Origin of the sequence: Saccharopolyspora shandongensis, from assembly GCF_900106995.1 — a bacterium.
GTDB lineage: Bacteria > Actinomycetota > Actinomycetes > Mycobacteriales > Pseudonocardiaceae > Saccharopolyspora > Saccharopolyspora shandongensis.
The window spans coordinates 55,855-168,560 of record NZ_FNOK01000015.1 but is presented as its reverse complement, the minus strand read 5'-3'; the positions used below and the strand labels follow the sequence as shown (position 1 = coordinate 168,560).

General features: G+C 70.8%; 105 protein-coding genes and 1 pseudogene (1 of these 106 running past the window's edge). 46 read left to right on the top strand and 60 right to left on the bottom strand.

Translation table 11 applies throughout. From position 1 onward, the window contains the following. From BLW84_RS18405 to BLW84_RS18390, 3 genes and pseudogenes are all read left to right on the top strand, one after another. Positions 1-262: pseudogene (locus BLW84_RS18405) on the top strand (IS481 family transposase); the annotation flags it as partial. Between the two features lie 155 nt (positions 263-417). Further along, positions 418-2,214 (top strand): serine/threonine-protein kinase, encoded by a 1,797-nt coding sequence (locus BLW84_RS18400; RefSeq protein ID WP_143060990.1) that lies wholly within the window; start codon positions 418-420, stop codon positions 2,212-2,214. Positions 2,215-2,267: 53 nt separating this feature from the next. Continuing rightward, positions 2,268-3,164 (top strand): GNAT family N-acetyltransferase, encoded by an 897-nt coding sequence (locus BLW84_RS18390; protein ID WP_342743158.1) that lies wholly within the window; start codon positions 2,268-2,270, stop codon positions 3,162-3,164. Here BLW84_RS18390 and BLW84_RS18385 read toward each other — a convergent pair. From BLW84_RS18385 to infC, 10 genes are all read right to left on the bottom strand, one after another. Continuing rightward, complete coding sequence (locus tag BLW84_RS18385; protein WP_093266852.1) at positions 3,151-4,926, bottom strand: hypothetical protein; 1,776 nt, start codon at positions 4,924-4,926, stop codon at positions 3,151-3,153. The two genes, BLW84_RS18390 and BLW84_RS18385, sit on opposite strands and share 14 nt — an antisense overlap. Positions 4,927-4,995: 69 nt before the next feature. After that, entirely contained in the window at positions 4,996-5,142 is a 147-nt protein-coding gene (locus tag BLW84_RS47525; RefSeq protein ID WP_177226536.1) for a hypothetical protein, read from the bottom strand. Next, entirely contained in the window at positions 5,139-6,392 is a 1,254-nt protein-coding gene (locus BLW84_RS18380) for an NAD(P)/FAD-dependent oxidoreductase (protein WP_093266851.1), read from the bottom strand. Before BLW84_RS18380 ends, BLW84_RS47525 begins: the two co-directional genes overlap by 4 nt. A 102-nt stretch (positions 6,393-6,494) precedes the next feature. Further along, entirely contained in the window at positions 6,495-8,012 is a 1,518-nt protein-coding gene (locus tag BLW84_RS18375) for a PucR family transcriptional regulator (protein WP_093266849.1), read from the bottom strand. Between the two features lie 52 nt (positions 8,013-8,064). Next, positions 8,065-10,557 carry a phenylalanine--tRNA ligase subunit beta gene (pheT, locus tag BLW84_RS18370; RefSeq protein ID WP_093266848.1) on the bottom strand — a complete coding sequence of 831 codons (2,493 nt, stop codon included), beginning with the start codon at positions 10,555-10,557 and terminating at the stop codon, positions 8,065-8,067. 45 nt (positions 10,558-10,602) lie between these two features. Continuing rightward, a complete protein-coding gene (gene pheS / locus BLW84_RS18365; protein WP_093266846.1) occupies positions 10,603-11,664 on the bottom strand; it encodes a phenylalanine--tRNA ligase subunit alpha in 1,062 nt (353 codons plus the stop codon). A 246-nt stretch (positions 11,665-11,910) separates the two neighbouring features. Further along, positions 11,911-12,759, bottom strand: a complete 849-nt coding sequence (locus tag BLW84_RS18360; RefSeq protein WP_177226539.1) for a TrmH family RNA methyltransferase — start codon at positions 12,757-12,759, stop codon at positions 11,911-11,913. After that, complete coding sequence (gene rplT, locus BLW84_RS18355; protein WP_093266845.1) at positions 12,759-13,127, bottom strand: 50S ribosomal protein L20; 369 nt, start codon at positions 13,125-13,127, stop codon at positions 12,759-12,761. Before rplT ends, BLW84_RS18360 begins: the two co-directional genes overlap by 1 nt. 101 nt (positions 13,128-13,228) lie before the next feature. After that, positions 13,229-13,423 carry a 50S ribosomal protein L35 gene (gene rpmI / locus BLW84_RS18350; protein WP_010313612.1) on the bottom strand — a complete coding sequence of 65 codons (195 nt, stop codon included), beginning with the start codon at positions 13,421-13,423 and terminating at the stop codon, positions 13,229-13,231. An 83-nt stretch (positions 13,424-13,506) separates the two neighbouring features. Then, positions 13,507-14,100 (bottom strand): translation initiation factor IF-3, encoded by a 594-nt coding sequence (infC, locus tag BLW84_RS18345; RefSeq protein ID WP_093266843.1) that lies wholly within the window; start codon positions 14,098-14,100, stop codon positions 13,507-13,509. Between the two features lie 295 nt (positions 14,101-14,395). Between infC and BLW84_RS18340 the strand changes: the two genes are divergently transcribed. Next, positions 14,396-14,725, top strand: a complete 330-nt coding sequence (locus BLW84_RS18340; protein ID WP_218157370.1) for a DUF1844 domain-containing protein — start codon at positions 14,396-14,398, stop codon at positions 14,723-14,725. A gap of 2 nt (positions 14,726-14,727) precedes the next feature. Here the strand turns inward: BLW84_RS18340 and BLW84_RS18335 are convergent, their stop codons facing one another. The 3 genes from BLW84_RS18335 to BLW84_RS18325 all read right to left on the bottom strand — a co-directional run bounded on the left by BLW84_RS18335 (position 14,728) and on the right by BLW84_RS18325 (position 17,583). Further along, entirely contained in the window at positions 14,728-15,492 is a 765-nt protein-coding gene (locus BLW84_RS18335) for a DUF2182 domain-containing protein (protein WP_093266840.1), read from the bottom strand. Further along, on the bottom strand, positions 15,489-16,148 hold the full coding sequence (locus BLW84_RS18330; RefSeq protein ID WP_093266839.1) for a DUF1326 domain-containing protein: 660 nt from the start codon (positions 16,146-16,148) through the stop codon (positions 15,489-15,491). Before BLW84_RS18330 ends, BLW84_RS18335 begins: the two co-directional genes overlap by 4 nt. A gap of 340 nt (positions 16,149-16,488) precedes the next feature. Continuing rightward, positions 16,489-17,583 (bottom strand): calcium:cation antiporter, encoded by a 1,095-nt coding sequence (locus BLW84_RS18325; RefSeq protein WP_093266837.1) that lies wholly within the window; start codon positions 17,581-17,583, stop codon positions 16,489-16,491. A gap of 92 nt (positions 17,584-17,675) precedes the next feature. On the opposite strand from BLW84_RS18325, the gene BLW84_RS18320 reads away from it, so the two are divergent. After that, positions 17,676-18,314, top strand: coding sequence for a LysE family translocator (locus BLW84_RS18320; protein ID WP_093266836.1), 639 nt, complete (start codon positions 17,676-17,678; stop codon positions 18,312-18,314). 45 nt (positions 18,315-18,359) lie between these two features. Here BLW84_RS18320 and BLW84_RS18315 read toward each other — a convergent pair whose 3' ends face one another. Continuing rightward, entirely contained in the window at positions 18,360-18,746 is a 387-nt protein-coding gene (locus BLW84_RS18315) for a RidA family protein (protein ID WP_093266834.1), read from the bottom strand. Then, positions 18,746-19,513: an IclR family transcriptional regulator gene (locus BLW84_RS18310; RefSeq protein WP_093266833.1), complete on the bottom strand. Its 768-nt coding sequence runs from the start codon at positions 19,511-19,513 to the stop codon at positions 18,746-18,748. Before BLW84_RS18310 ends, BLW84_RS18315 begins: the two co-directional genes overlap by 1 nt. 179 nt (positions 19,514-19,692) lie before the next feature. On the opposite strand from BLW84_RS18310, the gene BLW84_RS18305 reads away from it, so the two are divergent. From BLW84_RS18305 to BLW84_RS18280, 6 genes are all read left to right on the top strand, one after another. Next, on the top strand, positions 19,693-20,928 hold the full coding sequence (locus BLW84_RS18305) for an amino acid deaminase (RefSeq protein ID WP_093266943.1): 1,236 nt from the start codon (positions 19,693-19,695) through the stop codon (positions 20,926-20,928). 269 nt (positions 20,929-21,197) lie between these two features. Continuing rightward, on the top strand, positions 21,198-22,796 hold the full coding sequence (locus BLW84_RS18300) for an N-acyl-D-amino-acid deacylase family protein (RefSeq protein ID WP_093266831.1): 1,599 nt from the start codon (positions 21,198-21,200) through the stop codon (positions 22,794-22,796). Positions 22,797-22,837: 41 nt separating this feature from the next. Next, entirely contained in the window at positions 22,838-24,253 is a 1,416-nt protein-coding gene (locus BLW84_RS18295) for a GntP family permease (protein ID WP_093266830.1), read from the top strand. A 326-nt stretch (positions 24,254-24,579) separates the two neighbouring features. After that, positions 24,580-26,301: an amidohydrolase family protein gene (locus BLW84_RS18290; RefSeq protein ID WP_177226535.1), complete on the top strand. Its 1,722-nt coding sequence runs from the start codon at positions 24,580-24,582 to the stop codon at positions 26,299-26,301. Positions 26,302-26,392: 91 nt separating this feature from the next. Continuing rightward, entirely contained in the window at positions 26,393-26,692 is a 300-nt protein-coding gene (locus BLW84_RS18285) for a DUF6506 family protein (protein ID WP_093266828.1), read from the top strand. Positions 26,693-26,781: 89 nt separating this feature from the next. Further along, on the top strand, positions 26,782-27,942 hold the full coding sequence (locus tag BLW84_RS18280; protein WP_177226534.1) for a lactonase family protein: 1,161 nt from the start codon (positions 26,782-26,784) through the stop codon (positions 27,940-27,942). A gap of 31 nt (positions 27,943-27,973) precedes the next feature. Here BLW84_RS18280 and BLW84_RS18275 read toward each other — a convergent pair whose 3' ends face one another. Next, positions 27,974-28,570: a TetR/AcrR family transcriptional regulator gene (locus BLW84_RS18275; protein ID WP_218157368.1), complete on the bottom strand. Its 597-nt coding sequence runs from the start codon at positions 28,568-28,570 to the stop codon at positions 27,974-27,976. Positions 28,571-28,584: 14 nt separating this feature from the next. Between BLW84_RS18275 and BLW84_RS49910 the strand changes: the two genes are divergently transcribed. After that, positions 28,585-28,710, top strand: a complete 126-nt coding sequence (locus BLW84_RS49910) for a hypothetical protein (protein ID WP_281247417.1) — start codon at positions 28,585-28,587, stop codon at positions 28,708-28,710. Positions 28,711-28,717: 7 nt separating this feature from the next. On the opposite strand, the gene BLW84_RS18270 is transcribed toward BLW84_RS49910, so the two are convergent. Further along, a complete protein-coding gene (locus BLW84_RS18270) occupies positions 28,718-30,601 on the bottom strand; it encodes a glycoside hydrolase family 5 protein (protein ID WP_093266825.1) in 1,884 nt (627 codons plus the stop codon). Between the two features lie 285 nt (positions 30,602-30,886). Between BLW84_RS18270 and BLW84_RS18265 the strand changes: the two genes are divergently transcribed. The 5 genes from BLW84_RS18265 (at position 30,887) to BLW84_RS18245 (ending at position 37,978) form a co-directional block, all read left to right on the top strand. Beyond that, complete coding sequence (locus BLW84_RS18265) at positions 30,887-32,173, top strand: extracellular solute-binding protein (RefSeq protein WP_093266824.1); 1,287 nt, start codon at positions 30,887-30,889, stop codon at positions 32,171-32,173. Beyond that, entirely contained in the window at positions 32,173-33,054 is an 882-nt protein-coding gene (locus tag BLW84_RS18260; RefSeq protein ID WP_093266822.1) for a carbohydrate ABC transporter permease, read from the top strand. Before BLW84_RS18265 ends, BLW84_RS18260 begins: the two co-directional genes overlap by 1 nt. Next, positions 33,051-33,902, top strand: coding sequence for a carbohydrate ABC transporter permease (locus tag BLW84_RS18255; protein WP_093266821.1), 852 nt, complete (start codon positions 33,051-33,053; stop codon positions 33,900-33,902). The genes BLW84_RS18260 and BLW84_RS18255 overlap by 4 nt, the downstream gene beginning before the upstream one ends. Further along, positions 33,899-35,377 carry a beta-N-acetylhexosaminidase gene (locus tag BLW84_RS18250; protein ID WP_093266819.1) on the top strand — a complete coding sequence of 493 codons (1,479 nt, stop codon included), beginning with the start codon at positions 33,899-33,901 and terminating at the stop codon, positions 35,375-35,377. Before BLW84_RS18255 ends, BLW84_RS18250 begins: the two co-directional genes overlap by 4 nt. A 90-nt stretch (positions 35,378-35,467) precedes the next feature. Beyond that, a complete protein-coding gene (locus tag BLW84_RS18245; protein WP_093266940.1) occupies positions 35,468-37,978 on the top strand; it encodes an ABC transporter substrate-binding protein in 2,511 nt (836 codons plus the stop codon). 54 nt (positions 37,979-38,032) lie between these two features. Here the strand turns inward: BLW84_RS18245 and BLW84_RS47520 are convergent, their stop codons facing one another. After that, a complete protein-coding gene (locus BLW84_RS47520; protein ID WP_177226533.1) occupies positions 38,033-38,176 on the bottom strand; it encodes a hypothetical protein in 144 nt (47 codons plus the stop codon). A 290-nt stretch (positions 38,177-38,466) separates the two neighbouring features. Between BLW84_RS47520 and BLW84_RS18240 the strand changes: the two genes are divergently transcribed. Then, on the top strand, positions 38,467-38,841 hold the full coding sequence (locus BLW84_RS18240; RefSeq protein WP_177226532.1) for an SdrD B-like domain-containing protein: 375 nt from the start codon (positions 38,467-38,469) through the stop codon (positions 38,839-38,841). Between the two features lie 280 nt (positions 38,842-39,121). On the opposite strand, the gene BLW84_RS18235 is transcribed toward BLW84_RS18240, so the two are convergent. The 4 genes from BLW84_RS18235 to BLW84_RS18220 all read right to left on the bottom strand — a co-directional run bounded on the left by BLW84_RS18235 (position 39,122) and on the right by BLW84_RS18220 (position 41,202). Next, complete coding sequence (locus BLW84_RS18235; protein WP_093266816.1) at positions 39,122-39,868, bottom strand: YhfC family glutamic-type intramembrane protease; 747 nt, start codon at positions 39,866-39,868, stop codon at positions 39,122-39,124. A 1-nt stretch (position 39,869) separates the two neighbouring features. Continuing rightward, positions 39,870-40,202: a winged helix-turn-helix domain-containing protein gene (locus BLW84_RS18230; RefSeq protein WP_093266815.1), complete on the bottom strand. Its 333-nt coding sequence runs from the start codon at positions 40,200-40,202 to the stop codon at positions 39,870-39,872. Beyond that, complete coding sequence (locus BLW84_RS18225) at positions 40,199-40,624, bottom strand: hypothetical protein (protein ID WP_093266813.1); 426 nt, start codon at positions 40,622-40,624, stop codon at positions 40,199-40,201. The genes BLW84_RS18230 and BLW84_RS18225 overlap by 4 nt, the downstream gene beginning before the upstream one ends. 131 nt (positions 40,625-40,755) lie before the next feature. After that, positions 40,756-41,202 (bottom strand): SRPBCC family protein, encoded by a 447-nt coding sequence (locus tag BLW84_RS18220; RefSeq protein ID WP_093266812.1) that lies wholly within the window; start codon positions 41,200-41,202, stop codon positions 40,756-40,758. Positions 41,203-41,403: 201 nt separating this feature from the next. Here BLW84_RS18220 and BLW84_RS18215 point away from each other — a divergent pair, with 201 nt between their 5' ends. Beyond that, a complete protein-coding gene (locus BLW84_RS18215) occupies positions 41,404-41,994 on the top strand; it encodes a dihydrofolate reductase family protein (RefSeq protein WP_093266810.1) in 591 nt (196 codons plus the stop codon). Between the two features lie 125 nt (positions 41,995-42,119). On the opposite strand, the gene uvrA is transcribed toward BLW84_RS18215, so the two are convergent. After that, positions 42,120-44,981 carry an excinuclease ABC subunit UvrA gene (gene uvrA / locus BLW84_RS18210; RefSeq protein ID WP_093266809.1) on the bottom strand — a complete coding sequence of 954 codons (2,862 nt, stop codon included), beginning with the start codon at positions 44,979-44,981 and terminating at the stop codon, positions 42,120-42,122. 306 nt (positions 44,982-45,287) lie between these two features. Here uvrA and BLW84_RS18205 point away from each other — a divergent pair, with 306 nt between their 5' ends. The 6 genes from BLW84_RS18205 to BLW84_RS18180 all read left to right on the top strand — a co-directional run bounded on the left by BLW84_RS18205 (position 45,288) and on the right by BLW84_RS18180 (position 48,804). Further along, the gene (locus BLW84_RS18205) at positions 45,288-46,067 is read left to right on the top strand and encodes a maleylpyruvate isomerase N-terminal domain-containing protein (RefSeq protein WP_093266807.1); all 780 of its coding nucleotides are present in this window, start codon (positions 45,288-45,290) and stop codon (positions 46,065-46,067) included. 158 nt (positions 46,068-46,225) lie between these two features. Then, the gene (locus BLW84_RS47515; protein ID WP_177226531.1) at positions 46,226-46,387 is read left to right on the top strand and encodes a hypothetical protein; all 162 of its coding nucleotides are present in this window, start codon (positions 46,226-46,228) and stop codon (positions 46,385-46,387) included. Between the two features lie 84 nt (positions 46,388-46,471). Next, the gene (locus BLW84_RS18195; RefSeq protein WP_218157367.1) at positions 46,472-46,981 is read left to right on the top strand and encodes a DUF7144 family membrane protein; all 510 of its coding nucleotides are present in this window, start codon (positions 46,472-46,474) and stop codon (positions 46,979-46,981) included. 49 nt (positions 46,982-47,030) lie between these two features. Next, a complete protein-coding gene (locus BLW84_RS18190) occupies positions 47,031-47,708 on the top strand; it encodes an MBL fold metallo-hydrolase (protein WP_093266804.1) in 678 nt (225 codons plus the stop codon). Next, entirely contained in the window at positions 47,687-48,091 is a 405-nt protein-coding gene (locus tag BLW84_RS18185; protein ID WP_093266803.1) for a DUF4440 domain-containing protein, read from the top strand. Before BLW84_RS18190 ends, BLW84_RS18185 begins: the two co-directional genes overlap by 22 nt. A gap of 101 nt (positions 48,092-48,192) precedes the next feature. Then, positions 48,193-48,804, top strand: coding sequence for a LysE family translocator (locus tag BLW84_RS18180; RefSeq protein WP_093266801.1), 612 nt, complete (start codon positions 48,193-48,195; stop codon positions 48,802-48,804). A gap of 33 nt (positions 48,805-48,837) precedes the next feature. Here BLW84_RS18180 and BLW84_RS18175 read toward each other — a convergent pair whose 3' ends face one another. Then, on the bottom strand, positions 48,838-49,908 hold the full coding sequence (locus BLW84_RS18175) for an AI-2E family transporter (protein ID WP_093266800.1): 1,071 nt from the start codon (positions 49,906-49,908) through the stop codon (positions 48,838-48,840). Between the two features lie 236 nt (positions 49,909-50,144). Between BLW84_RS18175 and BLW84_RS18170 the strand changes: the two genes are divergently transcribed. Continuing rightward, positions 50,145-50,651, top strand: coding sequence for a DUF1269 domain-containing protein (locus BLW84_RS18170; RefSeq protein WP_093266798.1), 507 nt, complete (start codon positions 50,145-50,147; stop codon positions 50,649-50,651). A 12-nt stretch (positions 50,652-50,663) separates the two neighbouring features. Here the strand turns inward: BLW84_RS18170 and BLW84_RS18165 are convergent, their stop codons facing one another. Continuing rightward, positions 50,664-52,460 (bottom strand): alkyl/aryl-sulfatase, encoded by a 1,797-nt coding sequence (locus BLW84_RS18165; protein ID WP_093266797.1) that lies wholly within the window; start codon positions 52,458-52,460, stop codon positions 50,664-50,666. Between the two features lie 187 nt (positions 52,461-52,647). Continuing rightward, complete coding sequence (locus tag BLW84_RS18160) at positions 52,648-54,129, bottom strand: SDR family oxidoreductase (RefSeq protein WP_093266795.1); 1,482 nt, start codon at positions 54,127-54,129, stop codon at positions 52,648-52,650. A gap of 110 nt (positions 54,130-54,239) precedes the next feature. On the opposite strand from BLW84_RS18160, the gene BLW84_RS18155 reads away from it, so the two are divergent. Together BLW84_RS18155 and ligD are read left to right on the top strand one after the other, a co-directional pair. Further along, the gene (locus tag BLW84_RS18155) at positions 54,240-55,598 is read left to right on the top strand and encodes a cryptochrome/photolyase family protein (protein ID WP_093266794.1); all 1,359 of its coding nucleotides are present in this window, start codon (positions 54,240-54,242) and stop codon (positions 55,596-55,598) included. Between the two features lie 78 nt (positions 55,599-55,676). Beyond that, positions 55,677-56,675 carry a non-homologous end-joining DNA ligase gene (gene ligD / locus BLW84_RS18150; RefSeq protein ID WP_093266792.1) on the top strand — a complete coding sequence of 333 codons (999 nt, stop codon included), beginning with the start codon at positions 55,677-55,679 and terminating at the stop codon, positions 56,673-56,675. Between the two features lie 6 nt (positions 56,676-56,681). Here ligD and BLW84_RS18145 read toward each other — a convergent pair whose 3' ends face one another. The 3 genes from BLW84_RS18145 to BLW84_RS18135 all read right to left on the bottom strand — a co-directional run bounded on the left by BLW84_RS18145 (position 56,682) and on the right by BLW84_RS18135 (position 59,759). Next, on the bottom strand, positions 56,682-58,289 hold the full coding sequence (locus BLW84_RS18145; RefSeq protein WP_218157366.1) for an MFS transporter: 1,608 nt from the start codon (positions 58,287-58,289) through the stop codon (positions 56,682-56,684). Then, on the bottom strand, positions 58,286-58,723 hold the full coding sequence (locus tag BLW84_RS18140) for a DUF2871 domain-containing protein (protein ID WP_093266791.1): 438 nt from the start codon (positions 58,721-58,723) through the stop codon (positions 58,286-58,288). Before BLW84_RS18140 ends, BLW84_RS18145 begins: the two co-directional genes overlap by 4 nt. 118 nt (positions 58,724-58,841) lie before the next feature. After that, the gene (locus tag BLW84_RS18135; protein WP_093266790.1) at positions 58,842-59,759 is read right to left on the bottom strand and encodes an AraC family transcriptional regulator; all 918 of its coding nucleotides are present in this window, start codon (positions 59,757-59,759) and stop codon (positions 58,842-58,844) included. 149 nt (positions 59,760-59,908) lie between these two features. Here BLW84_RS18135 and BLW84_RS18130 point away from each other — a divergent pair, with 149 nt between their 5' ends. Continuing rightward, entirely contained in the window at positions 59,909-61,351 is a 1,443-nt protein-coding gene (locus tag BLW84_RS18130; RefSeq protein WP_218157365.1) for an MFS transporter, read from the top strand. Between the two features lie 54 nt (positions 61,352-61,405). On the opposite strand, the gene BLW84_RS18125 is transcribed toward BLW84_RS18130, so the two are convergent. Further along, complete coding sequence (locus BLW84_RS18125) at positions 61,406-62,674, bottom strand: DUF418 domain-containing protein (protein WP_093266789.1); 1,269 nt, start codon at positions 62,672-62,674, stop codon at positions 61,406-61,408. Positions 62,675-62,845: 171 nt separating this feature from the next. Between BLW84_RS18125 and BLW84_RS18120 the strand changes: the two genes are divergently transcribed. Continuing rightward, positions 62,846-64,057, top strand: a complete 1,212-nt coding sequence (locus BLW84_RS18120; RefSeq protein WP_093266787.1) for a sensor histidine kinase — start codon at positions 62,846-62,848, stop codon at positions 64,055-64,057. Between the two features lie 22 nt (positions 64,058-64,079). Here BLW84_RS18120 and bla read toward each other — a convergent pair whose 3' ends face one another. From bla to BLW84_RS18070, 9 genes are all read right to left on the bottom strand, one after another. Beyond that, a complete protein-coding gene (gene bla, locus BLW84_RS18115) occupies positions 64,080-64,997 on the bottom strand; it encodes a class A beta-lactamase (RefSeq protein WP_093266786.1) in 918 nt (305 codons plus the stop codon). A gap of 152 nt (positions 64,998-65,149) precedes the next feature. Next, entirely contained in the window at positions 65,150-66,046 is an 897-nt protein-coding gene (locus BLW84_RS18110; protein WP_093266784.1) for a serine hydrolase, read from the bottom strand. Next, a complete protein-coding gene (locus BLW84_RS18105; protein ID WP_093266783.1) occupies positions 66,043-66,927 on the bottom strand; it encodes a LysR family transcriptional regulator in 885 nt (294 codons plus the stop codon). Before BLW84_RS18105 ends, BLW84_RS18110 begins: the two co-directional genes overlap by 4 nt. A 122-nt stretch (positions 66,928-67,049) precedes the next feature. Then, positions 67,050-68,072, bottom strand: coding sequence for a YdcF family protein (locus tag BLW84_RS18100; RefSeq protein WP_245761221.1), 1,023 nt, complete (start codon positions 68,070-68,072; stop codon positions 67,050-67,052). A gap of 60 nt (positions 68,073-68,132) precedes the next feature. Further along, complete coding sequence (locus BLW84_RS18095) at positions 68,133-68,312, bottom strand: hypothetical protein (RefSeq protein WP_093266782.1); 180 nt, start codon at positions 68,310-68,312, stop codon at positions 68,133-68,135. Beyond that, positions 68,309-69,076 carry an IclR family transcriptional regulator gene (locus BLW84_RS18090; protein WP_093266780.1) on the bottom strand — a complete coding sequence of 256 codons (768 nt, stop codon included), beginning with the start codon at positions 69,074-69,076 and terminating at the stop codon, positions 68,309-68,311. The genes BLW84_RS18095 and BLW84_RS18090 overlap by 4 nt, the downstream gene beginning before the upstream one ends. Positions 69,077-69,161: 85 nt before the next feature. After that, complete coding sequence (dnaK, locus tag BLW84_RS18085; protein ID WP_093266779.1) at positions 69,162-70,994, bottom strand: molecular chaperone DnaK; 1,833 nt, start codon at positions 70,992-70,994, stop codon at positions 69,162-69,164. A 193-nt stretch (positions 70,995-71,187) separates the two neighbouring features. After that, positions 71,188-71,766: a DUF6578 domain-containing protein gene (locus BLW84_RS18075; protein WP_093266776.1), complete on the bottom strand. Its 579-nt coding sequence runs from the start codon at positions 71,764-71,766 to the stop codon at positions 71,188-71,190. Positions 71,767-71,788: 22 nt separating this feature from the next. Then, complete coding sequence (locus tag BLW84_RS18070; protein WP_093266775.1) at positions 71,789-72,724, bottom strand: CPBP family intramembrane glutamic endopeptidase; 936 nt, start codon at positions 72,722-72,724, stop codon at positions 71,789-71,791. A gap of 98 nt (positions 72,725-72,822) precedes the next feature. Here BLW84_RS18070 and BLW84_RS18065 point away from each other — a divergent pair, with 98 nt between their 5' ends. Beyond that, positions 72,823-73,713 (top strand): DUF2268 domain-containing putative Zn-dependent protease, encoded by an 891-nt coding sequence (locus BLW84_RS18065; protein ID WP_093266773.1) that lies wholly within the window; start codon positions 72,823-72,825, stop codon positions 73,711-73,713. A gap of 68 nt (positions 73,714-73,781) precedes the next feature. Here the strand turns inward: BLW84_RS18065 and BLW84_RS18060 are convergent, their stop codons facing one another. Further along, positions 73,782-74,885 (bottom strand): nucleotide disphospho-sugar-binding domain-containing protein, encoded by a 1,104-nt coding sequence (locus BLW84_RS18060; protein WP_093266772.1) that lies wholly within the window; start codon positions 74,883-74,885, stop codon positions 73,782-73,784. A gap of 168 nt (positions 74,886-75,053) precedes the next feature. Here BLW84_RS18060 and BLW84_RS18055 point away from each other — a divergent pair, with 168 nt between their 5' ends. Continuing rightward, a complete protein-coding gene (locus BLW84_RS18055; protein ID WP_245761220.1) occupies positions 75,054-76,022 on the top strand; it encodes a hypothetical protein in 969 nt (322 codons plus the stop codon). 45 nt (positions 76,023-76,067) lie between these two features. On the opposite strand, the gene BLW84_RS18050 is transcribed toward BLW84_RS18055, so the two are convergent. From BLW84_RS18050 to BLW84_RS18000, 11 genes are all read right to left on the bottom strand, one after another. Continuing rightward, positions 76,068-77,213, bottom strand: coding sequence for an MCE family protein (locus BLW84_RS18050; RefSeq protein WP_093266771.1), 1,146 nt, complete (start codon positions 77,211-77,213; stop codon positions 76,068-76,070). Continuing rightward, a complete protein-coding gene (locus BLW84_RS18045) occupies positions 77,213-78,361 on the bottom strand; it encodes an MCE family protein (protein ID WP_093266769.1) in 1,149 nt (382 codons plus the stop codon). Before BLW84_RS18045 ends, BLW84_RS18050 begins: the two co-directional genes overlap by 1 nt. Further along, positions 78,358-79,509 (bottom strand): MCE family protein, encoded by a 1,152-nt coding sequence (locus BLW84_RS18040; RefSeq protein WP_093266768.1) that lies wholly within the window; start codon positions 79,507-79,509, stop codon positions 78,358-78,360. Before BLW84_RS18040 ends, BLW84_RS18045 begins: the two co-directional genes overlap by 4 nt. Next, complete coding sequence (locus BLW84_RS18035) at positions 79,509-80,528, bottom strand: MCE family protein (RefSeq protein ID WP_093266766.1); 1,020 nt, start codon at positions 80,526-80,528, stop codon at positions 79,509-79,511. The genes BLW84_RS18040 and BLW84_RS18035 overlap by 1 nt, the downstream gene beginning before the upstream one ends. Further along, on the bottom strand, positions 80,525-81,562 hold the full coding sequence (locus BLW84_RS18030) for an MCE family protein (RefSeq protein ID WP_093266765.1): 1,038 nt from the start codon (positions 81,560-81,562) through the stop codon (positions 80,525-80,527). The genes BLW84_RS18035 and BLW84_RS18030 overlap by 4 nt, the downstream gene beginning before the upstream one ends. After that, positions 81,559-82,884, bottom strand: a complete 1,326-nt coding sequence (locus BLW84_RS18025) for an MCE family protein (RefSeq protein WP_093266763.1) — start codon at positions 82,882-82,884, stop codon at positions 81,559-81,561. The genes BLW84_RS18030 and BLW84_RS18025 overlap by 4 nt, the downstream gene beginning before the upstream one ends. Beyond that, positions 82,881-83,732: an MlaE family ABC transporter permease gene (locus tag BLW84_RS18020; protein ID WP_093266762.1), complete on the bottom strand. Its 852-nt coding sequence runs from the start codon at positions 83,730-83,732 to the stop codon at positions 82,881-82,883. Before BLW84_RS18020 ends, BLW84_RS18025 begins: the two co-directional genes overlap by 4 nt. Before the next feature lie 4 nt (positions 83,733-83,736). Then, positions 83,737-84,468: an MlaE family ABC transporter permease gene (locus tag BLW84_RS18015; RefSeq protein WP_093266930.1), complete on the bottom strand. Its 732-nt coding sequence runs from the start codon at positions 84,466-84,468 to the stop codon at positions 83,737-83,739. Positions 84,469-84,625: 157 nt separating this feature from the next. Next, positions 84,626-85,372 carry a glucose 1-dehydrogenase gene (locus BLW84_RS18010; protein WP_093266760.1) on the bottom strand — a complete coding sequence of 249 codons (747 nt, stop codon included), beginning with the start codon at positions 85,370-85,372 and terminating at the stop codon, positions 84,626-84,628. A gap of 1 nt (position 85,373) precedes the next feature. After that, entirely contained in the window at positions 85,374-86,882 is a 1,509-nt protein-coding gene (locus BLW84_RS18005) for an aldehyde dehydrogenase family protein (protein ID WP_093266759.1), read from the bottom strand. An 80-nt stretch (positions 86,883-86,962) separates the two neighbouring features. Next, the gene (locus BLW84_RS18000) at positions 86,963-87,844 is read right to left on the bottom strand and encodes a 3-oxoacyl-ACP reductase (RefSeq protein ID WP_093266757.1); all 882 of its coding nucleotides are present in this window, start codon (positions 87,842-87,844) and stop codon (positions 86,963-86,965) included. Positions 87,845-88,416: 572 nt separating this feature from the next. On the opposite strand from BLW84_RS18000, the gene BLW84_RS17995 reads away from it, so the two are divergent. From BLW84_RS17995 to BLW84_RS17985, 3 genes are all read left to right on the top strand, one after another. Beyond that, the gene (locus BLW84_RS17995) at positions 88,417-89,595 is read left to right on the top strand and encodes an acyl-CoA dehydrogenase family protein (RefSeq protein ID WP_093266756.1); all 1,179 of its coding nucleotides are present in this window, start codon (positions 88,417-88,419) and stop codon (positions 89,593-89,595) included. An 83-nt stretch (positions 89,596-89,678) separates the two neighbouring features. Beyond that, positions 89,679-90,776 carry an acyl-CoA dehydrogenase family protein gene (locus BLW84_RS17990; RefSeq protein ID WP_093266754.1) on the top strand — a complete coding sequence of 366 codons (1,098 nt, stop codon included), beginning with the start codon at positions 89,679-89,681 and terminating at the stop codon, positions 90,774-90,776. Between the two features lies 1 nt (position 90,777). Further along, positions 90,778-92,355 carry a long-chain-fatty-acid--CoA ligase gene (locus BLW84_RS17985; RefSeq protein ID WP_093266753.1) on the top strand — a complete coding sequence of 526 codons (1,578 nt, stop codon included), beginning with the start codon at positions 90,778-90,780 and terminating at the stop codon, positions 92,353-92,355. Here BLW84_RS17985 and BLW84_RS17980 read toward each other — a convergent pair. Together BLW84_RS17980 and BLW84_RS17975 are read right to left on the bottom strand one after the other, a co-directional pair. Next, positions 92,343-93,080: an SDR family NAD(P)-dependent oxidoreductase gene (locus BLW84_RS17980; protein ID WP_093266752.1), complete on the bottom strand. Its 738-nt coding sequence runs from the start codon at positions 93,078-93,080 to the stop codon at positions 92,343-92,345. The two genes, BLW84_RS17985 and BLW84_RS17980, sit on opposite strands and share 13 nt — an antisense overlap. Before the next feature lie 23 nt (positions 93,081-93,103). Further along, on the bottom strand, positions 93,104-94,261 hold the full coding sequence (locus tag BLW84_RS17975; RefSeq protein ID WP_245761219.1) for an MFS transporter: 1,158 nt from the start codon (positions 94,259-94,261) through the stop codon (positions 93,104-93,106). Positions 94,262-94,339: 78 nt separating this feature from the next. On the opposite strand from BLW84_RS17975, the gene BLW84_RS17970 reads away from it, so the two are divergent. The 4 genes from BLW84_RS17970 (at position 94,340) to BLW84_RS17955 (ending at position 97,207) form a co-directional block, all read left to right on the top strand. Continuing rightward, complete coding sequence (locus tag BLW84_RS17970; RefSeq protein WP_093266750.1) at positions 94,340-94,771, top strand: MarR family winged helix-turn-helix transcriptional regulator; 432 nt, start codon at positions 94,340-94,342, stop codon at positions 94,769-94,771. Positions 94,772-94,930: 159 nt separating this feature from the next. Continuing rightward, complete coding sequence (locus BLW84_RS17965; protein ID WP_093266749.1) at positions 94,931-95,437, top strand: SigE family RNA polymerase sigma factor; 507 nt, start codon at positions 94,931-94,933, stop codon at positions 95,435-95,437. Continuing rightward, positions 95,430-95,801: a hypothetical protein gene (locus BLW84_RS17960; RefSeq protein ID WP_093266747.1), complete on the top strand. Its 372-nt coding sequence runs from the start codon at positions 95,430-95,432 to the stop codon at positions 95,799-95,801. Before BLW84_RS17965 ends, BLW84_RS17960 begins: the two co-directional genes overlap by 8 nt. Then, the gene (locus BLW84_RS17955) at positions 95,798-97,207 is read left to right on the top strand and encodes a DUF2079 domain-containing protein (protein ID WP_093266746.1); all 1,410 of its coding nucleotides are present in this window, start codon (positions 95,798-95,800) and stop codon (positions 97,205-97,207) included. Before BLW84_RS17960 ends, BLW84_RS17955 begins: the two co-directional genes overlap by 4 nt. Before the next feature lie 219 nt (positions 97,208-97,426). Here the strand turns inward: BLW84_RS17955 and BLW84_RS17950 are convergent, their stop codons facing one another. Next, on the bottom strand, positions 97,427-98,530 hold the full coding sequence (locus BLW84_RS17950; RefSeq protein WP_093266744.1) for an NAD(P)H-dependent flavin oxidoreductase: 1,104 nt from the start codon (positions 98,528-98,530) through the stop codon (positions 97,427-97,429). 6 nt (positions 98,531-98,536) lie between these two features. Beyond that, positions 98,537-100,180: an acyl-CoA synthetase gene (locus tag BLW84_RS17945; RefSeq protein WP_093266743.1), complete on the bottom strand. Its 1,644-nt coding sequence runs from the start codon at positions 100,178-100,180 to the stop codon at positions 98,537-98,539. Positions 100,181-100,364: 184 nt separating this feature from the next. Between BLW84_RS17945 and BLW84_RS17940 the strand changes: the two genes are divergently transcribed. After that, on the top strand, positions 100,365-101,168 hold the full coding sequence (locus BLW84_RS17940; RefSeq protein ID WP_093266741.1) for a crotonase/enoyl-CoA hydratase family protein: 804 nt from the start codon (positions 100,365-100,367) through the stop codon (positions 101,166-101,168). 142 nt (positions 101,169-101,310) lie between these two features. Here the strand turns inward: BLW84_RS17940 and BLW84_RS17935 are convergent, their stop codons facing one another. Further along, positions 101,311-102,861 carry an acyl-CoA synthetase gene (locus BLW84_RS17935; RefSeq protein WP_093266740.1) on the bottom strand — a complete coding sequence of 517 codons (1,551 nt, stop codon included), beginning with the start codon at positions 102,859-102,861 and terminating at the stop codon, positions 101,311-101,313. 150 nt (positions 102,862-103,011) lie between these two features. Further along, positions 103,012-104,061, bottom strand: a complete 1,050-nt coding sequence (locus tag BLW84_RS17930) for an LLM class F420-dependent oxidoreductase (RefSeq protein ID WP_093266738.1) — start codon at positions 104,059-104,061, stop codon at positions 103,012-103,014. A gap of 97 nt (positions 104,062-104,158) precedes the next feature. Here BLW84_RS17930 and BLW84_RS17925 point away from each other — a divergent pair, with 97 nt between their 5' ends. The 5 genes from BLW84_RS17925 (at position 104,159) to BLW84_RS17905 (ending at position 108,775) form a co-directional block, all read left to right on the top strand. Further along, complete coding sequence (locus tag BLW84_RS17925; RefSeq protein WP_093266737.1) at positions 104,159-105,136, top strand: Zn-ribbon domain-containing OB-fold protein; 978 nt, start codon at positions 104,159-104,161, stop codon at positions 105,134-105,136. A gap of 18 nt (positions 105,137-105,154) precedes the next feature. After that, positions 105,155-106,210 carry a thiolase domain-containing protein gene (locus BLW84_RS17920; protein WP_093266735.1) on the top strand — a complete coding sequence of 352 codons (1,056 nt, stop codon included), beginning with the start codon at positions 105,155-105,157 and terminating at the stop codon, positions 106,208-106,210. Continuing rightward, positions 106,210-107,367 (top strand): thiolase domain-containing protein, encoded by a 1,158-nt coding sequence (locus tag BLW84_RS17915; protein WP_093266734.1) that lies wholly within the window; start codon positions 106,210-106,212, stop codon positions 107,365-107,367. The genes BLW84_RS17920 and BLW84_RS17915 overlap by 1 nt, the downstream gene beginning before the upstream one ends. Continuing rightward, positions 107,364-108,233: a TIGR03619 family F420-dependent LLM class oxidoreductase gene (locus tag BLW84_RS17910; RefSeq protein ID WP_093266732.1), complete on the top strand. Its 870-nt coding sequence runs from the start codon at positions 107,364-107,366 to the stop codon at positions 108,231-108,233. The genes BLW84_RS17915 and BLW84_RS17910 overlap by 4 nt, the downstream gene beginning before the upstream one ends. Before the next feature lie 89 nt (positions 108,234-108,322). Further along, positions 108,323-108,775 (top strand): nuclear transport factor 2 family protein, encoded by a 453-nt coding sequence (locus BLW84_RS17905; protein ID WP_093266927.1) that lies wholly within the window; start codon positions 108,323-108,325, stop codon positions 108,773-108,775. 342 nt (positions 108,776-109,117) lie between these two features. Here the strand turns inward: BLW84_RS17905 and BLW84_RS17900 are convergent, their stop codons facing one another. After that, positions 109,118-110,344, bottom strand: coding sequence for a cytochrome P450 (locus BLW84_RS17900; RefSeq protein WP_093266731.1), 1,227 nt, complete (start codon positions 110,342-110,344; stop codon positions 109,118-109,120). Between the two features lie 211 nt (positions 110,345-110,555). Here BLW84_RS17900 and BLW84_RS17895 point away from each other — a divergent pair, with 211 nt between their 5' ends. Next, complete coding sequence (locus BLW84_RS17895) at positions 110,556-111,692, top strand: steroid 3-ketoacyl-CoA thiolase (RefSeq protein WP_093266866.1); 1,137 nt, start codon at positions 110,556-110,558, stop codon at positions 111,690-111,692. 93 nt (positions 111,693-111,785) lie between these two features. Here BLW84_RS17895 and hsaB read toward each other — a convergent pair whose 3' ends face one another. Together hsaB and hsaC are read right to left on the bottom strand one after the other, a co-directional pair. After that, positions 111,786-112,340 carry a 3-hydroxy-9,10-secoandrosta-1,3,5(10)-triene-9,17-dione monooxygenase reductase subunit gene (gene hsaB, locus BLW84_RS17890; protein WP_093266729.1) on the bottom strand — a complete coding sequence of 185 codons (555 nt, stop codon included), beginning with the start codon at positions 112,338-112,340 and terminating at the stop codon, positions 111,786-111,788. After that, on the bottom strand, positions 112,337-112,706 hold the end of the coding sequence (gene hsaC, locus BLW84_RS17885; protein ID WP_093266728.1) for an iron-dependent extradiol dioxygenase HsaC. 533 nt of this gene lie beyond the right edge of the window; the window shows 370 of its 903 coding nt (coding positions 534-903); the start codon falls outside the window, past its right edge; its stop codon occupies positions 112,337-112,339. Before hsaC ends, hsaB begins: the two co-directional genes overlap by 4 nt.

The window sequence follows — 112,706 nt, the reverse complement described above, 5'->3', positions numbered from 1 at the left end:
CGCGGCCACCAAAGCGACACCATCCGGGCCCGTGCAGCAGCACGCCGGTGTCACCCAGCGGCCGGTCACCAGCACCGGCGTGGTCGCCTTCTCCGGCTGCTCGATCATCATCGGCCGCTGCTGGGCCGCACAGACCGCTACCGTCTACTGGCAAGGCGACCGCGTCAGCATCATGATCGGCGACACGGTCGTGCGGACGCTGACACTGGACCGCAGCGTCCGCTACCAACGACTCACACCAAAACTGTCCACGACGTCATGAGACAAAACTGTCCGTGAGGTCTTGAGACATGACAAGTCGCTACCGCAGCCCAAAACGCTCACGAGCCACGGGGAGCCCGCCGGCTCGGGCAAAGGCGGGACAAACTGATCATCTCGGCGCTAACGTTCCCTTCGGAGCGGGAGAAAGGGGCGCCGGTGAGCGAGGAACGCTTGTTGGCGGGGCGTTTCGCGCTTGAAACCGTGATCGGCCGGGGCGGAATGGGGACCGTTTGGCGGGCCTGGGACGCCCTGCTCGACCGGCCCGTCGCCGTCAAGGAGATCCACCTGCCTCCCGGGGCCGATCATCCGGAGCTGCGGGCGCGGGTGCTGCGGGAGGCCCGGCTCGCCGGGAAGCTCAACCATCCCGGCGCGGTCACCGTCTTCGACGCCATCGAGGCCGACGACCGGATATACATCGTCATGGAGCTGGTCGAGGCCGCCACCCTGCAGGACCTCGTCGAATCCGAAGGGCCGTTGCCGCCGGCCCGCACCGTCGAGATCGCCTCGCGCGTGCTGGACGTGCTCCAGGCCGCGCATCGGCTCGGCATCGTGCACCGCGATGTGAAGCCCAGCAACATCATGGTGGCCGCCGACGGTTCGGTGAAGCTGACCGACTTCGGCATCGCACGGCTCGACGACGGCTCCACCGCGACGGCGTCCAGCATCATGGTCGGCTCCCCCGCCTACATGGCCCCCGAACACGTCCGGGGCCGCGCCGTGGCCGCCTCCGATCTGTGGGCGCTGGGCGTCACCCTGTACTTCGCGGTCGAGGGCAAGTCGCCATACCTGCGAAGCACCGCCGGGGATTCGCTGGCCGCGGTGCTTTCCGAGGAGCCGCCCGCGCCGGTCCGCGCGGGCGAGGCGTTGGCACGACTGCTGGGCGGGCTGATGGCCAAGCCGGTCGACGACCGGCCGACGATCGAGCGCATCCGCGCCCAGCTGAACACCATCGGAGCGGAGAACGGCGACCAGCCGACCGTCGACCTCGGCCGCCCGCAACGCGATCCGTGGCTGGTCGTCGCCGGGGTGATCTGCCTGTCCAGCTGCGTCGGCTTCGCCCTGCTGCTCTTCGACGTTCAGCAGAAGCTCCTACCCGGCGTTTTCACCCTGAGCAACGTCATGGACGCGGCCGCCCTTCCGGCCCGGTTCCCGGATCTCGCGGCGCGGCAGGCCGACGCACCCGGCAGCAGGTTCGCCGGCGTGGTGTCCTGGGCGACCGACGTGCCCCGAGCCGGCTACGCCGGAACGCTCGCCGACGGCGGCCTCGGGCTCGCCGGGCTGATCGTGCTCGCCCTGCTCGGGGCGCTGGTCGTGACGCTGCCGGTCGCCGGACTGCTGCTGTTCGTCCGGCGCTACCAGGTTCCTGTCGCGGCCGTCCTCGCGGGCAGTTCGCCGTTCTGGTTGTGGAGCGCCGGCTACTTCTTCGTCGGGCTCACGCGCCCGATTGACGAGCGGCTCTACCTCGCCCACCTGCTGTTCTGGGGCCCGCCGGCGGTCGCATCGCTCCTCGCACTGATCCGCGCGCCGCGGGCGGCCGTGCGACTCGGCCCGCGGCAGCGAGGGCTCGCGATCACCGCCGGCATCGCCGGGATCGGGTGCCTGGCGCTCGGTGCTTTCACCCACGGCTGGCCGAACCTGGCAACGGCTGCGTTGTTCGTGCCCGGCTTCGCGATCTCGGTCTTCGCCATCGTCGCGACGCCGCGCGCCACCGGCATCCGCATCCTGGCCGCCTGGACGGCCGCGCTGGCGATCCGCGCGGCCGTCGATCTGGCGGTGCTGCTCGACTTCGCCGCCTACGGCTTCATCGACGAGCACGGGAATCCGGTCGTAGCGGTGCCTTCCGAGTTCAAAGCCTCGATCGCGCTCACGTGCTTCGCGGTGCTGATCGGTGCCGCGCTCACGGTCGGCCGGTCGATCCGCGAGCGCCCGCGATCCTGGACGACCCCGCACTGATCTAGCCGCCATCGCGTTCCAGGCCGCTCCGGAAGAGTTCGGCCGGAACTCGCCTGTCGGGCGACGAAAGTCCGGACCTGCGCCGCGACCGGTGTCCTGGCCCCGCGCCCGAGCCGGCGGCGCTCGGCGAACGGGAGCGGGAAGTGCTGGCGCTGGTCGCGGAGGGCTTGCCGAACGCGGACATCGCCGCCCGGCTCTACCTCAGCGAAGGCACGGTCAAGGGCCACGTCTCTCGGGTCATGGCGGTGCTCGGCCGCGAGAACCGGACTCAGCTCGCCCTGCGCACCGTGCGCGGCCAGCTACCGGGGGCACCCCGATTCGACTTCGGCGCGGCTCTCCGGGCATCATCGTTGCCGATGACGATGACCCCACCCCGCCCCGGCACGGGTGCCCGCCGTTCGATGTCGATCACGACGTCGGACCCGGTCGGGCAGCGGGTGCGGTTGCGGCGCGTCGAGCCGGCCGACCGGCGCGCGCTGATGCGGTTCGACCGGGAATCTTCCGACACCCACTACCCGAAGTTCGACGGCTACCGGCACTGGGGAGCGCACCGGGCGCACCACGCCGACTCCGGCGACGACGTCCAGCTGGCCATCGAAACGCTGCTGGACCGGACGCTGGTCGGTTCCTTGTCCGCCAGCCAGGCCGAGCCCGGTTCCGGCCGGTTCAGCTACGGCATCGGGATCGGCCCGCAGCACCGCCGCCGCGGCTACGCCGACGACGCGATCGCCGCCCTGCTCGCGTTCATGTTCGGGCGGCTGCGCTACCGCAAGTGCCAGGTCGGGATCTACGACGGCAACGCCGCTTCCCTCGCGCTGCACGGCAAACTCGGCTTCCGCGAGGAAGGCCGTCTGCGCGACCCGGAATTCCTGTGCGGCGGAGCGCAGTGCCTCGTGCTGATGGGCATCACCGCCACCGAGTTCGCCGCCCGCAACTTCACTCCCCGATGACCGGTGGCACCGACTCCGACAGGTCCGTGCCGAAATGGTCCTGCTTTCCCCGGTAGTTGGAGCCCCGGCCTTCCTGCTCGCCGAACGACCAGGCGCCACCACCCGAGGTGGCTGCCCCGGCATCGGTAGCAACCCAGGTTCGCGCCCTGGTACTCGCCGCCCGCCCGGTGCTGTCCTGTTCCAGCCTGCCGATGAGGTACTTCTGCAGGCCGTTGAGATCCAGTTCCCCGCTGGGGCGCACGAAGCGCTGCAGGTCGCGCACGAACGTGACGACTATCGACACCGCCGAATCCCGGGCGGCTTCGGCGAACATGTCGAACCAGGACTGCGCGGTCCCGGCGTCGACGCCGCACGCCGCCGCGCAGTGCTCCATGGCGTCTGGCAACCAGCGGTGCGCGGCCCAGCACAGCCGGTGGTAGAACTCTTCAACCAGCAGCGCCCGCCATTCCCAGTCGTACCAGGCTGATTCACCCGGCAACGCGAGTTCCTGACGACTCCGGTGGAAGTGCTCGGCCAGCGTTTGATGGCGTAGCCGGAAACGCCGCGGCGCGCGACCGCGTTCGTAGCGCACCATCGTCTCCCGAACCACCTGGTGGTACTGGAGACGGCCCTGGTTTTCGTGGACGAACGGGCGGTCGCGAAGCCAACGGAACAGATCGGCTGTGCCTTCCTCCGCTCCCAACGCGATCAGAATGTCCTCGTCGAGGCCCCGGGGCAGCGCGGCCAACACGGCATCCTCGCGGCGCTGCTGGTCGGGTACCCAGTTCAGGAACCGCGCGACCGCCATTGCCGTCGGGTCGTGCGCATCGTGCCCCGACTCGGCCAAGGTCGCGACCAGCAGCGGAAGCCCACCTGACAGTTCGAGCACGACGTCCACCAGGCCCGGATCGCGGACTCCCCTGCGGTTCAGCAGGGTTCGGGCTTCCTCTGACGTGAACGGATCGAGCCGCCAGGTCACCGTGATCGAGGAGTACTCGCCCCAGCTGTTGGGATCCAGCGGGTGCTGCCCGGCGATGCCAAGGATCAGGGCGACGGGAAGTTCGCCGTAGTGCCCCTGCAGCATGCGCAGCAGCCACTGCTCGATGACCTCGGAGGTGCGCTCGTAGTTGTCGAACAGCATCACCAGCTGGCGGTGCTGGGCGAGCTTCCGCAAGTCTTCGACCAGGAACGGGGTGAGTTCCTCGACTGGCGACAGCAGCAACCGGACATCGGCCTGGCTACCGAACTTCCGCGCGAAGTAGCCCCGGCACTGCTCCATCCACGCCTGGAGCCTCTCCGGCGGGACGGCGTCGGCGACCGGTCCGAGCCCCGGTGCGGCCATGCGCACCACACCGAGGCCGAACCGGATCGCCGTCGACATCACCAGTTCCCGGGCCTCCGACGGCGCCTGCGGATCGGACAGCACGTCGTCGTGCCTGCGTTCGTATTCGGCGAGGCGCTGGGCGAAGCCGCGGGTCTCGCCGCCCTGGCCGGCCAGCTGGCGGGCGATCGCGCCCATCGCCGCCACCAGGTTGGACTCGTTGTCGTCGGTGACCGCGACCAGCGCCTCGTGCTGCAGCGAGATCTCCCGGAGCTGGCGCAGCAGGAACGTCTTACCGATACCCGCCTGCCCGTGCAGGCCGAACACGAACTTGCGGTCCACCGGCGGCAATTGCAGATTCGTGCGGAAGACGCTGCACTGCAGGCTGCGGCCAACGAACTCGCTGCCCTGCCGTTGCCGCAGGATCTCCTGCAGGCTCCGCGCACCCCCTGCTCCGACCACCCGGACATACTGCCAGGAAGTCGATCTACCGAGTGCCGGTTCGGGGAAGATCCGCTCGTACCGCGCGCGTCAACTGGGTTCGGCTCGGATGCGCCGCTCCAGGGCGTATTCCGTGGCGATGCGCAGCAGCATCTCCTTCTCCACTCGCAGCAGTTGGTTCTCGCGGCGGAGCCGGTCGAGCTCCGCCCGTTCCGCCGTCGTCAGGTCCGTGCTCATCGCAACGGGTCGAACGGTTGCAGGAGCGCCGGGCGCTTTCCGGTGGTGATCTGCTCCGCCAGCAGGCGCCCGGTGAGCGGGCCCAGGGTCAGGCCCCACATGCCGTGGCCGCCCGCGACGTAGGCGCCGGGCATCTTCGTCGCGCCGATCAGCGGCAGGCCGTCGGGCGTCACCGGGCGGCCGCCGACCCACTCGTCGCGGCGCTCGTTCCAGCCGACGCCCTTCAGCAGCGGGCGCGCGGAGCGCACGATCGCTTCGATTCGGTTGCGGTCCAGCGGATCGTCCGGCGAGCGGAACTCCATCGTTCCCGCCACCCGGAGGCCGCCCTGGTAGGGCGTGCACGCCACGCGCGCCGCGGGCAGGTAGATCGGGCCCGGCACGGGCTGCTCGGTCGGCACCGTGAACGAGTAGCCGCGCCCGGCCCGCACCGCGGTGCGGACGCCCAGCGGCTTCGCCAGCCGGCTCAGCCACGCGCCGGTGGCCAGCACGACCACCTCGGCCGACACCCGCTCGTCCTGCTCCGACTTGACGACGACCTGGCCGGAACCGCGCAGCACCTCCCGCACGCGGAACCCGGTGCGCAGCTTGCCGCCGCGCTCCACCACCGACTTCGCCAGGCTGCGGGTGAACTCGCCGGGGTCCACGTAGCGCTGCCCCTCGACCCGCAGCACGGCCGCGATGCGCGACGACAGCTGCGGCACGTCGACGTCCGAAGTGGACAGTTCGCGGACCTCGACGTCCTGGCCGCAGCGGCGGATCTGCTCGAACTCGTGCCGCAGCTCGGCGACCTGCTCGGGCTTCTCGAACGCCGCCGTGATCGGCGCGGGCACCGTCGGCGCGGACACGCCGCCCGCGGTCAGCGAATCGAAGGCGTCCAGGCACTCGGCGTTCATCGGGACGAACGCGCGCATCGACCGCTGCCAGGCCCACGGCGTGCACCGCAGGGCGAAACCCGTGAGGAAGGACCACAATCCGGGATCCACCGAGGTCGGCACGTAGAGCGGCGCGTCCCGGTCGAACAACGACCGCAACCCGTAGCGCAGCACGCTCGGTTCCGGCAGCGGGATCGAGAACCCCGGCGAGAGGTAGCCGGCGTTGCCCCAGGACGCACCGGCCGCGACGTCGTCGCGGTCGAGCACCGTGACCTCGACGCCGTGTTCCTGCAAGAACCAAGCGGTCGACAAGCCGACCACACCCGCACCGATCACCACGGCCCGGCGCGGAACCCCGTCGATCCCGTCCTCGCGCATGCTTCCTCCTCGAAACGTCTTGAGGTGGAGCCTGCCCTGGCGGCGGCGCCGAGCCAGTGTCGGAATCGCACAAATCGCGGCGCCCCGATTGGCCGGAACCGACTACACGGCGAGCGCGATGATCATCGCCAGCCGGGCGTCCGGGTCGTCCAGGTCCAGCGGCGTCAGCTCGGCCATCTTCCGCATCCGGTACCGGACGGTGTTCGGGTGGACCTCCAGCCGCGCCGCCGCGGCACCCAGATCGCCCTGGCATTCCAGCCACGCCCGCAGCGTCTCGACGTAGCTCGTGCCGTGCTCCCGGTCGTGGCGGCGGAGCTCGACAACGGGGCCGCGATCCGGCGCCCGCCCGGTCGACGCGACATGCCGCAGCCGCCGCAACAGGATCTCGTGCCACGCCTCGTCGTAGACCACGGCCGCGAGCCGGTCCGCCCGCGTCGCGTGGATCGCCAGGCTCTCGTCCGCCTCCTGCCTGCTGTCCACCAGCTGCGCGGCCTCGGCCGGGCCGCCCACCCCGACGAGGACCGTCGCATCGCCGGCGAGTTCCCGGACCAGGGCCCGCGCCCACTCGCACGCCGGCTCGGCGTCCTCGTGCGGCAGGATCGTGTAGACGGTGTTCGCGAACAGCGCGCTTCGCCCGGGGCGCGACCAGCCGAAACCGGTCGTCGCCCGCTCGAAGGCGAGCAGCGGCGCGGCCTCCGGCGCGCCACCGGTGTGCATCTGCACCGCCACCACGCGGTACCTCGTGCTGCGGAGGCCGAGGCGGCTCAACGCCGCGGCGGGGTCCTCGTGCCCCTCCAGCAGCCCGATGACCAGATCGGATTCGACCTGCCGCTCCAGATCCGCGCTGGCCCGGGCGCGGAGCAGGTGCAGCGCCGCGGTGCGCGCCCCGTTGACCAGCGCGGCCTGGTGCGCGGCCGTGAGCGCGTGCTCCGTCACCACCCAGATCGAGCCCAGCAGCTCCTTGCCCGCGCGGACCGCCACAACGGCCCTGCCGTGCAGGGATTCCGGCCCCAGCGGAGCCACGAAGATCGGTTCGTCGGAGGTCTCCAGGTGCCGGAACACGCCGCGCTCCGTCAGCTCCCGCCGGATCTCCGCGGGCACCCGCCGCCCCAGGATCGTGGCCAGCCGGGCCCGGTCGGCGCTGTGCTGCCGGCTGGAGTACGCGAGCACACCAGAGCGGTGGTCCTCGATCGTCACCGGGCCGCCGACCGAGTCCGCGAGCGCGTCGGCCAGTGCGAACAGGTCCGTCGGGCCCCGGCCAGCCTCGGTTTCGCGGCCCTCCAGCACCAGCCCGTAGATCACGGCCGCCAGCTGGCCCCACGACACGGCCGGGTCGACGAGCACGACCGTCACATCCCGGTCGCGGGCCACCGCGAGCGCCCGCTCGCCGAGTTCGGTGCAGCGCAGCACGACCACTTCGGCGCGAGTGCCCGAGAGCAGATCCGCCGCGCCGTCGGCATCGACACCTACGGCGAGCAGGACGTCCTCACCGCCCGGGGCGGGATCGGCCGGGTCGTGCAGCGCCACCGACCGCAGCTCCGTCGACCTGGATCGCGGGGCGTTGCCCAGCCGGGCCCCGAGGCCGCCGAGGACGTTGATCAACCGATCCAGCTTGACCACGGCCGCTCCTCGAACCCGGGGCCCGGATCACCTGAATCCGGGCCCCGTCAAATCAGGCGCGGAGGCTGGCTCCGAGGCGCTCGGTGGCGGCTCGCACCGCCGCGTCGCGGGCCTCGGTGGCCTCCTCCTGCTTGAGCGTCCGGTCCGAGGCGCGGAAGCGCAGCGCCAGGGCCAGCGACTTCTTCCCTTCGTCCAGCTGCTCGCCGGCGTAGACGTCGAACAGCCGCACGTCCTCCAGCAGCTCGCCGCCGCCGGCGCGGACCGCGTCGATCACGTCGGCTCCGGCCACGCCGTCGTCCACCACGAGGGCGATGTCCATCAGCACCGGCGGGTACGCCGAGATCTGCGGCGCCGGGCGGTGGTCGGTCAGCGGCAGGGCGTCCAGGTCGAGCTCCATCGCGCAGGTCCGCTTCGGCAGGCCCAGCGCCTCCACGACCTTCGGGTGCAGCTCGCCCGCGTGGCCGACGACGACGTCACCGGCCTTCAGCTGCGCGCACCGGCCCGGGTGCCACGGCGCGAGCTCGCCCGCGCTCACGGTCAGCTCCACGCCGGCGGCCTCGGCGACGACGCGCGCGGCCTGCACCGCGTCCGCCCAGTTCGCCTCGCGACCCTTGCCCCACCAGCCGGCCTGCTCGCGGTTGCCACCCAGCATCACGGCGACGTGCGTCGGCTGCGCCGGCAGCGCTGCGTGCAGCGCGGCGATCTCCTCGTCGCTGGGCCGCGACGCCACGCCCACCGAAGGCACCGGGGGCTGGTTCTCCGCGGGCTGCACGACCTGTCCGATGTGGAACAGCGCGAGATCGCGCTGCCCGCGGGAAACGTTGCGCTGCAAGGTTTCCGCCAGCCCGGTCAGCAGCGTCGTGGTCAGCAGCGACCGGTCGCTCTCCAACGCGTTGAGCACCGTCATGGTGCGCCGCCGCGGGTCGTCCTCGGCGAGGCCGAAGTCGTCCAGCGTCGCCTTGCCGACGAACGGGAACGGCAGGACCTCGACGTAGCCCTCACTGGCCAGCGCCCGGGAGACCGCGCGCTGGCGGCGCTGCTCCGCGGTGAGCCCGCGCCCGGGCGGCGCGGCGGGCAGCACCGAGGGGATCGTGTGGTAGCCCTCCAGGCGCAGCACTTCCTCGACCAGGTCGTACGGCTGCTTCAGGTCCGGACGCCATGTCGGCGGGGTCGCGGTGACCAGGCCGACGCCCTCGTCGGAGGTGCTGACCTCGATGCGGCAACCGATCTGGCTCAGCCGCCGGGCGGTCACGCCGCGGTCGTAGTACACCCCGGCGATCTTGTCCGGCAGTGCCAGCGGCATGGTCACCGGCTCGGGCTGCTTCGGCGCGCCCACGTCGGTGCGGCCGGGCGCGATGGTGCCGTCGCCGTAGCGGACGAGCAGCTGCGCGGCCAGCTCGGTGGCCACCGCGGCGATCGCCGGGTCCACCGTCCGCTCGAAGCGCTTGCCCGCCTCGCTGGGCAGCTTGTGCCGGCGGATGGTACGGGCGATGCTGGCCGGATCCCAGTTCGCCGCCTCCAGCAGCACGTCGTGCGTGTTGTGGCCGATCTCGGTGGACTCGCCGCCCATCACGCCGGCCAGCGACACCGGGCCGCTGTCGTCGCAGATCACGATGTCGTCCGGGTCCAGCTCGCGGCTCAGCCCGTCCAGGGTGGTCAGCTTCTCGCCCTGCTCGGCGCGGCGCACCACCAGGGCACCGGCCACCTTCGTGGTGTCGAAGGCGTGCAGCGGCTGGCCGAGCTCCAGCATCACGTAGTTGGTGACGTCGACGGCCAGCGAGATGGACCGCATCCCGGCCAGCGCCAGGCGGCGGCGGAGCCACCACGGGCTCGGCGCGGTCGGGTCGACGCCGGTGACCCGGCGCAGCACGAACCGCGAGCAGGCGCTCGGGTCGCGCAGCTCCACCTCGCGCGAGGACCGGTCGTCGGCCGGGACCGGGCGGGTGCCCGGGTCGCCGAACGGCACGTCGAGCGCGTTGGACAGCTCGCGGGCCAGGCCGCGCACCGAGAAGCAGTAGCCGCGGTCCGGGGTGATGGCCAGCTCGATGATCGAGTCGTCCAGCCCCACCAGCTCGACCGCGTCGTCGCCGGGGTCGGCCGAACCGGGCGGCAGCACCAGGATGCCGTCGTGGTCCTCGCCGATGCCCAGCTCCTTGGCCGAGCAGATCATGCCCTCGCTGACCTTGCCGTAGGTCTTGCGGGAGGTGATCTCGAAGTCGCCGGGCAGCACCGCACCGGGCAGCGCGACCACGACCAGGTCGCCCTCCTGGAAGTTGCGGGCACCGCAGATGACGCCCTGCACCTGCTGCTCGCCGGAGTCGTCCGCGCCGACCTCGACCTGGCAGAACCGGATCGGCTTCTTGAACTCGGTGAGTTCCTCGATCGCGGCGACGCGACCGGCCACGAGCGGCCCGCGCACCTGGGTCAGGTGGACGACCTCCTCGACCTCCAACCCGATCCGGATGAACGCTTCGGCCAGCGTCTCCGCGGTCGTCTCCTCGGGCAGCTCAAGGTGCTCGGCCAGCCAGGAAACCGGAATCCGCACTTGGTCAGGCCTTTCTCTCGTTCAGGTGGGTGGTGTCGGTGGGCATCAGATGCCGAACGGCTGGGTGAACCGGACGTCGCCCTCGACGATGTCGCGCATGTCCGGGATGCCGTTGCGGAACTGCAGCGTGCGCTCCAGCCCCATGCCGAACGCGAAGCCGGTGTAGACGTCGGGGTCGACGCCGCAGGCGCGCAGCACGTTCGGGTTGACCATGCCGCAGCCGCCCCACTCGACCCAGCCGGCGCCGCCCTTCTTCTCCGGGAACCACACGTCCATCTCGGCCGACGGCTCGGTGAACGGGAAGAACGACGGCCGCAACCGGGTCTTGGAGTCCGGGCCGAACATCGCCCGGGCGAACGCGTCCAAGGTGCCCTTGAGGTGCGCCATCGTCAGGCCCTTGTCCACCGCCAGGCCCTCGACCTGCGAGAACACCGGGGTGTGGGTGGTGTCCAGCTCGTCGGTGCGGAAGGTGCGGCCGGGGCACACCACGTACACCGGCAGGTCCCGCTCCAGCAGCGAGCGGATCTGCGACGGCGAGGTGTGGGTGCGCAGCACCAGCCCGGAGTTCTCCGGCCCGACGTAGAAGGTGTCCTGCATGCTGCGGGCCGGGTGGTCCTTGCCGAAGTTCAACGCGTCGAAGTTGAACCACTCGGTCTCCAGCTCGGGACCCTCGGCGACCTCCCAGCCCATCGCCACGAAGGTGTCCTCGACCTGCTCGGCGAGCTGCGTGATCGGGTGCCGCGCGCCGGCCGGGACGCGGTCCCAGGGCAGCGTGACGTCGACCGTCTCCTCGCGCAGCACCCGCTCGTCGCGCTCGGCCTGCAGGGCGGCGCGGCGCTCGTCGAAGGCGCTCTGGATCCCCTCGCGGGCCTGGTTGACGCGCTTGCCGGCTTCCGATCGCGCCTTCGGCGGCAGCGCGCCGATCTCCCGGCGCGCGGTCAGCAGCGGCGAACGGTCCCCGAGGTGCGCGGGCTTGACCGCCGCCAGCGCTTCGAGGTCGGCGGCCGCGGCGAAGGCTTTGCTGGCCTCGACCACCGCGCGGTCCAGCGTCTCCGGCGACAGCGCGGCGACCTCTTTCGGGTCGTACGGGTCGTTGGCTCCAGACATCGTTAGTGCGTGACTCCCGTTGATCCGACAGGCATCAGTACCCGGTTCCCAGGCCGGTGACCCGGGGCGGCGAACCTGCTCGTTGGCATACGACTCAAGCCGCAAGCTGACCCCTGAATTCTATGCGACGGCCCCAACCGCTTTTCGCGGAGATCCGGTGCCGACACGCGGTCCCGGACCCGGCCGGTTCGCGAATTCACGCGAAATCGTCAACTTCCCCGAAGCTCGCGCGGAAAATCGCCGGGCTCAGCGACGCTGGGCGCGGGCAGAGGCGTAGAGGCAGACCGCCGCGGCGGTGGCCAGGTTCAGGCTTTCGGCGCGCCCGTACAGCGGCACCCGAAGCGTGGTGTCCAGCTCCGGCTTCACCTCGTCCGACAGGCCGTGGGCCTCGCTGCCGAACACCCACGCCGTGGGCTCGGCGAGCTCGCCGTCGCGGTCTGCCGTGTCGAGGTCGCCCGCGGCGTAGCCGTCGGCGCCGACCAGCCGGAGCCCGGCCGCGCGGCAGGCGGCGAGCACGGCGGAGACGTCGCGGTTCCGCGCGACCGGCAGGTGGAAGAGGCTGCCGGTGGACGCCCGCACCGCCTTGCCGTTGTAGGCGTCGACGGAGTCGCCGGCGAACAGCACGGCACCGGCACCGGCCGCGTCCGCGACCCGCACCACCGTGCCGGCGTTGCCCGGGTCGGCCACGCCGACCAGCACCGCGACCAGCTTCGGGCGGTCGGCGAGCGCGTCGGACAACGTGGTGTCCGGCAGGTCGCAGACCGCGATCAGGCCTTGCGGGGTCACGGTCTCCGACAGCGACGCCGCGGCCCGCTCGGTGACCAGGTGCACCGGCACCGACTCGGCGCGCGCCCGATCGAGGAACTCGGCGTGCCGGGGCTGCTCGGTGGCGAAGACGTCGCGCACCCGCGACACCCCGGCGGCGTGCGCGGTCAGCGCCTCGCCGACCGCCTGGGCGCCTTCTGCGAGGAACGCGCCGGCCTTCTCCCGGCCGGCGCGGCGGGTGAGCTTGCGAGCGACCGCGACCCGGGTCGAGCGCTCCGTCAGCGGAGTCGTCGTCCCGGGTCGCGGTGCAGCGGAGGGGCCTTCGGTGATCAGGCCGCACTCTCCGGCAGGTTCTTGCGCGCAACCTCGACCAGCGCGGCGAACGCCTGCGGGTCGTTGACCGCGAGCTCGGCCAGGATCTTCCGGTCGACCTCGACCTCGGCGGCCTTCAGGCCCTGCACGAACCGGTTGTAGCTCAGGCCGTGCTGCCGGGTCGCGGCGTTGATGCGGGTGATCCACAGCTTCCGGAAGTCACCCTTGCGGGCCCGCCGGTCGCGGTAGGCGTAGGTCATCGAGTGGAGCATCTGCTCCTTGGCCTTGCGGTACAGCCGCGAGCGCTGACCGCGGTAACCACGGGCCGACTCGAGAATGGTGCGGCGCTTCTTCTGGGCGTTGACTGCCCGCTTGACGCGTGCCACGGGGTCCGTCCTGTTATCTCATCGGGGGCGGCGGGGAACCGCCCGTGCGGGGTGCTGGAACTGCGTTGCTGACCTGCTGCCCGGGAGCAGCGGGTCGGGGTTCAGCGACCCAGCAGTCGGTTGATGCGCTTGACGTCGGCCTTGGCCACCGCTTCGGTGCCCTCGAGCCGGCGGGTGACACGGCTGGACTTCTTCTCCAGGATGTGCCGACGACCGGCCTGCTCGCGCCGCAGCTTGCCCGTGCCGGTCACCTTGAAGCGCTTCGAGGTGCCCTTGTGGGTCTTGTTCTTCGGCATCTTCTCGTCCTCGTTTCGTACTGATGCCGGGCGGGGGCGCGGACTGCGTCCCGGCCCGGCGTCACATCACGAGCCCTGCGGACTTAAGCGTTCGCCTTGGGCTTGGTCTTGTTCGTCTTGTGCGGCGCGAGAACCATGATCATGTTTCGGCCGTCCTGCTTCGGGTTGGCCTCGATGAATCCGAGTTCGGAAACGTCGTCGGCCAGTCGCTGCAGCAGGCGGAAGCCCAACTCGGGACGCGACTGCTCACGACCACGGAACATGATCGTCACCTTGACCTTGTGACCCTGGTTGAGGAAGCGGGTCACGTGGCCCTTCTTCGTCTCGTAGTCGTGCGGGTCGATCTTCGGCCGGAGCTTCTGCTCCTTGATGACGGTCTGCTGCTGGTTGCGACGCGATTCGCGAGCCTTCTGCGCGCTCTCGTACTTGAACTTGCCGTAGTCCATGAGCTTGCAGACCGGCGGGCGCGCCTGCGGGGCGACCTCGACAAGGTCCAGATCCGCTTCCTGGGCAAGCCGGAGCGCGTCCTCGATGCGGACGATCCCGACCTGTTCACCGTTGGGTCCGACCAAGCGGACCTCCGGAACCCGGATGCGGTCGTTGATGCGCGTCTCGGAGCTGATGGGCCCTCCTCGGTTCGATGGCTTAGTAACTGCACCGCGGCGCGTAGAGCTCACCCCGGAATGCAGAGGTCCCGCCGGCTGCCGCTTCCGCGGGCCGCGGGACCCTGACTCCAAACCGATCGAACCGGTACCGCAATACCGTTCGTGCCACCGATGGCTTGCACCATCGACAGGACCGGAACCCGGAAGCCTGTGGCGGCTACTCGGGTGGGAGCGGGACTCCACTTTGCCGCCCCCGCCGACGCGGGGGCTGGTCGTGCGTGTCAGGGTAGCAGGCGTGACCGAACCGCAGCCAACCCCATCCCCGAACGCGTCCGACCTGCTTGGTGAGCCGGTACCCGACGCGGACATGGAACTCAACGTCCGCGAGCTCGCCGATGTTCCCAGCGTCGAGGTGATCAGCCGGGCCGCGGTCATGCTGATGTCCGCGGCCGCGGAGAAGCTCGGGCTGGCCGCCGAGGACCCGGACACCGCCGCAGAGCGCGACCTGGACGAGGCGCGCCGGCTGATCACCGCGCTGGCCGGTCTGGTCACCGCTTCCGTCGAGTACCTGGGGCCGCACGCGGGCCCGGTCCGCGACGGGCTGCAGACGCTGCAGCGCGCGTTCCGCGAGGCATCCACCCACCCGGACGCCCCGGGCCAGGGCCCGGGCGAGAAGTACACCGGCCCGGTGTACTGAGCTCACCGGACGAGCAGGAAGACGCCGAGGCCGATCGCGGCCACGCCCAGCGCGAAGCCGATGGCCTCGCCGCGCGGGGCCGCCTTCTCCAACGCGATCGGCGCGGCCAGGACCGCCATCCACACGAGGTTCATCGCGCCCGCGGCGAGCAGCACGACGGTCAGCGCCCAGCAGCAGCCGAGGCAGTACCCGCCGTGGTGCATGCCCACTCGCAGCGCACCCGCACGGCTGCGCAGGGCGGTGTCGCCGTGGCGCACCAGCAGGGCCAGCGGCGAGCGGCAGCGGGCCAGGCACCAGCGCTTCAGCGGCGTGAACTGGTACGCGCCCGCGCAGATGAGCACGACCGCACCGACCCGCGCCGACACCGCCTCTCCCCGCATCGCGATCGCGTCGAACCCCCGCAGGACGGCGTAGGCGGGCACCCCGGTGGCGCTCCAGACGACCAGGTAGCCCGCCGTCAGGGCGGCGACGGTGCCACGGCGGGCGTGGCGTGCCGCGGCCAGCCGACGCACGCCGATGGTGAACGGCGTGCTGGCGGGCAGCATCATCGCCGCCATCATCACCGGCCAGATCAGCAGGAACAGCGGCATGGCGGACATCGCCGGCGCGCCGGTGAGGATTCCCACGCCCATGTCGGGCATCGCCGCGAGGCCGGTGATCAGCCAGGCCGCCCCGGCGAGCGCGAGCAGCGCGGCCGCCAGCGCGAGCTCCGCGCGCGACCAGGCGCGCGGGGCCGGAATGCCGCGCCGGGCGGCGGCGCGGGTCATGCCGCGTCCGGTCCCGTCCAGTCGAACGGGATGAGCTTGCTGGAGTTGCCCACGCGCTCCCAGCTGAAGCCGTACGCATCGGCCCGATCGGACGTCACTCTCCCCCAGGTCGCCGGCGGCTGACCGGGGCCGACCTCCGCGCCGGGCAGGTTGTGCACCTGGACGCGGGCGCCTTCGGCACTGGTGGGGCCGGTGAGCGCGGTGATGTCGGCCTCCGCGCAGCCGGGGATCCGCACCCGCCAGGCGGACAGGTCGTCGGCGATGGCGACCTCGATCGGGCTCGTCTCCGCGGCCACGATCTCCGGCCCGAACAGCTCGCCGAACTGCTGCGGCCAGCCGCCGGCCCGCCCGGTGAAGATCGCCCGGAGCGCGGCGCACTGCGCCTCGCCGGCGCGTTCGTCGAAGAACACCGCCGCGCGGGCGTCGTGGTGTTCCCGGGTCCAGATGTTGCCGGTGAAGGACGCGAGCATCGCGACGTTGAGGCCATCGAGTTCCAGGTCGCCGTAGTTGCCGGCGCGGATGTGCCACAGGAGGACGCCGTCGCAATCGCCGTAGGTGGGCGGTTGGGCGAACGAGCAGGGGCACGGGATGGCGCACTTGCAGGCGTCGAACCAGACGCCCGTCAGGTGCCATTGCGCAACTCCGGGCGCGTTCATGTCGATCCCCCGAGGCGCGTCGGTGGTAGTCCGCCGCCAGCATCCGTGATCCGCATCCCCTTCGGCACGGCCGAAAGGCCCGCGCGACAGCGCGTGTTGCACCGAGCGCAATGCACAGTGGACCACATTGCGCTCAGCTCAATGCACAGTGGACGGTAAATACCCGAAACCCTTGTCATGCCGCAAGATCTTGACCACTTGTCGAAGCTGACTTAGCGTTTGTTCGCTCCACACAACAAAAGACTCCAGGGGTGAAGGCGTGGGGCTGGGGCGGGGTGTTCGTGGTGGCGGGCGCGATCACCATCATCGGGCCGGTCCTCCTGCTGTTCGCCGGTCGTCGCTACGGGTTGACGGCCAGGAAGAGGAACGCCGCCAGCAGCGCCAGGTGGACGCAGCCCTGGAGTCGGGTGGCGCGGCCCGGGACGACCGTGAGGACGCTGACGATGACGGTCAGGGTGAACAGCACCAGCTGGGTTCCGCCCAGGCCGAGGTGCAGCGGGCCGCCCAGCCAGATCGTGGCGAGCGCGATCACCGGGATGGTCAGGCCGATGCTGGCGATCGCCGAGCCGTAACCGAGGTTGAGGCTGATCTGCATCCGCCGGCGGCGGGCGGCGCGCACCGCCGCGATCGTCTCCGGCAACAGCACCAGCATCGCGATCACCACGCCGACGAAGGACTGCGGGAAACCGATCGCGTCGACCGCGGCTTCGATCGCCGGGGATTCCAGCTTCGACAGCCCGACTACGGCGACCAGCGCGATCAGCAGCAGCACGATGCTCACCGCGGTCTGGCGGCCGGTCGGCGGCGGCGCGTGGTCGTCCTCCGCAGCGATGGTCCCCTCGTCGGTGACCGGCAGGAAGAAGTCGCGGTGCCGGACGGTCTGGGTGAACACGAAGGTGGCGTACAGCACGACCGACGCGACCGCGGCGAAGGCCAGCTGCGACGACGAGTACTCCGGCCCCGGAACCGTGGTGGTGAAGGTCGGGAACACCAGGCTCAGCGCGCCCAACGTCGCGACCGTCGCCAGCTCCGCGCCGGTGCCTTCGGCATTGAAGCTCGTCACGCCGTAGCGCAGGGCGCCCACCAGCAGGGAAAGCCCGACGATGCCGTTGGTGGTGATCATGATCGCGGCGAAGATCGTGTCCCGGGCCAGCGTCGCGGTCTCCGGCCCGCCGGAGACCATCAGCGTGACGATCAGGCCCACCTCGATGACCGTGACGGCGACCGCGAGGACCAGCGAGCCGAACGGTTCGCCCACCTTGTGCGCGATGACCTCGGCGTGGTGCACGGCGGTGAGCACGGCGCCCGCTAGCAGGAGCGCGAGGACGATCACCATGCCTATGCCGAGTCCCTTGCCGGGCCAGGCGATGGCCAGCGCGATGATCGCGAGCACCGGTACCAGCACGTTCCAGGACAACATCGAACGCAGCCACATGTGTCCACAGTAGATCCGGCTCCGCTCGGAACGGAGGAACTCGCTGGCGTCCGGCGCGGCGGCTTGCCAGGCTGTCCGAGGAGGTGTGTCGAATGGTTTCCGTCGATCGGTTGTTGGTGTTCGCGGCGATGTCCTTGGTGATCATCGCGGTACCGGGGCCGAGTGTTCTGTTCGTCGTCGGCCGCGCCCTCGCGCACGGCAAGCGCACCGCGCTTACCAGCGTCGTGGGCAACGCCATCGGGTGCTACCTGGTCGCCATCGCGGTCGCGCTCGGCGTCGGCGCGGTGGTGGCGCAGTCGATCGCGGTGTTCACCGCGATCAAGGTCGCGGGCGCGGTGTACCTGATCTACCTGGGGATCAAGGCGCTGCGCAGCAGTCGCCCACTGGCGGCGCAGCTGCCCGAGCAGACGCCCGCCTTCGGCGGCCTGCGAACGCTGCGGGAGGGCGTGGTGGTGGGGGTGGCGAACCCGAAGACGTTCATCTTCTTCACGGCGGTGGTTCCGCAGTTCGTAGATCCCGCGCTGGGCCACGTCCCGGTGCAGATGCTGCTGCTCGCCCTGATCCCGATCGCCATCGCGCTGATCTCGGACAGCGCGTGGGGCCTGTTCGCGGCCACGGCCCGCAACTGGCTCGCCAGCGCCCCGCGCCGCCTTGCGATGGTTCAGAAGGCGGGCGGCTTCGCCATGATCGGCCTCGGTCTCTCCGTCGCCGTCACCGGCCGCAAGGAATGAACGAAAGGCGCCTCCCGCTCGGAGGCGCCCTTCATCGCGAGGCGATCAGCCGAGGACGGCCAAGGCGTCGATCTCGACGAGGAGCCCGGCGGGAAGCCCTACGTAGACCGTGGTGCGGGCCGGGAACGGCTCGCCGACGACCCGGGCGTAGGTCTCGTTCATCTCCGCGAACTGCGAGACGTCCGTCAGGTACACCCGCAGCATCAGCACGTCCGCCAGGGAGCCGCCCTCGGCCTCCAGGATCGCGATGACGTTGCGCAGGCACTGCTCGGTCTGCTCGGGGACGCCGCCCTCGACCAGCTTGCCGGTCGCCGGGTTCACGGCGGTCTGACCGGAGACCTGCAGGATGTTGCCCTTGCGGACGCCCTGCGACAGCGGGATGTTCGCCGGCGGCTTGGGGGCTTTGTCGGTGCTGACCACGGTCCTGGCCATCAGACTTCCTTTCCTTTCGGGTTCTCGCGCTGCCACCCCAGCTCGGCGGAAACCTCGCCGGCGGCGCGCAGCACGTCGTCGACGAGACCGAGCAGTCCGTCGAAGTCCAGCAATACCTTGGGAACCGAGAGCGACACGGCGGCGACGGCCTCGCCGCGGTGGTTGCGGATCGGCGCCCCGACGCAGTGGATGAAGTCCTCGTGCTCGCTGCGGTCGACCGCGTAGCCCTGGGCTCGCACCCGGTCCAGCTCGGTCAGGAACCGGTCGGCCGAGTCGATCGTGTTGGCGGTCATCTTCGGGTACTTGAGCTGCTCGGCGAACCGGCGGCGCTGCTGCGTCGGCCAGTCGGCCAGCAGGGCCTTGCCCACGGCCGTGCAGTGCACCGGCGCGCGGCGGCCGATGCGGGAGTACATCCTGACCGGGTGCCGGCTGTCCACCTTGTCGATGTAGACGACCTGGTCGTCTTCGAGGGTCGCCAGGTGTACCGTGTGCCCGCTGATCTCGCCCAGCTCGACCAGGTGGCGGCGGGCGACGCCGCGCACGTCGAGGTCTTCCAGCGCTTGGTGGGCCAGGTCGAACAGGGCGCTGCCGAGGCGGTAGTGGTGCACGTCCTCGCGGCGCACGAAGCGGCCCGATTCGAGGGTGCGCAGCAGGCGCATGGCGGTGGATTTGTGCACGCCGAGGCGCTGCGCGAGCTGGTCGAGCGTTTGCGGGCCGGCGGCGAGTGCGGTCAGCACGGTCAGACCGCGTTCCAGGCTCTGGCTCACCGACCACTCCGTCCGTTGACGTGCTGCGCCGCTGATGGTACATACCTACCCGGCATTTTACGCAACCGGCGTTGCGATCTACGCAATAGCAATAGGAGGCCTTCGTGTCGACACGGGGGATCAACACCGCAGCGGTGCGCGCGCTGCACGACGAGCGCATCGACTGGCGCTTCAAGGGCATGCCGTCCGAAGCCTTCGGCAGCACCGTCGGCGAGTTCCTCGCGCAGCGCCCGAAGTTGCACGAGGCGGGCTTCGTCGGCCCGCTGCTGGTGCTCGATGATGCGGCCTTGCGGCACAACCTGCAGACCATGGCGGACTGGTGCGCCCAGCACGGCCTGCAGCTCGCGCCGCACGGCAAGACGACGATGGCCCCGCAGCTCTTCGAACTGCAGCTGGCGAACGGCTCGTGGGGCATCACCGCGGCGACCCTCAGCCAGCTGCGGGTCTACCGGGCGTTCGGCGTGGACCGGATCCTGCTCGCCAACCAGCTGCTGGATCCCAGCGGCCTGGCGTGGCTGGCCGACGAGCTGGACGCCCACCCCGAGTTCGAGTTCAGCTGCTTCGTGGACTCGGTGCGCGGCGTGCAGCTGATGAGCGAGGCGCTGGCCCGGCACGGCGCGTCGCGGCAGGTCGACGTGCTGGTCGAGCTGGGCAGCGACGGCGCCCGGACCGGCGCGCGCACGATCGCCGAGGCGCGCGAGATCGCCGACCGCGTGCTGGAGAACCCGATGCTGCGGCTGGTCGGCGTCGGCGGCTACGAAGGAGCGCTCGGCCACGACGTCAGCGAGGGGGCGCTATCCGTAGTAGACGGATACATGGGCCGGATGCGGGAGCTCGTCGCGGAACTGGCCGAGGCGGGCCACTTCTCGGGGCTGGACGAGGTGATCGTCACCTGCGGCGGCAGCGCCTACTTCGACCAGGTCGCCCAGGCGTTCACCGAGCCGTGGCCCGCCGGGCTGCCGGTGGTGCCGGTGCTGCGCAGCGGCGGATACCTGCTGCACGACGACGGTTTCTACCGAGTCCGCTCGCCGTTCAGCCGCGAGCACCGGCTGACCGGCGAGGAGCGGCCGTTCCACCCCGCGATGCGGGTGTGGGCGCAGGTCACCTCGCGGCCGGAGGAGGGCCTGGCGCTGCTGACCATGGGCCGCCGGGACGTGTCCTTCGACCAGGACCTGCCGGAACCGCAGGTGATCCGCGGCGCGGACGGCGAGATCCGGGAGCTGGCCGCCGGTTCGTGCGAGGTGACCTCGCTGGCCGACCAGCACGCGTTCCTGACCGTGCGCGGCGCCGATCTGCAGATCGGCGACTGGATGGGCTTCGGGTTGTCGCACCCGTGCACGGTGTTCGACAAGTGGGCGCTGATCCCGGTCGTCGACGGCGACACCGTGATCGACCTGGTGCGCACGTTCTTCTAGGACGACCGCGCGAACGCGCGCGCCTCCGGGTGCGACGAGGACCGAACCAGGACGTTTCTTTCAAGAAGCGGCGGCAGCCGCTTGCAGTGTGGGACTCAGCTTGCACCGCCGCGGGTTCTCAGAAGTCTTCTCGCGAGGACAGCCCCGGCGCCGCGTATTGGTCCATACATAAGCCGGGGATCCCGGAGTCGAGAAGGCTTCTGAGGTTCCGCAACCTGCACCGCTGCGCAAGCCGCTGGAAGGAATTCCTGATTCTGAAAGGTTCCACTATGGACATCGTGGTCCACGAGGCCCGGGTCGTCGACGGAGGCGGCGGCCCGGGCTACCTCGCCGACGTCGGGATCGAACGCGGGCGGATCACCGAGATCGCCGGGCCGGGACGGTTGAGCGGCAAGCGCTCGATCGACGCCGACGGCCTGGTGCTCGCGCCCGGCTTCATCGACATGCACGCGCACTCGGACCTGCAGATCCTGGCCGCGCCCGACCACACCGCGAAGGTGTCGCAGGGCGTGACCCTGGAGGTCATCGGGCAGGACGGGTTGTCCTACGCGCCCGTGGACGAGGCCACGCTGGCCACGGTGCGCGCCCAGATCGCGGGCTGGAACGACGACCCGCCGGGTTTCGACTGGAACTGGCGCAGCGTCGCCGAATACCTCGACCGGCTCGACACCGGCATCGCCGCCAACGCCGCGTACCTGGTGCCGCAGGGCACGCTGCGGCTGCTGTGCGTCGGCTACGACGACCGCGCGGCCACCGACGCCGAACTCGACCGGATGCGCGAGGTCCTGGCGCGATCGCTGGACGAGGGCGCCTTCGGCATGTCCTCGGGGCTGACCTACACGCCCGGGATGTACGCCGACACCGGCGAGCTCGCCGCGCTCTGCGAGGTGGTCGCGGCCCGCGGCGGGTTCTACAGCCCGCACCACCGCAGCTACGGCGCCGGCGCGCTGGCCGCATACGCCGAGATGATCGAGATCAGCAGGATCACCGGCTGCCCGCTGCACCTCGCGCACGCCACCATGAACTTCAGCGTCAACAAGGGCAGGGCCGCCGACCTGCTGTCCATGTTGGACGAAGCGCTCGCCGGGGGCTGCGACATCAGCCTCGACACCTACCCCTACCTGCCGGGCAGCACCTCGCTGCACGCGCTGCTGCCCAGCTGGGCGATGGAGGGCGGCGTGGCGGCGACCCTGGAGCGGCTGCGGGATCCGGCGCAGCGGGCCAGGATTCGCGTCGTCCTGGAAGAGGAGGGTTCCGACGGCTGCCACGGCGTGCCGGTCGAGTGGGACACCATCGAGATCAACGGCGTCCGGCGGGCCGACAACGCGCACCTGGTGGGGCGCACCGTCGCCGAAGCCGCCCGCGCGGCCGGGCAGCAGCCGACCGAGTTCTACTTCGACGTGCTGGTGTCGGAGGAACTCGGCAGTTCGTGCCTGATGCACGTCGGCCACGAGGAGAACGTGCAGGCCATCATGCGCCACCGGGTGCACACCGGCGGCAGCGACGGGCTGCTGGTCGGGGCCCGACCGCATCCGCGCGCGTGGGGCACCTTCCCCCGCTACCTGGGGCACTACGTGCGCGAGCTCGGGGTGCTGGGGCTGGAGGAATGCGTCCAGCACCTGACCGCCCGCGCGGCCGACCGGCTCGGCCTGACCGACCGGGGCCGGGTTCGCGAGGGATTCGCGGCGGACCTGGTGCTGTTCGACCCGGAAACCGTCTCCGACACGGCGACCTTCGACGAGCCCCGCCAGCAGGCGGTCGGCATCCCCTACGTCCTGGTCAACGGCGTGCCGGTGATCGACGAAGGCCACCGCACCGACGCCCTACCGGGCCGCGCCCTGCGCAAGCCCACCAGAACTCCGAGCTGACCCCCGAAGCTCGGCCCCTCCCCCTCCCTAGGAGCCCCGCAGTGGACACCTTCCTCCACTGGCTGCAGCACGAGACCTCCGGCCTGCTCACGTTGTGCGCGGTCGGCATCGCGGTGCTGCTGCTGATGATCATCAAGTTCCGCATCGAACCGTTCATCGCCCTGATCGTCTCCGGGCTGCTGATCGCGCTGGCCGCCGGCCTGTCGGTCCAGGAGATCGTCGGCACCGCGCAGAAGAGCAGCGAATCGCTGCTGGAAGGCGGTTTCGCCGGAATCCTCGGGCACATCACCGCGATCGTCGGCCTCGGCACGATCCTCGGCTCGATGCTGGAGGCCTCCGGCGGCGCGCAGCTGCTGACCCGCAAACTGCTCGCCGCCTTCGGCGAGCGCCGCGCGCCGCTGGCGATGGGCCTGTCCGGCCTGGTGTTCGGCATCCCGGTGTTCTTCGACATCGGCATCTTCGTGCTGGCGCCGCTGGTGTACGTGGTGGCCCGGCAGGGCAAGCGGTCCATCCTGCTGTACTGCCTGCCGCTGGTGGCCGGGCTGTCCATGACGCACGCGTTCCTGCCGCCGCACCCCGGCCCGGTGGTGGCCGCCGGGCTGCTCGGGGTGGACCTGGGCTGGGTGATCCTGATGGGCTTCGCCTGCGGCATCCCGGCCTTCATCGCCAGCGGTCTGCTCTACCCGGTCTGGATCGGCAACCGCATCTACCTGCCGGTGCCGGAGGACATGCTGGCCGCGGCCGACGCGGTCGCCGAGAAGAACGCCGCCGAGGGCCGCCGCGACCCGGGCCTGGGCACGGTCGCGTTCATCATCGGCCTGCCGATGGTGCTGATCCTCGGCGCCACCTTCGGCAGCATCACGCTGCCCAAGGGCAGCACCGCGCTGAACGTGCTGACCTTCTTCGGCAATCCCACGGTGGCGCTGACCATCGCGGTGCTGCTGTCGTTCTGGCTGCTGGGCACGCGGCGCGGGATGACCGGCAAGGAGATCTCCGAGCTGACCGGCTCCGCGCTGCGCCCGCTGGGGATGATCCTGCTGGTGATCGGCGCGGGCGGGTTCTTCGGCAAGGTGCTGGCCGAAACCGGCGTCGGCGAGGCGCTGGCCGGGTCGTTGCAGTCCACCGGGCTGCCGGTGCTGGTGTCGGCGTACGTGATCAGCAGCGGCCTGCGCATCGCGCAGGGCTCGGCGACGGTCGCGATCGTGACCACCGGCGGCATCATCGCCCCGCTGCTGCACGCCGGCGACTACTCGCAGGCGCAGCTGGCACTGATCGCGGTGGCCATCGCGGCCGGTTCGATCATCGCCTCGCACGTCAACGACGGCGGCTTCTGGATCATCAGCCGCTACTTCGGCATCCCGGTCAAGGACATGCTGAAGAGCTGGACGGTGCTGGAGACCATCCTGTCGGTGGTGGGCTTCGCGATGGCGGCCCTGCTCAGCGCGCTGGTTCCGTAGAGAGATTTCAGAATGGGCTTGCATGGCGGTGCGGGTGGCGGAACCTCAGACGCCGCCTGGACTGTGGGAGCCCCGACTTACGTATGCCCAATACGCGGCATCGGGGCTGTCCTCGCCAGACGACGCCTGAGAACCCGCGGCGGTGCGAGCTGAGTCCCACACCGCATGCGGCTAACGCCGCATTCTGAAAGCCCCTGTGGCCACCGCTGGGCCGAACGGCCGGAAGGACGCCGATTTCCTTGCTGCGGCGCCGGAAATGCCCGTAATCTTCAACGGATTGTCAACTGAGGAACGGGTTCACCGACGCCGACGCGAGGAGTGTCCGCATGGGCCTGAGCAGACGGTCGTTGCTTCGATCCGCTGGCGCCGCAGCGGGTTTGGTGGGATTTACGCCGGCGCTGGCGGACGCCGCCGCGCTGATCCCGGCGGATGCGCCGACCCCGCCGCGCGGCCCGGGCGAAGGGCTCGGCCCGTTCCGCAAGCTCGTGGTCCGCGGCGTCAACGTGATCGTCGGGACCGGCGGCGAGGTGCGCGGCCCGGTGGACGTCGTCATCGCGGGCAACCGGATCCAGCAGATCATCCCGGCGGGCGCGCCGTCGCAAGCGCTCGCGCCGAACCGGGCGCCGCATGACGCCGAGCACGAGATCGACGCGACGGGCATGTGGCTGCTGCCCGGGTTCGCGGACGAGCACGCCCACAGCGGCACGGGCGGTTCGCCGCGAACCTACGCGTACAAGCTGTGGCTGGGCCACGGCGTCACCACGGTTCGCGGCGTTTCGCTGACCAAGAACCCCGATGCCGTCGCGGACAAGGAGCGCAGCGAGCGCAACGAGATCGTGGCGCCGCGCATCGTCAACTACCAGACCCCGGGCAGCGGCTGGGAGGACGGCCCGGTCGATTCGCCGGAGAAGGCGCGCCGCTGGGTGGACTGGGCCGCGCGGCACGGCGTGGACGGCATCAAGTTCTTCGGCGAGGGCCCGTACGGGCGGCCGGAGATCGAGGCCGCGATCGCCCGGGCCAAGCGGCAGGGGCTGGGCACCACCATGCACCACTCGCCGCCGATCTACCCGCAGCTCAACGCGCTGGAAACCGGTCGGCTCGGCCTGGGTACGGTGACCCACTTCTACGGCCACTTCGAGGCGCTGCTCAAGGAGGGCCGCGAGCACCCGAAGCCGCCGGACTACGACTACAAGAACGAGGCATCGCGCTGGCGCGCGGTGGCCGAGGTCATCGACTACACCTTCCCACCGGGTTCGCCGCAGTGGCGGTCGTACCTGGCGCGACAGCTGGACAACGGCGTGACGTTCGGGCCGACGTTCGGGGTCTACCTGGCCGGGCGGGACCTGCTGCGGGCGCGTGGCCTGGAGTGGCATCCGCGGTTCGCGCTGCCGTCGCTGTGGAACTTCTGGGAGCCGAGCCCGGAGGCGCACGGCTCGTTCTACTACGACTGGCGAACCGAGGACGAGGTGCGCTGGAAGCGCTTCTACCTGCAGTACATGCAGCTCGTCCACGACTACAAGGCGATCGGCGGCCGCATCGCGGGCGGCACCGACCCGGGCTTCATCTACAACCTGTACGGCTTCGCCAACATCGCCGAGCTGGAAATGCTGCGGGAGGCGGGGCTGTCGCCGATCGAGGCCATCGAGGCGATGACGTCCGGCACCGCGCGGACGCTGGCCGAGCCGACCGGTGCCGCGCCGGAGTTCGGGCTCGTCCGGGAGGGCCTGCTGGCCGACCTGGCGATCGTCGGCGAGAACCCGCTGCAGGACCTGAAAACGCTGTACGGCACCGGAACTCCCCGGCTCGACCCCGAGACCGGCGACATCAAGCGCATCGGCGGCGTGCAGTGGACGATCCGCAACGGCATCGTCTACGACGCGAAGCGCCTGCTCGCCGATGTCGCCGAGATGGTGCAGGCGCAGAAGGCGGCCGGCGCGTGCCGGGACGTCGATCCCGACTGGAGCACCGCGGGCCCCTGCGGCGGCAACCCGGGCGCCGACATCGCTCCCGCCGCGAAACCCGCGAAACGCGCGGCGGCGCTCCCCTGATCACTAGCGCGATGCAGTGCGGATCACCTCCGATCTCGCCCGGTTTCTGCTTGGCTGGTCGTGTTGGCGATAACGACCACGGGAGGTTCGCATGGCGCTCACGCACTGGGGGTTCATCTACACGGCAGCGGGCAGCACTTCGGGCGGCGATTTCAACGTCGTCGACACCGGCGAGTGCCGCACCGTTCTCGTCGGGGTGGACAAGCCCGAAGAGGGCATCGAGGTCGCGCGTCGTCTGGTGGAGGAGGGTGCGCAGCTGATTGAACTGTGCGGCGGGTTCGGGCCGGTTTGGGCCGGGCGGATCATCGAGGCGATCGACGGCGCGGTCCCGGTCGGCACCGTCGGCTACGGCCCTGAGGCCGTCGACCAGGTGCACGCGATCTTCTCCTGACCGGGCGACCTTAGGCCGTTTTGGTCTAGTCCAATCATGCGCGATGCGGCAGACTGACCCGCGATCATCCACCGAACAGGGAGAACATCGTGCGGGACAACGCAATGCCGCGTCGCCGGTTCCTCACCGCGGTCGGCGCAGTCGGCTTCGCCGGTGCGGCCGGGATCGCCACGACCAGCACCGCCTGCGCGGCACCCCCGGCCGCCGCGCCGCACCCCGCCGCGCCGGCGACGCACCAGCAGGCGGGCCTGATGACGCTCATCGGCAGCTACACCTCGGCGAACCCGCCGGGCCGCGGCCTGGAGGTCGCGATCCGCAACGAGGCCGGCGTGCTCGAACCGTCCGGAGTGGTCGACGGGGTGCCCGACGCGTCGTTCTTCGCCTGGTCGCCGGACCACAAGTTCCTGTACGTCACCAACGAGATCCCGCAGGGCACGATCACCGCGGTGGACCTCTCCGCGCACCACCCGGTGGTGCTCAACAGCCAGCCCAGCGGCGGCGCGGGCCCGACGCACATCGCGATGCACCCCAGCGGCGAGTTCCTGTTCACCGCCAACTACACCGACGGCACGGTCGCCGCGCACCGCCGCAACGCCGACGGCAGCATCGGCGAGTCCACCGACCTGGTCCAGCACCCCGGCTCCCAGCCGCACGCCCACCAGGTGCTCGTCGACCCCACCAAGCGGTGGGTCGTCGCCGTCGATCTCGGCGCGGACGCGGTGTTCGTCTACGCCTTCGACACCGCCACCGGCAAGCTCACCCAGCACCAGCACCTGGAACTCCCGGCGGGCACCGGACCCAGGCACCTGGCGTTCAACTACACCCGGGCCTACCTGCTGGCCGAGCTGAAGTCCGAGATCACGGTGCTGGACTGGGATCCGGAGGCCGGCCGGTTCACCCCGGGCCAGGTCGTCGGCACCCGCGAGCCCGACGCGTCCGGCGAGAACTTCCCGGCGGAGATCGCGATCTCCCGAGACGCGAAGTTCGCCTACGCCTCCAACCGGGGCGACGACAACATCGCCACGTTCGCCATCGACGAAGCGGGCCTCACCTTCCAGGGCACGACGCCGACGGGCGGCAGCTGGCCCCGGCACTTCGCCCTGGACCCGGAGCAGACGTCCCTGTTCGTCGCGAACCAGCGAGCGGGCACGATCACCCGCCTGGCCCGCAACCCGGGCACCGGGGCCCTCACCCCCACCCAGGACAGCTACGCCTGCCCCTCGGTCGCGGCCATCACCTTCCACGGCTGAGCCGTTTCCGCCGCGGCGGCCCGGCTGGGCGCTAGGTGCCGAGCCGGGCCTCGATCCCGTCGAGGATCGTGTCCAGCCCGAGCTCGAACGAGGCGTCGAGGTCGTCGTCGGTGAGCTGGGCGTGGCGGGTCAGCGCGGGATAGTGCTCGGCCTGCCGGTCGATGTGCCGCTGGGCTTGGCTCCGCAGTTCGGCGACGCCCGCCGGATCGTGGTGCGTGCTCCGCCAGACGTTCTCCGCGGCGGCGTAGCCCTGGACGTAGTAGGTCAGGCTCCCGACCGCCGCGACGAGCTGCGGCCCCACCAGCCCCGCCTTCTCCAGCAGCGAGTAGACGCGCTCAGAACGTGCGAGGGAAATGGGGCCGAGCAGCGGGCGGGTGGCCATCAGGGTGGGCAGCCACGGGTGGCGGTTCATGACCTGCCGGCTCTGACCCAGCCTGCGGACGAGTTCTTCGCGCCACGCCACGTCTTCCGCGCCGCCGAGCTCGATCTCCGCGATGACCTCGTCGACCGCGAGATCGAGCACGTCCTCCTTGCTGCCCACGTACTCGTACAGCGACATGGGGCTGACGTCCAACCGCGCGGCGAGCCGCCGCATGGACAGGCCCGCCACACCCTCGGCATCCAGCACCTGCACCGCTGTACGTGCTGGGGTACTTCCACGGCTGGCGGCTCCTGGACTCGTGGCTCGACGCGACCGACCGGACGGCCGGGGTTCGCCGCCTGCTCACCGAACAACTCCTCCCGGCCGACCTGGAACCCGCGGGCTGACGCGGGATCACCGCTGGTCGGAGCTCCAGGGGCGGCAGAGGAGGGCGTCGGGTTCCTTCGCCAGGGAGCCCGCTCGGGCGCTGAAAGCGACTCCGGCGACGTACTCGCCGTCCGCGCACTGCCCCTTGTAGTGGCCCGTGGCGAAGTCTCCGCCGCGGGCCTCCGGCGGGCGGGTGTCCGACCTGTCGAACCAGACCGCGCTCCCGGTCGTTCCGAGCCGGTTCGCGACCTTGCCGCACACCGTCGACGACAGGTCCGCTCCTCGGGTCGCGTAGCCGACGACGAAGGAATCCGGTGGACACTGGAACTTCGTGAAGCCCGGTGCCCAGTCGTCGGTCACGTGCCGCTCGTCGCGAACCACCTCGTAGCCCGCATCCCAGCCGCCGACGCCGCCGGTGTCGGTGTCGGTGCACAGCCCGCGGGAACCCGTGTGGCTCAAGCCGATCAGGCGCTGACCGTCCGGGCAGGCCGCCTTGCCCGCGCCCGGGTCCCAATCCGGTTCGGCCCGCAGCCGGGCCGACTGCACGAGGTCGCCGTGGTCCACGGTCAGCATCCGCCAGGTGTCGGCCGGTTTCGCCGGGGCCGCCTCGGCGTTTACCAGCCGGTGCCAGGCTTCCGCGCGCCAGTCGTCGCCGTCGTCGACGAACATCCGGTTGCCCGCGGCGTCCCAGTGCACCAGGCCCCAGCCGTTGCCCTGCCGGTTCTCGTGCCAGCCGACCAGCGGCCAGTAGGCGAAGTCCGTGTCGTTAGCGACAAGGAAGTCCACGAAGTTGCCGAACCAGGCCCGCTCCTTCGGGTCCTGCTCGTCACGGCCACCCACGCCGAACTCGCTGATCCACAGCGGCGCGGTGAAGTGCTGCCCCTCCTCGGTGATGAAGAACGCCTGTCGACGCAGCACGTCGTAGAGCTGGTCGCGGTCCATGTCCCGGTACCGCGGATCGTGCGTCTCCCCCGTGCCGGTGGCGCCGGTGTGGTTCGGGCCGGTGTAGCCGTAGAAGTGCGCCGAGTACACCAGCTTTCCCGAGGCCACCAATGTGTGCGACAGGGTGCGCGCCGGTTCCAGCGTCGGTCGCCCGTGCGGCAGGCCGTCCAGCGGGATGCCGGTCCAGTTGATGCCTTCGACGATGATCAGGAGGTTCGGGTTGGCCTCGGTCAGGATCCGGTCCCCCGCGCGCTGGGACGCCGCGAACCAGTCGTGGTTGTCCCCGAGCCCCCAATTCGGGTCGTCCATCAGGTCGCGGCGCACCTCGTTGTAGAGGTCCGCGCCGACCACGCGCGGGTTGTCCCGGTAGCGACCGGCCATGAAAAGCCAGCCCTCTTCCCACTTCTGGTCGCCCTGGCTGCTGTTCCAGCGCTCGTTGCCGTCCAGGCCGCAGCACCAGCGGGTCGTGTTGGTGTGGTTGTTCAGGATTACCGCGAAACCGCTGTCGGTGAGCGCCGAAACCGCCGCGTCGTACACCTGGAGCCGGGTCTTGCCGCGCAGTTCGGGGTTCGCGGCCACCGCTGCGTCCGGCACGGTCGCCGGGTCGTCGATCATGTCGGTGGAGAACGGCAGCCGGATGCTGTTGATCCCGAGTTCCCGGAAGCTGCCGACGATTTCGCGCATCGGGGCCCGGTCCAGGCCGAGCGGGATGCCGCTGCTGTTCTCCCCCGAGTGGTGGTTGGCCGGGTCGTTGATATCGCCGGTGCCGTTCCAGGTTCCGCTGGCGCCGTGCCAGTTCCCGGCCTTCAGCTTGAAGCGGTTCCCGCCCGCGTCGACGATGTAGCGCCCTTCGGTGTGCAGCGGTCCGGCCCAGGATTCCTCGATTTTCGCGGTTTTCGCTTCAGCGACCGGTTGGACAGGCGCCAGCAGCGGCACCGCGAGGACGGCGGCGAGCACCCCGGCGATCATGCGTACGTCTCCACAGTCGGCATCCCAATCAGGTCGAGCGATTTCGCGGATCGGCGGCGGGAACCCCATCCTCGCAGGATCAGCGGGTCGAAATGATCTGTGAAATCAACGCTTTTCCCGTTCTTCACCGGGAAAGGCCAAATCGCGAACCGGTCGCGGCGGCGCAACGACGCGATCCCCGGCGAACGATGATTGGTTCAGACCTTGCCTTCGGGGAAACCGGCCCTTACGATCCGATTGCTCAATGCAAAACGGCAATTGCAGATGATGCAACGGAGAATCCCCATGCGCGCCTGGAAAGTCATCACCGTCGCCGCCGTCGGCGCGCTGCTCGCGGCCTGCGGCCCGCCGCAGGTCCAGCAGTCCGCGCCCACAGAGGACGAACGCACCGGAACCCTGCGGGTCTGGCTGTTCGACGAGACCAACCGCGGCCCGAAGCAGGCCACTGTGGACGATGTGGTCGCCCGCTTCGAAGCTGGACACCAAGGCGTGCAGGTGGATGTCCAGTACATCCCCGTGGACACCCGGTCGCAGCGCTTCACCGGCGCCTTCAACGACCCGGCCAGTGCGCCGGACGTCGCCGAGTACGGCAACACCGACGTGGCCGGGTACGTCGCCGCGGGCGGCCTGGCCGATCTCACCGGAAACCTCGGCCAGTGGCCGGAATCCAGTGACCTGAACCCGTCCGTGCTGGAGACCGCGAAGGTCGACGGCAAGGTCTACGGCGTGCCCTGGTACACCGGCATCCGCGCGTTGTACTACCGCACCGACGTCTTCGCCGAACTGGGCCTGCAGCCGCCGCGCACGCTGGCGGAACTGGCCGACACGGCGCAGCGGATCCGCACCGCCCGCCCCGACATGTACGGCATCTCCATCGGCGGCAAGTACCACTACGCGCTGATGCCGTTCATCTGGGCCAACGGCGGCGACCTGGCCCGCCGCGACGGCGAGAAGTGGGTGTCCACTGTGGATCAGCCCGCCGCCCGCCAGGGCGTCGCCGCCTACGCGTCGCTGATCAGCGGCGGGGCGTGCCCGCGCGAGCAGTGCGCGGACCTGACCGGTAGCCAGGCCGTGCAGGCGTTCGCCTCCGGCAAGGCGGCGATGACGATCGGCGGCGACTTCAACCGCGCCGCGGTCGACGCCGGTGCCGCCGCCGGGAAGTACGCCGTCGTGCCGCTGCCCGGCAACACCGCCGGTTCGGTCGCCCCGGCCTTCGCCGGCGGCAACATGCTCGGCGTCATGAAGTCGTCCAAGCGCGCGACGCTGGCGCGCGAGTTCGTGCAGCTGCTCGCGGGCAAGGAGTACCAGCGCAAGATGTACGCGGCGATGGGCAACCTGCCGACCTTCACCGACGTGCAGCAGGAACTCGCCGCCGGCGACCCGAAGGTGGCGCCGTTCGTGGCGACGCTGCAGGCGGGCACCCGGTTCGTGCCCACCTCGGCGACCTGGTCCAAGGTCGACGCGCAGGGCCTGCTGCCGACGATGGTGCAGCAGATCATCACCGGCACCAGCGTCGACGAGGCGACCGGCAACGCGGCCAAGCAGATGAACACCGTCTTCGAAGGTCGCTGATGGCCGCGCTGCTCTACCTCGCACCGGCGGCGCTGCTGCTCATCGGCATGATGGGCTACCCGCTCTACCAGCTGGTGCAGATCTCCCTGTACGAGTACGGGCAGGCGCAGGCGTCCGGTGGCGCGCCGGTGAGTTTCCTCGGCGCGGAGAACTACCTGACGCTGCTCGGGGACGACCAGTTCTGGACGATCCTGGTGCAGACCTGCGTCTTCGCCGCGGTCTGCGTGGTGGGCAGCCTGGCGGTCGGCATCGCGCTCGCGGTGCTGGCCACCAGAATCAGCCCGCTGCCGCGGCTGCTGCTGTTCCTGGCCGCCATCGGCGCCTGGGCCACCCCGGCGATGGCCGGGTCGACGGTCTGGCTGTTCCTGTTCGACCAGGACTTCGGCCTGGTCAACGAGGTGCTCACCGGCGTCGGCATCGACGGCGCGGCGGGCTTCTCCTGGACCTACGACAAGTTCGTGGCCTTCGGCCTGGTCGCCGCCGAGGTGATCTGGTGCTCGTTCCCGTTCGTGCTCGTCACCACCTACGCCGGGCTCACCGGGATTCCGGGCGAGGTGGTGGAGGCCGCGGCGCTGGACGGGGCGTCGGCCTGGCGCACCGCGCGCACCGTGCTGCTGCCGATGCTGCGCCCGGTGCTGGTCATCGCCACCATCCAGTCGATCATCTGGGACTTCAAGATCTTCACCCAGATCTACGTGATGACCAACGGCGGCGGCGTGGCCGGCCAGAACATGGTCCTCAACGTCTACGCGTACCAGTCGGCCTTCGCGGGCTCGAACTACGGGCTCGGCTCGGCCATCGGCGTGGTGATGACCGTGCTGCTCATCTTGATCACGCTGGCCTACCTGCGGGCCCAGCGGAAGGACGAGGCCAACGTATGAGTGCGCTGCGCAAGCCCCGGCTGCTCGCCGCCAACTCGGTCGCGGTGCTGATCGCGGTCGTGGTGGCGTTCCCGCTGTACTGGATGGTGCTCTCGGCCTTCAAGCCGGAGGGCGAGCTGCTCTCGACCGATCCCCGGCCGTGGACCTTCACCCCCACCCTGGACAGCTTCCGCCGCGTGTTCACAGTGGACGGACTTGGCGGGTACTTCGTGAACAGCCTGCTGGTGGCCGGCGCGGTCGTGCTGGTCTCGCTGCTGATGTCGTTCCTCGCCGCCGTCGCGCTCACCAGGTTCCGCTTCCGCGGCCGCACCGTGCTGCTGCTGATGCTGCTGGTGGCGCAGATGGTTCCGGTGGAGGCGCTGACAATCCCGCTGTTCTTCCTGATGCGCGAGGTGGGTTCGGTCGCGCCGGCGTTCGGGCTCAACCACCTCGGTTCGCTGGTGCTGGTGCACCTGGCGTTCAGCCTGCCGCTGGCGATCTGGATGCTGCGCGGGTTCGTCGCGGCCGTCCCGGCCGAGCTGGAGGAGGCCGCGGTGCTGGACGGCGCGAGCCGCACCCGGTTCGTCTGGCAGGTGCTCTTCCCGCTGGTGGCACCGGGTTTGGTGGCCACCAGTGTGCTTTCGTTCATCCACGCCTGGAACGACTTCCTGTTCGCCAAGACGTTCATCATCTCGGCGTCGGAGAACCAGACGCTGCCGATGGCGATCCTGGTGTTCTTCACCCCTGAGGGCAACGATTGGGGCGCGATCATGGCCGGTTCAACGCTGATGACGATTCCGGTGCTCATCTTCTTCGTGGTGGTGCAGCGCCGCCTGGTGTCCGGGCTGGCCGGGGCGGTGAAGGGATGAGCTGGGACTCGCTGGTACCGAAGCCCACGCTGGTGGCACCGGCCGCGGGGGTGTTCGAGCTGGACCAGGACACCACGGTGGGCGGCGAACCCACCACGGCCGACTGGTTCCGGCGGCACGTCGGCGCCGCCACCGGGCTGCCGCTGCCGGACGCGGCGCGGCCGACGATCGAGTTCCGCATCGACCCGACCGAGTCCGCGCCCGGCGGCTACCGCGCGGAAATCCGGCCGGACGGCGTGGAAGTCGTCGCGCACGACGCGGCCGGCGCGCACCACGCCGCGCAGACCCTGCGGCAGCTGCTCGGCCCGGCCGCGTACCGGAGCGCGCTGATCCACTATGGACGGTGCTTGCTGCCGTGCGGCCGGGTCGAGGACCGGCCGCGATTCGCCTGGCGCGGCTGCCACCTGGACGTGGCCCGGCACTTCCTGCCCAAACGCGAAGTCCTCCGGTTCGTCGAGCTGCTGGCCATGCACAAGCTCAACGTCCTGCACCTGCACCTGACCGACGACCAGGGCTGGCGCGTCGAGGTGCCGCGGTTCCCGAACCTGACCCGCGTCGGCGCCTGGCGGCGGCGCTCGATGGTCGGCCGCGGCGAGCAGCCCGAGTTCGACGAGCGCCCGCACGGCGGCTTCTACACCAGCGACGACCTGCGGGAGATCGTCGCCCACGCCGCCCGGCACCACATCACTGTCGTCCCGGAGATCGACGTGCCCGGCCACAGCCAGGCCGCGATCGCCGCCTACCCGGAACTGGGCACCGGGCAGCGGCCGCGCGTCTGGGAATCCTGGGGCGTCAGCGACGAAATCCTCAACACCGACCCGGCCACGCTGGACTTCTACCGCGCCGTCCTGGACCACCTGATGGAGGTCTTCCCGTCGCCGGTGATCTGCATCGGCGGCGACGAGGTCCCGGGTGCGACGCCGGCGCACGGCCCCTTCTTGCGCTCGCTCGTCGAGCACATCCACGCCCAGGGGCGCCGGGCATCGGGCTGGGACGAGATCCTGGACGCGGTCGACCCGCTGCCGCCGCAGACCATCATCGCGACCTGGCGCGACGAGCGGACCGCGCTGCGCGCCGCCGAGCGCGGCCACGACGTGGTGCTGTGCCCGGAACACCACCTCTACTTCGACCACCGGCAGTCCGACCACCCCGACGAGCCCATCCCGGTCGGCTTCAACACCACCCTCGAGGACGTGTACGCCTACGAACCGCTGACCGAGCGCGCGCTCGGCTTGCAGGCGCAGGTCTGGACCGAGCACCTGGACACCCCGCGCCGCGTCGACTACGCCACCTTCCCGCGGCTGACCGCGTTCGCCGAGGTCGCCTGGAGCCGCGACCGGGACTTCGCCGACTTCCGGCGCCGCCTCGTCGACCACCACCTGCCCCGCCTGGACGCCTACGGCGTCGAATACCGCCCGCTCGGCGGCCCGCTCCCCTGGCAGACCCGCCCCGGCGTGCCCGGCCGGCCGCGGTGAACCCGGCGAGAAAACCCTGAAATCCGTTCGGATTCGCCTCGGCCACCGGTAACGTCACGTTGAATGATCTACCGGTCACCGGAGGTGAGGATGACGGAAACACCTGTGAGCCAGGGAGTCCCGGTCTCCCGGCTGCCGTCCCGCCTCGGGCGACGATGGGTCCGGCGACGCCGCGTGGAGAAGCTCCCGGACCAGCCGATCATCCACCTGCTGCGCGAGAACGCCTCCGGCCGGCTCGTCGACCAGCTCTCCGACCACCTCGGCACCATCGTGCCGCACGCGGTGCTCGACGTCGGCGGTACGCCCGCCGAGACGCCGCGGCAGAAGTCGGTGCAGATCCGGAAGCTGCTGGACCACGCGGCCCAGGGGCTGCGCGACGCCGACTCGTGGCCGCGGATCGGCCGGCTGCGCTTCCGCCGGTACGCGCTGCTGAGCTGGCTGCTGAAGAAGAACCTGCCGCCGACGAACCTGGCCCAGGCCCCGCACTCGCACACCCGCCAGCTGCTGCGCGAATACCTCCGCAGCCGCCGGCCCCGGCGCGGCCAGCCCCAGCAGGAGGCCGCGCTGTGGGAGTCGGCCGCCCAGAGCCTGCCGTGGTACCTCTTCGTGCTGTCGCTGACGTTCTTCCCGATCTACTACGCGTGGTGGGTGCGCCGGGGCCGCGCCGCCCGCTGGTTCATGCGGCAGCGCTACCTGTCGCCGGGCGAATCGGCGGACTTCCCGAGCTTCGCGCAGCGCCTGATCACCACGCCGTCGCGCTGGGAGAACGCCGAACAGGTGCGGAAACTCCTGGTCCACGCGTTCCTGGCGGACCTCGCCGATTCCTACGCGCGGCGGCTGTGGCGCTGGCAGTGGGTGCCGAAGGACTGCTACCCGGTGATGCTGCTGCGCAACCTCGGCGAGGACACCGTCGGCAAGGTGCTGGTCCGGCTCATCAACGACGTGCGCAACGAGACCGGTGTCCCGGATCCGCTGCTGGTGATCGGCAGCGGCCCGGAACCGTTGCAGGACAGCGAAACGCCGAGCGCGCCGGTCACCCTCGAAAGCTGGCCGGAGACGCTGCAGGAAGCGCGGCGCAAGCGCTCGAACACCGCCTGGTACGTGACGCTGCGGGTGGCCGACGAACCGCCGTCGACGGAGGACGAGCCGGGCGTTTCGCTGGGCCAGACGACCCTGCCGCTGAAGCGCTCCAAGCTGCTGCGCCGCATCCCGATCCTGCTGGTCATCCTGCTGGTGCTCGGGGGCGGCGGCGTCTACCTGCAGCAGTACTACGGGCACTGCGGCCGGAGCTGGTGGCCGTGGACCAACACGGCGCTGTGGTCGACCGGCGGCGAGTGCGTCGGGATCGCCGACTCGGAGCACCGCTTCTCCGCCGACATCTCGGAGCCGCTCCTGCGCGATCGGCTCATCGCCGCGCAGGACCGGATCAACCAGCAGAACGCCGAGTCCGCGGACCTGCACCAGCGGTCGCTGGCGGACGGCAAGCAGGTCGCGTACTTCTCGATCGTCTACTTCAGCACCCTCACCGGCCGGGACCCCGACTCGTCGACGCTGGACGGCGTCGCGGCGGAACTGGAGGGGCTGGCCGAGGCCCAGCGCAGCGCGCGGGTCAACGACCGCGTCGCGATCCGGATCGTGCTCGCCAACGGCGGCGCCAAGATGAAGCACGGCGAGGCCGTCGCCGAGCACATCGTCGACTTCACCGAGCGCCAGCGGGAAGCACCGGTGGTGGCGGTCGTCGGGCTGGGCGGCAGCTGGCGGGAGACCGGCGACGCGATCACCGTGCTGGGCAGCAACGGGCTGGCCATGGTCGGCACGGTGACCTCGGCCGACAGCTTCCCCGGCCTCAGCAGGCTCTACCACCAGGTGGGGCCGACGAACCACTGGGAATCCGAGGTCATCGCGCAGCACGTGCGCGACCTGGGCAGCAAGAACGTCACCGTCTTCTACGACGAGACCGACACCTACAGCAGGAACCTCGCGCTCGACGTCGACGACCAGCTGGGAGGCTCGGCCGAGCTCCAGAACACCCAGCACGGCATCCCGTCGGACGCCGTGCAGTGCGGTCCCGATTCGCTGGCCCTGTACACGGCGCGGGCGGACGACTTCAGCAACTACCTGAGCACGGTGCAGGACCGGTGCGTCGGCGACGCCAACATGCCGAAGCTGATGGCCGGTGACGACGCGACGAAGTTCCTGCTCGACCGGGAGCTGCGGGCGGGAATCCAGCTCGACTACATCGACTTCACCGGGAGGCGCGTGCTACCGGGCGACGACGGGCTGGAAGGCCGGGCGATGCTGGCCTTCGACGCCGTGCACCTCGTCCGGCAGGCGGTGCAGAAGGTCACCGAAGGGCAGGCCGATGTCGGGACAACGCCGTTGAACGGCCTGGCCGTCTGGTACGGGATCGCCCGGCTCAGCGAGAACCCCGAGGGCATCCGCGCGATCAGCGGTCCCATCGACTTCGGCTCGCCGACCGGGCAGGTCCCGGTGCGGAAGGCGATCTCGGTGATGCGAGTGGAGGGCAAGAGCGGGCGGGCGCCCGAACCCGTGATGCACTGCGGCAGAACCTCGGAGCCGTCCCCCACCTGCCCCGAGTAATGCGAGTGCCGGGCACCCCGGCGGGGATGCCCGGCACTCGCCGCAACGGAACGACTAACCACCCAGCAGCGGGAGCCCCAGCCCGCCCAGGAGGCCGGTGATGGGATCGCCGGCCGCGCTGGCGATCCCGGCTTCTCCGAGCAGGACCAGGGTCGCCACCCCGGCGACAGCGGCGAGCCAAGTGAGCTTGCGACGCATCGATACCTCCATGCGATCGGTGTTTGCGGTCCGTGGATCACCATTTCGGAAGAAAGCCCACAACGCCCGCCCAACAGCACGAAAGTGGGTCACGCGAAATCACCTCATCCAGCCCACCAGCACCTGCCCGACACGGTCGCCGAGAGCACGCCCCGGAGATTCTTCACCGATCCAGGCAACCTCGGGCCGCCATGCGCGTCGCACGGGTGAGGACCGGCCGCATCGTGGCGGTCTTCGGATGGGACATGTCCATGACGGCCCGTTCGCCGTCTACTGCCGAGGAGGATGCTGTGCGACGAGTCCTGGCCGCGTTGGTCGCGGCCCCATTGCTGGTCACTGCCATCGGATTGCCGGCTTATGCCGAAGAACGAACCAGCTCGGTGTCCGGGGTCGGGTTCTTCGACCTGAACGGAGATGGCCAGCAGCAGCCCGACGAGCCCGGCGCGGCCGGTTTCAAGGTCTCGCTAGGCTTGACCAGCGATGGTTCGACGCTCTCGGTCGTCACCGACGAGAACGGGTACTACCGCTTCGCCGATCTCACCCAGAAGGGCAAGTACTCGGTCCAGTTCGACGGCGCCGGACACGTCCACACCACGCCGTGGGCCGTCGGGGGCTCGCTCGGCGAGGGCGGTGTCGACGTGATTCAGAACTTCGGCATTCAATAATATTCCACAATAATACAATAGTCCATTGTGGACTGATCATGACCACCCGCCCAGTGCGGAGTGCCCAGCTGGAACTCCGGTGAGAGGTCAACCCTGCCGAACCCGTGACCGCGACTGACAACCAGGTCGCTACCCCGTGGACGGCCTGCGATGGGCGGCAGCAGCACCGCGTATTCGATCTGCTTCGAATACGCGGTGCTGACCTGGGGTTCTCGCTGCTCGGGGCAGCGCTAGTCGTCGTCGTCCTCTTCCGGGAGGATCCCCGCATCGCAGCAGGCGCTCAGCGAGCAGGTTGCGGCACCTCAGGGGCCTCGACGCGCGGGCAGCTGCGGCGCACCTGGCGGAACACGAGCACGGCTGTGATCGCGAACGCCAGGAAGAGCAGGTCGTGCCAGAAGCCGCCGGCGACGTTCTGCAGGCCGAAGGTGGCGAAATCGACCACGAAGTGGGCGGCTATCGCTACCGGCAGGAACAGCGCGGACCTGCGGTAGGCGAGCACGATGAGGGTGGCGAAGCCGACGTGGCAGGCAATGGCGATGGGCCGTTCGACCCCGGTGAGCAGGAACGTCCACCACGGACTGCCCGCCAACCGCTCGACCGCCCCAGGCGGCAACGCCTGCGGTAGCAGCCATACGACCGCCATTCCCCAGGCGTACTGCAGTCCGAACAGGACGGACTCCGCGCCGCCGTGCCCGACTCCGGAGGCGAGCGCACCGTCGGCCGTCCTGTTCTCCCGCATGCTCCGACCCGCGCGGAAGCTCAGGTACCGGGCGACCTCCTCGCAGACCGCGTAGGTCATCGAGGCCGCCGCGAGCAGCGCCCAGCTGCCCGCGCCGAACAGCGACGGCCACACCATCGTCACGAGCGGCACGTTGACGACGAGGTTGACGAGGAAGAATCCCGCGGCGATCCAGAAAACGCGGCGCGGGACGGCGAACCGCCGGCGGATCCAGACGGCCGCGGCGATCGGGCCGCCGATCATGATGACGAGCTCCGCCGCGATCGCGGCGATGTTCGCTGCGCCCATGTCAGCTCCGGTCCTCGGCCGGCTCCACCACCGGCTGCGTGGTGATCGCCTTGAGCGCCGCCAGGTGCGCCTCGTACGCCCTGCGGCCCTTCGCCGTGAGGCTGAGCCAGGTGCGGGGGCGCTTGCCGACGTAGCCCTTCTTCACCTTCACGTAGCCCGCGTCCTCCAGCGTCGACACCTGCTTGGAGAGCACCGAGTCGCTGACCTCGATGATGTCGCGCACGTACTTGAACTCGGCCTGGTCGACCGCCGCGAGCGTCGCGGTGATGGAGAACCGCACCGGCGAGTGGATGAGATCGTCCAGCTGGTGCCGGGGGTGCGCACCGCCGCTCATCCTCGGCTCCGACGGTGCGCGACACCGGCACCCGCGAACGCGAACGCGGCCATCACGACCCCGCCGCCGATCCACCACTGCCAGACGTCGGGCATCCAGTTGCTGCCGACGACGACCGTGGTGATCCAGGCCAACGTCCACCCCAGCATGACCGTGCCGTGGAGCGCCCCGAATCCGCGCATCCCCACCTTGCGGGTGGCCGACCAGACGGAGATCGCGACGACGAAGGCGATCCACAGCGGCATCGTCACGAACGCCGCGGTCTTGCCGTCCACGAACGCGAAGACCGCTGCCATGGCGAAGGAACCGACTCCGAACACCAGCATGTACCGCACGTACCAGCGGCCGCCGCGACGCGCCTCGGCCCCCAACCGTTCCGCCCGCGCCAGCTGCGCGGCGGCATCCATCTGCACCTCGTTCATGGCAGCTAGGTTCGCAACTACTTTCCAACTTGTCAAGTAGATGCCAATGCGGCACCTACTTGCCATTGGCCGGCGAAAAGGCGGGAGCCTCCGCACCGAGAACGGTGCGGAGGCGCCCGATGTCGACCGCTTCAGGCCTGCTCGCCCTCCACGTGGTCCTTGAGGCGCTGCAGGGTTGCCTCGATCGACCGCTGGTTCTGCTTCGGCACGCCGGTGCGCGCCACCAGCTTCGGCAGCATCGCGGCGAAGTCGTAGGTCTCGGTCACCTTCGTCGCCGAGTCGCCGACCGGCTCCAGTTCGTACCGCCACCGGCCGGGCAGCATGTGCCGCCACGCGATCAGCCGGTTCTCCTCGTACTCCACCACGGTGTTGGTGATCCGGTAGCCGACGCCCCTGCGCATCCGCATCCCGAACTTGGAGCCGAGCACCAGCCGCTCCGGGCCGCTCATCTCCCCCTGCACCGTGCCGGAACCGTCGATGACCGAATGCTTGCGCGGATCTGCCAGCACGGCGAAAACCGCCTCCGGCGGGGCCTGCACGACAACGCTGCTGGAAACCGAGAACTCGTTCTGCGCCATGCCGCCGAACCTAATCAGCCGGGATAACGAACCCGACACGCGAACCCAACGCGAGGGACGCCTTCTGGCCGATGAGCAAGCCTTCGGCAAGGTCAAGCCGGGCGCCGGCGGATCCCACCCAGCGCAGGCCTTCTCCGCAGCGATGAGTTCCGACCTGTCGGCAGGTCTAAGTACATGAAGCCGAAATCGAGAGGAATGACGATGCCAGAGACGAGTCGACGTGTCGTTGCGTGGGTCACCATGTCCATGGACGGCTACACCAGCGGCGTGGAGGGCCCCGCGCACGACGCCTGGCTCTACGAGCACGTGAAGCACGAAGCGTCGGCCGCCCACTTCGAGGGCATCTGGCGCGGCGTGAGCACGGTGCTGCTGGGTCGCACGAACTACGAGGGGTTCTACTCCGTCTGGCCGGGCATCACCCGCGACCCCGCGACCGATCCGCGGAACCGGGACCTGGGCGAGTTCCTGGACACCGTGGAGAAGGTCGTCTTCTCCAGGACGTTGGAGACGGCCGACTGGGAGAACTCCCGCGTCGCCCGCGACCTGGAAGCAGAGGTCAAGAAACTCCGGGAAGCACCAGGCAAGGACATCCTCGTGGCCAACAGCGCGAGCATCATCCAGGCGCTGCTGCGTGCCGACCTGATCGACGACCTGCGCTTCGTGGTGGTCCCCGCACTGCTGGGCGGCGGCCTGCGCTTGTTCGAGGCGGGAATTCCTGCTTCGAACTGGTCCCTGGCCCAAACCACCGTCCTGCCCGATGGCGCGATCGGCGTGCACTACACCCGAGCCTGACCGGCCGGCTCGGTGATGATCTTGTGCAGCGCTACGCCTGATCGAGATCGACTTCACCGGGCCTGACCTGGCAGAACACCTGCTGTCCGATTCATCGGCCAGCAGGCGCCTGCCGCGTCGGTGGGTCAGCTCTCGGAGAGCACCGGGGCCAGGAAGCGGCCGGTGTGGCTGTCGTCGACCTCCGCGAGCTCCTCCGGGGTGCCCTCGGCCACCAGGATGCCGCCGCCGGAGCCGCCCTCCGGGCCCATGTCCAGCACCCAGTCCGCCGTCTTGATGACGTCCAGGTTGTGCTCGATCACGATCACCGTGTTGCCCTTGTCCACCAGGCCGTTGATCACGCCGAGCAGCTTGCGGATGTCCTCGAAGTGCAGGCCGGTCGTCGGCTCGTCGAGGATGTAGACCGTCTTGCCGGTGGACCGCTTCTGCAGCTCGCTGGCCAGCTTGACGCGCTGCGCCTCACCACCGGAGAGCGTCGGTGCCGGCTGCCCCAGCCGCACGTAGCCCAGGCCCACGTCCACCAGCGTCTTCAGGTGCCGGTGGATGGCGTTGATCGGCTCGAAGAACGACGCGGCCTCCTCGATCGGCATGTCGAGGACCTCGGCGATCGTCTTGCCCTTGTAGTGCACCTCCAGGGTCTCCCGGTTGTACCGGGCGCCCTTGCACACCTCGCACGGCACGTACACGTCCGGCAGGAAGTTCATCTCGATCTTCAGCGTGCCGTCACCCGCGCACGACTCGCACCGGCCGCCCTTGACGTTGAACGAGAACCGGCCCGGCTGGTAGCCGCGCACCTTCGCCTCGGTCGTCGCCGCGAACAGCTTGCGGATGTGGTCGAACACGCCGGTGTAGGTGGCCGGGTTCGACCGCGGCGTGCGGCCGATCGGCGACTGGTCGACCTGCACCAGCTTGTCGACGTGCTCCAGGCCCTTGATCCGGGTGTGCCTGCCGGGCACCTGCCGGGCGCCGTTGAGCTTGTTCGCCAGCACCGACGCGAGGATGTCGTTGACCAGCGTCGACTTGCCCGAGCCGGAGACGCCGGTGACCGACACCAGGCAGCCCAGCGGGAACGACACGTCGATCTTGCGCAGGTTGTGCTCGCGCGCCCCGACCACGGTCAGCTGCCGCTTGCGGTCGCGCGGGCGCCGCACCTCCGGCACCGGGATCTGCTTGCGCCCCGCCAGGTACGCGCCGGTGAGCGACTGCTTGTTCTCCAGCAGCTTCTTGTACGGTCCACTGTGGACGACCTGGCCGCCGTGCTCGCCCGCGCCGGGCCCGATGTCGACCACCCAGTCCGCGCTGCGCACGGTGTCCTCGTCGTGCTCGACGACGATCAGCGTGTTGCCCAGGTCCCGCAGCCGGCTGAGGGTCTCCAGCAGCCGGTGGTTGTCCCGCTGGTGCAGCCCGATCGACGGCTCGTCCAGCACGTAGAGCACGCCGACCAGGCCGGAGCCGATCTGGGTCGCCAGCCGGATGCGCTGCGCCTCACCGCCGGAGAGCGTTCCGGCCGCGCGGTCCAGCGACAGGTAGTCCAGGCCGACGTCGAGCAGGAAGCCCAGCCGCGCCTGCACCTCCTTGAGCACCCGCCCGGCGATCATCTGCTCGCGCGGACCCAGCACCAGCCCGTTCAGGAACGCGGCGCACTCGCGCACGCTCAGCCCGCTGACCTCGGCGATGGACAGCTCGCCGCGCTCGTCGTTCTCCATCGTGACGGCCAGGATCTCCGGCTTGAGCCGGGTGCCGTCGCAGGCCGGGCACGGCACGTCCCGCATGTAGCCCTCGTACTTCTCGCGGGCGTAGTCGGACTCGGTCTGCTCCAGCCGCCGCTCCAGGAACGGGATGACGCCCTCGTAGCTGGCGTAGTAGGAGCGGGTCCGGCCGTAGCGGTTCTTGTACCGGACGTGCACCTGGTCGTTGGTGCCGTGCAGCACCGCCTTCTTGACCTTGGTCGACAGCCGCCGCCACGGCTCGTCCATCCGGAAGCCGATGGCCTCCGACAGCGAGGTCAGCAGCCGGGTGAAGTACTCCGCGGTGTGCCCGCCCGCCCACGGCGCGATCGCGCCGTCGGCCAGCGACAGCTCCTCGTCCGGCACGACCAGCTCCGGGTCGACCTCCTTGCGGATGCCCAGGCCGGCGCACTCCGGGCACGCGCCGTAGGGCGAGTTGAAGGAGAACGACCGCGGTTCGAGCTCGTCCACGCCCAGCGGGTGACCGTTGGGGCAGGCGAGGTTCTCGGAGAACTTCCGCTCCCGGTTCGGGTCGTCCTCGTCGAGGTCGATGAACTCGATCAGCACCAGCCCGTCGGCCAGCCGCAGCGCGGTCTCCACCGAGTCGGTCAGCCGCTGCTTCGCGCCGGACTTCACGGTGAGCCGGTCGATGACCACCGCGATGTCGTGCTTCTCCTGCTTCTTCAGCTTCGGCGGGTCGTCCAGCTGGTGCACCACGCCGTCGATGCGGGCGCGCGCGTAGCCCTGCGACTGCAGCTGCTCGAACAGGTCGACGTACTCGCCCTTGCGGCCGCGCACCACCGGGGCCAGCACCTGGAACTTGGCCCGGTCGGGCATCTCCAGCACCTGGTCCACGATCTGCTGCGGGGTCTGCTTGCTGATCGCTTCGCCGCAGGTCGGGCAGTGCGGCTTGCCCGCTCGCGCGTACAGCAGCCGCAGGTAGTCGTAGACCTCGGTGATGGTGCCCACCGTCGACCGCGGGTTGCGGCTGGTGGACTTCTGGTCGATCGACACCGCCGGGGACAGGCCCTCGATGAAGTCCACATCGGGCTTGTCCATCTGGCCGAGGAACTGGCGTGCGTAGGCGGACAGCGACTCGACGTAGCGGCGCTGTCCCTCCGCGAAGATGGTGTCGAAGGCCAGGCTCGACTTCCCGGAGCCGGACAGCCCGGTGAACACGATCAGGCTGTCTCGGGGCAGGTCCAGGTCGATCCCGCGCAGGTTGTGCTCACGGGCGCCGCGAACGACAAGGCGGTCAGCCACGGTGATCCCTTCGAAAAGTTCTGGTGTTGACGTGGACGCGCGCCGGCTGCAGGCATTGCATCGGCAGGTACGCGACGTCGCCCGCACATGCTATTCGGGGCCTCTGACAGTCCCGGATCGCGTGCGGCGCGCAGCCCGCGCAACGACCATCCCGTACCCGAACGAGTGACACGAGGAGGTCGACCGCGACTCTTCCGACGATACGCAAATTCCCCCGGAATGGGCACTGTCGCGCCTGTGGCCTGCGCAATTAAGCTCGATGTTCACCGGTCGCGAAATTCCCTCCTGCACGCAGAGGTAGACCTCATGGCTGATATCGCCCTCGGGACCGGTGGCCGCAGCGCTGCGCAGCCGGCGGCCGCCGCACAGCTCGCCCACCAGATCACGACACAGCTGACCGCCATCGACGACGCGAGCAGCCGGCTGCTGGACACGGTCGCCGGACTCGACGAGCTGGCCGTGCGCCAGCCCAGCCTGCTGCCCGGGTGGAGCAGGGCGCACGTGATCACGCACCTGGCGCGCAACGCCGACGGGTTCGGCAACCTGCTGATCTGGGCGCGGACCGGGATCGAGCACGCGATGTACGCCAGCGGCGAGGACCGGGACGAGGCCATCTCCGAAGGCGCGGTGCGCAGCCACCGGCTGCTGCTGGAGGACCTGGCGGCGTCCTGCGACCGCTTCGCGCACGCCGCCCGCGCGCTGCCGGAGGCGGCGTGGACCGCGGAGATCGCCGACGCGGTGGGCGACCCGATGCCCGCGCACCACATGCTGCGGCTGCGCCTGCTGGAGGTCTGGGTGCACCTGGTCGACCTCGATCACGACGTGGACTTCGACGACATCCCGCGGCCGGCCGCGGAGCAGCTGCTGGAGGACGTGGTGCAGCAGTACGGCGGGCGGCCGGACGTGCCCGCGCTGTCGGTCGAGGTCGACTTCGGCGACCACCGGCGGACCTGGGACCTGCGCGGCACCACCGCCCCGCCGAGCCGGGTGCGCGGCGAGCCGGGGCCGATGCTCGGCTGGCTGCTGGGCCGGACCGGCTCTGAGCTGCTGGACGGTGACTCCCCGAACCTCCCGGACTGGCTCTGAACGTCCCCGAAGACGACTGACCAGGCAAAACGCCCGCGCGAGAGCGTTGCGGGCGCGCTCGGTTCGCGTTCGGGCGAAGGGTGCGTGCACGCGCGGCAGCGCCGTGCAACCGCGACCTGGTTTCGGTCCACGGTGGACGCTCGCTCGGGTCCGCGGCGTTGCCGACGGTCGTGGTGATCACCACCATCGGCACGGAGGTCGGCGCGATGCCGCCGAGCGCCGCCTCCGCCCTGGTCCGCGCGGCGATGATCAGCGTGCTCGTCCTCCCGATGCTGGGGCTGCGCCTCAGCCGGTCGGCCGTGGCGAAGTCGACCGCCTGATCACCCGGTCGAGCTGCACGAATGACCCGAACGCGCGACTCTGTCCGTGGATACGTCATCGAGCAACTTGAGGGGGCGTGCACGATGTCCAGTCCGCAGACCGGGCCCGAGTCCCAGGCGAAGGCCGAGGGGACGATGCCCGAGCAGACCGCTGTGCCTGAGCAGGCCGCTGCGCCTGCGGAGCAGAAGCAGTGGGCGATGGCGCCCGCGCAGCCCACCGGCATGATGTCCGGGTGGCTGGCGTTCGCCGGGTCGCTGCTCGCGATGATCGGCATCTTCAACATCATCGGCGGGATCACCGCGTTGTTCCGGCCCACCTACTACCTCGTCGGAACCGCTCAGCTGCTGGTCTTCGACTTCGCCGCCTGGGGCTGGTTCTGGCTGGCGCTGGGCGTCGTGCAGGTGGCGGCCGGCGTCGGCTGCCTGTACGGGCAGATGTGGGCGCGGATGACAGGCATCGCGCTGGCCGCGCTGAGCGCGATCGCGCACCTGGCGTTCCTCGCGGCGTTCCCGCTGTGGTCGCTGGTGGTCATCGCGCTGTCCGTGCTGGTGATCTACGGCCTGATGGTGCCTCAGCGGGGAGCAGCCGCCTGACCGGCGATCATCCGCCGGAGCCGCGAGCGCGGGGCGTTAGGCTCGGGCCGTGGAGCTTCAAGGACAGTACGACGGACACGTCGAACCAGGTGGTGCCCCGGCGCGCCGCGAACTGGACGCGCTGACCATCACCAAGATGTCGGTCGGTCCGATGGACAACAACGCGTACCTGCTGGTGTGCCGCCGCACCGGCGACGCGCTGCTGATCGACGCCGCCAACGACTCGGAGCGGCTGGCCGACCTGCTCGGCCACGACGCCCAGCGTCCGCGGCTGCGCACCATCGTGACCACCCACCAGCACGCCGACCACTGGCAGGCGCTGGGCGCGGTCGCCGGCCAGACCGGGTGCTTCACGCTGGCGCACCCGGCGGACGCCGATGCGCTGCCGGTGCCGCCGGACCGCCTGGTCGAGCAGGGCGACACCATCGAGCTCGGCGAGTCCCAGCTGTCGGTGATCCACCTGCGCGGCCACACGCCGGGGTCGATCGCCCTGCTCTACCGCGACCCGAACGGGCACCCGCACCTGTTCACCGGCGACTCCCTGTTCCCGGGCGGCGTGGGCAAGACGAGCTCCCCGGAGAACTTCCGGTCGCTGATCGACGACGTGGAGAACCGGATCTTCGCCGAGCTGCCGGACGACACCTGGTTCTACCCGGGCCACGGCGACGACTCGACGCTCGGGGCGGAGCGCCCCAAGCTCGCCGAGTGGCGCGAGCGCGGCTGGTGAGCGCCGACCTCGCGGCCGAGGTCGAGCGGGTGCACCGGCTGCTCGCGGAGTGGCTGGGCACGGACTGCGGGCCCGCGGTGCTGGAAGCGCTGCGGGCCGCGCACGCCGACGACTTCACCATGATCACCACCGATGGCAGGCCGATGACGGTCGAGGACCTCTTCGGCGCCCTCGCCGGTGCCCGGAACGCGGCGCCGGGCCTGACCATCGAGATCGACGAGATCACCACGGCGGCGGACGCGGCGGACTTCGCGGTGGTCCACTTCCGCGAAACCCACCACCACGAGGGCACGACGACCCGCCGCAGGACGACGGCGGTCCTGCGGCGAACCGGCGAAGGCCTCCGCTGGCAGCACCTCCACGAAACGGCAGAAGCGGACTGAACCAGGCGCCGTGGGTCTTCCGGCAGCCCGGGAGATCCACGGGACCGCCGACTCCGCAAATCCGTCGCCACCGGCGGCGGCGCGGTGGTAGCAATACCCGGGTGAGCGTTGAATTTCTGCTGACTTCACTGGTAATCGTCGCGACGCCGGGCACCGGCATGCTCTACACGCTGGCGGCCGGGCTTTCCCGCGGGGCCCGGGCCAGCTTCATCGCAGCCGTGGGCTGCACCCTCGGGATCGTCCCGCACATGCTCGCCGCCATCACCGGGCTCGCCGCGCTGCTGCACACCAGCGCCGTCGCGTTCCAGGTCATCAAGTACCTGGGTGTGGCCTACCTGCTCTACATGGCGTGGAGCACGTTGCGGGACAAGGGCGCGCTCACCGTGGAGCAGGACACGGCGCCGCGCTCGGCGGCGAAGGTGATCGTCTCCGGCGTCCTGGTGAACATACTCAACCCGAAGCTCACCATCTTCTTCTTCGCGTTCCTGCCGCAGTTCGTGAGCAGCGCGGAGCCGAACGCGTTCCTCCGCATGGTCGAGCTGAGCGGTGTGTTCATGCTGCTGACGTTCGTGGTCTTCGCCGCCTGCGGCGCGTTCGCCGCCGCGATCCGCAACCACGTGATCAGCCGCCCCCGGGTGCTGGCCTGGATGCGCCGCACCTTCGCGGCGGCGTTCGTCGCCCTCGGCGCCAAACTCGCCTTCACCGAGCGGTGACTCGCGCGGCCGGAAACGCTCGCCGAGGCGCGATCAGCGCGCGGCGGTGTGTTCGGCGCGGAACTGGCGGATGAGGACCTTCAGGGCCGCCGCGATGGGGAGCGCGGTCAGGGCTCCGAGGACTCCCGCGAGCGCCGCACCGAGCAGGATCGCGACGAACGCGCCGAGCGGGCTCAGCTCCACCGTCTTCGCGAAGATGCGCGGTGCGATCAGGTAGTTCTCCACCATCTGGTACAGGCAGAAGAAGATCAGCGTCACCACCGCCAGCGTCAGGCTTTGGCTCAGTGCGACGAGGATTCCCGTCACCGACGCCAGCGTGGCGCCGACCTGCGGAATCGCGTCGAACAGGGCGACGACCAGCGCCAGCAGCGCCGGATAGGGCACTCCGGCGATGAGGAAGAACAGGTACGAGGTGATCCCGGCGCACAGGCAGACCCCGGCCTGCCCGGTGACGTAGCCGCCGACGCGGCCCATCGCCTCGCGCAGGGCCTCGGCCCGGCCCTCGTGGGCCGATGCGCCGCGTTCCACCGCGGCGTTGACCCGGGGCATCGCCAGCGAGAAGTAGACCATCAGGGCTCCCGCGGTGCAGGCGGCGAAGATGCCGCCGAAGAACGCCCCGAGCGCCGCGAACCCCGCCGCCAAGGTGCTCGTCACGACGCCCGTTACCGCGCCCACCGCCTTCTGCAGCTGCTCGTGCACGCTCGGATCGTTCAGCCTCGCCTGCAGCTCGGGGTCGACGCTGAGCCTCGCCGCGATGCCGCTGACGAGCTCCGGGAGCTCCGAAACGAACAGCCCGACCTGCCCCACAGCGGGCACCAACGCCAGCAGCACGAGCGCGCCGATGAGCAGCACGATCCCCAGGAGCAGCACCAGCAGGGCCAGCCCGCGCCGCCAGCCGTGCCGGTGCAGCCAGGCGATGATCGGCTCCACCCCGAGCGCCAGGAAGAACCCGAGGAAGATCAGGATCAGCATGCTGCGGGCCGAGTACGCCAGCACCGCGACGACCCCGACCACCAGGTACACGCAGGCGATCTTCGCGTGGTCGAACAGCGTGAGCCCCGGCCGCCCGCCCGCCGGGACACCGCCGTCTTCCGCACCGCTCATTCCGCACCGCCTCCCCAGCCCAGTGGCGGGGCGCCGTCCCGCAGTACCGCCACTGTCCGTCCGCCGGGCGCGGCGCGCAAAACACGGCGGAGCCGGCCCGCCACGACCTGGCCGGAACCCCGGCGCCTTCTTCACTCTTTCGGGTTTTGTCCGGGCTGCGTGGGGGTGGGCGGACGGTTCTACTGGGCGGGCTGGACCCACCCAGCCGTGGAATCGCTCAATTCCGAGGAGAACCGATGGCCACTTTGACCGCCTGGAAGTTCGACAGCCCGGAAGGCGCCGAGGGGGCAGCGCAGCAGCTGCAGTCCCTGCAGAAGGAAGGGCTGATCACCATCCACGACGCGGCCACCGTGACGTGGCCAGAGTCGGCGAAGAAACCGAAGACTCGGCAGCTGCACGACCTGACCGGGGCAGGCGCGCTCGGCGGCATGTTCTGGGGCCTGCTGTTCGGGTTGATCTTCTTCGTGCCGATCCTCGGCGCCGCCATCGGGGCCGCGACCGGGGCGCTGGCCGGCTCGTTGACCGATGCGGGCATCGACGACGACTTCATCGACGAGACGCGGAACAAGGTCGTGCCTGGCACGTCGGCGCTGTTCCTGCTCAGCGACAACGCGGTGCTGGACCGGATCAAGGAGCACTTCCCCGGCAGCCACGCCGAACTCATCCACACGAACCTGTCCAACGAGCAGGAAGCCGCGCTGCGCCACGCGTTCGAGGACACCGAGACGAAGCCCGCCGGCTGAGCGAGCAGGCCGTCAGGGCGTCACGATCGGGAAGCTCGGGTCGGGCTCGTCCGCGAGGTCGAGCAGGCGCCCGAGGGCGCTGCGGTCGCCCCGGTAGTCGATGCCCTCGGGCTTCCGGCCGGCGACCAGCCCGACCAGTTGGGCCTTCGTCAGCGTGAGGGCGAGCTCGGCGGGTTCGGCTTCCCGGACGGGTTCCTGGACCAGCACGCCGTTGGACAGCGTGGTCCGCACGTGTTCGTCGGCGTCCGCGACGTGCCAGTCGATGACCAGTCCGGTGCCGGCGGCGCGCGGGCCGTCGATGCGGATCGCCACCGAGTCCAGGATCTGCCCGACCGTCAGCGCCGCGGCCATCCCGCCGGAGATGGACGTCGGCGTCGGGACGATCCCGTGGCGGAGTTCGTGGGCTCCGGTGAGGTAGTAGTTCCGCCACGTCGCGTTCTCCGAGCCGAACCCGAGCCGCTGGTAGGTGTCCGCGAGCAGTTCCTCGGCGGCGGCGTGGCCCGGCTCGGCGAACACGGCGTGCTTCAGCAGCTGCGCCGCGAACCGCAGGTCCCCCTCGGACACGTATTCGCGGGCCTTCTCCACCACGCGATCGACGCCGCCGATGCAGTCGACGTAGCGCTTCGCTGACTCCGCGGGCGGATGTTCCCAGAGCGAAGCCGGATTGCCGTCGAACCAGCCCATGTAGCGCTGGTACACCGCCTTGACGTTGTGGCTCACCGAGCCGTAGTAGCCGCGCGCGTGCCAGGCGCCGGCGAGCGCCGGGGGCAGCTGGATCAGCTCGGCGATCTCGACGCCCGTGTAGCCGAGGTTGATCAGCCGCAGCGTCTGGTCGTGCAGGTAGGCGTACAGGTCGCGTTGCTCGGTCAGGAACTTCCGGACGCGGTCGCCGCCCCAGGTCGGCCAGTGGTGGGAGGCGAACGCTACGTCGGTCTGCCCGGCGTAGCGCGTGATGGTCTCCGTGAGGTAGCGCGACCACATGCGGGCGTCGCGAACCTCGGCGCCGCGCAAGGTGAGGACGTTGTGCATGTTGTGGGTCGCGTTCTCCGCCAGGCACAGCGCGCGGTGCTGCGGGAAGTGGAAGTTCATCTCCGCCGGCGCCTCGGTGCCCGGCGTGAGCTGGAACTCGATGCGCACGCCGTCGAGCGTCTCCTCCTGCCCGGTGCGGGTGATGTCCGTCGTGGGCGGGATCAGCGACACGCGGCCCTTCGACACGGCCTGCCCCAGACCGGTGCCGACCTGCCCGTCCGGGCCGATCGGCAGCACCATGCCGTACTGGTAGGCGCCGCGCCGGGCCATCGCGGTCCCGGCGTAGACGTTCTCCGACACGGCGTGCGCCATGAACCCGGCCGGCGCCAGGACCGGCACGTCGCCGGGCGTGACGCCTTCGACGCCGCCGAAGTGGTCGACGTGGGAGTGCGTGTAGATCACCGCCGTGACCGGGCGGTCGCCGCGGTGCCGCCGGTAGAGGGCCAGCGCCGCCGCGGCGGTCTCGACGGACACCAGCGGGTCGATCACGATCGCGCCGCGCTCGCCCTCGACCAGCGTCATGTTCGACAGGTCGAGGCCGCGGACCTGGTAGATGCCCGGGACGATCTCGTAGAGCCCTTGCCTGGCGCACAGCTGGGACTGCCGCCACAGGCTGGGATCGACCGTCGCCGGGCAGTCGTCGGCCAGGAAGCCGTACGCGTCGCCGTCCCACACGGCGCGTCCCTGGTCGTCCTGCACCGCGCCGGGTTTCAGCGCGGTGATGAACCCGCGGTCGGCATCGTCGAAATCGGCGCGATCGGAGAAGGGCAGCTCACTCACGAGACACTCCTGAACGTCCGCGAACACCTCGCGCGCCTCGGGACTGGAGCCTTCGCGTCGTGCCGAATCGCGCACTGGAACAGCGAATCCAGTACAGCCGCTCACCGGCGTGCCCGCATCGTGAACGGTGCGAACGTGTCTGCGACAGGCTCGGCCGTGCCCGGCGAAAAGAAGTGTCCACTGAGGACTAAGCGGTCGCGGCGTGCTCGGCGGCGCTGGTGATGTTGCGGGCCATTCCGCCGAAGACCAGGCCGTGGAACGGCGCCACCGCCCACCAGTAGGCGTGGCCGAGCAGGCCCCTCGGGATGAACACCGCGCGCTGGCGGTAGCAGGCCCCGGCCGCCCCGCCGGGCTCCACCGACATCTCCAGCCAGGCCCGCCCCGGCACCCTCATCTCCGCTCGCAGCCGGAGGTAGCGGCCGTCCACGAGTTCCTCCACGCGCCACCAGTCGAGCGCGTCACCGGTGCGCAGGCGGCGCGGATCCCGGCGGCCCCGCCGCAGGCCGACGCCGCCGATCAGGCGGTCGGCCCAGCCCCGCACGGCCCACGCGAGCGGGAACGAGTACCAGCCGTTGCGACCACCGATCCCTTCCACGACCCGCCAGACGTCCCGCGCCGGCGCGGTGGTCCGGTGCTCGCGCACGTCCCGGTACGCACTGCCCCCGGACCACGGCGGGTCCGACGGCAGCGGCTCCCACGGGGCGCCCGCCGGAGACGCGTCCGACCACCTCGTTTCCACCTCGCCGCGCCGGATCTTCCGCAGGGCGAGACCGACCGCGTCCCGGTAGCTCGTCGTCCCGCCCTCCGGCGGCGGGACGAACTCGTCGATGTCGTGCTCGGCGCAGATCGCCTCGTTGATCAGCGACTCGATCAGCGGCGCGCCGATGCTGCGCGGCACGGGGGTGACGATGTTGATCCAGAGCGAGCTCAGCCGGGGCGTGAGCACGCCGACCGGCACCATCCGCCGCCGCGGGAGCCCGGCCACCGCCGCGAAACCGCTCATCATCTCCGCGTAGGTCAGCACGTCCGGACCGCCGATGTCGAAGGTCCGGTTGACCGCTGCCGGTATCCGCGCCGCGCCGACCAGGTAGTGCAGCACGTCGCGGATCGCGATCGGCTGCACCCGGTTGCGCACCCAGCTCGGCGTGACCATCAGCGGCAGCCGTTCGGTGAGGTAGCGCAGCATCTCGAAGCTCGCCGAGCCGGATCCGATGATCACCGCCGCCTGCAGGGCGACCGCCGGAACTCCGCCGCGCAGCAGGATCTCGCCGACCTCGGCGCGCGATCGGAGGTGCTCGGACAACTGACCGGAGGCGGGGTGCACGCCACCGAGGTAGACGATCCGCGCCACGCCCGCCCGCTCCGCCTCGGCCGCCACGGTGGCCGCGGACCGCCGGTCGAGATCGGCGAATTCCTTCTTCGCCAACGAGTGGACCAGGTAGTACAGGACGTCGGCGCCTTCGCAGGCGGAGCGCACCTGGTCGGCGTCGAGCAGGTCGCCGCGCACCACCTCGACCCGGTCGCGCCACGGCACGTCGCGGAGCTTCTCCGGGGAGCGGACGAGGCAGCGGACCCGGTGGCCCGCGTCGAGCAGCAGCGGCACCAGGCGGCCGCCGATGTAGCCGGTCGCTCCGGTCACGAGGCAGAGCCGGGACGTGGATTCCGCCATTGCGGAAACGTAGGACCCGGGCCCGGCACCGACAAGTCGGGGCGCCGCTGCGCCTGAACCGCGCGCGGTCCAGAATCTGCGGACCGGACGACGAAACGGGGTCGAGGCCCTTGCGCACGGCGATCTGCCTGTTCACGCGCGATCTGCGGATCCACGACAACCCCGTGCTGCTCGCCGCCGCGGCAGCCGATCGCGTGGTGCCCCTGTTCGTGCTGGACGACGCCGTGCTGGCGGGCCCGTTCAACCGGCCGAACCGGATGGCGTTCCTGCTGGACTGCCTGCGCGACCTCCGGCGATCGCTGCGCGAACTCGGTGGCGGGCTGGTCGTCCGGCGCGGCAGCCCGTCCGCCGAGGTCGCGGCGCTGGCCGACGAGGTCGGCGCGACGGAGGTGCACGTCGCCGCCGACGTCAGCGCCCACGCCACCGCACGCGCGAACGAGTTGCGCCAGGTCCTGGCGGAGCGCAGCTGCGCCCTGCACGTGCACGACGCGGTGATCACCGCGCAGCCCGCGGGGTTCCTCACCCCGGCGGGCAACGACCACTTCGCGGTCTTCACGCCGTACTTCCGGCGCTGGGCCGAGGCCCCGATGCGGCGGTCCGCCGCGGCCCCGGAGCGCTTGCGGATGCCCGATGTCCGCACCGGCACCCTGCCCGCCCGGGCGGATCTCGCGCCGGGCGACCTGTCGCCGCGCCTGCCCTCCGGCGGTGAGACCAAGGCCAGGCAGCGGATGCGGGACTGGCTGGCGGACGGCGTCGCCGGCTACGTCGAGGGCCACGACGATCTCGCCGCGGACGCCACCTCGCGGCTGTCGCCACACCTGCACTTCGGCTGCGCGTCGCCGGTGGAACTGGTCGAGCGGGCCGGTCGCGGCGAGGGCGACCAGGCCTTCGTCCGCCAGCTGGCCTGGCGGGACTTCCACCACCAAGTGCTGGCCGCCCGCCCCGAGTGCAGCCACCGGGACTACCGCGCCCGGAACTACCGCTGGCGCGACGATCCCCAGGCGTTGCGCGCGTGGCAGGAGGGACGCACCGGCATCCCGATCGTCGACGCCGGGATGCGCCAGCTGGCCGAGGAGGGCTGGATGCACAACCGGGCCCGGATGATCACCGCCAGCTTCCTGACCAAAACGCTCTACCTCGACTGGCGCCTCGGCGCCCGGCACTTCTTCGACCTGCTGGTCGACGGCGACATCGCCAACAACGACATGAACTGGCAGTGGGTCGCGGGAACCGGGACCGATTCCCGGCCGAACCGGGTCCTCAACCCGACCCGCCAGGCCACGCGCTACGACCCGGCGGGCGACTACATCCGCCGGTACTTGCCGGAACTCGACGGTCTCCCGGTGGGCCAGCTGCACGAACCGCGGCGCATCGACCCGGCCGAGCGGGCCCGGCGCGGCTACCCGGCGCCGATCGTCGACGTCGACGACGCCAACGCCGAGTTCCGCGCCGCCCGCGGCAAAGCCTGACCCGAGAATCGAACATCCCGGTGGCCGGGCCTGCGACGACCTAGGCTTGCGGCGGGTGACCGAGTGGAGGGTTGTGCGATGGGTGAGGGCGTCACGGTGGACGTCGGGGGCACCGAGGTTTCGGTTTCGCATCCCGACAAGGTCTTCTTCAGCCGGCGCGGCGAGACGAAGCTCGACCTCGTCCGGTACTACCAGGCCGTCGCCGGCCCGCTGCTGGGCACGTTGCAGGGGCGGCCGCTGCTGCTGGAGCGGTACCCGGACGGCGCCGGCGGCAAGTCGTTCTTCCAGAAGCGGGTGCCGAAGTCCGCGCCGCCCTGGCTGCAGACCACCGTCGTCGCCACGCCCAACGGCACCACCAGCGACGCGCTCGTCGCCGCCGACCTGGCGCACATCGTCTGGGCCGTGAACCTGGGGTGCCTCGGGTTCCACGTCTGGCCGTACCACGCCGACACGCCGGAGATCGCCGACGAGCTGCGCATCGACCTCGACCCCTCCCCCGGCGTGCGGTATCCGCAGGTGCTGGAGGCCGCCGTGGCGACCAGGGAACTGCTCGCCGAGGACGGCATCGCCGCGGAGGTGAAGACGTCGGGCTCCCGGGGCCTGCACATCTACGCTTCGCTGGAACCGCGCTGGGACAGCTACGAGGTGCGGGCCGCCGCGGTCGCGCTGGCCCGCGAGCTGGAGCGCCGCCACTCCGAGCTCATCACCGCGAAGTGGTGGAAGGAGGAGCGGGGCGCGCGGGTTTTCGTCGACTTCAACCAGAACGCCCCGCACAAGACGGTCTTCGGCGCGTGGTGCGTGCGGCCCCGGGTGGGTGCGCAGGTCTCGACCCCGATCGGCTGGGACGAACTCGACTCGGTCGACCCCGACGAGCTCACCATCGCGACCGTGCCGGGCCGGGTCGCAGAGCTCGGTGATCCGTGGGCCGACCGGCGGCCGCAGTCGATCGAGCCGCTGCTCGAACGGTCCCGGCGGGACATGGCCGCCGGGTTGCTGGACGCGCCGTGGCCGCCGGTCTACCCGAAGCAGCCCAACGAGCCGCCCCGCGTCGCGCCGAGCCGCGCCAAGAAGTCCTGACCGGCCTCATCGGCGCACGTCGATCGCCCGCCGAGCGGCCACAGCGGACACCCGGGTGGCGCCGATCAGTCCCAGCACCAGGAAAGCCGCGTTGAACAGCACCGCGTCGCGGGTCGCGTCGCCGAATCCGCGGGACAGCGCCGGGACGACCGCGGGGTCGGTCGTGCGGAGCTCGCCGATCAGCGCACCGGCCGATTCGCGGGTGCCTTCGGCCAGCTCGTGCGCGGCGTGGGGCGGGACGTTCGCGGCGAGCAGCTCGGCTTCGGTGGCGTCCGACAGGCCGAAGGCGAGCACCGCGCCGGCGATGGCCGTGCCCAGCGCCGCCCCGAGCTGGCGCACCGTGCTCTGCGTCGCCGATCCCTGCCCGGACTTCGCGGCCGGAATGTCGGCCAGCGTCGTGCCGGTCAGCTGCGCGGCGGCCAGGCCCAGGCCCGCGCCGTAGCCGACGAGCAGCAGCGCGAGCAGCCACGGCGAGATCTCGGGGCCGACGACGAGTGCGATCGCGAGGACTGCGACGACCTCCAGCAGCAGGCCGGTCACGACGACCTTCGGCGGGCCGAGCCGGGCGGCGAGGTGCCGTGCGGCTGCCCCGGACGCGAACGCGCCCGCCGCCATCGCGGCCAGCACCAGCCCGGCCGACATCGTGCTCATGGCCAGCACGTTCACCAGGAACAGCGGTAGCACGAAGAGCAGCCCGAACTCGCCGACCGCGACCGCCAACGCCGTCAGGTTTCCCCACCGGAAGGCCGGGATGCCGAACAGGCCGAGGTCCAGGATCACCGAGCGGCCGATGCGGGCGCGGTGGCGCTCCCACGCGACGAACAGCACCAGCGCGAGCAGGCCGATCGCGGCGCTGGGCACGACGATCGACACCGGCGCCGTTCTCGGCCAGGTGAAGCCGAGAACGGCGAAGTCCGCCGCCGGCCGCCACCAGCCCAGCGCGGCGCCTTCGATCACCGCGAACACGACTGCACCGAAGCCCAGCACGCTCAGCAGCAGCCCCGCGACGTCGCGCCCCGGCGCGGCCGCCGCGGCGCGGGTCTCGGGCACGACGAGCCAGGCGCCGGCCAGCACGACCGCCGCGATCGGCAGGTTGACCAGGAAGATCCACTGCCAGCTCGCCGAACTCGTCAGCCAGCCGCCCAGCAGCGGGCCGACGGCCGCCATCCCGGAGATGACCGAACCCCAGATGGCGAAGGCGATCGCCCGGTCCCGCCCGCGGAACACCGCGTTGACCGTGGAGAGGGTCGCGGGCAGCACCGCGGCGCCGCCGACGCCCTGCACGACCCGGGCGGCGATCAGCCCACCGGCGCTGCCCGCGAGCCCGGCGAGCAGGCTGCCCGCCGCGAACACCACGACACCGACGACGAACAGGCGCCGCCGCCCGAGGCGGTCGCCGAGGCTGCCCGCGGTCAGCAGCAGCGCCGCGAACACCACCGAGTACAGGCTGTTGATCCACTGCGCGTCGCTGATGTCCAGCGACAGGTCACCGATGATGACCGGGAGCGCGACCCCGACGATCGTGCCGTCGACGACGATCATCGACAGCCCGGCGGCGAGCACCGCCAACGCCGCCCACTTGTGCGGCGGGCCCGCGCTGCCCGGCTCGGTCACCGGATCGCTTCGATGCGCTGCTCGGCGTTCTCCTTGCCGGGCAACGCCTTTCGCAGCGCCAGGAACAGGTGGATCAGGCCGAGCGTGATCAGGATGTGGCCGAGCCCGGCGATGCCGGAGATCGCCGCCGAGCTCTCGTTGCCCAGCACGGTCAGCGTGCCGTGCACGAGCATCATCGCCGCGGTGAGGGCGAGGCCGGAGTTGTAGAACCAGAAGAACAGGGTGAACAGCTTGTTCCCGGACAGCGCGAAGGCCTTGTCCAGCGCCAGCACCAGCAGGAAGAACAGCATCCCCAGCGCGAGCAGGTGGGTGTGCAGCACGGAGAGCTGGGTGTCGCCGGTGAAGTCCAGCGCCTTGGTGAACTCGCGGTAGTACAGCCCCGCGGCCAGCCCGAGGACCATGTAGATCAGTGCCGACCAGTACAGCTTCTTCATCGCCGATGCGCTTCCTTCCAAACCGGGGCGTTCCACCGGCATCCACTGTGGCCGGGCCGGCCGCCCGGCACATCGCACCGCGGGATGGCCGCGCGGAGCCGAAGGGTGCACCGCGAAATCAACCGTTCGACCGATGCGCGAGCTGCTCGCGGCGGTACTGGCCCGGGGCCGCGCCGTGCGCCCGCTTGAACGCCTTGGCGAACGCGTATTCCGAGGCATAGCCGACCTCTTCGGCGATCATCGACAGCGCCGCGTCGGTTTCGCGGAGGCGGCGGGCCGCGGTGATCATCCGCCACCTGGTCAGGTAGGTCAGCGGCGGTTCGCCGACCAGCGCGGTGAAGCGGCGGGAGAAGGTGGCGCGCGACATCCCGATCCGCGCGCCGAGCCCCTCGACCGTCCACTGGTGCGCGGGATCGTCGTGCATCGCGGCGAGGGCGGCGGTGATCGCCCGGTCCTGGAACACCGAGGCCCAGCCCGTGATGCGGTCACCTTCGGCCCGCTCGTCGAACCAGGCCCGCAGCGTGCAGATGAGCAGCACGTCCAGCAGGGCGGGCACCATCGCGTCCCGGCCGGGCCGGTCGCCGGCGAGCTCGGCGGTGAGCAGGTCGACCGCCGCGCGCAGTTCGGGATGGCGGCCGAGGCGCGCCGGAACGTGCACCACCTCGGGCAGCTCGTCCAGCAGCGGATGCGACCAGCCGGGAGCGAACTCGTACACGCCGCAGAGCAGCGTCGAACGCGCGCCCGCACCGTCGACCACGCGCGGCTCGCCCGGCCCGGGGATCTCGTCGAGCGGCGTGTCCGGGCTGTCGGCGAGCCCGTGGCCCTCGTCCAGGTACAGGAACGCGACGTCGCCGACGCCCAGCGGGACCGGTTCGGCGGTGCGCGGGATCAGCCAGCAGGAACCCTGCAGCACCACGTGGAATCCCGCGCCCGACGCCTTCGAGTACCGGCGCCCCCACGGCGCGTGCCGGACGAACGTTCCCGAGGCGGGCCGCCCGGTGCGCAGCGCGGCGACGGTGTCACTCAGCACATCCACGCCGGAATCCTATCGTGCGCCCACTTGATACGACCGGACATCAAATCGAGATTCTCAGCCATCGTTCGTCTCATGATCTCGGACTAGCTTTGCTTCAGAGCGGGCCGATCCGACCCGCGGTCCGCAGATCTCACCGGGAAGACTCGTCGATGACTCAGAACGCTTCGCAGCAACCCCGACGGCGCGGCCTGTCGCTGGGCGTGCTGGTGACCATGCAGTTGATGGTCGTCCTGGACGGCACCGTCGTCACCGTCGCGCTGCCGTCCATCCAGGACGAGCTGGGATTCTCGCCGTCCGGGCTGGCCTGGGTGGTGAACTCCTACCTGATCGCCTTCGCCGGGCTGCTGTTGTTGTCCGGGCGGCTCGGCGACCTGATCGGGGGCAAGAAGGTGTTCCTGGCCGGGTTGATCACCTTCACCGCCGCGTCGGTGCTGTGCGGGGTGGCGGTCGATCCGGCGATGCTGGTCGTCGGGCGGTTCGCGCAGGGCGTCGGCGGTGCGCTGTCGTCCGCGGTGATCCTGGGCATGATCGCCGGGCTGTACCCGCGGCCCGGCGAGCAGGCCAGGGCGATGGGCATCTACAGCTTCGTCTCCGCCGGTGGCGGCGCGATCGGGCTCATCGCCGGTGGCGTCATCACCCGGACCCTGGGCTGGGAAGGCGCTTTCCTGGTGAACGTGCCGATCGGCGTGGTGACGCTCGTGCTGGCGGTCCGCGTGCTGGCCGACTCCCCCGGGCTCGGCTTCCGCCGCGGCGCCGACCTCCTGGGCGCGGTCCTGGTGACCGCCGGGCTGTCGCTGGGCGTGTACTCGATCGTGCAGCTCGCCGAGCCGACCAGCAGCACTGGGACGACGCTCGGCTGCGCCGTGGTCGCCGTCGCCCTGGTGGCGGCTTTCCTGGTGCGCCAAGCGAAAACCGCCACTCCGCTGCTGCCGCTGCGGATCTTCCGGAGCCGGCAGCTCTCCGCCGCCAACGTCATCGTGGTGCTCGTCTTCGCCGCGGGCTTCGGCTTCCAGTTCCTCAACGCGCTGTACCTGCAGCGGGTGCTGGGCTTCGACTCGCTGCAGACCGGCCTGGCCTTCGTCCCGGCACCGGTGACGCTCGGCACCGTCTCGCTGTTCTTCGCCGCCCGGCTGACCGACCGGTTCGGCGCCCGGAAGGTGCTGCTCACCGGCCTGTTCGCGCTGGGCTCCGGGCTGGCGCTGCTCAGCCGCGCCCCGGTGGGTGGCGACTACTTCGCGGACGTGCTGCCGACGCTCTTCCTGATGGGTGCCGGGATGGGGCTGGCGATACCCGCCGTCATCACCATGGCCATGTCGGGCGCCGACCCGCGCGACGCCGGGCTGGCCTCCGGGCTCAACAACACCGCCCAGCAGGCCGGGGCGGCCGTCGGGCTCGCGACCCTGGCGACGCTCGCCGCCGGGCACACCGACACCCGGCTCCAGGCCGGCGCGGACGCGCTGTCGGCACTGCGCGACGGCTACAGCATGAGCTTCCTCCTCTCCGCAGGTTTCGTGTTCGCCGGCCTCGTGATCGCCTTCGTCGCCCTGCGCCCGGCGCCGAAGCCGGAGCCCGTCGTCGAAGCGGCGAGCTGAACCCCGTCTGCCCGCCGGGTGCGTTCCCGGCGGGCAGGCGTCGTACCGGGCCGGTCAGCGGGCGACCGCGGCGGCGACTCGGACCGACGTCCGGTGCAGGACCCGTTCCAGCGGGCCGCGGCCGAGGAATGGTCGCCACAGTCCGCAGAACAGCATCGAGACCAGCGCGAAACCGATCAGCGGGAGCCACGGGTGCTCCGCAATCGCCGGTGCCGCGGTGTCCGCCAGGATCTTCAGCGCCACCGCCTGCGCCGTGTAGACGGTCAGCGCCAGGGCGCCGACCGCCGTCAGCGGAGCGAGCACCCGGCCCAGCCGGTCGCCGGCGAACAGGCAGAGCGCGAGGACCGCCAACGCGGTACCGGTGGAGCCCACGATCTCGAACGTCGTGCCGGAATGCGGCGCCGCCAGCAGCAGCAGCGCCGGGGTGCGCGCGGGCACCGTCCCGAAGTTCGACATGTGCAGGAGCTCCAGCGGGCTCTTCCCGAGCTCGGCCGCAATCGGGCTCAGGGCGTCCAGCAGCGGCGAAAGCGCTTTCATGCCACCGAAGACGTTCAGCGCGAGCCACGACCCGCCGTATCCGGCGACCGCCGCACCGGCACCCGCCGCCAGCAGCCGCAGCCGGACGGCCGTCGAGCGCAGGTCGAGCCGCCCGACCGCGATGCCGACGAACACGAACGGCATCCAGGTCAGCACCGGGTACGCGCCGTCGAGCAGCAGCCGCAGCAGCCCGGCCCCGGCTTCCTGCAGCGAAGCCAGGTCGCTGAAGGACAACGCGCCGCCCGCCGTTTCCGCGCTGTCGAACGAACGGCGGATGAGGAACGAGACCTGCGGGGCGACGAGCGCCCACACCCCGGCGAGCACCGCGAGCGCCGCGGGAGGCATCCGCAGCACCGGCAGGGCGAGCACGAAGTAGATCGCGTAGAACGACAGGATCACCATGATCGGGGTACCGAGCTGGGTCAGCGCCATGCCGAGCACGAACAGGATCGCCGCCCGGACGGCGATCCGGACGCGATCCCGCCGCAGCAGCGCGCCGTCGTGCGGATCGCTGCCGCCGGTGAGCAGCGCGAGCGACACACCGGCCAGCGTGGCGAACAGGATCGACGCGTGCCCGTTGCCGAGCTTCGCCAGCACCTCCGCCGCCGTGCCCGCCCGCGGATCCAGCATCGCCGGCCCGATGTGCGCGATGAACATGCCCAGCACCGCCAGCGCGCGGGCCAGGTCGACTCCGCTCAGGCGTGCTCGCGGGCGCACTGCTCGCGGATCGGGTATCTCGACGGCGCCGGGCACTGCGGCCGTTCGGCTTTCGTTCGCGTGAACCATGGACCAAAGCTATGGCGGGCGGTCCTGCGCGGACATCGACCGCGAGTCCCATTCGGTGATCATTCCCGGATCGCAGGAACCCGTGCGCCGCAACGCGGAAGTCATACCTGAGTAGTACGACCGCAGGCCAATTCGGTCGGCGCGTCGTTCCCATACGCTTGCACCGTGGCAATGCGGAGTCTGATCGCCAACTTCCCGGGCAAGTTCGCCCCCGACGAGCAGCCGAACTTCGTCGGCACGCGGCCGGCCTGGCTGGCGCGGGTGCCCCGGTGGGTGATCCTCGCCGTCATCAGCGGCTGCGTCTTCGTCCTCTCGGTGTGGTCCACCGTCCTGAACAACCCGGACCACGATCTCGAGATGTGGTGGCAGCTGGCGACCGGGCTCGTGGGCTCGCTCGCCCTGCTGTGGATGCGGCGGTTCCCGGCCACCGTCGCCCTGGCCGCGACGGTCACGCACCTGGCGACGCCGTTCTACCTGGGCGGTTACGTCGCGCAGTACGCGCTGGGCGCCTACGGCCGGAAGCGCTGGCAGATCTGGGGCACCGCCGCGGTGAGCATCGTCGCGTCGCCGGCGTTCCTGCGCGAGATCGCCGCGTTCAGCAGCATCGGCAACTTCGCCGCGCTGGTGATCATGATGTCGCTGCTCAACCTGTTCCCGCTGGTCGTCGGGCTCTACATGGCCGGTCGTCGCGCGCGGCTGGCCCACTGGGTCGAGCGCGCCGAGCGGGCCGAGCGGGAGCAGGCCCTCATCGCCGAGCGGACCCGCGGCGAGGAGCGCGCCCGCATCGCCCGCGAGATGCACGATTCCATCGCGCACCAGGTGAGCCTGGTCGTGGTGCACGCGGGCGCGCTGGAGCTGCTGGCCGAGCGCGATCCCGCGAAGGCGGCCCGGGCGGCCGCGACCATCCAGGAGGTCGGCCGCGGCGCGCTGAACGAGCTCCGGCAGATGATCGGCGTGCTGCGCTCGGACCCCTCCGACCAGCGGCCCGAGCCGCCCCAGCCGACTCTGCAGGACGTCGAAGCGCTCGTCTCCGCCTCCAGCGACGCCGGTCTGGCCGCCGAGCTGCGCGTCGACGGCGACCGCCGGCGGCTGCCCGACCACGTCGAGCGCGCCGCGTACCGGGTCATCCAGGAGGCGCTGACCAACGTGCACAAGCACGCGGGCGGCTCGCAGGCCTCGGTCGCGCTCTCCTACCGGCCCGAGAACCTGGAGATCTCGGTGCGCAACAGCCGCCCCGCCGAAGGCTTCGAGCGCAGCCTGCCCAGCGGCGGGCAGGGTCTGATCGGGCTCGCCGAGCGCGTGCAGCTGGCGGGCGGCGACATCGACTCGGGGCCTCTTCCCGACGGCGGTTTCCGAGTGACCGCAACGCTGCCCGCCAGCTGACGTCCGTCCACAGTGGCCGATATCAGCCCAGCGCCGCGGCGACGATGCGCGCGGTGTCGGCGTGCAGCCCGTTGTCGACCTTGTCGTCCTTCCTCGGGCGAGTGGTCAGGACGGCGATGACGATCGCCTGGCCGCGGTCGGTCCAGGTGACGGCCACGTCGTTGCCCGAGGCGTAGTCACCGGTGCCGGTCTTGTCGCCGGTGCGCCAGGTCGGCGGCAGGCCCGCGCGGATCCGCGCGGCGCCGGTGGTGTTGGCGAACAGCCACCCGGTCAGCCGGTCGCGCTCGGGCGCGCCGAGGGCGTCGCCCAGCACCAGCGCCCGGTAGCCCGCGGCGATCCCGGCCGGCGTGGTGGTGTCGCGCTCGTCGCCGGGGATCGCCGTGTTGAGGTCCGTTTCCCAGCGGTCCAGTCGGGTGCTGCCGTCGCCGATCGAACGCGCGAACGCGGTGATCGCGGGCGGGCCGCCGAGCTCGGCGAGCATCAGGTTGGCCGCGGTGTTGTCGCTGCGGGTCATCGCCGCGGCGCACAGCTCGTTGACCATCATGCCGATGCCCGCGTTGGGCCCGGTGACCGGCGAGTTCGCCACCAGGTCGGCCTCGGTGTAGTGGATCAGCTTGTCGAAGTAGCCGCCCGCCAGGCCGTTCCGGTGCAGCAGGGCGCCTGCCGCGTAGGTCTTGAACGTCGAGCACATCGCGAAGCGCTCGTCGGCGCGGTACCCCATGGAACGTCCGGTGTGGACGTTGACCGCGAACAGCCCGAGCCGGGCGTCGTAGCGGCGTTCCAGGCCGGCGAAGTCCGGCGCGTGCTTGCCGGTGAGGTCCGGCCCCGCGCTGCTCGGCGCCGCCGCTACGCCGCTCGAACCGCACGCGGCCACCGCCGGGGCGGCCAGCAGCGCACCCAGGATCGTTCGACGGCCGACGCGGGTTTCGTGGTGCTGCAAGGAAATTCTCCAATCGGTTGGGTCTGCCGCCAATCAAGCAGCCCGCGACCGATAGCGCCAATCCGCGCCCGGCCCACGCCCGATAGCGAATCGATATGGCCGCAGCTGCCGGGCGGCGCCCAGCCTCTCCCGGCCCGCGAAAATAAGTTCGCTCACAACCGGCCGGAACGCAGGTCCGTGACCGCGATCCGAGCGCATTCCGCGATGGCCGCATCCACTCCGGGCAGCGCGGCGTCGGCACGGGCCGCGAGCGTGAACACCGCCACCGCGACCGGGGTTTCGCCGTCGAACTCCACCACCGACACCTCGTTGCGCACCGCGCCGATCGTGCCGGTCTTGCCCGCGACCCGGACCCCGCGGTACGGGAACCCGGCCCGGATGCGGTGCTGCCACGCCTGGTTCGCCAGCAGCCGCCGGATGAACTCGCACTGCTCCGGCGACGCGACCGCGTCGGCCCAGACGAGTTCGAGCAGCCGGGTCATCTCGCGCGGCGTGGTGGCGCTGGCGTACGACGGGTCGTACGCGCTCACCGTGCGGGCGTCGTCGTTGTCGCTGAGCAGCGCGAACGCCTCGGCCGCGGTGGTCGTGCCGGTGTCGCGGATCAGCGCGGCGTGCGAGTCTGCGGTGCCGCCGACCACGCGGGTGCGGGACAGCCCCAGGTCGGCGAGGGTGTCGGCGAGCGCGTCGAGCCCCACCTCGCCGAGGATCAGGTCCGCCGCCGCGTTGTCGGAGACGCCGATCATCGACGCGGCCAGGTCGCGCCAGGACACCGTGACCGGGTCCTGGAACGCCGACATCCCGGTGGGCCCCGGCGTGCAGGACGCGGGATCGATCCGCACCCTGGCCCGCGGGTCGAGTTCGCCGGCGTCGAATGCGCGGCACAACGCCACCAGCAGCGGCAGCTTGTAGACCGACGCGGTGACGACGAGCTCGTCGCCGCCCACGTCGATCTCCCTTTCCGACGCGGAGTTCAGCGGCTTGGCGTGCACCCAGCCTTCGGCACCGGCATCGGCCAGCACCTCGCGGATGCGGCGCTCGACCGGGCTCACCGCGGCGCCTCCGGACTCAGCGCGGCCTCGACCGCCGCGAGCACGTCGTCCGGCGGCGCAGGCTCCTGCCAGACCAGCCGCACCCGCAGCGCGAGGTCCTCCCCCGGCGCCTGCAGCCGGGTCACGCCGGAGACCTCCAGCGACGGGTCGGTGGTGAGCGCGAAGGCGCGACCGGCGGCGACCGCGGTCAGCGCGTCGCGATCGCCCGCCGCAGGCAGGAAGTCCGGGTCGAGCCCCTTGATCCGCAACGTGTCGACGAGCAGGTCGAACGCGGCCGTCCCGTGACTGCGCGGCGCGGTCGCGCAGGCCAGGCCCGCCAGCGAGCGCAGCGACTGCTTGCGCCGCGCCGCCGGGTGGTCGGCGGGCACCAGCAGCGAACGCGGGATCTTCCGGACCGGACCGGCCTGCAGGGCACCGATCAGCGCCGGGTGGTGCACGACCGCGCAGTCGAGCCGACCGGCGGTGACCGCGTCGACGAGATCGACCGTCGAGGCCGTCGTGATGATCACGGTTCGCGCCGCCGGATCGGGCGCGGCGGCCCGCACCGCGGCGGTCAGGGCCGCGACCTGCCGGTCGCTGAGCGCCGCGACGACGCCGACGCGCACCGCGCCGCGGTTCTCCCGCTGGCGGCGCGCTTCCTCCTGGAACTGCTCCGCGCCGTCGAGCAGGGCCCGCGCCCTGGGCAGCAGCTCGGCCCCGGCGGTGGTCAGCCCCACGCCGCGAGAACCCCTGGTCAGGAGGGTGACGCCGAGTTTCGTCTCGAGCCGTTGGACGCCCTGCGACAGCGGCGGCTGCGTCATCCCGAGCCGGTCCGCGGCATGTCCGAAATGGCCTTCCTCGGCCACGGCGACGAAGAAGCGAAGATGACGCAAGAGATCCACGCCCCGATCCAAACAGATCCCCGGGCGGGCACTCACGGGGCCGGTTCGACGGGCTCCTCGCTAGGTGTTCGGGCGTCGACCATCCGCAGCCGCGCGAAGCGGCGGCCTACCCCTCAGCGACCCTAGAAAGCGGGCAGCACGGTCGTGATGATCAGGAACGCGCAGATGCCGAAGTTCACGATCTTGTGCGACAGGAAGACCGCCACGAACTCGCGGATCGTCGCGCTCGGCCAGAAGTAGCGCGCCGTCGGCGAACCGATCACCTGGCCGTTGACCTTCTCCTTGCGCGTGATGGTGGCGGCGCGCATGACGTGGTAGTTGTTCGTCACCACCACGCACCGGTACTTCGGCCGGTGCTGCTGCATGATCGCCTTGCTGAACCGCAGGTTCTCCTCGGTGCTGCGCGACTGGTCCTCGACCAGGATCCGGTCCTCCGGCACGCCCTTGTCGATGAGGTAGTCGGCCATCGCGCGCGCCTCGGGCAGGTCCTCGCCCGGCCCCTGGCCGCCGGAGGTCACCAGCATCGGGTCGCGGCCCTTCGCCCGCTGGGCGTCGAACGCGGCTCGACCGCGGTCGAGCCGGCTGGCCAGCAGCGGCGGCACGCGCGAGCCGATCAGGCCGGAACCGAGTACCACGATGAAGTCGACGGCGCGGCGTTGCCGGATCCGGCCGTAGACGAAGGAGTAGAGCAGGAAGCACATGAACAGCAGCGAGACGTAGGAGATCACGGCGCCCACCGCGTCCATGAACACCTGCAGCGGCACCCACCGGGTGCCATTGGCGAGCATCCGCAATCCGATGTAGCCGAAGATCCCGATTCCCGCGGCCAGCGACAGCAGGTTGGCCAGGCGTTTGCCCTCCCGGCGCAGCATCGTCACGCCGTTGGCGACCAGGAAGATCGCGAGCACCAGGATCATCAGCAGGAAGAGAAGCACCAGCAGGACGAGCACGAACCCGGCTACGATCACCGACTTCGAAGCGAGCGCCATCAGCGACGCGCCGACCAGGAACAGGAGCGCGAAGAACAGGTAAAGACCGTTGCGCATCTTCCGGCGGTCGAAGGCGAAGCTCACCAAGAAAATTGCGAAGAAGACACCCGACGGCACGAAGAAGAGCGCGATGGGAACCTGGTAGTCGTCGTGCACGGCGGAAGCGTAACCGATGATGGTTTGGACCGGGGCCGCGCGTTTCGACAGCCGAGCGTTTTAGCGCCAGCGGCCGAGTTCCGGGAGTTCTCCGCCTTCGGCCTTGAGCTCGCCCGGGCCCCGGCCGGACAGATCCACAGTGGATCCCCGCACCACGCGCGGGGTCTCGCCGCCGATGTCCCCCCGGCGCTCGGCGTCCCGGTCGTCCGGGCGGAGCAGCAGCGCCGGGCCACCGGTCACAGGTCGGGCAGGGATTTGAGGTCGATCTCGGCCCGGGCGACCGCGGCGCGCATCTCGCGCACCAGCACCGGGATCCGCTTGGGGGCGAAGCGCGCCGCGGGGGCCGAGATCGACAGGGCACCGACCGGCTCCCCCGAGGCGTCGTGGACGCACATACCGACCGCCGCCACCCCGTCTTCGGTTCGCTCGCGGTTGATGGCGTAGCCGGTCTCGCGGGCCGCCTTGAGCTCGCGCAGCAGCGTCTTCCACTCCCGCTCCGGGAGTTGCCGGTCCGGCTGGCCCGGCCGGTAGAGCTGATCCAGCTGGGCGCGCTCCAGCTCCGCCAGCAGCGCTTTCCCGCCCGAGGACAGGTGCGCGGGCAGGATGGTGCCGCGCCGGTCGCCGACGTGCAGGACCTGCGTCGACTCGACGCTGGCGAGGAACCGGGTCTGGATGCCCACCCGGACCATCAGGTTCACCGTCTCGTGCACCCGCTCGCACAGCGCGTCCATGTGCGGGTGGAGCGCCTTGCGCAACTGCTGGTTCGGGTGGCCGGCCACCTGGTTCGCGGCCAGCGCCGGACCCGGCACGTAGGTGCGCCGGTCGTCCTGGATCGCGAAGTCCCGGTACACCAGCATCGACAGCAGGCGGTGCGCGGTGGAGCGGGCGATGCCGAGCTCCTCGGCCGCCTCGCTGACCCGCAGGCCGCCCTGGTCGCGCAGCATCTGCAGGAGCAGCAGCGCGTTGTCGACGGACGTCAGCGCGTAGGGCGGTTTGTTCTTCATGCTGGAATTCTATTCTTCTCCAGCGAACATCGACCCAGGATGCGAAGCGCGGCGAAACCGCAACGATCCACCGTGGAGCGTTCGGTCACTCCTTATTCTTGTCGTCCTCGTCGATGATCTCGGCGTCGACCACGTCCTCTTCCGCCTGCCGCGCCTCGCCATCTCCGGCCGCGGCCTGCTGGTGGCCGTAGATGGCCTGGCCGATGGACTGCGAGGTCGCCGCGAGGTGGTCGACCGCCGCGCGGATCTTGTCGACGTCGTCGCCCTTCAGCGCCTCGTTGACGTCCTTGATCGCGTCCTGCACCTGCGTCCGGGTGTCGGCCGGGATCTTGTCGGTGTTGTCGGTGAGGACCTTCTCCGTCTGGTAGACCAGCGTTTCAGCCTGGTTGCGGGTCTCCGCCTCCTCGCGGCGCTTGCGGTCCTCGTCGGCGTGCGCCTCGGCGTCCTTGACCATCCGGTCGATGTCGTCCTTCGGCAGCGCCGAGCCGCCGCTGATCTTGATGGACTGCTGCCGGCCGGTGCCGAGGTCCTTCGCGTTGACGTGCACGATGCCGTTGGCGTCGATGTCGAAGGTGACCTCGATCTGCGGCATGCCGCGCGGCGCGGGTGGCAGGCCGGTCAGCTCGAACATGCCGAGCTTCTTGTTGTGCGCGGCGATCTCGCGCTCGCCCTGGAAGACCTGGATCATCACGGACGGCTGGCTGTCCTCGGCGGTGGTGAAGGTCTCCGAGCGCTTGGTCGGGATCGTGGTGTTGCGCTCGATCAGCTTGGTCATGATGCCGCCCTTGGTCTCGATGCCCAGGGACAGCGGCGTCACGTCGAGCAGCAGGACGTCCTTGACCTCGCCGCGCAGCACACCGGCCTGCAGGGCGGCGCCGACGGCGACGACCTCGTCCGGGTTCACGCCCTTGTTCGGCTCCTTGCCGTCGGTGAGCTCGCGGACCAGGTCGGTCACGGCGGGCATCCGCGTCGCCCCGCCCACCAGCACCACGTGGTTGATGTCGCCGACCTTGATCCCCGCGTCGCGGACCGCGTTGTTGAACGGCTTGCGGCAGCGCTCCAGCAGGTCGGAGGTGATGCGCTCGAACTCGGCGCGGGACAGCGTCTCGTCCAGGAACAGCGGGTTCTTGTCCGCGTCGACCGTGATGTACGGCAGGTTGATGCTGGTCTGCGAGGTGCTGGACAGCTCGATCTTGGCCTTCTCCGCGGCCTCCTTGATCCGCTGCATGGCCATCCGGTCCTTGGTCAGGTCGATGCCCGACGAGCCCCGGAACCGGTCCACCAGCCACTCGACGACCCGCTCGTCCCAGTCGTCACCGCCGAGGTGGGTGTCGCCCGAGGTGGCCTTCACCTCGACCAGCCCCTCGCCCACGTCCAGCAGCGAGACGTCGAAGGTGCCACCACCGAGGTCGAAGACCAGGATGGTCTGCTCCTTCTCGCCCTTCTCCAGGCCGTAGGCCAGCGCCGCCGCGGTCGGCTCGTTGATGATCCGCAGCACGTTCAGCCCGGCGATCTGGCCGGCTTCCTTGGTCGTCTGCCGCTGCGAGTCGTCGAAGTACGCGGGCACCGTCACCACCGCGTCGGTGACGTCCTCACCGAGATAGGACTCCGCGTCCCGCTTGAGCTTCATCAACACGCGGGCGCTGATCTCCTGCGGCGTGTAGGACTTGTCGTCGATCTGGACCGACCAGTCGGTGCCCATGTGCCGCTTGACCGACCGGATGGTGCGGTCCACGTTGGTGACCGCCTGGTTCTTCGCGGGCTGCCCCACCAGCAGGTCGCCGTTCTTCGCGAAGGCCACCACCGACGACGTGGTCCGCGAGCCCTCGGAGTTGGCGATCACCGTCGGTTCGCCGCCCTCCAGCACGGCCACCACCGAGTTCGTCGTCCCCAGGTCGATTCCCACCACGCGCCCCATCACGAGCTCCCCTCCGACCCGCCGGTGGGCGGGTCCCGCGAGGCCGACACCTTCAGTATGGGAACGCCCCACGCCTGCGGCCACCTGGGCAAAGGCCGCCCGCGCCGCACGGGCCCGGCGGGTCGGTCCGCGACGTCCGACGCGCCGAAGACAACGTTGTCGCCCTGGCCGCTCCCCGCCGGGCCGGCGATGCTCACGACGCCGCGGGCGGCCCGCCGGACGTTTCGAGCTCGACCAGCACCGAGTTGGTATCCCGCCAGTAGCCGCCGCGTTCCGGCGGCGTCGAGCGGGGCATGTGCTTCGGCGCGCGCTGAACGCTCTCGAGTTCAGCGGTGCCGTCGACGGGTCGCCAGCAGCGATCCCGCAGCTCGTACTCCCACGACACCAGCCACACCGCGGTGACCCGCCCGCCCGTCCGCCGGTCGTCGGGCGACCGGGCGGAGTGGTGGTCTTCGTGCAGTACTCCGGTAAGCGTGATCTCCGCGGGAAGCGGCTCCGGCACCGATACGAACGCGCGGACGCCGCCGGCCATCGCCACCGCGGGCACAGTTCCCTCGGTCGTTCGCGCTCTGAAGCCTTCCGGGACAGAGCGGCGTTCCAGCCTCGCCCGGAGCGCCATGTCGGTCGGGATCGCCGATGCGGACCACTTGCTCCACTCCAGCCACCAGGACACTTGGTCGCCCACGGCGGGAGGCGTTCCGCAGCACTCGATCTGCCAGCCGTCCAGCAGGACGGGCACCGTCAGCCGGTGCCGAGCTTCGGCGGCGCTCACCGCGCCGAGGTGAATCCGATCTTCAACATGCCCCGATCGTACCGGCGGAGTGGGCCGGGCGGCTGCGGGTGGCGATTCCGAGGCGGCGGGCGCGGCGGTCGATCCACCACGTGTAGGCCACGGTCAGGACCGTGGTCGGCAGGACGTCCCACAGCGAGTAGCTGCCGCTCTGGTCGAGGCTGGGCACGCCCTGGGCCCCGGAGAACACGGCGAAGGTCGCGTTGTTCACCACGTGCAGCGCGATCGCCGCCTCCAGCCCGCCGGTGCGGATGGTCAGCCAGCACATGGCCATCGCGAAGATGAAGAGGTCGGCGAACACCAGCGGCTCGATGTAGTCGTGCAGCGCCACGAACAGCACCGAGGTGGCCAACGCCCCCGGCCACGGCGTGCGGGTCCAGGAGGCGAAGGTCTGCACCAGCCAGCCGCGGCACAGGTACTCCTCGGCGGCGGCCTGCAGCGGCACGAGCGTCACGGCGATCGCGAGCACCGCCAGGAACGTCGGCCAGCCCGGCCACGACGCTGCGTCCCAGTCCGGCGCCAGGGCGAATTCGACGGCGGCGATGACGGCGAAGCCCAGCACCGCCCATCCACCGCAGTGCAACAGCCAGCGCCAGCGCAGCCGTCCCTCCACACTGGACACCGTGCCGACCGGGCGGCGCTGCGACCACCGCGCCGTCAGCAGGACCGCGGGCAGGATGACGGCGATGGTGGCGAAGCCGAACCCGAATTCCCACAGCGGGGCGGAGAAACTCCCCTCGGCGTCCAGGCCGATGCCCACCAGCACCGCCAGGCCCATACCGACGGAGGCGGTCACCACCAGGAACACCGCCGCAAGCCCGACCAGCAGCAGGATCCCCACCAACGGTCGCCACCAGCGGTGCGCCGCCGTGCGCGCGAGCAGGTGGTACGGCACTCCCTGGGCATCGACGGCCGCGACCGATTCCCGCTGAAGACTCATCCCGGTCCCTTTCAGATCATTCTTCGGGCTAGAGACTAAAGCCCCCGCCGCGGGACGCTTTGACCCTCCAGCGACTGGAGACCCTACGGTCCCGAACCATGAAGATCGTTGTTCATGACACGGCGTCCGCCATGCTCGACCTCCTCCAGCGACCGCAGGCGGAGCGGCGCGACGCCCTGCGGGAGATGCTCAGCCCGCTAGAGCCGGCGATGTCCGTGATGGGGGATGTGGACCTGGTCCAGATGTACGAAATGGGCGGCAGCGGCTTCCGGCTCGACTGCGAGGACCCGCGATACGTGCCCGCGCTGCGCCAGATGCAGGAAGCCGAGGTGTGGAGCCGCGTCGAAGAGTCCCTCGCCGCCGCTTGGGCGCGGATCAGCGGCGCGGTGCCCGGCATCGGGCACGCCGACACCGTGCACGTCGTCGTGGTGCTCGGCAACCCCGATGACGAGCAGCTGATGGCGCGCAGCGCCGGGTACTTCGGCCTGGGCGGGTTCCCGGGCGCGATCCAGCTCTACATGTGGCCCACCGAGACGAGCCTGGCCAAGATCGACCACGCCGCCGCGCACGAGCTGCACCACAACGTGCGCTACGCGAACGTCGTCTGGGACCCCGCTGCCGTCACGGTCGGGGAACACGTCGTCGCCGAGGGCTTGGCCGAGGCGTTCGTGCGGGAGCTGGCCGGTGAGCAGGCCGTGGGCCCGTGGTCCCAGGCGCTGACCGGCGCGGAACTGGACTCGGCGTACCGGAAGATCGCGGCGGCCATCGACGTGGCCGGGATGCAGAACCTGCCCCCGTACGTCTTCGGCGACGCCACGGCCCAGCGCATGGGACTGCAACCGGTGGGGCTACCGGATTTCGCCGGATACGCGGCGGGCCTGCGCATCGTCGACGCGCACCTGGCGGCCTCCGGCCTGACCGCGGCGGAGAGCACGGCCCTCCCGGTGCGAGAGGTCCTCACCAACGCGGGCGTGCCAACCAACGCCTGATTACGAGGGCTCCGACCGGCCCGTGCGTACTTTGTGCTGCTATAGCAACACAAAGTACACACGGGCCACTACCGCAGGTTTTCCAGGCGGGGCACCAGGTCTGCCGGGGCGGGCATGGCCTCCATCTCCGCGCGGACCTCGGCTGCCGCCTTCTTCATGGCTCCGTCGGTGATCAGGCGGGTCAGGTCCGCGGCCTCGATCCGCTTCGCCGACACCGCAAGGCCCGCTCCTCGCTCCGCCACCCGTTCCGCGTTGAACTTCCGGTCACCCGGGCCGGGCGTGACCAGTTGCGGGAGGCCCGCCGCGAAGGCCCCGAAGATGCTGCCCGCGCCGCCGTGGTGCACCACCGCCGCGCACGTCGGCAGGATCGCGTTGATCGGGACCCAGTCGACCGTGCGGACGTTTTCCGGCAGGGCGCGACTCGCGGTCTTGGCGTCCGGGCGGACCAGCACGATCTCCGCGTCGACCGCGGCGGCCGCGGCGACGACCGCCGGCATCGGGCTCGCACCGGGACCGTTGACCGTGCTGCGGCTGACCAGGATTCGGGGCTGCTCAGGGGTTTCCGCCAACCAGTCCGGCACCTCGCCCTCACCGCTGAACGGCTCGCACCGCATCGGCAGGCCGTCGCGGGCGCCGACGATGCTCGGCGGCGCGATGGTCAAGGTCGCCGCGGCAGGCGGTAGCGCCGCCACACCATGGCGGGCCAACGGCGCGGCCATCCTGGTGGCGCCGAACACTTCCGGTCCGTCGAACAGCGCATTCTCGTGCAGCACCGCCGGAATTCCCCGGCTCGCCGCGGCCAACGCACCGGCGGCGGCGAGGGGTTCGTGGATGACGAGATCCGGCTTCCACCGGTCGACGAGCGCCACCACCCCATCCGCGATCTGGTCGTTCACCGCGCCGAAGAGCCGGGACACGGTGCGGAGTCCGCCGTCCCCGGCCAGTTCGGCGCGGGCCAGCAGCGGGTGCCGCAGCATGATCCCGCGCGCGACCCGGCCGAACCGGAATCCCGGCGCGACGTCGGCGATCTCGATCCCGCTGTGCCGGGCGTTAAGGCCGTCTTCGGCCGTAGCGGCCAGCACGTCGTGCCCGGCGTCGCGCAGGGCCTGCGCCAACGGGAGCAGCGGCAACAGATGCCCGAGCAACGGGGCCGAAACGACAAGTATCCGCATACCAGGACCGTATTCGACCCGTGCGTACTTTGTGCTGCTATAGCAACACAAAGTACGCACGGGCCTTCCAGCCAGGCCGGACCGCATCGGCCGCATTTCCGGGTGCTCCTGACCACCCGAAGTGGTGACGGGTGTATCTGTGCGAGACGCCGGCTCCTCTATGAGGATGTGCCGTTCCACATCCGAGAGACCGACCAAGCCGACTGGCAGTCACTGAGCCGCGGGCAGCACACCGTCTTCACGTGCAAGCAGCTGCGAAAGTTCGGCATCAGCTATGCCACGGTCCGGGCGAACATCGCGGCCCGGCGCTGGCAACGCGTCCACCGTGGGGTGGTCGCCTTGTTCAGCGGCCCGCTCCCCCGCGAAGCCCGGCTCGCCGCCGCCCTCCTCTACGCCGAGTTCCCGGCCGCGCTCAGCCATCGCACCGCCGCACAGGAATGGGGCTGGTTGTCCGCCGATGACGAACCCGTCCACGTCACCGTTCCCTTCGGGACGTCCGCCGTCCCGCAGAAAGGCGTTGTGGTCCACCGCAGTCGCGCCTTCCGGCACACCGTCGTCTCCCACGACCCGCCGCGAACGTCACGTGCCGACACCGTCATCGACCTGGCCACGGCCGAACCCGACGAGGCGGCAGCCGAGCGCACCCTGTTGACGATCGCCTCCGCGAACCGGGTCGGGGCAGACGAGATCCGCGCCCGGCTGGCGGCTAGACCGGCCTACCGCTACAGCGCCGCCCTCGATCGAGCGGTCCGGCTGCTCTCCGAAGGGCTCACCTCGATGCTGGAGGCCCGTTACTTCCTGGACGTCGAACGGGCGCACGGCATTCCTCGCGCGCGACGCCAGGTGCCTGTTCACGCGTTCGGCCGCAGGCTCTTGGAGGACTGCAGCTACGAAGGCATCGGTGTGCCGCTGATCGTCCGGTTGGACGGCCGGGCGTACCACAGCGACGCCGAAACCGCGTTCCGCGACCGGCGGCGGGACAACAACGCCGAGCTCAGCGGAACGGCTCGGCGCGTGTACGGCTGGCAGGACGTCGACCGCGCCCCGTGCGCGGTGGCACGTGAGGTGGTGACGGTGCTTCGGCGAGAGGGGTGGCAAGGGCCGACGAGAAGGTGCCGGAGGTGCCTGGGCCCGTGAGTACTTTGTGCTGCTACAGCGACACGAAGTACTCACGGGGTCCGCTCACGGCACGAACGGCGGCGGTGGCGCGACCGGGTCCGGGACCGGGGCCCGAGGGGCGTTCTGGGAACCCCGGACGCTGATCACGCTGCCCGGGGGCTCCGCGCAGTGCAGGTCTTCGTTCGTCGGGCCCGGCGCCGTCTCGCTTCCCGGGCGACGGGGCGTGCCCTCGTAGCCCCTGGTGCAGGCGATCGGGTTGAAGAAGTTCAGCACCAGGCCGAGGTGTCCGGTGCCGTCCGGCGACAGCGTGTGCGAGAACGCCGAGATCACCGGCAGCGCCACCAGCATCTGCTCCATCGCCGGGCCGCGCACGTCGGTGATCTGCATCGTGGTCAGCATGTTCGCCACCACCACGCCGAAATCCGTGCCCGCGCTCCGCAGCAGCGCGTCGACCTCCTGGCTCGCCGCGGGCGCGCCGTTGATGATCCGCCGCAGGTCCGGGTCGGATTCCTTCAGCCGCCCGGAGATCTCCCGCAGCCCGCTGCTGAACGACACGATCTGCTCCGACTGCTGCTGCTGGGTGCGCAGCACGACGTCGCTGTTGGCCAGCAGCCCGGTGGTCTGCGGGAGGTGCTGGCCGGCGGCGGCCGTCACCGAACTGGTCGCGTCCAGCATGCGCTGCAGGTGGCCGCCGGTGCCGTCGAACGCCGTGCCGACCTCGTCGACGACCGTGCGCAGGTCGTCGACCGGCACGCTGCCGACCAGCCGGTCCAGGTCGACCAGCAGCGATTCCGGCGCCGGCGGCACCTCGGTGCGCTCCTGCTCGATCGTCGAGCCCGCCGCCAGGTACGGGCCGCCGTCGCGCTCCGGGCGCAGGTCGAGGTACTGCTCCCCCACCGCCGAGCGGTTGGCCACCGCGGCCCGGGCGCCGGCCGGGATCGGCGGCGCGGCGTCGTCGATGTGCAGGTCGACGTCGATGCCCGCGTCGGTGAGCCGCATCTCGGTGACCCGGCCGACCGCGACGCCGCGGTAGGTCACCTCGGAGTTGGTGAACAGCCCGCCCGAGTCCGCCATCCGCACCGTCACGGTGTAGCCGCTGCCGCCGAAGTAGCGGTCCAGCCCGGCGTACTGCCCACCCGCGTAGCCGACGCCCACGACCGCCAGCGCCAGGAACAGCCCGAGCCGGATCTTGATCTTCCGCGCGAACATCAGCGTCCTCCCAACTGGATCGGCGGCACCACCGGGCCCGACGGCGGCGCCGGGATCGGCAGCGGCGGCAGGGCCGGTACCGGCGGTGGCGGCCGCAGGCCCGGCTGGCCCGCGTCGCTGAGGCCGGGGATCGGGATCAGCGGGCCGGAGGAGCGGGTGAGGTTCTCCATGATCGTGCTCAGGTCCAGGTCGAACCGCACGTCCGCGTTGACGAAGTCGCCCTTGAGCGGCTTCATGACGTACTCCGGGAACGGGTAGGTCGCGAGGTAGGCGATGGCGTCCGGCAGCGCGTCGCCGGTCTCGGCGAGTTTCTGCAGCGTCGGCGCCAGCGCGTGCAGGTCGGCGACCATGTCATCCTTGCTGCGGTTGACGGTCTGCACCGCCACGCCGGAAAGCTGGTCCAGCGACTGGAGCATGGTGACGAGCTGGCCGCGCTGCTCCTCCAGGGTTCGCAGGCCGGGGCCCAAGCCGTCGATCGCGCCCGCGATCTGATCGGTCTGCCCGCGCAGCGTCGACGAGAGCCGGTTGATGCCGTCGATGGCGCGGGTGATGTTCTCCTTCTGCCCGTCCAGCCGGGTGACCGTCTCGTTGAGATTTCCCAGCAGCAAACGGATTTCCGCCTCGTTGCCGGTGAACGCGCCGTTGAGCTCGCGCACGATGTCCTGCAGCTGCGCCACGCCGCCGCCGTTGAGCAGCATCGACAGCGCACCCAGCACCTCTTCGACCTGCGGGTTGCGGTTGGTGCGCTCCAGCGGGATCACCGCGCCGTCGGACAGCGCGCCCTCCGCCGCGCCGGCCGGCGCCGCGAGCTCGACGAACTTCTCCCCCAGCAGGCTCGACTGCCGCAGCTGGGCGCCGGCGTTGGCGGGCAGCCGGACGTCGCCGTTGACCGCCATGTGCACCAGCGCGGTGGTGTTGTCGGGGCTCAGCTCGATCCGCTCCACCCGCCCGACCGCGACGTCGTTGACCTTCACGCTGGACTGCGGCACCAGGTCGAGCACGTCGGCGAAGTGCGCCGTCACCTGGTACGGGTTCGGGCCCAGCTCCGCGCCGCCGGGCAGCGGGGCGTTGTAGAGCCCGGTGAAACCCGCTGTGCCGCAACCGGAAACCAGCAGCGCCGCCAGCAGCACCGGAACCAGCCGTCTCATCGCGGTCCCTCCTGCCGGGCTGCGTCCACCAGCGGCAGCGGCGGCAGTTGGCCCTGCTGCAGGTAGTGCATGGTTTCGCCGATCGACGGGATCTGCAGCTTGCCGTCCAGGTACGGCGCGAGCTTGTCGCAGGCGTCCTTGAGGCCCTGCGGCACCGGCTCGGGCATGCTGTGCTGGATCAGCTTGCACACCATCAGCACCGGCGGATGGGTGAGCTCGTTGAGGTGGCCGCGGACCGTGACGCTGCCGGAGGCCGCGTCGTAGGAGTTGATGAAGTTCGTCGCGCCCAGCGGTGCGACGTCGAGCACCTCCGCCAGCGCCTCGCGCTGGTCCACCAGCTGCTGCGTCACGCCGGTCAGGTTGTTCACGTTGGACGTCATGAGTTCCCGGTTGTCGCGGATGAACCGGGAGACGTCGTCCAGCGCGACGGCCAGCGAACTCAGCGCGGCGCCCATCTGCTGCTGCTCGCCGGCGAGGAATCCGGTGACGTCGTCGACGCGCCCGTAGAACTCCTGGATCTGCCGGTCGCTGGCGGCGAGCGTCGCGGTGAAGGTGTTCAGGTTGTCGACCGTGGCGAACAGGTCGTCCTGGTTCTCCTGCAGGGTGCCCGCGAGGTCGCCGAGCTGCTTCACCGTGGCGTTGAGGTCCTTGCCGTTGCCCTCCAGCGCGGCGGCCGAGGTGGACAGCACCTCCGACAGCGCTCCGGTGCTGTTCGCGCCGTCCGGGCCGAGGGCCTGCGCGAGCGCGTTGGCGCTGCGGTAGAGGTCGTCGAGTTCGGCTGGTGTCGCGGTGCGGTCCTTGGCCAGCACCGCGCCCGAAACCAGTTCCGCGCCACCGGAATAGGCCGGGGTGAGCTGCACGTACCGGTCGCTGACCAGGCTCGGCGCGACCACCACGGCCTTCGCGTCGGCCGGGATCTGCACGTCGTCGTCGACGTGCATGTCGACCCGCACCACGTCGCCCTGCGGCACGACGCCGTCGATCTTGCCCACCTCGACGCCCAGCACCCGCACGCTGGATCCGGCGTAGACCCCGACGGCGCGGTCGAAGTACGCGGTGATCTGCTTGCCGGGATCGGTGAACAGCCACCACAATCCCGCGCTGACGAGCAGCGCCAGCGCGCATCCGATTCCGACCACTTTGGACATCAGCCACCTCCGACGGGCCGGGTCGGCACCGGGATCTCGCAGGACGTCGTGTTCGTCTGCAGCGGCCCGGAGTTGATCGCGGGCGGGAACAGGCCGCACAGGTAGCCGTCGAACCACCGGCCGTTGCCCACCGTGTTGTTGAAGCCGCGCACGTACGGCGCCATCGCCGCCACGACGCGACCGAGGTCGTCCTGGTTGCGCTGCAGCATTTCGGTCAGCTGGTTGAGCTGCTCCAGCGTCGGCCGCAGCTGCTGCTGGTTGTCGGCGACCACGCCCCGCAGCTCGTCGGAGAGCCGCTGGGTTCCGGCCAGCAGCGCCGAAATCGCCTCCTTGCGGCTCTGCAGCTCGGTCAGCAGCAGGTTTCCGTCCGAGATGAGCCGCTGCACCTGGCCGTTGCGGTCGGCGACGATCTTGCTCACGCCGCTGGTGTTGCGCAGCAGGTCGGCGAGCTGCTGGTCGCGCGAGGCGATGGTCTGCGACAGCTGCGAAAGCCCGTCGATGGCCTGGCCCATGTGCTGCGGCGCGCCGCGGAAGGTGTCCGACAGGACGCGGAAGCTCTGCGCGAGCTGCTGGGTGTCGACCTGGTCGGCGGTGCGGGTCAGCTGGTCGAGCGCGTCCGGGATGTCGAACGGCGCGGCGGTCCGCTCGACCGGGATCGGCTCCGCGAGCTCCGAATCGCCTTCCGGTTGCAGCGCCAGGTACTTCTCGCCGAGCAGCGTCTTGATCTCGATGCTCGCCCGGCTGCGGTCGCCGAGCTGGGCGTCGTCGACGCGGAACGCCACCAGGACCCGGTTGCCCGCCAGCGAAACGTCGGTGACCTCGCCGGACTTGACCCCGGCGATCTGCACGTCGTTGCCCGCCGCGAGCCCGGCCGACTCGGAGAAGTAGGCCTCGTAGGTGGTGCCGCCGCCGATCACCGGCAGGTCCTTGGCGAAGAACGCGCCCAGCGTGGCGCAGGTGATGAGCACGACGGCGACCAGGCCGACGACGGCCTGGTTCCGCTCCCGCAACGGCTTCATGACGGCTTGCACCTCTCCGGCATCTCCGAGGCCGGCAGCGGCAGGATCGGGATCGTGATGTTGAGCTCGGAGATCCCGACCGTGCCCGAGATCCGGCACAGGTAGAAGTTGAACCAGCTGCCGTAGCTGACGGTCCGGGTCAGCGCGTTCAGCCGCTCGGGGATGTTCTGCAGGTCGGCCTCCAGCTTCGGCTGCTCGGCGTTGAGGATGCCAGCGACCCGGTTCAGCTCGCCGATGCTGCTCTGCAGCGGCGGCCGCGCCTCCTCCAGCAGGCCGGCGGTGGTGTTGGAAAGCTCGCCGAGCGCGGCGACGGCCTCCCCCACCGGCTGCCGCTGCTGGGCGAATCCGCTGGTCAGCTGCTGCATCGAGGTGATCAGCTCGCCCAGCTGCGGGCCGCGCGCGTTGACGGTGGTCAGCACGACGTTGAGGTTGTCGATGACCTGGCCGATCACCTCGTCCTTGCGGGCGATCGTGGACGTCAGCGACGCGGTGTGGGCGAGCAGGCTGTCCACCGTGCCCGCCTCGCCCTGCAGCACCTGGACGATCTCGCCCGAGAGCTGGTTGACGTCCTGCGGCGAAAGCGCCTGGAACAGCGGCTTGAACCCGTTGAACAGCGCGGTGAGGTTCAGCGCCGGATGGGTCCGCTCCAGCGGGATCTCGCCGCCCGGCGGCAGCACGTCCGCCGGGTCGCGCAGCGCCGCGTCCAGCGCCAGGTAGCGCTGGCCGGCGAGGTTGCGGAACTTCACGGTCGCGGCGGCGTCGCTCGGGAGGCGCCGGCCGGCGTCGAGGTCGAAGCGCACCAGGGCGTGCTTGCCGTCGACGACCTCCAGCCCGGTCACCCGGCCCACCTTCACACCCGCCATCCGCACGTCGTCGCCGACGTCCAGGCCGGAGGCGTCGGCGAACCGCGCGCCGTAGGAGTCGGCGGAACCGGAGGTGGAGGCGGCGATGGTCATCGCGAGCACCCCGGTGAGCGTGATCGTGACCGCCGCGAAGATCAGCAGCTTGACCAGCGGCGCGGCTATGGACCTCATTTCACCGTCACCTCCGCCCCGCGGTACACCGGGCCGACCAGCAGCCCGCTCCAGTCCGGCACCTCCGAGCGCGGCACGCCCATCTGCGGCGCCAGCAGCGTCGACAGCAGGTCCCGCTCAGCAGGCGTGTTCACCACCGACTGCGACGTGGTGGACGCCGGTTTCTGCTTCCACGGGAACACTTCGTCGCGGTCGCGCGGCGGCTCCGGGAAGACGGAACCGTCCTGCACCGGCCCGCCAGGCGGGTACTGCGGGAAGGTGTCCGGCGCCTCGACCCACGGGTAGCAGCGCGGCCCGCGCTGGTCCAGGTACTTCGGCGTGTCCACGCCCGGTAGGTACTTGCCGCGGCTGCCGGTGATCTCGATGGTGAACTTGGCGATCTCGGGGTTCTCGGTGCCCTTGCCGAAGGATCGCTCGGCGTTCGGGATCGAGTCCGCGAACTGCTTGAGCATGCAGGGGTACTCCGGGGCGTATTCGGCGAGGAGTTCCAATGTGGACCTCGATGTGCCGGTGAGGTTGATCAGGTTGTCCTTGTTCAGAGCCAGGAACCGGTTCAGGTCGTTCGCGCTGCCGGTGACGGTGCCCAGCATGGTGTTCAGCGCCTGCCGCTGCTCGGCGATGGTCTTGCTGGTGGTGGTCAGGTCGGACAGCGCCTGCGCCAGGTCGGGCGCGGCCTCGGCGTAGGTGTCGGCCACGTCGTCGATGCGCGCGATGACCGACTCCAGCTTCGGCAGCGACGGGTTCAGCCGCTCCAGGTAGCCGTCCAGCTGCACAAGCGTGTCGCCGAGCTGCTCGCCGCGGCCGTCCAGCGCCTGCGACACGGCGGTCAGCGTCGTCGACAGCTTCTCCGGCTGCACCGCTTGCAGGACCGGCAGCAGGTCGCCGAGCACCTTCTCGATCTCGATCGCCGATCCGCTGCGGTCCTGCGGGATGACGTCGCCGGAGGCCAGGGCCCGCGAACCGGGGCTCTCCGGGATGTGCAGGGAGACGTAGCGCTCGCCGAACAACGTCTTGGGCAGCAGCCGCGCCGACGCGCTCGCCGGGATCAGCTCCGCCTGGTCCGGCCGCAGCGCCAGGTCCAGCACCGCGTGGTCGCCCTCGGCGCGCACGCCGCGCACCTCGCCGACCACCACGCCGCGGGCCTTGACGTCGGCGCCCACCCGCATCTGGTTGCCGATCCGGTCGGTTTCGAGGCTGACCGCCACGACCTGCGTGAACGCCTTGCGGTACATGGCGATCGTGCCCGCGACGAACATCCCGGCCGCGAACAGGAAGACCACTCCGAGCGCCTGGTAGCGGCGCCTGCTCCGCGCGCCCCTCATCCGGAGATCCGAACCGTCGTGGTGGAGCCCCAGATGGCCAGGCTGAGGAAGAAGTCCAGCACCGCGACCAGCACGATCGAGGTGCGCACCGCGCGTCCCACCGCGATGCCGACGCCCGCCGGGCCGCCGCGCGCGGTGTAGCCGTAGTAGCAGTGCGTCAGGATCACCGCGACGCTGAACACGATCACCTTGCCGAAGGACCAGAGGACGTCCTCCGGCGGCAGGAACAGGTGGAAGTAGTGGTCGTAGGTGCCCGCGGACTGGCCGTAGAACCACACGGTGATCTGCCGCGACGCGAAGTACGAGCCGAGCAGCCCCACCACGTACAGCGGGATGACGGCCGCGACCCCGGCCAGCACCCGGCTGGTCACCAGGTACGGCAGCGTCCGCACGCCCATTACCTCCAGGGCGTCGATCTCGTCGGAGATCCGCATCGCGCCCAGCTGCGCGGTGAACCCGCAGCCGACGGTCGCCGACAGCGCCAGGCCCGCCGACAGCGGCGCTACCTCGCGGGTGTCGAAGTAGGCGGCGACGAACCCGGTCAGCGCCGAGGTGCCGAGCTGGTTCAGCGAGGAATAGCCCTGCAATCCGACGATCGCGCCGGTCGCGACGGTCATGCCGATCATCACGCCGAGCGTGCCGCCGATGACGGCCAGCGCGCCGCTGCCGAACACGACTTCGGTGAGCAGCCGGGCGGTTTCGCGGTAGTAGCGGCGCAGCGCGACGGGCGCCAGGGCGAGGGCGCGCAGGTAGAACGACAGCTGCCAGCCCAGTTCGGCGAGCGCGTCGCCGGGCCCGCGGGTGATCCGCCGCCGCAGCGGTGCGGCGACCGGGTCGACGACGGCCATCGGCTCACAATCCCTTCGGGGGCACGAGTTGCAGGTAGATCCCGGTGAGCACCAGGTTGATCAGGAACAGCAGCAGGAACGTGATCACCACGGCCTGGTTGACCGCGTCGCCCACGCCCTTCGGCCCGCCGGCCGGGTTGAGGCCGCGGTAGGCGGCGACGATGCCGGCGACGAACCCGTAGAGCAGCGCCTTGAACTCGCTGATCCACAGGTCGGGCAGCTGCGCGAGGGCGTTGAAGCTGGCCAGGTACGCGCCGGGGGTCCCGCCCTGCAGGATCACGTTGAAGAAGTAGCCGCCGAGCACGCCGACGACGCTGACCATCCCGTTGAGCAGCAGGGCGACCAGCACCGCGCCGATGACGCGGGGCACGATCAGCCGCTGGATCGGCGAGATCCCGAGCACTTCGAGCGCGTCGATCTCCTCGCGGATGGTGCGCGCACCGATGTCGGCGCACATCGCCGATCCGCCGGCCCCGGCCACCAGCAGCGCGGTGATCAGCGGGCTGGCCTGCTGGAGGATGGCCAGCGCGCTGGCGGCGCCGGTGAACGACTGGGCCCCGATCTGCTGCGTCAGCGATCCGAGCTGCATCGCGATGACGGCGCCGAACGGGATCGCCACCAGCGCGGTCGGGAGGATCGTGACGCTGGCGAAGAACCAGGCCTGCTGGATGCACTCCCGGACCTGGAAGGGCCGCCGCGGCATGGCCCGCAGCACCTCCCAGCCCAGCGTGGCCATCCGCCCGACCTGCGCGAACGCGCCGGCACTCCGCACTGCCACCTGCTCACCTCCCGATCCACGCTGATCCGGGGTCACTCAGTTTCAATTGAAACTGCGGGAAAACTCACCCCATCGGGTGTGGAACCGTCAGGGGTGTCCGTTGTCCCTCGCCCGGTCAGGCGAGAGCGTGCGTTGCCGTTGCGCCGCCGTCGGCCGTGAACTCCGCGCCGGTGCAGTAAGAGCTTTCGTCGCTGGCCAGGAAGACCGCGAGGGCCGCGATCTCCTCCGGCTGCCCGACCCGGCCCAGCGCGACGCGCTTGCCCACGTGCTCCATCGGGACCGGGCCGCCCGCCGCCTCGGCGATCATCTGGGTGTCGATCGCCCCGGGGTGCACCGAGTTGACCCGGATACCCAGCTTGCCGAGCTCCATCGCGGCCACCTTGGTCATCCCGCGGATGGCGAACTTGCTGGCCGAGTACGCCACCAGCAGCGGCATGCCGCCCAGACCCTCCACAGAGGACACGTTGATGATCGAGCCGCCCGCCTCCCGCATCGCCGGGATCACCTCCCGCATGCCCAGGAAGGTGCCGATCTGGTTGACCCGGATGACCCGCTCGTAGTCGGCCAGGCTGGTGTCCGCGAGCTCCGAGAAGTGCAGCACCCCGGCGTTGTTGACGAGCACGCCGACCGGCCCGAGCTCGCGCGCCGCCCGCACCGCGTCGACCCAGTCGTCCTCCGAGCCGACGTCGAGGTGCTGGTACACCGCGGCCGGGCCGAGCTCGTCGGCGAGCTCCTTGCCCGCCTCGTCGGCCACGTCCGCCAGCAGCACCTTGGCGCCCTCGGCGACGAAGCGGCGCGCCGTCGCCGCGCCCTGCCCGCGCGCGGCACCGGTGACGATCGCGACCTTGTCCGCTAACCGCATGTCACATCAACTCGTCGGTCAGCGGCAGCAGCACGGTCTTGAGCTCGGTGTACGCCTCGAAGGCGGAGCGGCCGCCCTCCCGGCCGAGCCCGGACTGCTTGTAGCCGCCGAAGGGCAGGTGCGGCTCCACCTGGAACCCGTTGATCCCGACCGTGCCGGTGCGGATCCGCTTGGCCACCCGGAACGCCCGCCGGACGTCCGATGTGTACACCCCGGCGCCGAGGCCGTACTCGGAGTCGTTGGCCATCCGCACCGCCTCGTCCTCGTCGGTGAACGGCACGACCGTCAGCACCGGGCCGAAGATCTCCTGCCGCGCGATGGTCATCGCGTTGTCGACGTCAGCGAAGACCGTCGGCTGCACGAAGTGGCCGGCGCTGAGGTCGCCGTCCGGCCGCCCGCCGCCGGTGACCAGCCGCGCGCCCTCCTCCTGGCCCTTGTCGATGAAGCCCAGCACCCGGTCCAGCTGCCGCTGGTTGATCAGCGGGCTGGACAGCACGCCCGGGTCGAACGGGTCGCCGTAGGTGACCGCGCCGGCGATCAGCTCGGCGGCGCCGACGAACTCGTCGTAGGCGTCCCGGTGCACGAGCGCGCGGGTGTGCGCGACGCAGGCCTGCCCGGAGAGCCCTAGGGTGACCATGCCCATCGCGGTCATGCCCGCGAGGCCCACGTCGGCGTCCGGGAACACGATGGCCGGGCTCTTGCCGCCGAGTTCCAGGGACACGCGCTTCATGGTGCCCGCGGAGGCCTCGACGATGCGGCGGCCGACCTCGCGGCTGCCGGTGAAGCTCACCTTGTCCACCTGCGGGTGCGTGATCAGCGCCTCGCCGGTCGGGTCGCCGGGGCCGGTGACGACGTTGACCACGCCGTCCGGGATCCCGGCCTCCAGCAGCAGTTCCACCATTCGCAGCACGCTGAACGTCGCGTACTCCGACGGCTTGAGCACCACGGTGCACCCGGCGGCCAGCGCGGGCGCGAGCTTCTGCGCGAACAGCAGGAACGGCGCGTTCCACGGCAGCACCGCGGCCACCACGCCGACCGGCTCGCGGAAGGTCATCGCCAGGTGGTCGCCGCCCTGGTACGGCGGCAGCGTCTCGCCGCCCGCCTTGTCGATCCACCCCGCGTGGTGGTCGAAGACGTCGGCCGCCACGTCCACCGATCCGGCGTAGACGGTGCCGAACGACAGCGGCACGCTGTTGTCCAGCGCCTGGCGGGCCCGCAAGTCGTCGGCGTTCTCGCGCAGCAGGTCCGCGTAGCGGCGCAGCAAGCGGGAACGCTCGCCGGCACGGGTCGACGGCCACGGTCCTTCGTCGAACGCCCGGCGCGCGGCACGGATCGCGTCGTCGACGTCGTCGGCATCGGCGACCGCGAAGTCGCCGATCGCCTCGCCGGTCGCCGGGTGGTGGTGCGTCCAGGTCCGGCTCGCGCGGGCCTGCCGCCACTGGCCGTCGACCAGCAGCAATCCGTCTTTGAGCGCCGCGGCATCGAGATGCTGCCGCACGGTCAGGGCCATCTGGCTCCTCCTCGCCTGGGGACTCTCTCGGCTGTGGGTGGCGGTGTCGATTTCGCGCGAAATCGCCGCACTCCCGATGACTAGGGCAGGGAAAGCAGCTCGGTGCTGGCGAAGTTGCGCTCCGGGTCGCGCTGCGCGAAGTAGGCGCCGACGGTGCCGGCCAGCTCGTCCTCCGTCCACAGCGGACCGCCGGTGTCGAAGCGCTGCTCGACGACGGGTGCGGCCATCAGCGCGATCATCCCGCTGTGCACCACGAAGACCTGGCCGCTGATCGCCTGCGCGGCGGGCCCCGCCAGGTAGGCGACCAGCGGCGCGACGTGGTCGGTGGACAGCGGGTCGACGCCGATTTCCGGTGCCGGGCCGAAGACTTCCTCCGTCATCGCCGTGCGCGCCCGCGGGCAGATGGCGTTCGCCCGCACGCCCATTCGCCCCAGCGCGCGCGCCGTGGACACGGTAAGCGCCGCGATGCCCGCCTTGGCCGCCGCGTAGTTCGGCTGCCCCGCCGCGCCGAGCAGGAACGCCTCCGAGGCGGTGTTGATCAGGCTGCCGTAGGTCGATCCGGTCTGCTTGTACTCGTCCCGCCAATGCGCGGCGGCGTTGCGGGACAACAGGAAGTGGCCGCGCAGGTGCACGCGGATCACGTCGTCCCACTCCTGCTCGGTCATCTTGAACAACATCCGGTCCCGCAACACGCCGGCGTTGTTCACCACCACGTGCAAGCCGCCGAAGCGCTGCACCGCGGTGCCGACCAGCTCGCCGGCGACGGCAGCGTCGGAGATGTCCCCGGCGACCGCCACGGCCTTGGCGCCGAACTCCTCGATCTCGGCCACCACCGCCGCCGCGCCGTCGGAAACGTCGTTGACCACGATGTTCGCCCCGGCGCGCGCCAAGGCCAGCGCCTCCGCGCGACCGAGCCCCGCACCCGCTCCGGTGACGATCGCGACTTTCCCGTCCAAGCTCACTGCGCCTCCCGGCTCAGTCGAAGGTCACGATCCGGCGGATCATTTCGTTGCCCGGGTTCTTCAGGGCGGCCAGGACGTCGTTGATGTCGGCCAGCGGGATCCGGCGGGAGATCATGCCCTCCAGGTCCAGACGTCCCGCGCGCCACAGGCTCTAGCACCGCTGCCTTCACCGGTTGGCCTCCTCACCGAGATCGCCCGCGCTGTTACCCAAGCCACAGTAGAACGTGTTCTCACTTGCAATCAAGAGCCGGGGCGCAGTTCCGAGAATATTAGCCGAATGCGCTGGTTTCTGAGTTTGCAACCAGTTCTACCGATTCGCGAGGACCGGCCATCCGGGCCACGCCGATCGGCCATCCAGCCCGCACAACGAGCCAGCCAGCCCCCGGTGACTGCTCCATTCGGGGAGCGATCCGAACTCCGCGCCGCCATAGAACCGGTTTTCATCACCGGCCGTGGCACGACGCTCGCAAAAAATCACTCGTGGCAGCGCGATGTATCGACCGCCTCGCCACATTCGGACTATGGTTGGTGAAACATGTTCCACACGCTCCCCGTCGACGCAGGAGGGATGCATGCGCATCGCCTACACGCCCGAGCAGGAGCAGCTGCGCAAAGAGCTGCGCCGCTACTTCGGCAAGCTCATGACACCGGAGCTCCGCGACGAACTGACCTCGCACGGCGACTACGGCGACGGCACGGCCTACAAGCAGCTGGTCCGGCAGATGGGTGCGGACGGCTGGCTCGCGCTGGGCTGGCCGGAGGAGTACGGCGGGCAGAACCGGAGCATGCTGGACCAGCTGATCTTCACCGACGAGGCGGCGATCGCCGGTGCGCCGGTGCCGTTCCTGACGCTCAACAGCATCGCGCCGACCATCATGCGCTTCGGCACCCCGGAGCAGAAGTCGCACTACCTGCCGAAGATCGCGGCCGGCGAGATCCACTTCGCGATCGGCTACTCCGAGCCGGAGGCGGGCACCGACCTCGCCTCGCTGCGCACCACCGCCGATCGCGATGGCGACAAGTACGTGATCAACGGCCAGAAGATGTGGACCAGCCTGATCCAGTACGCGGACTACGTGTGGCTGGCCTGCCGGACCGACCGGGACGCGAAGAAGCACCGCGGCCTGAGCATCCTGATCGTGCCCACGGCCGCGCCCGGCTTCTCCTGGACGCCGGTGCACACCGTCGCCGGGCCGTCCACCAGCGCCACCTACTACCAGGATCTCCGCGTGCCCACCTCTGCGCTGGTGGGGGCCGAGAACGAGGGCTGGCCGCTGATCACCAACCAGCTCAACCACGAGCGCGTCGCGCTCACCTCCCCCGCCCCGCTGCGGCTGGCGCTGGACGAGGTGCTGGAGTGGGCGCGGGAAACGCGGCTCACCGACGGACGCCGGGTGCTGGACCAGGAGTGGGTGCGGCGGCACCTGGCGCGCGTGCACGCCGGGGCGGAATTCCTCAAGCTGGTCAACTGGAAGATCGCCACGACGGCGGAGCAGCAGCCCGCGCCGGCCACGGCGTCGGCGACCAAGGTGTACGGCACGGAGTTCGCCACCGAGGCCTACCGCCTGCTGATGGAGGTGCTGGGCAGCGCCGCGTACGTGCGGCAGGGCTCCCGGGGCGCGGCGCTGCGCGGCCGGATCGAACGGATGCACCGCTCGTCGCTGATCCTGACCTTCGGCGGCGGGACCAACGAGGTGCAACGGGACATCGTCGCCGCGGTGGGCCTCGGCCTGCCCCCAGCGAAGCGCTGACCGGCCACAGCGGCGCAGTTCCTCGTGAAATTGGCACACCGCCTGCCGGCGCAGGAAGACGGCAGGACTTCTAGGGAGAGCGAATGGACTTCTCGTGCACCGAGGCGCAGCTCGATCTGGGCGGGCTGGTCAGGGAGATCCTCGACGATCGCGTGACGAACGAGCGGCTGCGCGAGGTCGAGCGCGAGCCGGACCGGTTCGACCGTGCACTGTGGACCGATCTGGCACGGGCCGACGTGTTGTCGGCGGCCTTGCCGGGTTCCGTCGGCGGCGGCGGTTTCGGGCTGCTGGAGCAGTGCTCCGTGCTGATCGAGCTGGGCCGCGCGGTCGCTCCGGTGCCCTACCTCGCCTCGATCACCACGGCGACGGCGGCGTTGGCCCGCTTCGGCGACTCCGATCAGCAACAGCGCTGGGGCGTTCCGGCGGCGAAGGGCGAGCTGGTGCTGACCGCCGCGCTCGCCGAGGAGCACAACCCCGACCCGCGCCGTCCCGCCTGCCGCGCCGAGCGCTCCGGCGACGGCTGGGTGCTCACCGGCACCAAGACCACGGTCCCGGCCGGAACGGTCGCCGACCTCGTGCTGGTTCCCGCGTCCACATCGGACGGACCGAAGGTCTTCCTCGTCGAACCGGGGCAACTGTCGGTCGAGCGGCAGCGCATCGTGGACGCCGACAGTGAAGCGTGGTTGGAGCTCGACGGCGTGCGGGTCGGCGACGACCGGGTGCTGGGCGACGATCCGGCGGTGCTGGACTGGCTGCTCACCCGCGCGACCATCGGCACCTGCGCGCACCAGGTCGGCGTCGTCGAGCGGGCGCTGGAGCTGACCGCCGAGTACGCCCGCGAGCGCGTGCAGTTCGGGCGGCCGATCGGCAGCTTCCAGGCCGTCGCGCAGCGGCTGGCCGACGCGTTCATCGACGTGGAGGCCGCGCGGCTGACGCTGTGGCAGGCGGCGTGGCGGGTCGACGAGGGGCTGCCGTGCGCGACCGAGGTGGCCACCGCGAAGTTCTGGGCGGCCGACGCCGGGCACCGGGTGGCCCACACCGCGGTCCACGTGCACGGCGGCGTCGGCATCGACGTCGACCACCCGCTGCACCGCTACTTCGTCGCGGCCAAGCGCAACGAGTTCTCCTTCGGCGGCGCGGCCGACCAGCTGGGCCGGCTCGGCGACGCCCTGGCGGTCTGACATGACGCCGACGGTAACCGAACTCTTGCTCGCCCGCGCCGACGACGACAGTTGCGGGCTGCGGTTCGAGGACCGCGCCTGGACGTGGTCCTCGACGGTGCGCACCTGCGCCCAGTACGCCTCGCTGCTGGAATCCCTGCGCCGTCCCGGCCCGTTCCACGTCGGGGTCCTGCTCGGCAACGTCCCGGAGTTCGCGTTCCTGCTCGGCGGCGCGGCCCTGTCCGGCGCGGTCGTCGTGGGTCTGAACCCGACGCGGCGCGGGGCGGCGCTAGCGCGCGATGCCCGGCTGGCGGACTGCCAGCTGATCGTCACCGACAGCGCGCACGCGGAACTGCTGGACGACCTCGACCTCGGGACGGTGGAGCTGCTGGTCATCGACGAGCCGCGGTGGCAGGCGCTGCTCGCCGAGCACGCCGGCAGCGCGGTCGATCCCGTGCCCGCGACGCCCGATGACCTGCTCGTGCTGGTGTTCACCTCCGGCACCGGCGGCGAGCCGAAGGCGGTCCGCTGCACGCACGGCAAGATCGCCGCGCCCGGCCGGATGCTGGCCGACCGGTTCGGCCTGACCGGCGACGACGTGACCTACGTGTCGATGCCGCTGTTCCACTCGAACGCCCTGATGGCGGGCTGGGCGGTCGGCCTGGCCGCCGGGGCGGGCATCGCGCTGCGCCGCCGCTTCTCGGCCTCCGGCTTCCTGCCCGACGTGCGGCGCTTCGGCGCGACCTACGCCAACTACGTCGGCAAACCGCTCTCGCACATCCTCGCCACCTCGGAGCGGCCGGACGACCACGAGAACCCGCTGCGCGTGGTGTACGGCAACGAGGGCAACGAACGGGATCTGGCGCGGTTCGCCGAGCGGTTCGGCTGCCGCGTCGTCGACGGCTTCGGCTCCACGGAGGGCGGCGTAGCGGTGGCCCGCACGCCCGACACGCCGCCCGGCGCGCTGGGCAGGCTTCCCGACGGCGTCGCGGTGCTCCACCCGGACACTGGAAAACCGTGCGACCTGGCGGAATTCTCCGCCGACGGCCGACTGCTCAACCCCGACGAGGCGATCGGCGAGCTGGTCAACACCGCCGGTTCCGGCTGGTTCGCGGGCTACTACAACGCCCCGGAGGCCGACGCGGAGCGGATGCGCGACGGCATGTACTGGAGCGGCGACCTCGCCTACCTGGACGCGGACGGCTTCTGCCACTTCGCGGGTCGCTCCGCCGACTGGCTGCGAGTGGACGGCGAGAACCTCGGCACGGCGCCGATCGAGCGAATCCTGTTGCGCCATCCCGAGATCGCCGAGGCCGCCGTGTACGGCATCCCGGATCCGCGGGTGGGCGACCAGGTGATGGCCGCGCTGATCGCGACGCCGGAGTTCGACCCCGCGACCCTGGGCGACTTCCTCGCCGCGCAACCCGATCTCGGCCCCAAGCAGTGGCCCCGCTACGTCCGGCTCGCGGCGGAACTCCCCCGCACCGCGACCTTCAAGGTCGTCAAGCGCCGGCTCGCCTCGGAGGGCCGCGAAACCGCGGACCCGATCTGGCACCGCTCGACCACCCACTACTCCCCGGTGCCGGATCAGGCCAGGTAGCCGCCGTCGACGTCGAGGACGGCGCCGGTGATGAACGACGCGCCGGGCCCGGCCAGGAACGCGATGGCCGCCGCGACCTCGTCCGGCCCGCCGAACCGGCCCAACGCGTTCGCCGAGCGCTGGACGTCGGCGAACGGCCCTTCGTCGGGGTTCATCTCGGTCGCCACCGAGCCCGGCTGGACGACGTTGACGGTGATGCCGCGCGGCCCCAGGTCGCGGGCTGCACCCTTGCTGTAGCCGGTGATCGCGGCCTTCGTCGACACGTAGTCGGCGACGCCCGGGAATCCGGCGCGGGTGGCCTGCATGGAGCCGACGGTGATGATCCGCCCGCCTTCGCCCATCGTTCGCGCGGCGGCCCGGATGGCCGCGGTGACGCCGCCGACGTTGACGGCCAGCTGGCGCTCCAGAGCACCCGGTTCGGCATCGGCGTCGACCCGGCCGGGGACAAAGCTCGCGGCGTTGTTCACCAGGATGTCCAGCCGCCCGAAGTCGGCGGCCACGGCTCCGACGAGATCGGCCACCTGCCGCGGATCGCCCTGGTCGGCCCGGTACGCGGCGGCCCCGTCGAGCTCCGCGACCACGGCCTCGGCCCGGTCGCCGGACGCGGCGTAGCTGATCGCCACCGTCGCGCCGTCGGCCGCCAGCGCCCGGGCGGTCGCCGCCCCGATGCCGCGCGATCCGCCGGTCACCAGCGCGACCTTGCCGGTCAACTTCTTGCCATTCATGGGAAATTCCTCGTCTCTCGATGTCAGGAGTGGTCGGCGGGCACGCAGTCGCGCCGGAGCAGGTAGCCCGCGACGGCCAGGCCTGCCGCCGTGAGCAGGGCGCCGACGAGGTAGATCGACCGCAGGCCGAGGCCGCTGTCGATGACCTGCCCGCCCAGCCACCCGGCGAACGCGGCGGCGACCTGGAAGCCCGCGGCGTTGACCGCCACCGCCAGCGTGGGCGCGGAACCGGCCGCGGCCAGCACGCGGGTCTGCATGCCCGGGATGATCGCGAAGGCCAGCACGCCGATCACGAACGTCAGCACCGCAGCGGGCGCCTGCAGGTCGCCGACAAGCCAGCACAGCGCCAAGGTCCCGGCCAACGCGGCGAGCAGACCGGCCAGCGATGGCATCAGGGCCTTGTCCGCCAGCCAGCCGCCGAGGAAGTTCCCGACCACCGCCCCGGCCCCGTAGACCAGCAGCAGCACCGGGACCGCCCCGGCGCCGAAGCCGCTGACGTCGGTGAGCAGCGGGGTGATGAACGAGAAGACGGTCACGACGCCCACGTTGCCCACCGCGGTGAGGCCGATCGCCAGCTGGACGTCGCGGCGGGCGAGCACGCGCAGCTCGCCGAGAACCGGCCCGGTGGCGGCCGCGGGCTGGGCCGGCACGAAGCGCAGCACCAGCAGCAAGGCGACGCCGACGAGCGCGGCGACGGCCGCGAACGTCGCCCGCCAGCCGAAGTCGTGCCCGATGAAGGTGCCGATCGGCGTGCCGAGGATGATGCCCAGGTTCATGCCGAGGGCCACCTTCGCCACGGTCGATGCCTGCTTGTCCGCCGGGGCCATCGAGACGGCGGTGGCGATCGCGACGGCGAAGAACGTGGCCACGACCAGGCCGGCGACGAACCGCGCCACCAGGAGGACCGGGTAGTTCGGCGCCACCGCCGAGCCGAGGTTCCCGGCGAGGGACACGGCGATGAGGCCGACGACGAGCGGTTTGCGGGCCAGCCGCGCGGTCAGGACGGTGACCACCGGTCCGCCGACGATCATGCCCAGCGCGTAGGCCGTCACCAGCAGGCCCGCCGCGGGAAGCGACACCGACAGGTCGGCGGCGACGTCCGGCAGGATGCCCGCGATCACGAATTCCCCTGTGGTGAAGCCGAAAACGACCAGCATCAGGGACAGGACGGGAAGCGGCACGAAACCCCCATTAGTTCGAACTCACATGATGTGAATTAGAACTACCACAGTTCGAAGCATCGGCGCTAGACTCGGACCATGGCGAGGGATCCGTCGGCGAGCAGTCAGATCGACCGGGACGTGTGCAAGCTGGTGCACCAGTTCGCGCAGACCCTCGACGTCCACGTGCGCCGCGTCTCCGAGGAGCTGGGCCTGACGGCGTCGCAAGTCGTCGCGCTCCGCGAGCTCTCTGAACCGATCACAGCACGGGAGCTCGCCGCCCGGATGTCCTGCGAGGCCTCCAACGCCACGTTCGTGGTGGACCGGCTCGAACAGCAGGGCCTGGTCGAGCGCCGGCCGCACCCGACCGACCGGCGCGCCAAGCAGATCGTGCTCACCCCGGCCGGCCGGCGCAGCCGGACCACCGTGGTCCGGCGGTTGAGCACCCAGTCCCCGCTCACCCCGCTCACCGCGACACAGCAGGAAACCCTGCGCGAGCTGCTCCAAGCGCTCGTCGAGCCCCGCCGGTAGCCGCACCCGGCGCCGATCCACCGTCCCAAGTGGATTTCCGCGCGCCAGGTGATGTGAGGGTGATCACATCGGGCGGGAAATCCTCCCTCGATGTCAACCCGAAACGTCCTAGCTGGGTAGAGGGTTCATGAGGGACACCGCACGGGGGTTACGCGAGTCTTGACGGTCGAAGAGTTCGAGGAGTTCTACGCGCTGTCGGCCAGGCGGCTGATCGGTCAGCTTTGCCTGGTCACCGGTGATGTCCACGAAGCCCAGGACGTGGTGCACGAGGCATTCGCGCGGGCGTGGGCGCACCGGAGCGCGCTGCTCCACGACGGCGCGCCGGAGGCGTGGGTGCGCATCACCGCCACCCGGGTGGCCATCAGCCGGTGGCACCGCGCCAAGCGCGCGACGCAGGCGTGGGCCCGGCTCGCCGGCCAGCGCCCGGCCATCGCGGACGAGCCGGACCGGGGAGGGCTCCTCGCGTTGTCCGCGATCCTGCGGCAGCTACCGCCGAGGCAGCGGCTCGTGATGGCGCTGCACTACGTCTGCGACCTGTCCGTCGCGCAGATCGCCGAGGAGGCCGGGATGTCCACCGGAACCGTGAAGACCCACCTGGCACGGGGCAGGGCCGCCGTGGCGGCGCGGATGAGCGACACGTTGCGCGCGGAGGACCACGGTGCCTGACCACCATTTCGAGCCCGCCGAAGCGGCGGAAGACCAGGTGCGCGCGGCATTCCGCCGCGCCGCCGCCGAAGCCGAGCGGCACTCCTCGCCGCTGCCCGCCGGCGAGATCACCAAGCGCGGCGGGCGGCGGCTGCGGCGCCAGCAGATCGCCGCCGGAGTCACCGGCGCGGCCGCCGTGGCGGCGATAGCCGTCGCCGTCACGGTGACGACCGGAGGCCCCGAGCAACAGCCGGTGGTTCCCGCCGGGCCGGCGCCGGCGCTCACCACGTCCGCCGTGACGGTCAGCGTCCCGTCCTCGTCCACGTCGAGCCCGCCCCACACGTCCAGCACGCCCAGCACCCTGACCGCGACGGAGTCCCGATGAGCACCACCACCGCCGTTCCCATCACCGCCGCGGCTCCCGGCCACCGCGCGGTGTCGAACCAGGTGCTCCTGTTCCTGCTGTGGGCGGCGTTCTTCGGCTGCTACGCCTGGCTGTCGTTGTCCCGCTACGCCGGCTACGGCTCGATGTCGTTCGACCTCGGCATCTTCGAGCAGGTCGTGCGCTCCTACGCCGAGGGCCGGATGCCGGTCGCGGATCTGCTGGGGCCCGGGTTCGTCATCTTCGGCGACCACTTCAGCCCAGTGCTGGTCCTGCTCGCGCCGCTGTACTACCTGTTCCCGTCCGCGCAGACGTTGCTCGTCGCGCAGGCGGCCCTGTTCGCGCTCTCGGTCGTGCCGGTCACCCGGGCCGCCACCCGCCTGCTCGGCGGCACCCGGGGGTGGACCGTGGGCATCGCTTACGGCCTGTCCTGGGGCGTGCAGCGGGCCGTCGACTTCGACTTCCACGAGATCTGCTTCGCGGTCCCGCTCATCGCCTTCGCCCTGGAGGCGATGCTGGCGCGGCAGTGGTGGCGCGCGCTCGCACTCATCGCGCCGCTCGTGCTGGTCAAGGACGACCTCGCCCTCACCGCGGCGGCGATCGCGCTGGTGCTCGCCTGGTGCGCCAGGGACGACAAGCGGTTCGCCCGGGTCGCCGTGGCGAGCGCCGTGCTGTTCGGCGTCATCTGGGTCTGCGTCACGCTGCTGGTCATCCCGTCGTTCAGCCCGACGGGCGCGTACCGGTACTGGGACAAGATCGCCGGCGACACGCCCTTCCCCGCCTCGCTGCTGGAGGGCATGGGCGAGAAGTTCAGCACCGCCCTGTGGATCCTGGTCCCGACGACGGGCCTGATCGCGTTCCGCTCGCCGGTGCTGCTCGCCATCCTCCCGACGCTCGGCTGGCGGTTCGCGTCCGTCGAGGAGCACTACTGGAGCACGGACTGGCACTACAACGCCGTGCTGATGCCGATCGTCACGCTCGCGATGGTCGACGCGATCGCCCGGCTGCGCGAGACGCATCCGTCCTGGCTGCGGGGCTACGCCTCGCACCTGCCGGGGCTGGTCCTGGCGGCGGCGGTCGCGCTCAGCGTCATGCTGCCGATCGGGCAGCTGACCAAGAGCAACGACGAGCGCTTCGAGCAGGACCCGGTCGCCGCGGAGGCCGTGCTGGACCAGATCCCGGACGGCGCCACGGTCCTGGCCAACAGCCCCACGATCGCGCACCTCACCGACCGCTGCCGGGTCTTCTTCCCCGGCAACACCGAGGGGCTCGTCCCGGACTACATCGCGGTCTACGAACCGGACAAGACGGCCGAGGAGATGCGCGACTACGCCAAGGAATACGGCGGCGCCAGCTACCACATCCTGTCGGAGGACGAAGGATTCTGGGCCCTGCGCCGCGATTCCTGACCTCAGTGGTCTTTGAAGCGGCGCCAGCCGCTTAGCCCACCCTTGCAACTCGCACCGCCGCGGGTTCTCAGGCTGTGCCCGCCCTTACTGGGCTACTGGGCGAGGCCAGTCCCCGATGCCGCGTATTGGTCATACGTAAGTCGGGACTCCCACAGACCAGGCGGCGTCTGAGGTTCCGCCACCCGCACCGCCACGCAAAACGAGCCTGGAAACAGGCTGTCAGCGGAGCTTGTTGAGGGTGGTGATGGTCTCGTCTAGTTCGGCGAGGAGGTCCGCGATGACGTCGGCGACCGGGCGGACCTCGTTCATCCGGCCGACGATCTGGCCCACCGGCATCGAGACCACGCCCGGATCGCCGGACCGCATGATGCGTTGGTGCGCCTCGCTGACCAGGATGTTCTGCAGCGGCATCGGCAACGGCTCGGGGGCGTCGTCGGCCGACCACGAGTCCGTCCAGCGGGTCTTGAGCAGCCGGGCCGGTTTCCCGGTGTAGATCCGGGAGCGCACCGTGTCGCTGGAACCCGCCGCCAGCAGCGCCTGCTGCGTCGCCGCGTTGCCCGGCATCTGCCGGTACTCGCTGGTCGTCAGCCAGTACGAGCCCAGCCACGCACCGCCGGCGCCGAGCGCGAGCGCCGCCGCGATCTGGCGGCCGGACCCGATGCCCCCGGCCGCCAGCACCGGAGCCCGGTCGCCGACCGCGTCGACGATCTCCGGCACCAGCACCATGGTGGCGATCTCGCCGGTGTGCCCGCCGGCCTCGTGCCCTTGCGCCACGACGATGTCCACGCCGTTGTCGACGTGGCGGCGGGCGTGCTCGGCCTTCCCGGCCAGCGCGGCGACCAGCACGTCGTGCTCGTGGGCCTGCTGAATGACGTCAACCGGCGGTGAGCCGAGGGCGTTGGCGATCAGCCGGATGGGATGCCGCAGCGCAACGTCCACATGGGACCGAGCGACCGAGTGCAGCCAGCCGAGCACGCCGTCCGCCTGCTGCTCGCCATCGGCGAGCTCCGGCACGCCGAGGTCCGCCAGCGTCCGCTGCACGAATTCCCGGTGCTCCGGCGGGATCAGGGCCTGCAGGTCGACGGCCGCGCCCTCGGTGGGGATCTTCGCGGGCATCACGACGTCCACGCCGTATGGCCTGCCGTCGGTGTTCTCGTCCATCCAGTCCAGCACGGCGTCCAGCTCGTCGGCGTCGTTGAACCGGACGCAGCCGAGCACGCCCAACCCACCGGCCCGGCTGATAGCGGCCGCGACGTGCTCGGACGGCGTGAAGCCGACGATCGGATGCGCGATGCCCAAGTTGTCGCAAATCTTCGTACGCATGGATCCTCAGCTCGGTTCGGTGGCGGTCTCGCGCTGCGACGGCTTGCGCACGTCGGCCGGCTCGTGCGTTTCGGTGTGCCGCTTCGCCCAGGCGTAGTCGGGCTTTCCGCTGGGTGAGCGGGTGACCTGGTCCACCAGCCACAGGCTGCGCGGCACCTTGTACCCCGCGATCCACTCCCGGACGTGCGCGTCGAGGTCCGCGAGCCCTGGCGTCGCGCCGGCCCTCGGCTGGACCACGGCCGCGACCCGCTGGCCGAGCCGCTCGTCGGGCACCCCGACGACCAGCGCGTCGAACACGTCGGGATGCGACTTGAGCGCGGCTTCGACCTCCTCCGGGAAGACCTTCTCGCCGCCGGTGTTGATCGACACCGAGCCGCGTCCCAGCATCGTCACGGTGCCGTCGTCCTCGATCCGCGCGTAGTCGCCCGGGACGACGTAGCGGGTGCCGTCGATCTCGACGAACACCGACCGCGACTTCTCCTCGTCCTTGTAGTAGCCGAGCGGCACGTGCCCGCTGCGCGCCAGCCACCCGATCTCGCCAGGATCCGCGAAGGTCCCGCCGTCCCTGATCACCGTGGTGTCGGCATCGGCGTTGACCCGCGGGCCGCCGGTCTGCGCGCTGTCGCGCCCGATGACTCCGATGCCGCTGAACCCGGTCTCCGACGAGCCGATCGAGTCGGTGATCACCACGTTGGGCAGCGCGTCGAGGTACTGGCGCTGCACCGATGGCGAGAACAGCGCGGCGCTGCTGGAGATCGCCAGCAGCGACGAGGGGTCGTAGTTTCCCTCGTGGAACGCCTCGATGAGGGGCCGGGCCATCGCATCGCCCACGATCGCCAGCACGTTGACCCGTTCCCGCTCGATCGCCCGCCAGACCTCGTGCGCGTCGAACTGCGGCACGAAAACCACTGCGCTGCACGCGAAGAGGTTGCCGAAGCTGGCCCACTGGGCGGCGCCGTGGATGAACGGCGCGGCGGGCAGCCGGATCAGGCCGCCGCTCTCGGCGCCCGCGCGGGCCTGCTGCCACTCGTCGCGCATCACCTCGCCGGTCATGAAGTCGATGCCGCCGCCGAGCACCCGCCAGACGTCCTCGTGGCGCCACATCACGCCCTTCGGCATGCCCGTGGTGCCGCCGGTGTAGAGCAGGTAGAGATCGTCGGCGCTGCGTTCCGGGAAGTCCCGCTCGTCGGACCGGCCGACCAGCACCGACTCGTACTCGATGCCGCCGTACCCGGCGTAGTCGGCGTCGCTGCCGTCCTCGATGACGAGAACCTCGCGCAGCTCCGGGAAATCCGGCCGGACCTTGGCCACGTTGTCGCTGTAGCGGCGCTCGTGCACCAGCGCGGCGAGGTCGGCGTTGCCGAAGATGTAGCGCAGTTCGTTCGGCACGTAGCGGAAGTTGATGTTGATGGGCACCGCGCGGATCTTGTAGGCCGCGAGCATGGTTTCCAGTGCTTCGATGGAGTTCCGGGAGTAGACCCCGATGTGGGAGCCCGGCCCGAGGCCGCGGGCCGTGAGGTGGTGCGCGAGCCGGTTGGCCCGCCGGTCCAGCTGCGCGAAGGTCAACCGCCGCTCGCCGCAGACCACGGCGACGCGATCTGGCACCAGATCGACGGCGTGCTCGAAAAGATCTGCGATGTTGTATGCCACCCCAGAGAAAGTAGAACGTGTTATCGTTTTGGACAAGAACCCGAAAAGCCGAATCATTGTCACGTTCTGCAAGCTCGGACAGCCGCTCGCGGAGCGTGATCCGGCTTGCCGTCCGGCAGGTTCCCCCTGCGGCCGAACGGGTGATCCGGCGAGCCGATTCCCAACACCGACCGGAAAGGTTCCCATGACGTCGACAACCGAGGTCGTCGAGCAACCCCACTGCCTGGTCGAGCGGCGCGGCGCGGTGCTCGTGGTGACGATGAACCGGCCTGAGGTCCGCAACGCCCTGTCCGGTCCGATGCTGGAGATCATGCGGCAGGCCTGGGACGAGGTGGACGGCGACGACGACATCCTGGCGTGCGTGCTGAGCGGCGCGGGCGGCGCGTTCTGCGCCGGCGCCGACCTGAAGGCCATGACGCAGGCGCATCCCGGCGACACCGCCCGCGGCATGGACATGTCCGTGATCGAACCGCTGCTCAAGGGCAGGCGGCTGACGAAACCGCTGATCGCGGCGGTGGAAGGGCCCGCGGTGGCGGGCGGCACGGAGATCCTCCAGGCGACCGACATCCGGGTGGCGGGCGAGAGCGCGCGGTTCGGGGTGTCGGAGGCGCGCTGGGGCCTGTTCCCGCTGGGCGGCTCGGCGGTCCGGCTGCCGCGCCAGATCCCGTACACGGTCGCGGCCGACATCCTGCTGACCGGCAGGCACGTCTTCGCGCCCGAAGCAAAGGAACTGGGGCTGATCGGCCACGTCGTCCCGGACGGGCAGGCCCTCGACAAGGCCCTGGAACTGGCCGACCTCATCACCGCCAACGGCCCGCTCGCGGTGCAGGCGATCCTCCGCACGATGCGGGAAACCGAAGGCATGCCGGAGAACGAGGCGTTCAAGGTGGATGCCCGTCTCGGCATGGCGGTCTTCGGCAGCGAGGACGCCAAGGAAGGCCCCAAGGCGTTCGCGGAGAAGCGCAAACCCCGGTTCCGCGGCCGGTAGACCCGTGCGCGTTTTGTGTCGCTATAGCAGCACAAAACGCGCACGGGCCATGGCCTGCGGACACAACGATCGAATCGTCGGCATCACCGGCCGTGAGTCTTCTGGGTTGCCACAGCAGCCCGAAAGACTCACGGCCCGGGCGTCAGATCGCCCGGTCGCGGTCGGTCCAGTAGGGCTCCCGGAGCTTTCGCTTGTAGAGTTTTCCGTTGGGGTCGCGGGGAAGTTCCGCCGCGAAGTCGATGCTGCGCGGGATCTTGAACTTCGCCAGCCGGTCGCGGGCGAAGGCGATGAGGTCCGCCGCCAGCTCCTCCCCCGGCTCGACGCCGTCGGCCGGCTGCACGACCGCCTTGACCTCCTCGCCCCAGTCCGCGTGCGGCACGCCGAACACCGCCACGTCCGCGACCCGCGGGTGCACCGACAGGACGTTCTCGATCTCCGCCGGGTAGATGTTCACCCCGCCGGAGATGATCATGTCGCTCTTGCGGTCGCACAGGTACAGGTAGCCGTCCCCGTCGAGGTAGCCGACGTCGCCCATGGTGAACAGGTCGCCCACCCGCGCCTGCTTCGTCTTCTGCGCGTCCCGGTGGTACTCGAAGCTGGAGCCGCCCATCCGCATGTACACGGTGCCGATCTCGCCGGCCGGCAGCTCCGCGCCGTCGTCGCCGAGCACCTTGACCGTGGAGCCAGGCCACGCCTTGCCGACCGAACCCGGCTTGTCCAGCCACTCCGGCGCGGTGATCGAGGTGCCGCCGCCCTCGGTCGCCGCGTAGTACTCCACCACCACCGGCCCCCACCACTCCAGCATCGCCCGCTTGACCTCGGGCGGGCACGGCGCGGCTCCGTGGATAGCCGCGCGCAGCGACGAGACGTCGTGGCGCGCGCGGTCCTCCGGCGGCAGCGCCAGCAGCCGGTGGAACTGGGTCGGCACCATGTGCGTGTGGGTGACGTGGTGCAGTTCGATCAGCCGCAGCATCTCCGCCGGGTCCCAGCGGTCCATCAGCACCGCCGTGTGTCCGAATTGGACGGAGTGGCTGACGAAGTTGAGCACCGCGGTGTGGTACAGCGGCGAGCCGCACAGGTGCACGTGGTCGTCGAACGGCTGCAGGCCGAAGATGCCGAAGAACCACTTCGCCGCGGCCGGGACCTCGTCCGGGTCGGCCCCGGTCAGCGGGCGCCGAACGCCCTTGGGGCGACCGGTGGTCCCCGAGGTGTACAACATGGGCGAGCCGGTCGTCCGCACCTCCGGGCGCTTCGACGGCTCCTGCGCGCCGAGCCGGGAAAGGGCCTGGAATCCCGGGATCTCGCCGACCGCGAAGTAGGCCGACGCGGGAAGCCCGCTGCGCGCGGCGGCATCCACGGCCACCTCGGCGAACCGTTCGTGCGCCATGAACGCCTTCGCGCCGCTGTCCTCGATCATGTAGGCGACTTCGGCACCGACGAGGTGCCAGTTCACCGTCACCGCGTACAGCCCGCATTGCAGCGCCGCGAAGTACGCGGCGAGCAGGTCTTCGCCGTTGGGCAGCATCAGCACGATGCTGTCGCCGGGCTCGAGACCCATGCTCTGCAGGCCGCGCCCGTAGCGGTCCGCGGCGGCGGCGAGTTCGGCGTAGCTGACCGCCCTGCCATCCGGCGTGATCACGGCCGTCCGGTTCGGTTGTTGCTCGGCGATCTTCCACAGCCCAATGTCGGACACGGCGGACTCCTGTCGACGATGACGCGGGAATAGGAGTACTGAGCAGAACGCGGCGGAGGCGAGGAGTCGTGAGTGCTGAAGCCGGTTCTTACCGGATTCAGCACTCACGACACCGCAAGCCGACCCGCGCGACCTACAAACTAGAACCCGTTACAGATCTTCGGCAAGCCCCAGCGCGTCCGCGACGCCGCGCAGGTGCCCGGTCTCGCGGCAGCCGACCAGCAGCGTGTCCACCCCGGCCCGCTCCCATTCCCGCACCCTGCTGCGCACCGCGTCGGCGTCGCCGATGATCGCGATGTCGTCGACCATCTCGTCCGGCACCGCCGCCACCGCCTCCTCCCGACGTCCGGCCGCGAACAGCCGCTCCACGTCGTCGACGGCGGACCCGTAGTCCATCCGCCGGAACAGCTCGGCGTGGAAGTTCATGCCCGGCGCACCCATCCCGCCGATGTAGAGCGCCAGCGAGGGCTTCAGCCGCGCCCGCTCCGCCGCCGGGTCGTCGGTGACGACCACCTGGCAGCTGGCCGCGATCTCGAACTCCTCGCGGCTGCGGCGGGCGCCCGGCCTGGCGAATCCCTCGGCCAGCCAGTCCTCGTACGTCGCGGCGATGCGCGGCGAGTAGTACACCGCCAGCCAGCCGTCGGCGATCTCGGCGGTCTGCGCGACGTTGCGCGGCCCCTCGGCGCCCAGCCAGATCGGCAGGTCGGCGCGCAGCGGATGGGTGATCGGGCGCAGCGACTTGCCGAGGCCGAGCGAGCCGGGCCCGTCGTAGGGCAACGGGTGGTGCGGGCCGGCGTTGTGCACCGGCGCCTCCCGAGCCAGCACCTGCCGCACGATCGAGACGTATTCCCGCGTTCTGGCAAGAGGTTTCGCGAACGGCGCGCCGTACCAGCCTTCGACGACCTGCGGGCCGGACACGCCGAGCCCCAGCACGCAGCGACCGCCGGAGAGGTGGTCCAGGGTCAGCGCGTGCATCGCGCACGAGGTCGGTGAGCGCGCGGAGAGCTGCGCGACCGAGGTGCCCAGCCGGACCCGGCTCGTCCGGGAACCCCACCAGGCGAGCGGCGTGAACGCGTCCGACCCCCAGGACTCCGCCGCGAAGATCCCGTCGAATCCCGCGCGCTCGGCTTCGAGAACGAGTTCTTCCGCATTCGACGGCGGTTGCGCACCCCAGTAGCCGAGCTGCAGCCCTATCTTCATCCGCGAACCTCCTCGTCCGACGGCACTGCTCCGGATCCTCCCGGATCATCCTGCCCGGATATTGCCCCAAAATCGAGAACATGTTTCACTTCGTTGTGTGACTGGGCTCCCGGAACCACTCAGCGCACCTCTCGAAATCGGCTTCGACTACACCCGATCCCTGGGGCCGGTGCACGGCCGGTTCGCCACCGCCCTGCGCGATCGCCGGATCGTCGGAGTCCGCGGCAGCGACGGCCGGGTGCACGTGCCGCCGGTCGAGCACGACCCGGAAACCGCCGCCGCCCTCGACGAATTCGTGCCGGTCGGCACGCAGGGCACCGTCGTCAGCTGGACGTGGATGCCGGAGCCGATGGAGGGCCAGCCGCTCCAGCGCCCGTTCGCCTGGGCGTTCGTCCTGCTGGACGGGGCGGACACGCCGATGCTGCATGCCGTCGACGTGCCGTCGCCCGAGCGGATCAGCACCGGAATGCGGGTGCAGGTCCGCTGGGCCGAGGAGCTCGGCAACGGCATCCGCGACATCGCCTGCTTCGAGCCGGCGCACGACGTCGTGAGTGATTCGGAGCGCCATGACGATCCAAACCACTCACGACCCGAACCCGTCACCACGCTGATCTCCCCGGTGCGCCTGCACTACCAGCACTCGGCGTCGCCCGAGGAGAGCCGGTACCTGCGCGGCCTCGCCGAAGGACGGCTGCTCGGGCAGCGCTGCCCGGCGTGCGCGAAGGTCTACATCCCGCCGCGCGGCGCTTGCCCGACCGACGGGGTGCCCACCGAGGAAGAGGTCGAGCTCCCCGACACCGGGATCGTGACCACGTTCTGCATCGTCAACGTCCCGTTCCTGGGCCAGCGCATCAAGCCGCCGTACGTGTCCGCGTACGTGCTGCTCGACGGCGCCGACATCGCGTTCCTGCACCTGGTGCTCGGCTGCGCGGCCGACGAGGTCCGGATGGGAATGCGGGTGCGCGCGGTGTGGAAACCCCGCGAGGAGTGGGACCACACGCTGCAGAACATCGACCACTTCGAACCGACCGGCGAGCCCGATGCGCCGTTCGAGTCCTACGCCCAACACCTCTGAACCCTCCGGGAGTCCGCCGTGACAGACGTAGCCGTCGTCGGGTTCGCGCAGGCACCGAACGTGCGCGCCACCCGGGGCACCACCAACGGCGTCGAGATGCTGGTGCCGATCTTCCGCGAAGTGCTGGCCGACACCGGCCTCGCCAAGGAGGAGATCGGGTTCTGGTGCTCGGGGTCGTCGGACTACCTCGCGGGCCGGGCGTTCTCGTTCATCGCTGCGGTCGACGCCATCGGCGCGTTCCCGCCGATCAACGAGTCGCACGTGGAGATGGACGCGGCGTGGGCGCTCTACGAGGCGTGGGTGAAGATCCGCACCGGCGAGGTCGACACCGCGCTGGTCTACGGCTTCGGCAAGTCCTCGGCGGGTGACCTGCGCCGGACCCTCGCGCTGCAGCTCGATCCCTACTCGGTCGCGCCATTGTGGCCGGATTCGGTGAGCATCGCCGGATTGCAGGCCCGGCTGGGCCTGGACGCCGGCGACTGGACCGAGCGCGACATGGCGGCCGTGGCCGCTCGAAGTCGCGCCGCGGCAACGGAAAATCGCAGCGCACAGGTGTCCGGATCGGTCGATGCCGAGGCTCTGCTCGGCGAGCCCTACATCGCCGATCCGCTCCGCGCGCACGACTGCGCGCCGATCTCCGACGGCGCCGCCGTCGTCGTCCTGGCGAGCGCGGATCGGGCCCGCGAGATCCGCGAAAGGCCCGCCTGGATAACCGGTTTGGAGCACCGCGTCGAGTCGGGCAGCCTCGGCTCCCGCGACCTGCGCCGATCGGTTTCGACCACCGCCGCGGCACGCGCCGCCGGGACCGACGGCGTCGAGGTCGCGGAGCTGCACGCGCCGTTCACCCACCAGGAAATCCTGCTGCGCCAAGCGATCGGGCTCGACGACTCGGTCGCGATCAACCCTTCCGGCGGCGCGCTCTGCGGCAATCCGATGTTCGCGGCCGGCCTGGCCCGCATCGGCGAGGCCGCGGCGCGCGTGATGGACGGGCGGGCCGGGCGGGTGCTGGCGCACGCGACCAGCGGCCCGGCGCTGCAGCAGAACCTGGTCTGCGTGATGGAGGGAAGGTCCTGATGGGCAAGCGGTCGGCGGCGGTCCTCGGGACCGGCCAGACGCACCACACCAGCAAGCGGCTGGACGTCTCGATGGCCGGGCTGTGCCGGGAGGCCGCGGAGCGGGCGCTGGCCGACGCGGGCCTGGACTGGCCGGACATCGACGCCGTCGTGGTCGGCAAGGCGCCCGACCTGTTCGAGGGCGTGATGATGCCGGAGCTGCACCTCGCCGATTCCCTCGGCGCCACCGGCAAACCGCTGCTCCGGGTGCACACCGCCGGATCGGTGGGCGGCTCGACCGGCAACGTCGCGGCCAGCCTCGTGCAGGGCGGCGTGCACCGCCGGGTGCTCGCGGTGGCGTTCGAGAAGCAGTCCGAGTCGAACGCGATGTGGGCGCTGTCGATCGTGCCGCCGTTCACCATGCCGGTCGGCGCGGGCGCGGGCGGCTACTTCGCCCCGCACGTCCGCTCCTACATCCGCCGCTCCGGGGCACCCGGGCACATCGGCGCCATGGTCGCGGTGAAGGACCGGCGCAACGGCGCGCGGAACCCGTACGCGCACCTCAAGCAGGACGACATCACGCTGGAATCGGTGCTGGCCTCGCAGGTGCTGTGGGATCCGATCCGCTACGACGAGACCTGCCCGTCCTCCGACGGCGCGTGCGCGGTGATCATCGGCGACGAACCGGCCGGCGGCCCGGCCGCGTGGATCCACGCCACCGCGATGCGCACCGAGCCGACCACCTTCGCCGGGCGCGACCAGGTGAACCCCCAGGCCGGGCGGGACGCGGCCGCGGCGCTGTGGAAGCAGGCGGGCATCACCGATCCGCTGTCCGAAGTGGACGCCGCGGAGATCTACGTGCCGTTCTCCTGGTTCGAGCCGATGTGGCTGGAGAACCTCGGTTTCGCGGCCGACGGTGAGGGCTGGAAGCTCACCGAGGCCGGGGAAACCGCGCTGGGCGGGCGACTGCCGGTCAACCCCTCCGGCGGCGTGCTGTCGTCGAACCCGATCGGCGCGTCCGGGCTGCTGCGGTTCGCCGAGGCGGCCATGCAGGTGACCGGCAAGGCGGGCGAGCACCAGGTGGACGGTGCCCGCACCGCGCTCGGCCACGCCTACGGGGGTGGCTCCCAGTACTTCTCGATGTGGGTCGTCGGAGCCCAGAAACCGGGGGAACGATGAAGTTCACGCTGTCCGTCGCGATGAGCCCGCTCGACCAGCTCACCGAGCTGGCCCGCACCGCCGAGGAATGCGGCTTCGACTCGGTCGCCCTGCCGGATTCGCTGTTCTACTCCGAACAGGTCTCGGCGGCCTACCCGTACACCCCGGACGGCTCGCGGATGTGGACCGCGGAAACGCCGTGGGCGGACCCGCTGATCGCCGCCGCGGCGATGGGCGCGGCGACCTCGCGCCTGCGGTTCTACACCTCGGTCCTCAAGCTCGGGCCGCGCAATCCGGTGCTGCTGGCACGGCAGCTGGCGTCGGTGGCGGTGCTCACCGGCGACCGGTTCGGCCTGGGCATCGGGCTCGGCTGGGCGCCGGAGGAGTTCGAGTGGTGCGGCGCCCCGTACGCGAAGCGCGGCGCGCGGGTGGACGAGGCGATCGAGGTGCTGCGGCTGATCCTCGCCGGCGGAATGGTGGAGTACCACGGCGAGTTCTTCGACTTCGACCGCCTGCAGATGAGCCCGGCACCGGCGCGCCCGGTGCCGATCTACGTCGGCGGACACACGGACGCGGCGCTGCGCCGGGCGGCCCGGGTGGGCGACGGCTGGGCATCGGCGATGATGGGCATCGACGACCTGCGCAGCACCATCGGCCGGCTCGCCGAGCTGCGCGCGGAGTGCGGGCGAGCGGGTGAGCCGTTCGAGATCCAGGCGGTCTGCGTGGACCGCTTCGGCGTCGACGGCTACCGGGAGCAGGCGGAGATCGGCGTGACGGACGCGATCGTGGTCCCCTGGCTGCTCGACGGCCACGGCTTCGACGCGGACCTGAGCGTCAAGCAAGCGTCGATCGCCAAGTTCGCCGGTAACGTGATCAACAACGTGTGACCGCGACCCGGGCGCAATTTCGCGAGGAATTGACGTTCACCCGGCCGCTTTCGCGCGAAACCGACGCGCACCGGACCAGGAGGCAGGACGTGGACGAGGACAGCAAGGGCGTGCACTGGGCGGCGACCCGCGAGCCGCACCCGGCGCGCGAAGCGGCGCTGGCGTCGATCAGCGCGGTGGCGCGCGGCGCCAAGGACGAGTGGGTGGCGCTGTTCGCGTCGGACGGCGTCGTGGAGGACCCGGTCGGCCCGTCGGTCTTCGATCCCGAAGGCCTCGGCCACCACGGCCGCGAAGGCATCGCCGCCTTCTGGGACCTGGCGATCGCCCAGGCCGACCGCATCGAGTTCCACATCGACGACTCCTTCGCGGCGGGCCGCGAAGTGGCCAACGTCGGCCGGGTCACCACGTTCCTCCCGGACGGCAATGCGATGGACGCCGAAGGCGTCTTCGTCTACCGCGTCGACGACGTGGGCCTGATCCTCTCGATGCGCGCGTTCTGGGAATTCGACCGCGCGATGGCCACCATCCGACAGGCGAACTGACTCCGGCGCGCTGCGGAAATGCCCGAAGGCGCCGGTGCCTGACGGGGCGGCGTTTTCGCGCGAAATCGGCGCCCTGCGGTCACGCCTCACACGTACCCGCACCCAAGCCGAAACGAGCCCTGAAAAACGGAAACCCGCCTCGCCACACTCGGACTGCGGCGGGGCTCCGAGCGTTTCGATCGCCGTGCTGACCGGAGACGTGCTCGCCGACTTCACACGGTGGGCCCAAGGCCTGACCGGTTAACCCGAGCGCCGAAGTTCCCAATTTTAGGCAAAATCGGACGCCCTAGAACGAGCGGCACCCCCAGCCGGGACTGCCCGGCCAGGGGTGCCGCTCATCGATCAGGTGTACTGGACCTGGACTTCCTTGATGCCGTTGAGCCAGCCGGAGCGGAGGCGGCGCGGGTCGCCCACCCGCTTGATGTCCGGCATGTGGTCCGCGATCGCGTTGAAGATCAGGTCGATCTCCAGGCGCGCCAGGTTCGCACCGAGGCAGTAGTGCGCACCGTTGCCGCCGAAGCCGACGTGCGGGTTCGGGTCGCGGGTGATGTCGAAGCGCTCCGGCTCGTCGAAGACCTCCGGGTCGAAGTTCGCCGAGCTGTAGAACATCCCGACCCGCTGGCCCTTCTTGATCTCCGCGCCGCCGAGCTCGACGTCCGCCGTCGCGGTGCGCTGGAAGACGACCACCGGCGTCGCCCAGCGCACGATCTCGTCGGCCGCCGTCGACGGTCGCTGCTCCTTGTAGAGCTCCCACTGGTCCGGGTTGTCCATGAACGCGAGCATGCCGTGGGTGATGGCGTTGCGGGTGGTCTCGTTGCCCGCCACCGCCAGCAGGATCACGAAGAAGCCGAACTCGTCCGCGGTCAGCGCGTTGCCATCGATGTCGGCCTGCACGAGCTTGGTCACGATGTCGTCCATCGGGCAGCCGCGGCGCTCTTCCGCCATGTTCGCGAAGTAGCCGAGCATCTCGGCGGCGGCGACCTCCGGCTGGATGTCGTACTCCGGGTCGTCGTAGCCGATCATCTGGTTCGACCAGTCGAAGATCTCCTTGCGGTGCTCCTGCGGCAGCCCGAGCAGTTCCGCGATCGCCTGCAGCGGCAGCTCGCAGGCCACGTCGGTGACGAAGTCGCCGGTGCCGCGCTTGCGCGCCTCGGTGGCGATGTGCTGCGCCCGGTCGCGCAGCGCGGCCTCCAGGCTGTTGATGGCCCGCGGGGTGAAGCCCCGCTGCACGATCTTGCGCAGCTTGGTGTGCTGCGGCGGATCCATGTTGATCATGATGAACCGCTGCAGCTCGATCTGCTCGCGGGTCATGCCCTCGTTGAACCGGATCACGGCGGTGTTCTCCCAGGTGGAGAACACGTCGCTGCGCCGGGAGACCTCCTTGACGTCGGCGTGCCTGCTGACCACCCAGTAGCCACCGTCGTCGAACCCGCTTCGGCGGTCGGGCTGCTGGTTCCACCACACCGGCGAGGTGCGGCGGAGCTCGGCGAACTCGGCCAGCGGCAGCCGTTCGGCGAGCAGGTCGGGGTCGGTGAAGTCGAAGCCCTCCGGAATGCGCGGTGCGACCACGGATACCTCCTACAGCGGCGCGAGATCCGACCGAAGAAATGGAACGGGTTCTAAGCAAGAGAACCACACTTCCAAGATTCAGTAAACCCCTGTAACTAACCTTGAATCGAGCAAGAGAACGCACTTTCGACCAGGCTCGATTCGAGCTCTTGTAAAGACATCAGAACGTGTTCTAGTTTTGAGCGCGGAGACCGTGCGAGAGGAGATCCAGGTGGGCAATCCGGTGATCGTGGAAGCGGTCCGCACGCCGATCGGCAAGCGCCGCGGCCGGCTCTCGGGGCTGCACGCCGCCGAGATCCTCGGCGCCGCGCAACGCGGCCTGCTCGACCGCGCCGGCATCGACGCCGCCGAGGCCGACCAGGTGATCGGCGGCTGCGTGACCCAGGCCGGCGAGCAGTCGAACAACGTCACCCGAACGGCGTGGCTCAACGCCGGCCTGCCGCACCAGGTCGGGTGCACCACGGTCGACGCGCAATGCGGGTCGGCCCAGCAGGCCACGCACCTCATCGCGGGCCTGATCGCCGTGGACGCGGTGCGGGTCGGCATTTCCTGCGGCGTCGAGGCGATGAGCCGCGTGCCGCTGCGCAGCAACCTCGGCACCGACGTGGGCATGCCCCGGCCGGACACCTGGGACATCGACCTGCCGAACCAGTACGAGGCGGCGGACCGCATCGCCGCGCGCCGCGGCATCGGCCGCGAAGACCTGGACGCCTTCGGCCTGCGTTCCCAGGACCGCGCGCAGGCGGCGTGGCGGGAGGGCCGCTTCGACCGCGAGATCGTCCCGGTCCGCGTTCCCGACGGCGACCCGGTGACCCGCGACGAGGGCCTGCGCGAAACCAGCATGCAGGCCCTCGGCGGCCTGAAACCCGTTCTGGAGAACGGGATGCACACGGCCGGGACGTCGTCGCAGATCTCCGACGGCGCGGCGGCCGTGCTGCTGGCCGACGCCGACCGGGCCGCCGAGCTCGGCCTGCGGCCGCGCGCCCGGATCGTCGCGCAGTGCCTGGTGGGCGGCGAGCCGTACTACCACCTGGACGGACCGGTGCAGGCCACCCAGCGGGTGCTGGAGCTCAGCGGCATGAAGCTCGGGGACATCGACGTCTTCGAGGTGAACGAGGCGTTCGCCTCGGTGGTCCTGTCGTGGGCGGCGGTGCACGAACCGGACCTGGACCGGGTCAACGTCAACGGCGGCGCGATCGCGCTCGGCCACCCGGTCGGCAGCACCGGAGCCAGGCTGATCACCTCCGCCCTGCACGAGCTGGAGCGCCGCGACGCCACAACGGCGCTGATCACGATGTGCGCCGGAGGAGCCCTGGCCACGGGCACGATCATCGAACGGCTGCGCTGACCGCTCCGAGGCGAACGGCCCGTGTGCACTTCCTGTTGCTACAGCGACAGAAAGTGCACACGGGCCGCAACCTTGCCTCGGGCACCGGGGCGCTCAGAGCCAGTCGTCGGGGTGGATCGTGGTGAGGAACAAGTCGAGATCCGTTGGCGGCAACTGCGGCGTCGGGGCGAGGCCCGCGTAGGCGCCCCGGTAGAACAGCAGCGGGGCCTCTGCGGTGGTTTCGCCGAGGGACCGGACGCGGCCGATGGCGATGTAGTGGTCGCCCGCTTCGTGCACCGCCTCGATGTCGCAGTCGATCCAGGTCAGCACGCCGTCCAGGATCGGCGCACCCGAAGGAGCCGGGTGCCAGCGGAGGCCGGTGAACTTGTCGTCGCCGCTGCGGCCGAACACGGTGCTGACCGGTCGTTGCGACTCCGCCAGGACGTTGACGCAGAACCGCCCCGCCCGCTCCAGCACCGGCCAGGCCCGGGACGTCCGGGACGGGCAGAACAGGACCAGCGGCGGGTCCAGGGACAGCGCCGCGAACGACTGGCAGGCGAAGCCCACCGGCCGCTCGCCGTCCGTCCCCGTCACCACCGTGACGCCGGTGCCGAAGTGCCCCAGCACCCGCCGGAACACCGCCGGCTCCGGGGCCTCGTCGCCGGTCATGGGCGGGCGCCGACGCTGAAGTCGTGGCCCCACAGGCTGACCGCCGTGCTCTCGCGGGCGATCCAGTCCTCGTCGTCGACCTGCCTGCCCTCGCAACCGAATTCGACGTCGAAGCCGCCGGGCGTCTTCATGTAGAACGACAGCATCAGGTCGTTGACGTGCCGCCCCAGCGTCGCCGACATCGGCACCTTCCGCCGCTGCGCGCGATCCAGGGTCAGCCCGACGTCGTCGACGTCGGCGACCTCCACCATCAGGTGCACGATCCCGCTCGGCGTCGGCATCGGCAGGAACGCCAGGCTGTGGTGGCGCGGGTTGCAGCCGAAGAACCGCAGCCAGGCCGGATCCCCGTCCGCGGGGCGGCCGACC

Bases quoted from the DNA above. Each gene is read 5' to 3' on its own strand.
- BLW84_RS18255 (WP_093266821.1), top strand. From the start codon at position 33,051: ATGAGTGCGCTGCGCAAGCCCCGGCTGCTCGCCGCCAACTCGGTCGCG.
- BLW84_RS18265 (WP_093266824.1), top strand. From the start codon at position 30,887: ATGCGCGCCTGGAAAGTCATCACCGTCGCCGCCGTCGGCGCGCTGCTC.
- BLW84_RS18025 (WP_093266763.1), bottom strand. From the start codon at position 82,884: ATGAGGGGCGCGCGGAGCAGGCGCCGCTACCAGGCGCTCGGAGTGGTC.
- BLW84_RS18250 (WP_093266819.1), top strand. From the start codon at position 33,899: ATGAGCTGGGACTCGCTGGTACCGAAGCCCACGCTGGTGGCACCGGCC.
- BLW84_RS18225 (WP_093266813.1), bottom strand. From the start codon at position 40,624: ATGAACGAGGTGCAGATGGATGCCGCCGCGCAGCTGGCGCGGGCGGAA.
- BLW84_RS18050 (WP_093266771.1), bottom strand. From the start codon at position 77,213: ATGTTCGCGCGGAAGATCAAGATCCGGCTCGGGCTGTTCCTGGCGCTG.
- BLW84_RS18340 (WP_218157370.1), top strand. From the start codon at position 14,396: ATGGAACTCAACGTCCGCGAGCTCGCCGATGTTCCCAGCGTCGAGGTG.
- BLW84_RS18215 (WP_093266810.1), top strand. From the start codon at position 41,404: ATGCCAGAGACGAGTCGACGTGTCGTTGCGTGGGTCACCATGTCCATG.
- BLW84_RS18205 (WP_093266807.1), top strand. From the start codon at position 45,288: ATGGCTGATATCGCCCTCGGGACCGGTGGCCGCAGCGCTGCGCAGCCG.
- BLW84_RS18320 (WP_093266836.1), top strand. From the start codon at position 17,676: ATGGTTTCCGTCGATCGGTTGTTGGTGTTCGCGGCGATGTCCTTGGTG.
- BLW84_RS47525 (WP_177226536.1), bottom strand. From the start codon at position 5,142: ATGAGCACGGACCTGACGACGGCGGAACGGGCGGAGCTCGACCGGCTC.
- BLW84_RS18330 (WP_093266839.1), bottom strand. From the start codon at position 16,148: ATGAACGCGCCCGGAGTTGCGCAATGGCACCTGACGGGCGTCTGGTTC.
- ligD (WP_093266792.1), top strand. From the start codon at position 55,677: ATGGGTGAGGGCGTCACGGTGGACGTCGGGGGCACCGAGGTTTCGGTT.
- BLW84_RS18380 (WP_093266851.1), bottom strand. From the start codon at position 6,392: ATGCGCGAGGACGGGATCGACGGGGTTCCGCGCCGGGCCGTGGTGATC.
- BLW84_RS18305 (WP_093266943.1), top strand. From the start codon at position 19,693: ATGCCGTCCGAAGCCTTCGGCAGCACCGTCGGCGAGTTCCTCGCGCAG.
- BLW84_RS18040 (WP_093266768.1), bottom strand. From the start codon at position 79,509: ATGTCCAAAGTGGTCGGAATCGGATGCGCGCTGGCGCTGCTCGTCAGC.
- BLW84_RS18060 (WP_093266772.1), bottom strand. From the start codon at position 74,885: ATGCGGATACTTGTCGTTTCGGCCCCGTTGCTCGGGCATCTGTTGCCG.
- BLW84_RS17910 (WP_093266732.1), top strand. From the start codon at position 107,364: ATGAAGTTCACGCTGTCCGTCGCGATGAGCCCGCTCGACCAGCTCACC.
- hsaB (WP_093266729.1), bottom strand. From the start codon at position 112,340: ATGACCGGCGACGAGGCCCCGGAGCCGGCGGTGTTCCGGCGGGTGCTG.
- BLW84_RS18325 (WP_093266837.1), bottom strand. From the start codon at position 17,583: ATGTGGCTGCGTTCGATGTTGTCCTGGAACGTGCTGGTACCGGTGCTC.
- BLW84_RS18035 (WP_093266766.1), bottom strand. From the start codon at position 80,528: ATGAAGCCGTTGCGGGAGCGGAACCAGGCCGTCGTCGGCCTGGTCGCC.
- BLW84_RS18140 (WP_093266791.1), bottom strand. From the start codon at position 58,723: ATGAAGAAGCTGTACTGGTCGGCACTGATCTACATGGTCCTCGGGCTG.
- BLW84_RS18020 (WP_093266762.1), bottom strand. From the start codon at position 83,732: ATGGCCGTCGTCGACCCGGTCGCCGCACCGCTGCGGCGGCGGATCACC.
- BLW84_RS18030 (WP_093266765.1), bottom strand. From the start codon at position 81,562: ATGAGGTCCATAGCCGCGCCGCTGGTCAAGCTGCTGATCTTCGCGGCG.
- BLW84_RS18315 (WP_093266834.1), bottom strand. From the start codon at position 18,746: ATGGCCAGGACCGTGGTCAGCACCGACAAAGCCCCCAAGCCGCCGGCG.
- BLW84_RS17950 (WP_093266744.1), bottom strand. From the start codon at position 98,530: ATGCGTACGAAGATTTGCGACAACTTGGGCATCGCGCATCCGATCGTC.
- BLW84_RS18125 (WP_093266789.1), bottom strand. From the start codon at position 62,674: ATGGTTCACGCGAACGAAAGCCGAACGGCCGCAGTGCCCGGCGCCGTC.
- dnaK (WP_093266779.1), bottom strand. From the start codon at position 70,994: ATGGGGCGCGTGGTGGGAATCGACCTGGGGACGACGAACTCGGTGGTG.
- BLW84_RS18065 (WP_093266773.1), top strand. From the start codon at position 72,823: ATGAAGATCGTTGTTCATGACACGGCGTCCGCCATGCTCGACCTCCTC.
- BLW84_RS17985 (WP_093266753.1), top strand. From the start codon at position 90,778: ATGACGCCGACGGTAACCGAACTCTTGCTCGCCCGCGCCGACGACGAC.
- BLW84_RS17955 (WP_093266746.1), top strand. From the start codon at position 95,798: ATGAGCACCACCACCGCCGTTCCCATCACCGCCGCGGCTCCCGGCCAC.
- BLW84_RS18195 (WP_218157367.1), top strand. From the start codon at position 46,472: ATGTCCAGTCCGCAGACCGGGCCCGAGTCCCAGGCGAAGGCCGAGGGG.
- BLW84_RS17940 (WP_093266741.1), top strand. From the start codon at position 100,365: ATGACGTCGACAACCGAGGTCGTCGAGCAACCCCACTGCCTGGTCGAG.
- BLW84_RS17915 (WP_093266734.1), top strand. From the start codon at position 106,210: ATGGGCAAGCGGTCGGCGGCGGTCCTCGGGACCGGCCAGACGCACCAC.
- BLW84_RS17930 (WP_093266738.1), bottom strand. From the start codon at position 104,061: ATGAAGATAGGGCTGCAGCTCGGCTACTGGGGTGCGCAACCGCCGTCG.
- BLW84_RS18270 (WP_093266825.1), bottom strand. From the start codon at position 30,601: ATGATCGCCGGGGTGCTCGCCGCCGTCCTCGCGGTGCCGCTGCTGGCG.
- BLW84_RS18005 (WP_093266759.1), bottom strand. From the start codon at position 86,882: ATGGCCCTGACCGTGCGGCAGCATCTCGATGCCGCGGCGCTCAAAGAC.
- BLW84_RS18290 (WP_177226535.1), top strand. From the start codon at position 24,580: ATGGGCCTGAGCAGACGGTCGTTGCTTCGATCCGCTGGCGCCGCAGCG.
- BLW84_RS17995 (WP_093266756.1), top strand. From the start codon at position 88,417: ATGCGCATCGCCTACACGCCCGAGCAGGAGCAGCTGCGCAAAGAGCTG.
- BLW84_RS18230 (WP_093266815.1), bottom strand. From the start codon at position 40,202: ATGAGCGGCGGTGCGCACCCCCGGCACCAGCTGGACGATCTCATCCAC.
- BLW84_RS18235 (WP_093266816.1), bottom strand. From the start codon at position 39,868: ATGGGCGCAGCGAACATCGCCGCGATCGCGGCGGAGCTCGTCATCATG.
- rpmI (WP_010313612.1), bottom strand. From the start codon at position 13,423: ATGCCGAAGAACAAGACCCACAAGGGCACCTCGAAGCGCTTCAAGGTG.
- BLW84_RS18260 (WP_093266822.1), top strand. From the start codon at position 32,173: ATGGCCGCGCTGCTCTACCTCGCACCGGCGGCGCTGCTGCTCATCGGC.
- BLW84_RS17990 (WP_093266754.1), top strand. From the start codon at position 89,679: ATGGACTTCTCGTGCACCGAGGCGCAGCTCGATCTGGGCGGGCTGGTC.
- BLW84_RS18170 (WP_093266798.1), top strand. From the start codon at position 50,145: ATGGCCACTTTGACCGCCTGGAAGTTCGACAGCCCGGAAGGCGCCGAG.
- BLW84_RS18090 (WP_093266780.1), bottom strand. From the start codon at position 69,076: ATGAAGAACAAACCGCCCTACGCGCTGACGTCCGTCGACAACGCGCTG.
- BLW84_RS17980 (WP_093266752.1), bottom strand. From the start codon at position 93,080: ATGAATGGCAAGAAGTTGACCGGCAAGGTCGCGCTGGTGACCGGCGGA.
- BLW84_RS17970 (WP_093266750.1), top strand. From the start codon at position 94,340: ATGGCGAGGGATCCGTCGGCGAGCAGTCAGATCGACCGGGACGTGTGC.
- BLW84_RS18285 (WP_093266828.1), top strand. From the start codon at position 26,393: ATGGCGCTCACGCACTGGGGGTTCATCTACACGGCAGCGGGCAGCACT.
- BLW84_RS18300 (WP_093266831.1), top strand. From the start codon at position 21,198: ATGGACATCGTGGTCCACGAGGCCCGGGTCGTCGACGGAGGCGGCGGC.
- BLW84_RS18220 (WP_093266812.1), bottom strand. From the start codon at position 41,202: ATGGCGCAGAACGAGTTCTCGGTTTCCAGCAGCGTTGTCGTGCAGGCC.
- BLW84_RS18245 (WP_093266940.1), top strand. From the start codon at position 35,468: ATGACGGAAACACCTGTGAGCCAGGGAGTCCCGGTCTCCCGGCTGCCG.
- BLW84_RS18160 (WP_093266795.1), bottom strand. From the start codon at position 54,129: ATGGCGGAATCCACGTCCCGGCTCTGCCTCGTGACCGGAGCGACCGGC.
- BLW84_RS18015 (WP_093266930.1), bottom strand. From the start codon at position 84,468: ATGGCCACGCTGGGCTGGGAGGTGCTGCGGGCCATGCCGCGGCGGCCC.
- BLW84_RS18010 (WP_093266760.1), bottom strand. From the start codon at position 85,372: ATGCGGTTAGCGGACAAGGTCGCGATCGTCACCGGTGCCGCGCGCGGG.
- BLW84_RS18130 (WP_218157365.1), top strand. From the start codon at position 59,909: ATGACTCAGAACGCTTCGCAGCAACCCCGACGGCGCGGCCTGTCGCTG.
- BLW84_RS47520 (WP_177226533.1), bottom strand. From the start codon at position 38,176: ATGCGTCGCAAGCTCACTTGGCTCGCCGCTGTCGCCGGGGTGGCGACC.
- BLW84_RS18175 (WP_093266800.1), bottom strand. From the start codon at position 49,908: ATGAGCGGTGCGGAAGACGGCGGTGTCCCGGCGGGCGGGCGGCCGGGG.
- BLW84_RS18120 (WP_093266787.1), top strand. From the start codon at position 62,846: ATGCGGAGTCTGATCGCCAACTTCCCGGGCAAGTTCGCCCCCGACGAG.
- BLW84_RS18070 (WP_093266775.1), bottom strand. From the start codon at position 72,724: ATGAGTCTTCAGCGGGAATCGGTCGCGGCCGTCGATGCCCAGGGAGTG.
- BLW84_RS18335 (WP_093266840.1), bottom strand. From the start codon at position 15,492: ATGACCCGCGCCGCCGCCCGGCGCGGCATTCCGGCCCCGCGCGCCTGG.
- pheS (WP_093266846.1), bottom strand. From the start codon at position 11,664: ATGTCTGGAGCCAACGACCCGTACGACCCGAAAGAGGTCGCCGCGCTG.
- BLW84_RS18045 (WP_093266769.1), bottom strand. From the start codon at position 78,361: ATGAGACGGCTGGTTCCGGTGCTGCTGGCGGCGCTGCTGGTTTCCGGT.